The following is a 114,382-nucleotide window of genomic DNA, read 5'->3' on the forward strand; positions in this document are numbered from 1 at the left end:
CTTCATTTCGCTGTCGTCTTCGATGGATTTGGGGCCGCGTCCGTCGTTTAAGGTTTGGGCGTAGATGTAGTTGCCGAAGCGGTTGCGGTAGAGTGCCAGATTGTATTGCCAGCGGTCGCCTTCGTAGCCCAGCGCGAGTTCGATGTTGTTGGAACGCTCTTTGTTGAGGTGTTTGTTGCCGACTTCAAAGGTGTTGGTGGCGACGTGTTTGCCGTGCGCGTACAGTTCTTGCGTTGACGGCAGGCGTTCCTGATGCGAGGCGGTCAGGCTGAGTTTGTGGTGTGGCGTGAAATACCAGTTGCCCGAAAGTGCGAACGAGCGGGCGGTTTGGCGGTGCGCACCGAGGTCGGGCAGGGGCTGGTTGTAGTAGTTTTCCCGATCAATCAATGCTTTGTCGTACTGAATGGAGGCTTTTTGTTTTTCCACGCGTACGCCGCCTTCAAGCGTGAAGTTGTCCCAGTTTGCCTGTTCTACACCGAAAAAGCTGTAATGGCGCACATTGTTGTCAATCAACATTGGTTGTTGGACGGTTTCGGGAATGGCGGAAAGCGCGCTGGATTTTTGTCCCAAATATTGCACGCCCCAGCTGCCTTTCAGACGGCCTATGGGTTGGTGGCGCAACTCGATACGGGCGTTGTGTGTTTTGTTGTTGAAGAAGTTTTCTACTGCATCGCCTGCTTTTTCGTCGTGGTGGTAGTCGTTGCGGTTCAGGTGTACGCGCAGGGCTTCAAAACCGGGGAATGGTTGCTTCCATTCGGCGCGGAGTTCGTAGCGTTTGTTGCGCAGGTCTATCCACGGTTTGCCGTTGTGGGCATGGGCGTGTGCATTATCGTCGTCGTGGAAGCCGCAGCTCAAACCTGGATTATCGTAATCGATGTCTTCTTCGGTCAGCAGGTGCGGATAAAGCTGCAAATAGTGTTTGTTAATCAAACTCTTCTGCCAGATGATGTCGGCGTGGCAATCATCATATTCGTGGCTGTGGGCAGGCAGGCCGTATTGGTCGCGGCGGTCGCTATACGCCACGCCGATAAAGCCTTTTTCGCCTACCCAAGACAGGCCGATGCTGCCTGTTTTGGAATCGGCATAGCTGTCGGGCAGTCGTTTCAGACGGCCTTCTTCTTTTTGATAGCTCGGTACGGCGTAATCGCCCGATTTACGGTACAAGCCTTCGGTATGCAGCACGAAGTTTTTGCCTAAACCGATATTGATGCCTGCAGATGTCAGTTTTTCCAAATTGCCGCTGCTCAAACGCAATCCGGCTTCGCCCGATACGCCGTTTTCAGGCATTTTTTCGGGGATTTTGCCATCGGCAACATCCACCAAACCCGCCACATTGCCTGAGCTGTACAAGAGCGTAACCGGGCCGCGCAGGATTTCGACCTGTTGCGACAAGGCGCTGTCCACCATCAGGGCATGGTCTGGCGAGAAGTCCGCCATGTCGCCCGTTTCGCCGTGATGGTTCAACACTTTAATCCGTCTGCCTGTTTGACCGCGTATCACAGGCGCGGACGCGCCGCCGCCGTATTGCGAGGCATGAATGCCCGGTACGCCGTCCAAAGCATCGCCCAAGTTGACGGCTTTTTGCCGCAAAGTATCGCCGGAGATGATTTTGTCGGAGGCGGTCGAAGCGTGCAGCAGCCCCGAAGTGGCGCGCGGACGGCTTTTACCGACGACGGTAACTGCTTCTAAGTCAACCGACTGCTCGGTTTCATGCGCTTGGGAGAGGATGGGGTGCTGATTAAAAGAATAGATAAAACAATGGGTTTGAGTGTGGTTTGTGTCATTTTAGTTTCTCATCATATTTCGAAAGGCTGTTATTATATAACATTTCATTATTAATATGATAAGATTTTTGAGAAAAAAGGCCGTCTGAAAACGAAGCGTGGTTTTCAGACGGCCTTTGGCTTGTATGCAGGTTTAAATGAAAACGGAACAATCTTTCTGCTGCCTGGTTTGGGTAAGGCAGAAAGTCACGGCAGATAGTTTGCTTTCATTGAAAGCATTACTTGGTTTCGGCGGCTTTAGCACCTGCGGTTTCGGCGATCAAATCCAAGAATACCAACGGCTTTTTGCCGATATTTTTGAGTGCGTGGGACTGGCCGGGGCGGGCGATGGTAATGTCTCCTGCGCCGACTTCGGTCTGTTTACCTTCGCTGTCGGTAAACAGGCCTTTGCCGGATACGATGATGTAAACGTCTTCATTGCCGGTATGTTTGTGCTGACCGATGGAAGCGCCCGGCGGCAATGTGAGCCAGCCGATTTCTTTGAATGCGTCTTGGTCGGCGGTTTGATGGCGCGTGAAGGCAAAGCTGCCGAGCAAGGGGCCTTGGCCTCCGGCTGCGTTTTCGCGGTTCCATTCTGCCAAGTCGGCTTTTTTGTACACTTGGATGCTGCGGTCGGTGGAGGTGGTTTGTTCGGCGGCTTGGGCGTTTAGAGATGTGCCGAGCAGAAGGGCGACAGATAATGCGGCAAATAGTGGTTTCATAGCGGTTCTCCGTTTGTCAGGTTGAGTCAGATATGCGGATTCCGTTTTCAGACGGCCTGCGGGGTTGAAACGATTAACCCCCCAGGCTTCCCTCAAGATTTATTTCACATTGCGCAGATAGTTCAGCAATAATGGAACAGGGCGGCCGGTCGCGCCTTTTTCACCGCCGGATTTCCATGCGGTACCTGCGATGTCGAGGTGCGCCCACGGGTAATCTTCGGTGAAGTAAGACAGGAAGGTGGCGGCGGTAATCGTGCCTGCACCGGGCGTGCCGATGTTGGGAATGTCGGCAAAGTTGGATTTGAGTTGGTCTTTGTAGGTTTCAAAGAGTGGCAGTTGCCATGCTTTGTCGTCCACGTTGCGGGAAGCGGCCAGCAGGCTGTCGACCAAATCCTGGTTGTTGCCCATCACGCCGCTGACGTCATGACCCAAGGCGATAATGCACGCGCCGGTCAGAGTGGCAACGTCGATAACGGCTTTAGGTTTGAATTGTTCAGCGTAAGTGAGCGCGTCGCACAAAATCAGACGGCCTTCGGCATCGGTGTTCAATACCTCGATAGTCAAGCCTTTCATGCTTTTCACGACGTCGCCCGGTTTGTTGGCTGCGCCGGAAGGCATGTTTTCGCAGGTGGCGACAACGGCAATCAGGTTGATCGGCAGTTGCAGTTTGACGGCGGCGCAGAAAGTACTGATGACGGTTGCCGCGCCGCACATGTCAAACTTCATTTCGTCCATGTTCAGACCGGGTTTGAGGGAGATGCCGCCGGTGTCGAAGGTAATGCCTTTGCCGACCAATACCACAGGTGCGGCTTCTTTGTCGGCCGCACCGAAATAGCTCAGTTCGACCAAATATGGGTCTTCGACGCTGCCTTTGGCGACCGACCAGAACGAACCCATGTTTTCTTTGATGTAGTCTTTTTCAATGATTTTGGCGTGTGCGCCCAGTTTTTCGGCTTCGGCTTTGGCGGTACGCGCTAAAAATTCGGGCGTGCACTCGTTCGGTGCGGCATTACCCAAGTCACGGCAGAGGCTTTGTCCGTAAACTTGCGCTTCGGCAACGCGCAGGGCTTCTTTGACGGCGGCTTCGTGTGCGCTGTGGAACACGGCTTCTGTAAATTTGGCGGGCTTGGCTTCTTTTTTGTAGCGGTCGAAACGGTAGGCGGCGTTGCCGAAAGCGATGGCGAAGGCTTCGGCAACGGCTGCCGCTTGCGCTTCTTCAAAGGCATGAACGTCCACATTGACCGTTTCTTGGTTTTGCGCCCATTTGGCGGCTTCGGCGGCGGCTTTGTTCAATGCGGCGCGGTCGGTTTTTTCGAGGCGGACGACGGCGACTGCCTGCAAACCGTTGTCCGTCGGGATTTTGGTGTCGGCGAAATTTTGACTTTCTTCAAGGGAAGCGAAGAGGGCGAGGGCAGTCGGGTTGCTCAGTTGCGATGCTTCGGCGCAGACAAATAATTGCGCACCTGCCTGTTGAGCCTGCAAAGTTTCGGCTTTTGTGCTAAATTTCACGTTTATTCTCCTGATTGGAACGGTTGTCGGTTGTTCAGACGGCCTGTTGACCAACCGTCCGAACAGATGAAAATCATTGTACTCCATTTGTGTCATGCCGTCTGAAGCCTTATTAATAAATATAGGTTTCCCATAAACCGTATACCACGCTCAATCTTATGATTTACCAAAGAAACTTTATTAAAGAACTTTCCTTTACCGCCGTCGGCATCTTTGTCGTCCTCTTGGCGGTATTGGTGTCCACGCAGGCCATCAACCTGCTTGGCCGCGCAGCCGACGGGCGTGTCGCCATCGATGCCGTGTTGGCCTTGGTCGGCTTCTGGGTAATCGGCATGACTCCGCTTTTGCTGGTGTTGACCGCATTTATCAGTACGTTGACTGTATTGACCCGCTACTGGCGCGACAGCGAGATGTCGGTTTGGCTTTCTTGCGGCTTGGCATTGAAACAATGGATACGCCCGGTCATGCAGTTTGCCGTGCCGTTTGCCATTTTGATTGCCGTCATGCAGCTTTGGGTGATGCCGTGGGCAGAGTTGCGCAGCCGCGAATATGCCGAAATTTTGAAGCAGAAGCAGGAATTGTCTTTGGTGGAAGCCGGTGAGTTCAATAACTTGGGCAAGCGCAACGGCAGGGTTTATTTTGTCGAAACCTTCGATACTGAATCCGGCATCATGAAAAACCTGTTTCTGCGCGAGCAGGACAAAAACGGTAACGACAACATCGTTTTTGCCAAAGAGGGCAATTTTTCGCTGACCGACAATAAACGCACGCTTGAATTGCGCGACGGCTACCGTTACAGCGGTACGCCCGGCAAAGCCGATTACAACCGCGTTTCTTTCCAACACCTCAGCCTGATTATCAGCACCACGCCCAAACTCATCGACCCTGTTTCACACCGCCGTACCATTCCGACCGCCCAACTGATTGGCAGCAGCAATCCCCAACACCAGGCGGAATTGATGTGGCGTATTTCCTTGACCGTCAGCGTTTTGCTGTTGTGCCTGCTTGCCGTGCCGCTTTCCTATTTCAATCCGCGCAGCGGCCATACCTACAATATCCTGATTGCCATCGGTTTGTTTTTGGTTTACCAAAACGGGCTGACCTTCCTGCGCAATGCCGTGGAAGACGGCAAAATCCATTTCTGGCTCGGACTGCTGCCTATGCACATCATCATGTTTGTGATTGCCGTCGTCCTGCTGCGCGTGCGCAGTATGCCCAGCCAACCCTTCTGGCAGGCGGTTGCCAAAAGTCTGACATTGAAAGGCGGAAAATGAACCTGATTTCACGTTACATCATCCGTCAAATGGCGGTTATGGCAGTTTACGCCCTCCTTGCCTTCCTCGCTTTGTACAGCTTTTTTGAAATCATCAACGAAGTCGGCGATCTTGGAAAAGGCAGCTATAACGGCGCAAAATTGGGGCAGTATGTTTTAATGCAGATGCCTGCGCGCGCCTATGAACTGATGCCGCTCGCCGTTTTGATCGGCGGCCTGATTTCCCTCAGCCAACTGGCTTCCGGCAGCGAGCTGACCGTCATCAAAGCCAGCGGCATGAGCACCAAAAAGCTGCTGTTGATTCTGTCGCAGTTCGGTTTGATTTTCGCCATTGCCACCGTCGCGCTTGGCGAATGGGTTGCACCCACGCTGAGTCAAAAAGCCGAAAACATCAAAGCCGCCGCCATCAACGGCAAAATCAGCACCGGCAATACCGGCCTTTGGCTGAAAGAAAAAAACAGCATTATCAACGTGCGCGAAATGTTGCCCGACCATACGCTTTTGGGCATCAAAATTTGGGAGCGCAATGATAAAAATGAACTGACCCAAGCGGCAGAAGCCGAATCCGCCGTTTTGAATCCCGACGGCAGCTGGCAGCTGAAAAACATCCGCCGCAGCATATTGGGCGAAGATAAAGTCGAGGTTTCCACCGCCGCCGAAGAAAACTGGCCGATTTCCGTCAAACGCAACCTGATGGACGTATTGCTCGTCAAGCCCGACCAAATGTCTGTCGGTGAATTGACCACCTACATCGACCATCTGGAAAAAAACAACCAAAATACCCAAGTCTATGCCATCGCATGGTGGCGCAAGCTGGTGTATCCCGTTGCCGCATGGGTGATGGCGCTTGTTGCCTTCGCCTTTACGCCGCAAACCACGCGCCACGGCAATATGGGCTTGAAACTCTTCGGCGGTATCTGCCTCGGTTTGCTGTTCCACTTTGCCGGACGGCTCTTCGGCTTTACCAGCCAGTTGTACGGCGTACCGCCATTTTTGGCGGGTGCATTGCCGACGGTTTTGTTTGCACTGTTGGCGGTGTATCTGATACGCCGTCAGGAAAAAAGATAAGGCAAAATAAACTTCAGGCCGTCTGAAAGGCAATCTTCAGACGGCCTGAGTATTTTGTGTGCAAAAAACAAAATGCTAAAGTAAAATAATACCTTTCCAAACCAATGCGGCTATTGAAAATGTCCCAAACCATCTGCTTGAATATGATTGTCAAAAACGAAGCGGCAATCATCGAAGAAACACTGGCCAACATCACCGACCACATTAAACTTGACTACTATGTCATCAGCGACACCGGCTCGACCGATGATACCGCCGGCGTGATCCGCCGCTTTTTCGATGCAAAGGGCATCGCGGGCGAGATTCATCATGATGGTTGGCAAAATTTTGCGTACAACCGCAATCAGGCGTTGAAACACGCAAAAGGCAAAACCGATTACGTGTTGATTTTTGATGCGGACGACCGCTTTGAAGGTAAATTGGAATTGCCCGAGCTGACAGCCGACCGTTACCGCCTCCGCATGAGAAATGCCATGGGCAGCGTGGTTTATTACCGTCCGCTGTTGTTGCGCAATGACGGAACATTCTACTGGCGCGGCGTGTTGCACGAATTTATCGAAACCGACAAACAAGATACCAGTGAAGCCACGCTTCATGGCGACTATACGGTCCTCAGCGGCCGTTTCGGCGCACGCAGCAATATGGCGAACAAATACCTGCTTGACGCCGTTTCTTTGGAAAAAGCGTTTTACAGCCCTGAAGATGAAGACCTGAAACCGCGTTACGCCTTTTATGCGGCACGTTCTTATTGGGACTCTGATATGCCCGAGCGTGCGAGCGAATGGTTTAAAAAACGCATCGAGTTGGGCGGTTGGATCGAGGAAGTGACGGTTTCTTACCAACAGCTGGGCGAGTGCTACAAATTAATGGGCAAACGCGATGAAGCCTTGGCGACTTGGTTGGCAGGCTACGATTACAACCCGCGCCGTGCCGAGTGTCTCTACCTTGCGCAAACCATGCTGCGCCAGGAAGGGAAATACCGCATTTCCCATGCGATCGGCCTGATGGCGAAACGCATTCCTTTCCCTAAAGATGATATTCTTTTTGTCCAAAGCAATGTTTATCAGTTGGACATCGACTATGAATTGTCGGTTACCGCCTATGCGGCCGGCGATTTTCGCCAAGGCTACGAGTCTTGCCGACACTTGCTCCTGCTTAATGTACGCGAGGCATTGACCACGGTGACCATGCAAAATATGTGGCTCTACCGCGAACACGCGCAAACTGAAACGCGCGAAGTGTTGGAGCAGCTGGTGGCCGTCATGCAGCCTTATGCAGCGCAGGGCGGACGTTTGGCGGAAGTAACCGAATATTTTGCCGATATTTTGAAAAACCGTTAATCAGGATTTTGACCCAGCCGTCAGGCCGTCTGAAAGGAATTTTTTTGAGCAAGCGCAATCTGTTTTCCGTCGATAAATCTTTGGAAAAGCCCGAACGCGTCCTCTTGGTCGGCGTGATGTTGACGGCGGACTATTCCGGCGCAAACGAAACGCGTGAGCGCGGCTTTCAGACGGCCTTGACCGAAGCGGCAGAATTGGTGGGCGCGGCCGGCGGCGATTTGGTTTCTATCGAAACTTCGCGTCGCGACAAACCGCATCCGGCTTTATTTGTCGGTACGGGCAAGGCGGAAGAATTGGCGGCAGCGGTCAAGCAGCATGATGTCGGGTTGGTCGTGTTCAACCACGAACTCACGCCGACACAAGAGCGTAATCTGGAAAAAGAGCTTCAATGCCGTGTCCTTGACAGAGTGGGTTTGATTTTGGCGATTTTTGCCAAACGCGCCCAATCGCAGGAAGGTAAGTTGCAGGTGGAGCTGGCTCAGCTGAACCATTTGAGCGGACGGCTGGTACGCGGTTATGGACATTTGCAAAGTCAGAAGGGCGGCATCGGCTTGAAAGGGCCGGGCGAAACCCAGTTGGAAACCGACCGCCGTTTAATCGGGCAAAAAATCACGGCATTGAAAAAACAGCTTGCCGATGTCCGCAAACAACGTGCCACGCGCCGCAAATCGCGCATGAGCGGCCGTCTGAAAACCTTTGCCATCGTCGGCTATACCAATGCCGGAAAATCCAGCCTGTTCAACCGTTTGACTAAAGCGGACGTATTGGCGAAAGACCAGTTGTTCGCCACTTTGGATACCACTGCGCGCCGGCTTTTCCTGTCGCACGAGGCGAGCGTGATTTTGACCGATACCGTCGGCTTCGTCCGCGATTTGCCGCACAAGCTGGTGTCGGCGTTTTCCGCTACTTTGGAAGAGACAGCGATGGCGGATGTGCTGCTGCACGTCGTTGATGCGTCCAATCCCGATTTTGAACGGCAAATGGACGATGTCAACGAGGTCTTGGAAGAAATCGGCGCGCATGAAATTCCGCAATTGGTGGTGTACAACAAAATCGATTTGCTGCCGTCGGGTATGCGTGAAGCAGGCATTTTGCGCGACAATTCCGGACAGGCGGTCGGCGTGAATGTTTCCGTTGCCGAAAGTTTGGGCTTGGACGGTTTGCGTGAAGCGATGATTGAATTGGCCGTACAGCCGAATACTTGATGTTTAAATGAAACAAGGCCGTCTGAATCTTCAGACGGCCTTACCGTAAAATTCTAAATCTGAGGATTATGCCGACAGAGGGCTTTTCTTTTTGAACACGCTTTCGTAAAGCATCCAAGCGGCGAGGCTCAGGTATACGGTGCTGGACAAAATGCCGATAACGGCAAAAATAGGCATAAGGCGATCAATCATGGTGAGGTTTCCCAATAAGTTAGTTTTATAAGTAAATGTGTGTTTTTTGATTTCCGTCTTCGCGGAATACCTAAAGTATGCTGCTTAAATGGATTGAGGTCAACAAAGAATGTATCGGGATTTTTAAAAAAGTTCCATTTTTACATTAAAATAATCGGAAGTTTTTAAAGATAAACGGTATTTATATGTTACCGTTCATCGTTTGATAAACGGTCAATGCTTTGTTTTCCATATTTTTTACAAAATCCGACAGCCTGTTAATTCAAAATTGAATGAAAAGAGGCGGAAAAACGCTTTTTGCTAAAATGTAACACCCTGGGACGGTTGTTTCAGGCCGTCTGAAAAATAAATCGAACACATGATGACATCTCCCACACATCCCCAAAAAAACTGTTTCCATTGCGGGCTTGAAGTCCCCGAGCATCTGCATCTGACGGTTCGTTTTGAAGACGAAGAACATGAAACCTGCTGTGCAGGCTGCCAAGCGGTGGCGCAGAGTATTATTGATGCCGGTTTGGGCAATTATTACAAACAGCGTACCGCCGACGCGGAAAAATCCGAATTGCCGCCGCCGGAAGTGTTGTCGCAATTAAAGCTGTACGATTTGCCCGAAGTGCAGGCGGACTTTGTCGAGGTAGGCGTTGGGGATGAACGCGAGGCGGTATTGATGCTGGGCGGCATTACCTGCGCCGCGTGTGTGTGGCTGATTGAGCAGCAGTTGCTGCGCATGAAGGGCGTGGTGCGTGTGGATTTGAATTACAGCACACACCGCTGCCGCGTGGTGTGGGACAGCGCCCACATCGAATTGTCGGATATTTTGCTGAAAATCCGCCAAACCGGTTATACCGCCGCGCCTTATGATGCGCAAAAAATCGAAGCGCAGGCGCAGAAAGAGCGCAAGCAGTTTATTGTCAGATTGGCCGTGGCCGGTCTGGGTATGATGCAGACGATGATGTTTGCCCTGCCGACTTATTTTTACGGTGGCGACATTGAGCCGCTTTATTTGGAAATTCTGCATTGGGGCGGCTTTTTGATGGTGTTGCCCGTTGTGTTTTACAGCGCGTTGCCGTTTTACCGCGGCGCATGGCGCGACTGGAAAAACCGCCGTGTCGGCATGGATACGCCGATTGCCATTGCCATTGTAATGACCTTTATCGCCGGTATTTACAGTCTGGCCACCAATGCAGGGCAGGGCATGTATTTTGAATCCATCGCCATGCTGCTGTTTTTCCTGTTGGGCGGGCGTTTTATGGAACAGATTGCCCGACGCAAAGCAGGCGATGCGGCGGAGCGGTTGGTCAAACTGGTTCCGGCATTCTGCCACCGTTTGCCTGCTTATCCTGAAAGCGAAGCCATCGAGGAAGCCGCAGTCGTCCGCCTCAATATCGGCGATACGATTGTTGTGAAGCCCGGCGAAGTCATTCCGGTGGACGGTACGGTTTTGTCCGGCGAGAGCGAAGTTAACGAAGCCATGTTGACCGGGGAAAGCCTACCCATCGTGAAAAGGCCGTCTGAAAAAGTAACCGCCGGCACGCTTAACACCAGCAGCCCTTTAATCATCCGCACCGACCATACCGGCGGCAACACGCGCCTGTCCCATATCGTCAAACTGCTCGACCGCGCGCTGGCGCAAAAACCGCGTGCCGCCGAGTTGGCAGAAAAATACGCGTCCAGTTTTGTGTTTGGCGAACTTTTGCTTGCTATTCCCGTTTTTATCGGCTGGGCTTGGTATGCCGACGCGCACACTGCCTTATGGATTACCGTTGCCCTGCTGGTCATTACCTGCCCGTGCGCCTTGTCGCTTGCCACTCCGACCGCGCTGGCCGCTTCGACCGGTGCACTGGCCAAAGACGGCATTCTCATCAGCGGCAAACAAAGCCTGGAAACCCTTGCCCAAATTGACGATGTCGTGTTCGACAAAACCGGTACGCTGACCAAAGGGCAGCTTTCCGTCAGCCGGATGTTGTCCGCAGGCCGTCTGAACGAAGCCCAAGCCCTTGCTATTGCCCAAGCATTGGAGCAGCAATCCGAACACCCCATCGCCCGTGCCATTTTAAACCATACGCTTTCAGACGGCCCTGTATCCGCGCTTGATGTGAAAGTGCAGCAACGGGTCAACCGTATCGGACACGGCGTCAGCGCGCAAATCGAATTGTATGGCGAAACCCAAGTGTGGGCTTTGGGCAAAGCGGCGTTTGTTGCGGAAATTGCCGGGAATCTGCCCGAAGCCTTTACCTATATCGACCACACAGGCGGCATTATTTTCTTGGGCAATCAAAGCGGTTTTCAGACGGCCTTTTTACTGGAAGACCAAATCAAAGACAGCGCCGCTGAAATGCTGCAAAACCTGAAGCAACACGGCATCCGTCTGCACCTTTTAAGCGGCGACCGTCAGGCTGCCGTCGCCCAAGTCGCGCAAGAGCTGGGTTTGGATGCCTATTGTGCCGAAGCCACGCCGGAAGACAAGCTGGCTTATGTGGAAAATCTGCAAAAACAAGGGCGTAAAGTCATGATGATCGGCGACGGTATCAACGACGCCCCCGTCCTCGCCCAAGCCGACGTGTCGGCCGCCGTGGCCACGAGTGCCGATGTGGCGCGAGACGGTGCCGATGTGGTTTTGCTCAATGACGATTTGAACGTTTTGCCCGTGATGATGGAACAGGCACGCCGCACCCATCAAATCATCCGCCAAAACCTGACTTGGGCGAGCGCATACAATCTGGTTGCCGTTCCTCTGGCCGTGTTTGGTTACGTGACCCCATGGATCGCCGCGCTCGGCATGAGTTTCAGCTCGCTGCTGGTGTTGGGCAATGCCTTGAGATTGTTGAAAACCAAAAAGGCCGTCTGAAAACGGCCAATCCATTGCCTAAACGAAAGAATACGCCATGCCTAAAGCCACTTTTTATACACACGTAGCCCGACCGGCTGCCTTTGCCTGCCGCCTGATTGCGCGCGCCATACGCGATGGCGGGCAGATTTTGGTGTGGTCGGATTCTGCCGCGGCAGTGCAGCAACTCGACATTGATTTGTGGCAGCAGATTCCCGAAAGCTTTATTCCGCATGAAGTCTGGCTGCCTACCGACCCCATGCCGTCTGAAACGCCGGTATTGCTTGCGTTTGGAAACGCATTACCGAATATTCCGCAGGATTGCACGGTTTTAAACCTGTCTGCCGATTTCTGGAGCCAAGCCCCGGCGATTCCAAACCGTATCCTTGAAATTGTGGGCAACAGCTTAGAAGATTTGGCCGAAGCCAGAGACCGTTTCCGAGCTTATCGTCAGAGCGGATTTGAGATTGAGCATTTTTTGAGAGAAGGAAAGGATTGAGGATTGAAGATATTCAAGGCCGTCTGAATATAAACAAAGGGACATTTTGATGATGTCCCTTTATTTTTTAGATTGATTATCGGAAGGCTTCGCGCCATATGCCATAAAATATGAGGCAACAGCAGAAAGCGTAGAAATAGTGGAAAAAGCGTTCGAAAAGGGAAGTATTGGCAAGATACCATTGAACAGACTGATGGTGGTGTTGGGGATTTTTGAGGATTAAGTTGGGGAAACGGACAATCGAAGGTACGGCAAGCAAGTCAAACAGATTGAGGAAGATAGTAACCAATAATGAAAAACCGATTGTCTCATGAAATACGTCGAATGGCTGCAATGACAGGGTGTGTGCAAATAGGGAGGTCAGGGCAGATTTGTTGGATATCCATAAATAAAACAGCCCACCGATAGACAGGTAAAGCGCAAACCGGACCCATATGGATAGTTTGCGTGGTAAATAAAGGATAAAGAATAAGTTGAGCAGGATAAAGAAAATAGGAAAAACGGATTTCATGGGTTTGTTTGCTTACAGTTTGGTATTTAAAGCTGCTAAGGGAAACGCATTACTGCTTGTATGAAGGGCTACCAGCCATTCTATTTTAGGCCGTCTGAAAAAGATTTGCGTAAGGGCAAGGGTTTCAGACGGCCTTAAGTTTTTTGAAGTCAAAATCCGATGGTTCAGAATTAGGTTTTTGCGACCGCATTGGCGAAATAGCGGTTGGATACCGGATTGAAGATGAGGAGCAGCAAAACAGGGTGGAGTATGGATTGAATAATGATTTGTTGAGAACTATAGCTCGCCATATCGCTATACACCATGATCAGCGAAGCGGCCGCCAGCACAACAGCCAGCCAACGGGCAGAACGGTTGCCTGAAAGCAGGCCGACGGCAATAAATACCGGCAAGGAAAGGAGTATGAAGTATAGGGGCATAGACAGCCACCAAGGCAGGAAAGGGAATGCCAAGGCTGCAACCTCTATCAGTACATCGCCCGAATAAATTGCAAGAGCAACAGTGATAAAGCAAGTAAGGGCAGTTAGGATGAAATAGAGAACTGCGGCGATGGTAACAGGGATTGGACGTTTCATGTAATAAAAGCCTTGGAGAGGATAAGGATTAAAATCGGTATCGGCCAAACCTTGTCATTAAAGGCGATGGCCGTCTGAAAGCAGACTATTCGTCTTTCTCAAATGAAGAAAGCTTGATGATGGCAGGCTGGAAGACTGCAACCAAATAGATCATGATAGGGAGGATAAGATACGTAAAAGGAATATCTGCGCGCAATAGTGCAATCAGAAAGGCAAGGTATAAGGTCAGCAGGGCAAGGAAAATAACGCTCTTTTTCCATGTCGCTTGGCGGATTTCTTTTGCAGTCGGTTGCTTATAGCGGACTTTTTTGTGGCAGGTCGGACATTCTTTAATACTTTTCAATCCTTTGAATGCACTACCTCGAATCGGATTGGAACAATGCGGGCAAGAGAATGGGGACGGTTTCATCGTTTTTTTATCGGGCTGGATAAGGCATTGCCCATCCGGAAAAGCGGGTTGGATGGGCAACGTATATGTTTATTCGTCTTTTTCAAAAGATGAAAGTTTGTTTTGAATCGGGATAATGTAGTAGACGAGAAAGCCGATAACTAATACCGTACTGATATATGGGGGGAATGTACCAAACAGGCTGATCATTATTGCCGCTACGATGCAGACAACGACTACAAAAATAGCGAAAGGCTTCAGCAAAGCTTTGAAATATTCGCCGACAGGCGGCTTTTTGAATTTGACTTTTTTATGGCAGGAAGGACATTCTTTGACTGCGGCCAAACCTTTAACCAATCCGCCTTGGATCGGAGCATGGCAGTGTGGGCAGGGGAGTGAAGGATTAAGATTGTTCATTGTATTCAATCTGACTTAGGGTTTGGAAAGGTGGTATCGATATTGCCGATACCACCGCTATTTATCGGAAACAATAGGCTTATTGGGAATATTTTTTACCTAAAGCTTCGGCTGCTTTTTGTAATTCTTGATTGGCTGCACGCAGGGTTTCTTGCAATTTTTGAGATTTTTCTTGGAAATCATTGGCAAATTTGAGCGAATCTTTATCTTTGCCGTTGATAGTCAGCTCAGAAGCATGTTTGCCGGCATAAATCATCATGTTGTTGGCAGCACTACTGACTTGTAATGCACGATCCAGAACTGCTTTGATTTCAGGATCTTTGATATCGAGGGCAGCTGCGCTCTGATGGAATTGTTCCAGTGCGGCAGTCAGTTTGTTCATCTGCTCCAAAGCTTCTTTTTCTTTATTTTGGTTAGCCAAGTTTTGCAATTATAGGCCTAGCTGAGTAATTTTTTGAGCTTCTTCACCGGTGGTGAAGTGAATGAATTTTTGCAATTCGGCAAGACCGTCTGGAGATTTTTTATCGGAAATAACGATAGGCTCGGCCAGCTTAGGATCTGCTTCAGGGAATTCACTCAAAGCTTTTTCGTATTTGTTGGCCGGGCTAGATTCGCTTTGGGCAACTTGTTCTGCCGGTTTGTCGCTGCTGCCTTTATTGCCGGAGTCGCCGCAGGCTGCCAGTAGGGAAGCGGACAAGATCAGCATACCGAATTTGTTTAATACGTTCATATTAGGATTCCTTCTTAAGTTAGGGGAAACGGGAAAATTTGTTTTTATTGATGAGTGTAGATAATTATTTGTACTTTTGTTCTATTTTATTACAAATTTGTTTATTTTTCATAAATTAGGTTAAGTGGTATGTTTTTGGAATTAAACGGCAAAGATGGATGGTTATAAATTTTTGAATGTATATAATGAAATTAACAAGGGTAATAAGGTTGGCTATGCTGTTTTGAACTAAAGTAGATTTTTTATTAAGATATTGTTGGTTGATGCGATAGGAATAAAAAGGCCGTCTGAAACAATAAAGTTTCAGACGGCCTTTTTGATTGGCTGGAATTAGTTGCCCAAGTCGAATGCTTTATGCAGAACGCGGGTGGCCAGTTCCATGTATTTTTCGTCAATCAGGACGGATACTTTGATTTCTGAAGTTGAAATCATTTGGATGTTGATGCCTTCTTCTGCGAGGGTGCGGAAGATTTTGGCGGCTACGCCGACGTGTGAACGCATGCCCAAGCCGACTGCGGAGACTTTGCATACGGTGTCGTCGCCGTCGATGTAGGCTGCGCCGATGCTGTCTTGACGTTGTTGCAGGATTTCGATGGTTTGCTTGTAGTCGCTGCGCGGTACGGTGAAGGAGAAGTCGGTTGTGCCTTCGCTGCCGACATTTTGGATGATCATGTCGACTTCGATGTTGGCATCGGCAACTGCGCCGAGGATTTGGTAGGCAACGCCGGGTTTGTCGGGTACGCCGCGTACGTTGATGCGGGCTTGGTTTTTGTCGAATGCGATACCGGTTACGGCTGCTCTTTCCATGTTGTCGTCCTCTTCAAAGGTAATCAGGGTGCCGTTGCCGCCTTCTTGCAGGCTGCTGAGTACGCGCAGGCGCACTTTGTATTTTCCGGCGAATTCTACAGAGCGGATTTGTAAAACTTTTGAGCCGAGGCTGGCCAATTCGATCATTTCTTCGAATGTGATCGTGTCCATGCGGCGTGCTTCGGGTACGACGCGCGGGTCGGTGGTGTAAACGCCGTCTACGTCGGTATAAATTTGGCATTCGTCGGCTTTGAGGGCTGCGGCAAGTGCAACGGCGGAGGTGTCGGAGCCACCGCGGCCGAGGGTTGAGATATTGCCTTCGCTGCTGATGCCTTGGAAACCGGCTACGATAACGACTTTGCCCTCGGCGAGGTCGGCACGCATTTTTTCGTCATCGATGCTTTCGATGCGGGCTTTGGTGTGGGAAGTGTCGGTTTTGAGGGCAACCTGCCAGCCGGTGTAGCTCTTGGCGTCAATGCCGATGTCTTTCAGGGCCATGGCCAGCAGGCCGATGGTTACTTGTTCGCCGGTGGCAAGGACGACGTCCAGCTCGCGCGGATCGGGATGTTCTTGCATTTCGTGCGCCAGGGCGACCAGTCGGTTGGTTTCGCCGCTCATGGCGGATACGACGACTACGATGTCGTGTCCTTCGGCGCGGGCTTTGGCGACACGTTTGGCTACGTTTTTGATGCGTTCGGGCGAGCCTACTGATGTGCCGCCGTATTTATGTACGATTAACGCCATGTTTCGTGCTTTCTTGTGGGGTTTGTCGGGCAGCTTGGTTTGCTGGAAAAAGGGTTATTATTACTATTTTTTACATGAAATTCAAGGATGGGACGCGCTTTTTTGAGTAAATGCGCATAAATGGACGGGGTTAAAAAAGGCCGTCTGAAAGTTTTCAGACGGCCTTGCTGATTATCGGGATAAAAGGGCGGCCTTTTGGTGTTGGACCAATTCGGCAATGCCTTTATGGGCGAGGGCAATGAGTTTGCCCAATTCTTCGATGCTGAACGGTGCGCCTTCGGCCGTACCTTGGATTTCGATGATTTTGCCAGATGCGGTCATGATGATGTTGACGTCGCTGTCGCAGCCTGAGTCTTCGGGATAGTCCAAGTCCAGAAGCGGTACGCCTCCCACCACGCCGGCGGAAACGGCGGCAACGGCTTCGCGGATGGGATTTTCGCTGATGAGGCCGTCTGAAAGGAGTTTGTCCACGGCGATTTGCAGGGCAACGTAGGCGCCGGTAATGGAGGCGGTACGCGTGCCGCCGTCGGCTTGGATGACGTCGCAGTCAATCAGGATTTGGCGTTCGCCGAGTTTTTCCATATCGACGACGGCGCGCAGCGAGCGGCCGATCAGGCGTTGGATTTCTTGTGTGCGGCCGGATTGTTTGCCTGCGGCGGCCTCGCGGCGCATACGGGAGGCGGTGGAAGCCGGCAGCATGCCGTATTCGGCCGTTACCCAGCCTTGTTCTTTGCCGCGCAGGAACGGTGGAACATTTTCGTCGATGGAGGCGGTGCAAATTACTTTGGTGTTGCCGCACTCGATAAGGCAGGAACCGTCGGCGTGGGGGAGGAAGTTTGGGGTAATTTTGATGTTGCGAAGGCTGTCTGCGGCGCGGCCGATGCGTGTGTAGTCGCTCATGATGGTCCTTTGGGGGAATAAAAAACAGGTTGCCTTGAATTATAGAGGAATTTGGCGGCAAAGGCCGTCTGAAAATCGGCGGTCGGGTGTGTTATAGTATCCGTACTTTCACTCGTATTTGGAAACGGAGTAAAACCATGGCTACAAGACGAAATATTCAAATCCACAGCATGACCGGCTTTGCCAATGCCGCAGGCGAATGCGGCGGCAAGCGGATTAATTTGGAAATCCGCGCGGTCAATCATCGTTATTTGGATGTCCAATTCCGTATGCCGGAAGAGTTGCGCTATTTGGAAGGCGCGTTGCGCGAGCAGATTGCCGCAGCCGTGGCGCGCGGTAAATTGGAATGCCGCATCCAGCTTCAGGATGCCTCCTCGGGCGGACAGACTTTGGAGGTCAATCAGGATTTGGTTGCCCAACTGGCGCATTTGAACAAAACTTGGCGCAAGGAGCATGATTTTGCCAAATTGAGCGTGGCCGATGTTTTGCGTTTTCCCGGCGTTTTGGCGGGTCAGGGCGAAGATGCCGAAGCTTTGGCCAAAGGCGTTAAAGATTTATTGACCAGCGCTTTGAAAGAGTTTGCAGCCGCCCGCAAACGCGAAGGCAAAAAACTGGGCGAGCACCTGCTGCAACGTCTGGACGGCATGGAAGAGATTGTGGACGCTTTGAACGAATTGTTCCCCAGCCTTCTGCAGGCGCATATGGACAAAGTCAAAGCCCGTTTGGCAGAAGCCGTCGGCAATATCGACAACGACCGTTTGCAACAAGAATTTGCTTTGTTCATCCAAAAATCCGATGTGGATGAGGAATTCAGCCGTTTGCGCACCCATATCGCCGAAGTGCGCCGCATCGTTACCGAAGGCAAGGGCGACGTAGGCAAACGTTTGGATTTTCTGATGCAGGAGCTCAACCGCGAGGCCAATACCTTGGGCAGCAAAGCCATCGCCGCCGAATGCACGCAAGCTTCGGTTGAACTGAAAGTCTTAATCGAACAAATGCGCGAACAGGTTCAAAATATCGAATAAGTCGATAATGAATAGACAAAACAAGGCCGTCTGAAAAGGTTTCAGACGGCCTTTTATAAACTGATTCCAAGTAAACAAAGAGATTCAGGCATGATCATTAAAGGCAAGCTGATTCTTACGATGGATTATAAAGCGGAGGCACGAAATCCGCTTACTGGTAAAAAAGCGAAATTATTAACCAATATGGTTAATACCGGTACTGTTGTTGATGACCCAAACCAGATAATTAGTTTGAATGCGATTGAACTGTTATGGAAAAAGCTGTAAAGCATTTTGCCTGATTCGAACAGGATCACACGGGGGCTTGTGCCACCGCTCCCTTTCCATTTGGTAACCCACGCTTTACGGCTTTGTTAAAGACAATATACTGATGAACAAGATAAAAATCAACACAGATGCTCTGCAAAACAGCTTAAATGCTATTGAACAGCGTACAAGCAATTATCAGTCATTGATGACGCAACTTGCCTACATCATACGCAATGCGGTAGTGGACAACTTCGAGGCGAGTGGCCACTATGCTATCTAAGTAAAGAAGTTTTTTCTGCTACTGTTGTGCGCGGAGGAGGGCATTTCATTGATTTCACTATTATTGCCTGTTCGGAAAACATGACCGATGAGGAAAAAATGAGTCCTGAAGAATGGTATCGTTGGCGGAATGAAAGATTGAAGAAGGAGTACGAAAAATAGTCTATTTTTCCTTAAGTCCTATGGTCATAAAGGGTAGGGCGGGTCATTCATGTTTGAAATATCAAACATGGTTATTGCCAGAGCTGCATAGAAAAGTTAATATCCGTTAACTTATGGCAATTATTGTCATGATAAAAACATACAAAGGAGTAAAAATATGAACTTTCTGACCGCAGTCAGTCGGCAAATGACCCGCTTCACCGCCCTGATTATCGTCCTTGCCTCCATTATCGCCTTTATCGAACCTGCCACTTTTTCGTGGGTAAAAGGCGATACGCAAGTCGTCGTACTCGGCATCATCATGCTCGGCATGGGCATGACTTTGGGTAAGGAAGATTATCAAATTCTGGCACAACGTCCGCTCGATATTTTTATCGGCGCCATCGCCCAATACACGATTATGCCCTTGCTCGCCATCGGTATTGCCAAAGCCTTTGACCTTTCGCCCGGATTGACGCTGGGTTTGGTTTTGGTCGGTACCTGCCCGGGCGGCGTTTCGTCCAATATCATGAGTTTTTTGGCTAAAGGCGATGTTGCTTTTTCAGTCGGCATGACCACGGTTTCCACCGTCCTCGCGCCTGTGATGACGCCGCTGTGGATGACTTATTTGGTCGGACAAACCGTCGAAATGGACGGCTGGGGCATGTTCAAATTTATGCTGCTTGTAACGCTTTTGCCTGTTGTCATTGGTTCGGTGGCCAATATATTGCTGCACAAAAAACACTGGTTTGAAGACGTGCGCGCGATTATGCCTGCTGTTGCCGTTGCCGCATTCGCGTGTATTGTCGGCGGCGTTGCGGCCGTCCACGGTCACCGCTTCGCCGAATCCGCCTTGGTTATGATACTTGCCATCGCCGCCCACAACATCGGCGGCTACATCCTTGGCTATTACAGCGGCGCGTTAACCGGCATGAATACTGCTAAAAAACGCACCCTTGCCATTGAAGTCGGCGTACAAAATGCCGGACTTGCCACCGGTTTGAGCGCTAAATTTTTCCCCGGCAATGCCGAGTCTGCCGTTGCCGCCGCCGTTGCCTGCGTTTGGCACTCCGTATCGGGAACGATTTTGGGCAATTTGTTTGCATGGTGGGACAAGCGTAAGCAATAAGCCGGTAAACATTGCCAAATAATAAAAGGCCGTCTGAAACATTTCAGACGGCCTTTTGATTGTTTTTGAAATCAATGCGCTTTATGTGTCGTGCCGTACACGATTTTGTCCGTTAACGCCATGGCGAGGGCGGAAATCAGGAAACAGATGTGGGTAATGCACTGCCACATGATTTGTTTTTCGGTCAGGTTGGCGGCGTTGAGGAAGGTTTGCAGCAGATGGATGGAGGAAATGCTGATGATGGACATCGACAGCTTAACCTTCAAAACCGATGCGTTAACATGGCTGAGCCATTCGGGCTGGTCGGGGTGTTCGTTAACGTGGAGGCGGGAAACGAAGGTTTCGTAGCCGCCGATAATGACCATGGTCAGCAGATTGGCAATCATCACAACGTCAATCAGGTTTAACACGGCCATCATGATGGTGTTTTCATCCATGATGCCGAGATTGGTGACCAAATGCCATAAGGATTTGAGGAATTTGTAGGCGTAAATGCCTTGGGCGACAATCAAGCCCAGATAAATCGGCAGTTGCAACCAGCGGCTGGCGAAGATGAAATGCGCGAAGATGCCCATTTGGTCGCGGGGCGTGTGTTTGGTCGGGGTAGAATGTTCCATAATATGTTGTGTGTGGGAAAGACAGGGGGCGGCATTTTAATGGAAAAATTTTCAAGCTGCAATCTTATTAGTGGCTGAATTTAAAAAGAAAGGCCGTCTGAAAACAGGATGTCGGCTTTTTGTTTTCAGACGGCCTTGTAGGTTGTCAGGTCGGGCAAACACGCGCAAAATCGCTTTGCTTTTTAGAGATGGACATTATGCTTGCAGATTCGTTTTTTTATTATCTGGTGTTGGTCGGCTTTGCCGCCGGGCTGATGGATGCGGCGGTTGGCGGCGGCGGGCTGTTGCAGATTCCCGGCTTGTTCAATCTATTACCGAACGCTACGCCTGTGGCCTCGGTGATGGGTGTCAATAAATTCGCTTCTTGCTGCGGCACGCTGACTGCGACGGGGCAATATCTGCGCCGAATCCCCGTGCCGTGGAAAATGCTGCTGCCTGCCGCGGCGTTGGCGTTTGCCGCTTCCTATTTGGGCGCAAAAACGGTGGTGTATTTCCCCGTGCAATACATGAAACCGGCGATGCTGGTCATCATGATTGCCATGTGTCTGTATACTTTTTTGAAAAAAGACTTGGGGCAGACAGTGCGCACTGAAAAGCTGACGCGCCGCGAAACTTTATGGGGCTTGTTTTTTGGCGCGTTAATCGGGTTTTACGACGGCGTGTTCGGGCCGGGAACGGGCAGCCTGCTGGCTTTCGTGTTCGTCCGCTTTTACGGCTATGATTTTTTAGCGGCCAACGCTTCGGCAAAGGTCATCAATTCGACCACCAATCTTGCCGCGCTGACATTTTTTATCCCGCAAGGCCATGTTGTGTGGGCATGGGCGATACCGTTGGCGGTAGCGAATTTGTGTGGCGGCGTGGTCGGCGCGCGCTTGGCAATACGCGGCGGAACCAAGCTGCTGCGTTACGGGTTTATGTTGCTGCTGTGTCTGACCATTGGAAAGTTTGCCTGGGATTTATTGGGTTGATATCGAATGAAAAAAAGGCCGTCTGAAAGTTTCAGACGGCCTTTGCATTTTACAGTTTAACCGAATGCTCGCGCGTTTCGTGGAACACGATGTCCGGCCAGCGTTCCTGCGTCAGATTTAAGTTGACGCGGTTAGGCGCGAGGTAGGCGAGGTTGCCGCCTGCGTCTATCGCCAGATTGCCTGCGTTGGCTTTTTCAAATTCTGCCAGCTTTTTCTTGTCTTCGCACGATACCCAGCGCGCCGACCAGATGGATGCGCTGTCGAACACGGCTTCTACGCCGTATTCGTTGGCCAGCCGCGAGGTAACGACTTCAAACTGCAACACGCCGACCGCGCCCAAAATCAAATCTGCGCCGCTCATGGGTTTGAAGACCTGTACCGCGCCTTCTTCGCCAAGCTGTTGCAGGCCTTTTTGCAGTTGCTTGATTTTCAGCGGGTTTTTGATGCGGACGCTGCGGAACAGTTCGGGTGCGAAGAATGGGATACCGGTGAACGCCAGTTGTTCGCCTTCGGAGAAGCTGTCGCCGATTTGGATGTTGCCGTGGTTCGGGATGCCGATGATGTCGCCGGCGTAGGCTTCTTCCACCAGCTCGCGGTCGTGCGACATGAAGGTTACCACGCTGGAGGCGGCGATTTCGCGGTTGATGCGCAGGTGTTTCATCTTCATGCCGCGCTCGAATTTACCGGAGCAGACGCGCAAGAAGGCGATGCGGTCGCGGTGTTTCGGGTCCATATTGGCTTGGATTTTAAAGATAAATCCGGAAAACTTCGGCTCGTCCGGCTCGACCATGCGTACGGTCGCATCGCGCGGTTTCGGCGCAGGCGCCCATTCAATCAATGAATTGAGGATTTCCTGAATACCGAAGTTGTTAATCGCAGAGCCGAAGAACACGGGCGTGAGTTCGCCGGCGAGGAATTCGTCGAGATTGAACTCGTTGGAAGCCGCCTGCACCAATTCGATTTCGTCGCGCAACTGTTGAATTTCCAACGGAAAGCGTTGTTCCAATTCAGGATTGTCGATGCCTTTGATGATGTCGAACTCGTGCGGCAGGCGTTCGCCGCCGGCTTCAAAGAGATAGATTTCGTCGTTCAGGATGTGGTACACGCCTTTGAAGTTCTTGCCCATGCCGATCGGCCAAGTGACGGGCGCGCAGCGGATTTGCAGGATGTTTTCCACTTCGTCCAGTAATTCCAAAGAGTCGCGCACTTCGCGGTCGTATTTGTTCATGAACGTGACAATCGGCGTGTTGCGCAGGCGGCAGACGTTCAAGAGTTTGATGGTTTGCGCTTCCACGCCTTTGGCCGCGTCGATGACCATCAAGGCGCTGTCCACGGCGGTCAAAACGCGGTAGGTGTCTTCGGAGAAGTCTTGGTGTCCCGGCGTGTCCAAGAGGTTGACGGTGTGGTCTTTGTAGTCGAACTGCATCACTGATGAAGCGACGGAAATGCCGCGCTGCTTCTCGATTTCCATCCAGTCGGAAGTAGCAAATTTGCCGGTTTTCTTGCCTTTTACCGTACCTGCGCTCTGAATCGCACCTGAAAACAGCAGCAGTTTTTCGGTCAGCGTGGTTTTACCTGCGTCAGGGTGGGAGATGATGGCAAACGTGCGGCGGCGGCGCACTTGGTCGAGGATTTCTTGGGACATGGTTTTCTTTGCAAAAAGTTTCAGGCCGCTTTTTCAGACGGCCTGAAGGATATGGGTGTTGGAAAACAGGCTAAAATAAGGGCGTGTGCGACACGCCCTGCAATAGATTGAAAGATGCGGAATTGTACAAAAAAATGCTTGATAATTCAATGTTTGCACCAAAACAAAGGCCGTCTGAAAAGTTTCAGACGGCCTTTGTTTATGAATCGATGATTAAATATCCATCGGTTTCCATTCCGCGCCTTTTACCGGCGGCAGCCATGATTGCGTACCGCTGGAGGCAAATCCCCACAAGGTGTCGGGGAGGCCGTAATGGTCGGCGCGTGTCGGGTCGAGTTGCGTTTCGATTTCAGCTTCGCGGCCTTCGCGGATTTGTGTGGCGATGTGCGGATTAATCATCACGGTTTTGCCCAAGGCGATAAATTCTGCCCAGCCGGTTTCATAGGCGGCCAAAATTTGGTCGGCGGTAAACAGGTTGCCCACGCCGATAAGCGGCAGTTTGCCGTTGATGCGTTCGTGGATAAACTGCATACGGGTTTGGGCGGTATCGCCGCGACGGATTTTTTTATCAAATTCCCACAGGGAAACGTGCAGATATTGCAGCGGTTTTTGCACCAATGCGTCAATCAGTGCGCCGGTTTCGGTCATGGTTAAGCCGTCATCGCCCGGTTCTTCAGGGGAGAAGCGGTAGCCGATAATGAAGTCGTCGCGCTGGTGTTTTTCGCGGACGGCAACCACGGCATCGACAACGGCCAGCGGGAAGCGCATTCTGTTTTCCAAGCTGCCGCCCCATTGGTCGTTGCGGCGGTTGCTTTGGGCTGAGTAAAACTGTTGGATTAAATAGCCGTTTGCGCCGTGGATTTCCACGCCGTCAAAACCGGCACGAAGCGCCAAATCGGCGGCTTGCGCATAAGAGGCGATGAGTGCTTCGATTTCTTCTGCGGTCGCTTCGCGTGCGTGTTCGGCTTCGTTGGCGGAAGCGCTGATTTTGTCGAGACCGTCTAAAAGGTCATCAATGGCTTTGGAACCGCCGTGATGAATTTGCAAAATCGCTTTTGCGCCTTGTTGTCGCAGGATTTGTGCGGTTTCTTTCAGGCTGTCGAGGCAGTGTTCGCCTGTGGCTTCAGGTTGGCCGTGAAAGGCTTTGCCGTCTTTTTGAACCAAAGTGGCGGCAGTGATAAACATGCCCATGTCGCCTGCGCGGTTGCTGAGGAAGGTACGTTCTTGGTCGCTGATCAAACCGTCGGCTTGTGAGCCGAAATGGGTCATGGGGGCGACGGCAAGGCGGTTTTTGATGGTTACGCCGTTATTGAGGGTGTATGTTTGAAAGAGTGGGGCGTATTTTGGATTCATGAAATTTTGCTCTTGATAAGTGGATGGTCGGCATAGAATTGGTCCATTCGGGAATTTATCAAGTACACAGGCCGTCTGAAAAGTTTCAGACGGCCTGTTTATTCTTTAAGCCTTGGGATTAAAGATTAGGATTAACAATGATTTTTACTGCGGATTCGTTGTTGTGGATCAAGCGCTCGAAGCCTTCGGAAATCAATTCGTCCAATTTGATGCGTTGGGTAATGAAAGGCTCAAGGTTGATTTTGCCTTCTTCAACCAATTTGATGGTTTCGGCGTGGTCGTTGCAGTAAGCGATGGTGCCGCGCACGTCCAGCTCTTTCATCACGACGCTGTGGACGTTGATGGTGGCAGGGTGGCTCCAAATGGATACGATGACGACTTTCGCAGTCGGACGGCAGGCTTCGACCATGGTGTCCAGCACTTTGTTGACACTGGTGCATTCGAATGCGACGTCCACACCTTCGCCGTTGGTCAGTTTTTTCACTTCTTCAACGACGTCGACTTCGGACGGGTCGAGGATGTAGTCGGCCACGCCGGCTTCGCGTGCTTTGTCTTTACGCGCTTTGCTCAATTCGGTGATGATGACTTTGATGCCTTTGGCTTTCAATACGGCAGCCAACAGCAAACCGATTGGGCCTGCGCCGCCGACCAATGCGACGTCGCCTTCTTTCGCGCCACTGCGTACATAAGCATGGTGGCCGACAGACAGAGGCTCAATCAAAGCAGCTTGGTCTAATGGGATTTTGTCGGAAATAGGGTGCACCCAACGGCGTTTGACGGCGATTTTTTCAGACAAGCCGCCACCGCAGCCGCCCAAGCCGATGAAGTTCATGTCTTTGGAGAGGTGGTAGTTGCTGCCTTCGCCGGTCGGTACGTCGTCGCGGATGATGTAGGGCTCAACGACAACGTGTTGGCCGACTTTGATGTCGTCCACGCCTTCGCCTACGGCATAAACCACGCCGGAGAACTCGTGACCCATAGTTACAGGCGCAGACTCGCCGGAGATTGGGTGCGGATGGCCGCAAGGCGGAATGAAAATCGGGCCTTCCATGAATTCGTGCAAGTCGGTACCGCAGATACCGCACCAAGCAACATTGATGCCGACAGTACCCGGAGCTACGGTTGGCTCTGGAATGTCTTCGATGCGGATGTCGCCTTTGTTATAAAAACGTGCTGCTTTCATTGTAACGCTCCTTTTTTAAAGTGGAGGCCGTCTGAAAAAGACGGTCAATTAGGGAAAGGGAAGCAGTGTGGCGTGTGAAGTATTTTTATTGATATGTTTTATGTTTGTTATTTTACTACTGATAATATGGAAATGGTTTGTCTTTGCTCAAATTAAAGTTTGTAAATGAAAAAAAAAAGGCCGTCTGAAATGGATAATCTGTTTTCAGACGGCCTGGGGTCAATAGTTTGAATGCGTTATGGTGTAGGATTGTTACTTTTGCCGCGCTTCAAATGTTTTTGGTAGGCGACGACGTAGTCGGCCTTGCTTAAGCCCGCCAATACGCGGATGTGGGCGGCGGCGGATTTGGACATGGATTCCAAGGTATAGCCGCCTTCCAGTACGGAAACGACGCGTCCCTGACAGCTTGCCGTTGCTTGGACGATTTTGTGCGTCAGCCAGGCAAAGTCGGCTTCATGCAGGTTCAGACGGCCTGTTTCGTCTTGTTTGTGCCCGTCAAAACCTGCCGAAAGCAACACCAACTCGGGGCGGAAGGCCGTGAGCTTGGGCAGCCATTGTTCGCGGATGGTCGTTCGGAAGATACGGCTGCCTGTGCCCGGTTTGAGGGGCGTATGCAGCATATTTTTATTGCCGGCGTATTGTTCCGCCTGAGGGAAGGGGAAGATGTCGGTTTCAAACAGGTTGAAAAACATCACGCGCGGATCGTCTTGGAGAATCTCCGCCGTACCGTCGCCGAAGTGGACGTCGAAATCGATGACGGCGATGTGTTGCAGGCGGTATTGGGCAATGGCGTGCATCACGCCGACGGCAACGTTGTTGATCAGGCAAAAGCCGCCGGCGCTGTTGCTGTGGGCATGGTGGCCTGGCGGGCGGATGGCGCAAAAAGCATGCCAGGCCTTTTTGTTCATCACCATATCGACTGCCTTGACGACGGCGCCGGCCGCAAAACGGGCGGCTTGGAGGGAGTCGTGGCAGATGACGGTATCGTCGTCGATACGGTGGATTTTACCGGGGAGCGGCTGGGCGGCTTCCAACTCGTGCAGATAGTTGCGCGAGTGGACCAATGCCAGCTGCGCATCTTTGATTTCCGGTGCTTCGGCGGTTTGCAGGCGACGCCAAATGCCTTCTTGTTTTAAGGCGGTTTGAATGGTGCTGATGCGTTCGGGCCTGTCGGGATGGTTGGATCCCGGCTGGTGCTGTAGGAATATCGGATGCGAAATCCATACGGTGCGGGCGTTTTTGCCAAACAAACGGCGCAGGCGGGTGCTGATGCGCCAAAGGATTTTTTTGAACATGGAACAGTATGTGTCGGACAAGTCGTAAAGACTGCTAAATATGGTTAATAAATACGGAAATACTTGGAAATTTTTCAGACGGCCTTTAGAATAGCTCAATTTTGCAGTCCAACCAATGTGTTTGATTGCAGTGTGCAGTTTTTTACTTAATCTAAAACTTGAAAGAACGGATATATTATGAATCAAGCAGTGGCTCAATTTGCCCCTTTAGTGCTGATCATGGTGGTGTTCTACTTCCTGATTATGCGTCCTCAACAAAAGAAATTCAAAGCGCACCAAGCGATGTTGGCCGCTTTGAAAGTCGGCGATAAAGTCGTTTTGGCGGCAGGTTTCAAAGGCCGCGTGACCAAAGTCGGCGAGCAATTCTACACTGTCGACATCGGTCAAGGTGCGAAAATCGAAGTGGAAGTTGAGCGCAACGCGATTGCTGCGAAAGCCGAATAATCCGTTTTTTTGCAAAAAGCCGCCTCATTTTCCGAGCGCGGCTGTTTGCCTTTATAAATAAAGCAAAGGTTTACCATGAACCGTTATCCTTTATGGAAATACCTGCTGATTGCGTTCACGATTGTGGTTGCGGCTGTTTACTCGCTGCCCAACCTTTTCGGTGAAACGCCTGCCGTACAGGTATCGACCAACCGACAAGCCATCGTGATCAACGATCAAACCCAGTCTAAAGTGGATGCCGCGCTGAAACAGGCAGGTATTCAGACTGATGGTATGTTCATCGTCGACAACTCGCTGAAAGTGCGTTTCAAAGATACCGAAACGCAATTGAAAGCACGCGACGTTATCGAAAATACTTTGGGCGAGGGCTATATTACCGCGCTCAACCTTTTGGCGGACAGCCCTGAGTGGATGGCGAAAATCAAAGCCAATCCGATGTTCCTGGGTCTGGACTTGCGCGGCGGCGTGCATTTCACCATGCAGGTGGACATGAAAGCCGCGATGCAGAAAACGTTTGAACGTTATTCCGGCGACATCCGCCGCGAATTGCGCCGCGAAAAAATCCGTACCGGCACGGTGCATCAGACTGAAAACGGTCTGACCGTGCCTTTGCAAGATGCTGCCGATGTACAAAAAGCCTTGCCTCAGTTGCAAAAATTGTTCCCTGAAGCCACGCTGCTGCCGGACGGCAACAATATCGTGCTGACTTTGTCTGAAGAGGCAATCAATAAAGTACGTTCTGATGCGGTTAAACAAAACATCAATACGTTGCACAACCGTGTGAACGAATTGGGCGTAGCCGAACCGGTTATCCAACAATCCGGCCTTGACCGCATTGTCGTACAGCTGCCGGGCGTGCAAGATACTGCCAAAGCCAAAGACATTATCGGCCGTACCGCGACTTTGGAAGTGCGCATGGTGGAAGATGATCCGATCAAACTGCAAGAAGCTTTGAACGGCAATGTGCCGACCGGTTACGAATTGCTGTCAAGCGGTGGAGATCATCCGGAAACCATCTTGGTCAATAAGCAAGTTGAACTGACCGGCGACAACATCAACGATGCGCAACCTAGCTTTGACCAAATGGGCGCGCCTGCCGTCAGCCTGAGCCTGGATAGTGCGGGCGGCAGTATTTTTGGCGAATTGACTTCGGCCAATGTGGGTAAACGTATGGCTATGGTGTTGATCGACCAAGGTAAATCCGAAGTCGTTACCGCGCCTGTCATCCGTGCCGCCATTACCGGCGGCCGCGTGGAGATTTCCGGCAGCATGACGACAGCCGAAGCCAACGATACTTCATTGTTGCTGCGTGCCGGCTCGCTGGCCGCGCCGATGCAGATTGTTGAAGAACGTACCATCGGCCCGTCTTTGGGTAAAGAAAACATTGAAAAAGGTTTCCACTCTACCTTGTGGGGCTTCGCCGCTGTTGCTGCATTCATGGTGATTTACTACCGCTTGATGGGTTTCTTCTCTACCATTGCCTTGAGTACCAATATCTTGTTTTTGGTGGGTATTTTGTCTGCCATGCAGGCAACGCTGACCTTGCCGGGTATTGCCGCCTTGGCCTTGACCTTGGGTATGGCGATTGACTCCAACGTGTTGATTAATGAACGTATCCGTGAGGAACTGCGTGCCGGTGTCGCACCACAACAGGCCATCAACCTCGGTTTCCAACATGCTTGGGCAACCATTGTCGACTCCAACTTGACCTCTCTGATTGCCGGTATCGCTTTGTTGGTATTCGGTTCCGGCCCAGTACGCGGTTTTGCGGTTGTACACTGTATCGGTATTCTGACCTCGATGTATTCATCCGTGGTCGTGTTCCGTGCTTTGGTCAACCTGTGGTACGGCCGCCGTCGCAAATTGCAAAATATTTCCATCGGTTCGGTATGGAAGCCGAAAGCTGAAATGGCAGAAGGCAAGGAGTAAAACATGGAATTATTTAAAATCAAACGCGATATTCCGTTTATGAGCTACGGCAAACTGACGACTTTTATTTCGTTGGTTACGTTTATCGCCGCCGTGTTCTTTTTGGTAACCAAAGGCCTGAATTTCTCCGTCGAATTTACCGGCGGTACGGTGATGGAAGTCCAATATCAGCAGGGCGTTGATGTGAATAAAACACGCGAACGCCTCGATACGCTGAAAATGGGTGATGTACAGGTTCAGGCATTGGGTACGAACAAACACATCATGATCCGCCTGCCGAACAAAGAAGGCGTAACGTCTGCCCAGCTGTCCAACCAAGTGATGGATTTGCTGAAAAAAGACAATCCTGACGTTACCTTGCGCCAAGTCGAATTCATCGGCCCTCAAGTCGGCGAAGAATTGGTCACCAACGGTTTGATGGCATTGGGCTTCGTGGTAGCAGGTATCATTATTTACTTGTCCATGCGTTTTGAGTGGCGTTTTGCAGTGTCCGCGATTATTGCGAATATGCACGATATCGTGATTATTCTCGGCTGTTTCGCCTTCTTCCAATGGGAATTCTCATTGACTGTCTTGGCAGGTATCTTGGCGGTTTTGGGTTATTCCGTAAACGAATCTGTGGTGGTGTTTGACCGTATTCGCGAAAACTTCCGCAAACCGCATATGCGCGGCCATACTGTTCCGGAGGTTATCGACAACGCGATTACCGCCACCATGAGCCGTACCATCATTACCCACGGTTCGACCGAGGCAATGGTTGTTTCGATGCTGGTGTTCGGCGGTGCGGCCTTGCACGGTTTCTCTATGGCGCTGACCATCGGTATTGTGTTCGGTATTTACTCTTCCGTATTGGTTGCCAGCCCGCTCTTGCTGATGTTTGGCTTGAGCCGTGAGAACATTGCCAAAGAAGTGAAGAAAAAAGAAGAAGTTGTAGTTTAAATGCTGCAATAATTCAATAAAGGCCGTCTGAAAATTGATTGAATCAGTTTTCAGACGGCCTTTTGTATTTAAATTTCAGAATGTTTTATTTTGATGAAATCAGAGGGGATAAATGTGAAAGAAAAAGAAAAAATAGGAACAATATAATTTTGTGATGAATCAAGTTTATTGTCTGATGTCCCCTTAATTGCTTGTCAGTCCCAATATTTTAAAACATAATACTTTTGCCCCCGATGCTGGAGTTTTACTACAAGTACATGATTTGCAAAAAATCTGTCGGGAGTGCAGACCCTGCCAATCAACCTCAAAAAAGGAAGGCCAAGAATGAAAGTAACCAGTTTCGGCGAAGTGCTGTGGGACGATTTTCCAAACGGAAAGGTATTGGGTGGCGCCCCCTTGAATGTTGCTGTCCGTTTGCAGTCTTTGGGTATCGATGCTGCCATCATCAGCCGTCGCGGCGATGATGCCGATGGCGAGGAATTGCTGCGCCAGGTCCAAAGCAAAAACGTCAATACTGATTATTTGCAGGTTTGCCAAGAATGCGCGACCAGTTTGGTAAAAGTACACTTGGACAAGTCTGGCAGTGCGTCTTATGAGATTGTTTATCCTTGCGCGTGGGACAGGATTTCGAATGATAATGCGGCAATCAAACGAGTGGCGGAATCCGATGCGTTCGTTTTCGGCAGCTTGGCAACCCGTGACGAGGTTTCGCGTAAAAGCCTGGATGTTTTATTGAAAGAAGCCAAGTTTAAAATTTTTGACGTTAATCTGCGCAAGCCGCATTACGATATTGACCGCTTGTTGGAGACCATGAAACAGTCCGATATGGTCAAACTCAATGATGATGAGTTGTATGAATTGGCTGCGGCTTACGGCTCTCCTTATCACAGTATCGAACAAAATATCGGCTACCTTGTTAAGCTGACCGGTGTCAAAATCTTGTGTGTGACTTTGGGCAGCCATGGCGCGGTTTTGTATAAGGACGGCGAGGTGTACCGCCATTGCGGTTTCCGTGTCAAAGTGGTGGATACTGTCGGCTCGGGCGACAGCTTTCTTGGCGGTTTGACTTACAAATTGTTGAACAATGCGCCTCCTCAAGAAGCCATTACTTTTGCTTGTGCGTTGGGCGCGTTGGTTGCTTCGCGTCATGGTGCAACGGCGGATATTTCTTTGGAAGAAATTGAAGCATTTATGAATCCGGCTTGATGCTTCGATAATAGATATAAAAAGGCCGTCTGAAAAACCATTAAATCAGGTTTTCAGACGGCCTGAGTGTTTTTAGGCTTTACCAATAAGTGGTAAAGCATTCCAGGTTGGTATTTTTCGGGCCGCCGCCTTCTTCTGTCGGCGAGCCAATCATCATCAGGCCGATGATTTTGTCTTTGTCGGTACACTCAAACGCTTCGCGCAACAATGGGCTGTTGACCCACATGCCTGTAATCCAAACATTGTCGAAGCCCTGGGCTGATGCGGCCAGTTGCAATGCGTAGGCGGCGCAGCCGGCAGTCAGCATTTGCTCCCATTCGGGTTTGGGTTTTGCCACTTCACGGTTTGGCACGAATGTAACGCCGATAATCATGGGTGCCATGTTGCCGACGCGTTCGGCTTTTTTCATGACGTCATCGCCGAAGTTGAGTTCGGTAACGGTCTTGCTCAAAAGCTCGCGGAAACGTTGCAAACCGGCTTCGCTTTGAATCACAGTAAAGCGGAAAGGGCGCATATTGCCGTGATCAGGTACTTGTGTGGCCGCTTGCAGCATTTGTTCCAGTTGCTCGGCATTGGGCGCGGGAGCCGTCAGTTTTTTGGAAGAGCGACGTGTGGTCAGAAGATTTAAGGCATCCATGTTTTATTCTTTCTTGTGAACTTGAATGAGAATAATTATATAGCGGAAAGATAAATAAATCAGCAAAAGACTGAGGCCGTCTGAATTCAGGTTTCAGACGGCCTTTGGGTTTTACAGGATACCGTTGTTTTGCGTATTTTCAGTAATCAGTGCTTTGCTGATTTCGTCGGCGGTGTAGCTCTTACCGCTTTCAAATACAAAGCTGTCGATATTATTGTTGGCAATATCATGGATGGTCAGGGTTTCGCCTGTATCTTTGATGGTTAAGACCCAATCATCGCCGGTTTTCAACTGTAAATCTTTCAGCGTCAGCCCTTCTTTGAAAAGGACTTGGGTATCGCTGCCACCATACGGATTAAAGGTGTCGTTGCCGCTGTTTCTGCCAAACATGATGACGGTGTTGTCGGCACCAGGATCGGTAATGGTGTCGTTGCCGCCGGCCGTATCAACGATGTTGATGCCTCGGCCCAAAGTAATGGTTTCATCGCTGCGGTTGCCCCTGTATTCGACAACAGAAGTGTAACGCGACAAATCTAAATCGCTGTTGTCGCTATCGGCATGGATGGTGTGGTTGAAGTTGTTGTACACATCCCGGTTGAGTTCTTCAACGGGTTGGCCGGTGTATTGGACGATGTTTTTGTTGCCGATCATGTGCGGGATAGACAGTTTGAAGTGGTTGATCAGCTCGCCCGTGCTGTATGAGGTATTGCCGTCAAACTGAAACTCGGAAATCGCCCCATAGATACCGCTTTGGTTTTTGATGGTCAAAACATCGTCTGTGCCTTTGATGCGGATATGCCAAGTGTCGCCATCCAGCAGGGGTGGAGATACAAATTGGTTGCTGTCGGGCAGGTCGGTAATCCCGGTTTTGTCGTAACCTTTTTCAACGGTAATTTCAAGGTCGTCAATGGTAATGTCGCCGCTAAATTTCACGGTGTTGGCGTTGAGCGTATGCAGGCCGGCCTCGTTGTCGAAACCGAAGTTGTAGTCGAAAATGGTGTCGTGTCCGTAACCTTTTCCGAAAACATAGGTGTCGTTGTGTTCGCCGCCTTCCAGATAATCATTGCCTGCGCCGCCGTCGAGTAAGTCTGCGCCTACATGGGCATAGAGTTTGTCGTTACCGTTGCCGCCGTAGAGTTTATCGTCGGAAGCGGGTTCGTTGCCGTAATAGGTTTCGCTGTGTTCGCGCAAGATGTCATCGCCGTCGTGGCCATAGAGGATGTCGCGGCCGTCGTTGCCGCCGTCAATTTCATTGTTGCCTGCATCGCCATGCAAGGTATCGTCGCCGTTTGTACCGACAAATTTGATGGTTTCGGCTTTCAGGGTTTGGAAGGCCTGTTGGAACTGCGCGGCAGTGTAGGTTTGGTCGCTGAACTGGAAACGGTCGATGGAAATGCTGCCATCTGCGCCGATTTGGTTTTGAATCAGGGCTGAACCTTGCTCCGAAGTAATTTCCCAGCTTTGGCTGCCGTCGTCATTATGAATGGTCTTCAAGTTGAGCTTGGTATTGTTCAGGCCGTCTGAAAACTTGAGGGTATTGATGCCTTGGTTGTCGATAATGGTATCGTTGTCGCCGTAGATATAGGTATCGTTTCCGGCGCCGCCTTTCAGGATGTCTTTGCCGTTGCCGCCCACCAAAACATCATCGCCAGCATCGCCATTGATGGCATCGTTACCATCGCCGCCATCCAGATAATCGTTGCCGTCGCCGCCATTGAGGTTGTCGTTGCCGCCCATGCCGTAAACGGTATCATCACCGCGTCCGCTGTTGAGGCGGTTGCGGCCTTCGTTGCCGGTCAGGATGTTATTGCTGTTGTTGCCGGCGGCAAAAATATTGGCTGTGCCGGTCAAGGTAACATTTTCAACGTGGGTGGCGGCAGTATATGAAATGCTGCTGAATACGGTGTCTTCGCCGCCGCTAGCTTGTTCGATAACTACGTCTTTTGCGTTATCAACATAGTAAGTGTCATTGCCGTCCCTGCCTTCCATGATGTCGGCACCGGCTTTGCCGTCGATAATATCGTCGCCTGATGTGCCGATCAGGTGGTCATTGCCGTCGCTACCATCGATGGTCCGGCCGCTTTCGGTATGTTCAGTCAGGGAAATATCGAAATATTTAGCAAAGCTGTTTACATCCAGTTTTTGTGTGCCGATGATGAATTGGGAGACTGTCGGTGTTGTACCGTTTTGCGTGTATTGGTTTTGGATGGTTAAAACGGCATTGCTGTTTTTCACGGCGATCAGCCAGTCTTGACCGCCGTTTTCGTTGTTTCGGACTTCGACGGTTAAATCGTTAAGGCTCAGGTCGGTATGGAAGCGGATGCTGTTGTGGCCTTGGTCGTCGATGATGGTGTCTTGCTCGCTTTTGGCAGAGAAAAGGTAGGTATCGTCGCCTTCGCCACCTTCAAGCACATCGTTGCCTGCTTCGCCGTTGAGGGTGTCATTGCCTGTTTCGCCGAAAAGACGGTCGTTGCCTTCGCCGCCGTTGATGAAATCGTTGCCGCCGCCGCCGTAAACGATGTCGTCACCGCGGCCGCTGTTGAGTCGGTTGCGGCCTTCATTGCCGATAAGGATGTTGTTGCTGTTGTTGCCTGCGCCGAAGATGTTGGCCGTACCGGTCAAAACAAGGTTTTCAACGTAGTTGGGGAGGGTATAGCTGACGTTGCTGTAAACCGTATCATCGCCGCCGTTTGGGTCTTCAATGATTGTATCGTCGCTGCGGGTGACATAATAAACGTCATCCCCGGGTGTGCCTGTGGTTGTTTGAGCAAAGGGGGAAAGTTGTAATTGCTCTGCATGTCGTAATTCAAATTGCGCATTGCGGATGCGGGTTGCTTTTTCGGTTGTCATGATATTTTCTTTAGATATTGATGAGAGTAACAAGGAAGTAAACGTATCCGGCATATGGCCGGTATTGCTTAATTTGTATTGTGTTTAGGCTATATATACTAGTGCCGAAATTTGATAAAAACAACAGAAACATTAAGATATGACAATAATTAGAGAGCCTTGTCGGGCCGTGTTTGCCGTCCCTTCTTTTACTAAATGGTTTTGCCCTGTTTGATTGTTTTGTGCCTTCTATACCACACATTGATTTCTATAGTTTCAAACTATGAAGAGTGTAAAAAGGCCGTCTGAAAAAAGAAGCAGGTTTCGCATTGCAAAACCTGCTTCTGATTTTTCAGACGGCCTGTCTGATTACAGCGTACGGGCAACTTCGACGATGTCGAAACATTCGAGTTGGTCGCCTTCCATAATCTCGTTGTAGCCTTTGATCATCAGACCACATTCGAAGCCCATGCGGACTTCTTTGACGTCGTCTTTGTAGCGTTTCAAAGAAGACAGTTCGCCGGTATGGATGACCACGTTGTTGCGGATGAGGCGGACATGGGAATCGCGTTTGACCACGCCATCGGTAACCATACAGCCTGCAATATTGCCGACTTTGGAAACGGAGATGACCTGACGGATTTCGACCGTACCGGTGACTTGCTCTTTCTCTTCCGGAGAGAGCATACCGCTCATGGCGGCTTTCACGTCGTCGATGGCATCGTAAATGATGTTGTAGTAACGGATTTCCACGTTTTCATTTTCAGCCAGTTTGCGTGCGGAAGCATCTGCACGGACGTTAAAGCCGATGATGAATGCGCCGGAAGCGATGGCCAAGTTGACATCCGATTCGGTAATGCCACCCACGCCGCTGTGCAACACGTTCACTTTCACTTCGTCGGTGGACAGTTTTTTCAGGCTGCCCGCCAAAGCTTCGTAAGAACCTTGTACGTCTGCTTTGATGATGACAGACAAGGATTGGGCTTGGTTTTCGCCCATATTGTTGAACATGTTTTCCAGTTTTGCGGCCTGTTGTTTGGCCAAACGCACGTCGCGGTATTTGCCTTGACGGAAGAGGGCGATTTCGCGCGCTTTTTTCTCGTCGGCCAATACCATTGCATCTTCACCTGCATTCGGTACGTCAGACAAGCCGAGGATTTCGACAGGGATAGACGGACCGGCTTCATTGATGGCTTTGCCGTTTTCGTCAACCATTGCACGGATTTTACCGAATGCAGTACCGGCCAGCAGCATATCGCCTTTTTTCAGCGTACCGCTTTGCACCAAGAGGGTGGCAACCGCACCGCGGCCTTTGTCCAAACGTGCTTCAACGATGATGCCCTTGGCTGGTGCATCGACAGGGGCGGTCAGTTCCAAAACTTCGGCTTCGAGCAAGACAGCTTCGAGTAAGGCGTCGATATTGATGCCTTTTTTGGCGGAAACGTCGATAAATTGTACATCGCCGCCCCATTCGTCCGGCACGACTTCGTGCGCGGTCAACTCTTGGCGGATGCGCTCTGGATTGGCGGCTTCTTTATCGATTTTGTTGACGGCAACCACCATCGGTACGCCTGCTGCTTTGGCGTGGGCAATCGCCTCGATGGTTTGCGGCATTACGCCGTCGTCGGCGGCAACCACAAGAATCACGATGTCGGTTGCTTTTGCACCGCGCGCACGCATGGCGGTAAACGCTTCGTGACCCGGAGTATCCAAGAAGGTAATCACGCCGCGCGGGGTTTCAACATGGTATGCGCCGATGTGTTGGGTAATGCCGCCCGCTTCGCCTTGTACCACTTTGGCGCGGCGGATGTAGTCCAGCAGGGAGGTTTTACCGTGGTCGACGTGACCCATCACGGTAACGACCGGCGGACGCGGCAATGCTTCGGCTTCCACAGCTTCCACGCCTTCATCCAAGAATGCTTCGGGATCATCGGCGGCGGCAGGTTTGCCGATGTGGCCGAGCTCTTCCACCACAATCAGGGCGGTGTCTTGGTCGATGGATTGGTTGATGGTGACCATCATGCCCATTTTCATCAGGGCTTTGACCACTTCAACGCCTTTAACGGCCATTTTGTGCGCCAAATCGGCAACGGTAATGGTTTCGGGAACCAAGACTTCGTGTACGACAGGTTCGGTCGGTGCTTGGAAGGCGTGTTGGTTCGGCTCGAGTTTGAGTTTCTTGCCTTTTTTACCGCTGCGTACACGCTCGTCGTCGCCGTTGCGCGCATTGTTACGGTCACGGCCGCCTTTACCGCCTTTGCCTTTGGCGTTGCGGCCTTGGTTCTCTTCGTCACGATCGCGGCGGTCGTCTTTTTTATTGCGCGCGTTGTGTTCGGATTTGCCTTCGCCGGACGGGGCTTTGGTTTTCTCGGCAGGTTTGTTGCGTTCGCCTGATTTGGATTTGGCTTCTTTGGCAGATTTTGCTTCTTGCTCGGCCTGTTGTTTCATGGCTTCGCGGCGCGCTTGACGCTCTTGTTTTTCTTTCAATAAAGCCTCTTGATGCGCACGCAGGGCGGCGGCACGACGGGCTTCTTCATCGCGTTGAGCCTGTTCTTCCTCGCTGACGACAGGTTGCGGTACGGCAGGCGCGGCAGGTTTGGCTGCCTTTTTCGCTTCTTTGCCTTTACCGCCTTTGTCTTGTTTGGCTTTGGCAGGTTTTTTGGCTTCGGCCGGTTTTTCAGCTTCAACGGATTTTTCAGACGGCTTGTTGTCTGCTTTGGCTTCAACTTTTGCTTCTGCCTTAGCTTCTACGGCTTCAACCGGTTTGGCTTCTTCTTTTTTGGCTTCGGCAGGCTTGCTTTCTGCTTTTGGTGCGGCTTTGGCTGCTTTCAGTCTGGCTGCTTCGGCCTCTGCTTTGGCGCGGGCTTCGGCTTTTGCGGCTGCTTCTGCTTCAGCTTTGGCTTTTTCTTCGGCAGCTTTTGCGGCTGCTTTTTCTGCTTCGGCTTTTTGGTTTTCAGCCGCTACTTTGGCTTTGGCTTCTGCTGCCAATTCTTCGGAAGAAGGAATGGTAACGGCACGGCTGCGGCGGCGTGTTTCCACTTTTACGCCGTCAACGGTGCTGACTTCGGTTTTTTTGCGGCGGATGCTGATGGTGCCGCTGTTGCTGCCGTTTTTCTTTTGCAGGTAAGCAGTCAACAGTTGTTTGTCGTCAGTGGTCAGGCTGTCATTACCGCTGTTCTTATTGACCCCGGCTTCTTTCAATTGTTTAAGCAAATCATCGACGGGGCGGTTTAGTTCGGCGGCAAATTGCGCTACGGTTGTATTACTCATTCAGTACCCCCTTAGTTATTTTCTTCAGTAAACCAGTGTTCGCGTGCAGCCAAAATCACTTTTTTGGCTTCTTCTTCGTCAACACCGGTAATTTCGACCAATTCGTCAACAGACAATTCGGCCAGATCGTCGCGTTGGGTCACGCCTGCTTCGGCAAGCTTGCGCAACATATCGGAATCTACGCCGTCCAGATTGCGCATGTCTTCAGACACTTCGCCCAGTTTTTCTTCTGCCGCGATGGTCATGGTCAGGATGGCGTCGCGTGCGCGGTTGCGCAGGGTTTCAACGATTTCTTCGTCAAAGCCTTCGATGGCGAGCAATTCTGCCGCCGGAACGTAAGCCACTTCTTCCAATGTGGCAAAACCTTCTTCAACCAAAATATCGGCGGTTTCGTCGTCGATGTTCAAGTGGGTAGTGAAGAGGTTGCGGATAACGGCATCTTCGGCGGCATTGCGCTCGTCGGCTTCTTCAACGGTCATGATGTTCAGCTGCCAGCCGGTCAGGATGGAAGCCAGGCGGACGTTTTGACCACCGCGGCCGATGGCCAGCGCCAGTTGGTTTTCATCAACAATCACGTCAACGGCGTGTTTGTCTTCGTCAATCACGATGCGGCTTACTTCGGCAGGAGACAGCGCGTTCATCACGAATTGGGCAGGCTCGGGAGACCACAATACGATGTCGATGCGTTCGCCGGACAATTCGTTGCTCACGGCGTTGACACGCGAACCGCGCACGCCGATACAAGTACCTTGCGGGTCGATGCGTTGGTCGTTGGCTTTAACGGCAACTTTGGCGCGTTGGCCTGGGTCGCGTGCTACTTCGCGGATTTCCAACAGGCCGTCTGCAATTTCAGGCACTTCGTTGGCGTAGAGTTTGGCCAAGAAGTCGCCGCTGGTACGGCTCAAAATGACTTGTTTGCGGCCGGTATTGCCAATTTCGTCCACACGCAGGAAGAGGGCGCGGATGCGGTCGCCGCTGCGGAAGTTTTCGCGCGGAATCATTTCTTCGCGCGGAATCAGGGCGTCAAGTTTGCCCGCGACGACTTCAACGATGATGCCGTGGCGCTCGACGCGTTTTACGGTGCCGGAAACAATGTCTTCTTTAGAAGCGAGGAATTCGTTCAGGTTTTGCTCGCGCTCCGCATCACGGATGCGTTGCAGGATGATTTGTTTGGCGGTTTGCGCTGCTTGGCGGCCGAAGCCTTCGTTTGGCAGCTGCTCTTCGTAGTATTCGCCGATTTGGATGGTGGTGCCGGGGATTTCTTCTTGGATTTCCTCGATGGTTTTTTCTACGTCGGGGTAGGTGTAGTCTTCATCGGCAACAATCAGCCAGCGGCGGAAGGTTTGGTATTCGCCGGTATCGCGGTCGATTTCGACGCGCACGTCCATGTGCTCGCGGTCGGCTTTTTTCTTGGCGGCAGTAGAGAGGGCGAATTCAAGGGCTTTGAATACGACTTCCGTTTCAACGTTTTTTTCACTTGCCAGCGCTTCGGCCAGCTGTAACATTTCGCGACTCATTTTCTAGAATCTCCAAGTAATCGGTTTTTAAAATTTAAATTCGGGGCGCAAACGGGCTTTGTCGATGTTGCTCAATTCGATTTGGGCAGTTTTGCCGTCGAAAGAGACGGTAACAATGTCGTTTTCGCAAGATTCGATGCGGCCGATGAAGTTTTTCTGACCATCAATCGGCAGGCGTGTTTTGATTTTGGCGTTCTGGCCGGTAAAGCGCACGAAGTCGGCGGCTTTTTTCAACGGCCGGTCAAGGCCCGGGCTGGAGATTTCCAAGCGTCTGTAGTCGATGTCTTCAACCATGAACACGCGGCTCAGATGGTTGCTGACAGTGGCGCAGTCTTCGACGGTGATGCCGCCTTCTTTATCAATAAAAATGCGCAAATCGCCTTGCGCGGTCAGTTCGAAATCGACCAGCTCGTAGCCCAAGCCGGGCAGGGTTTTATCAAGAATGCTTTGAATATCCATGCTTCTCCAGAAGTACATAAACAAAAAAATGGCCGCGCGGCCATTTTTCGTGTGATTTGAAAAATTGGCCTATTATAACTGTTTTCCAGATAAAAGAAAAGCGTTGATTTGGCGTGGATTTTTTGAAGTGATTGCTTAAATGTAAAGGGGAGGGGTGAGGCCGTCTGAAAAGGGAATTGTTGACAAGTTTTGATATGGTGTTTCTGAAATTATTTTGGAAAACAAAGAATTGGTATTGCTTTGTTTTCAGACGGCCTTGGATTTCCTGATTTTTCATGCTTGCACAATGTGCAAGGCGGTTCTACAATTTCTTCATACCCTCCGAATAAGAAAGATGGCCGCTATGTCCGTACACCCGATTTATAATTTTTCCGCAGGTCCTGCCGTATTGCCGGAAGCCGTATTGCGTACCGCGCAACAGGAAATGCTCGACTACAACGGTACGGGTTTCCCCGTGATGGCGATGAGCCACCGTTCGGATATGTTTTTGAGTATTCTGCATCATGCCGAACAAGACTTGCGCCAGCTTTTGAATATTCCGTCCAACTATAAAATCCTGTTTTTACAGGGCGGTGCGACCACGCAATTCAATATGGTGGCCATGAATTTGGCGCACGGTTTTGCGACTGCCGACGCGGTGGTAACGGGCAACTGGAGCCGTATTGCCTATGAACAGATGAGCCGTTTGAGCAATGCCGAAATCCGTTTGGCTGCGCATGGCGGCGAGCAATATGCCTATAAAAACCTGCCTGCGGTTGAGGATTGGGATGTCAACCCGAATTCTGCGTTTGTTCATTTTGCGATTAATGAAACCGTAAACGGCTTGCAGTATCAAAACGTCCCCAAACTTTCAGACGGCCTGCCGCCGCTGGTGTGCGATATGTCCAGCGAGATTTTGTCGCGTGAGTTTGATGTGTCCGATTACGGCCTGATTTATGCCGGCGCACAAAAAAATATCGGTCCTGCCGGTGCGACCGTGGTCATTATCCGCGAGGATTTGCTGGAGCGTTGTCCGAACGATATTCCCGATGTGTTCAACTACCGTTCGCACATCAACCGCGACGGTATGTACAACACGCCGTCCACCTATGCGATTTATATGTCGGGCTTGGTGTTCCGCTGGCTACAAACGCAGGGAGGTGTGAAAAAAATTGAAGCGGTCAATCGAATGAAGGCGCAAACCTTGTATGAGGCGATAGACGGCAGCAGCGGTTTTTACATCAACGATATTCATCCTGATGCGCGTTCCAAAATGAACGTGGTCTTCAAAACTGCAAGCGAAGACTTGGACCGCCGCTTTGTGTTGGAAGCCGAGTTGCAGGGCTTGTGCCTGCTCAAGGGTTATAAAACCGTCGGTGGTATGCGCGCCAGCATTTACAATGCGATGCCGCTTGAAGGTGTGAACGCGTTGGCCGAATTTATGAAAGATTTCCAACGACGTTACGGTTAAGATGAAGATATAAAAAGGCCGTCTGAAACCCAGTTTCAGACGGCCTTTTGATTTGAACAAGCCTTATTCGGTCACTTCTTCAGTGATGCTGTCGCGGTAGATGGTGTTGTCGTAAGTCGGCACGGGAGGCGGCAGCAGGTTGTCGAGTGTCAGCGCGGACGGATTCAGCGTCGGGTAGCCGCTGAAGGTGACGGAATAACCGCCGTTGCCGGTACTGCGGACTTTGGCATGCGCGCCCAACGGGAAAGTGGTTTTGTTGGTGATGTGGCCGAATGGGAAACCGGTCAACACAGGAATCTTGGCGGTGCGCGAAATGTGGTTGACGACGGCGGAGAAGTCGTAGCTGGAATCGTACGCGTCGCGGATGGTGCCCATGCGGAAATCGCCGAAGATGATGGCGCGTTGTTTTTGCAAAACACCTGACAGATAAAGTGTATTGAGCATACGCTCGATGCGGTAAGGCTGCTCGCTGACGTCTTCGATAAAGAGGATGCCGCCTTGAATGTCGGGCATGTAGGGCGTACCGGCGAGGGAAGCGAGAACGCTGAGGTTGCCGCCCCACAATGTGCCTTCGACGTTGACATCGGCGCGTTGAATGGTTGGGACATCAACGATGTTGACGTTGTTGGTCGTGCCGCGGATGAAGGAATCCATGGTAAAGACGCTGGGGTCTGCTTTGCCGAATTCGCTGTACACCATCGGGCCTGCAAAGCTCATCATATTGCCTTTGGCCAACAGGGCGAGTTGGACGGCGCAAACGTCGCTGAAACCGAAGAACAATGTGCCGCGTTCGCGCATTCTGGCACCGAGTGAGGCGAAGTCGATTTGTGGCAGGATGCGTGCCGCGCCATAGCCGCCGCGTAGGCCCATGAGGACTTTGGGTGTTTCAACACGGCCGCTGGCAACGTCTTGGAAGTCGGCGGCGCGTTGGGCGTCGCTGCCGGCAAAGCGTTGGTAACGGCGGCTGCCTGCTTGTTGGTTGGTTACGGTAAAGCCTGCGTTGTAGAGGCGGGTCAGGCCGGTGGTTACGCGGTTGGGGTCTTCGGCGAAGCCTGACGGCGCAACAACGCGCAGGAGGTTGTCGCCGGAACGTGGCGGATGGGGTTGCTTAGGTTGCACGGTTTGGGCTTTCGCGGTGGTGGAAGTGGTTTTGGTTTGCGGCGTGGTGGTCGTGCCTGTACCGCAGGCTTGCAACAACCCTGCGCCTGCCGCGGCAGAGCAGGTGCGCAGGAAATGGCGGCGCGTGGTGGAAGTCATTGAGGTTTTCCTTTCGTTATATGTTCAGACGGCCTAAAGCTTGGCGTGTCGGACCTTACAGGCCGTCTGAAAGTTTAAGCGATTAAGTTTTTGATTTGTTGCGGCCAATTTTCGGGCAGGGTCATGCCGTGTTCGCGGACGGGCGCGGCCCAAATCGGCGCGGGGAAGTTGGCGTCGTTTTCAAAGCGGGCGATGACATGCCAATGCAAGTGAGGCACAACATTGCCGAGGCTGGCCAAATTGATTTTGGCCGGGCGGAAAACTTGGCGCATTGCGGCTTCGACCTGATACACCATTTCCATGATTTCGTTGCGCTCGGCAGGAGAAAGGTCGGTCATCTCGGAAACATGGTTATTCCAAATCACGCGGCAGAATGCCGGTGCGCCGGCTTCGTTGTGGACGGCGATAACGCGCAGATTGGGCGTTTGCAGCAAAATGTCTTCGTTGTCGGCAGTGCAGATGGGACAGGTCATGGTTTTTTCTTTCTCAGTCTGAATAGGAATCGGATGATTTCAATCAGGATTTTTAGAACAAGGTAAATGGCAGTCAGAGATATGAATGCGAAAAGCCACGGTTTGGGTATAAACCACCAAAATAAATAGGAGGGCGTGATTAAGTCGTCACATTCTTCTGCACTCTCAATGTGATCGCACAATCCAAAGTTAAAATAATCATTGACATCATGAAAGGGCGAATAGGCGAACATAAGTGCTTTTGGCGTCACATAAATCAATGCAATGATAGCAATCCAAAAGAATGGTTTGAGATATTTGAGTACAGTCATGGGTGAAGTGTTATAAAAATTTTGCTGCGCCTCGGTTGGCAAGCTCGTCGGCTTTTTCGTTTTCTGGATGTCCGGCATGGCCTTTTACCCAAGTCCAGCGGACATCGTGCTGTTGAACCAAACTATCCAGCTCTTTCCATAAATCGTCGTTTTTGACCGGTTTTTTAGCGGCGGTTTTCCAACCGTTTTTTTTCCAACCGTGTATCCAGCTTTCCATGCCGTTTTTGACGTATTGCGAGTCGGTGCAGATGACGACTTGGCAGCGACGTTTTAAGGATTTCAGGCCTTCGATGACGGCAGTCAGCTCCATGCGGTTGTTGGTGGTTTCGGCTTCGCCGCCGAACAATTCTTTTTCGTGTGTGCCGTAGCGCATAAATACCCCCCAGCCGCCTGCGCCGGGGTTGCCTTTGCATGCGCCGTCTGTGTAGAGGTAAACGGGTTTATCCATGGGCATGTCTTTGTCGAATAAGGCGGTATCATAACATAAGGCCGTCTGAAATATCGGCAAATACAGTTTGCGCGTGTAAAATACCCTGCACTTTATCACTCGTATAGAAAGCAGGCAGATATGGGATTGTTCAGCGGCCTTTTGGGCAATGCTTCACAAAAAGACGCCGATGCGGTGGAACGCGATTTGGCGAATATCCTGATTGATGGCGAACAGGTAAAAATGGCATTCAGCCTGGTGCGCGATTTGATTGTGTTTACCGAATATCGGCTGGTGTTGGTGGACAAACAGGGTTTGACCGGTAAGAAAGTGTCTTACCGTTCGATTCCATACCGTTCCGTGTCACGCTTTTCGGTGGAAACCTCGGGTCATTTCGATTTGGATGCCGAGCTGAAGATTTGGGTTTCTTCCAGCGAAGCGCCAACCGAAACCTTGCAGTTTAAAAGCGACAAGAGTGTGATTGCCATTCAGAAAGCCTTGGCAGAAGCTGTGTTGAAACCGTCAAAATAGAAAGGAAATATGATGAGCGAACAGCAAGAATTGTTTTGTTACAAACAGATGCCGGTGTGGACGGCGGACGAGATTCCCGAAGCCTTGTTGTCCAAACACAATACCGCCGCCGGTACTTGGGGCTGCCTCAATGTTCTCCAAGGCCGTTTGAACTTCAATGAATTGGACGAATCGGGCAATATTACGGCTACGCACGAGCTGACGCCTGAGAGCGGCGATTGGATTATCCATCCGCAAGCATGGCACTTTATTGCGCCGCAAACGCAAGACACGGAAATCCAACTGTCGTTTTACTGCGAGGCGGCGGACTATTTCAATAAGAAATACGGCATGAGCGCGACGCATTCGGCCGTCCGCGCCGCCGAAGGCATCGTGCCCGTCGGCAAGGTTTTGGATATGGGCTGCGGCCAGGGCCGCAATGCGCTGTATCTGGGTTTGAAAGGTTTTGACGTTACCGCTGTCGATAATAATCCCCATGCGGTTCAAAACGTGGAAGAGCTGGCGCGTATTGAAGAGTTGAATGTCCGCGCGTTTGAATACGACCTCAACGCCGCCAATATTCAGGAAAACTTTGATTATATGGTGGCGACCGTGGTGTTTATGTTCCTGATGCCGCGTTACGTTCCTGACGTGATTGCCAATATGAAGGAACACACCAACCCAGGCGGCTATAATCTGATCGTTTCTGCGATGGATACGGAAGATTTCCCTTGCCCGATGCCGTTCCCGTTCAAGTTTGGCGAGGGCGAGCTGCGTGAATACTATAAGGATTGGGAATTGGTGGAATACAAGGAAGAGCTGGGCTCGATGCACGCGAAAGACGAATTCGGCAATCCGATTCAGTTTAAATTCGTTACCATGCTGGCGAAGAAACCGCAATAAAGGTTTTGCCGTCAAAAGGCCGTCTGAATTCAGTTTTCAGACGGCCTTTGCCGTAATCAATCCACAATCCTTTTACCCAAAATCACCACGTCTGCCAACATGGTTTCCAAATCGCAGACTTGTGGCAGCCGCCCCCATTCTTCAAATCCGAAACGGTGAAATAGGTTCAGGCTCGGATAGTTGTGGCCGAACACAAGCGCGATGACGTTGCGGATGCCTAAGGACGGCGCGCGTTCGAGCATGTGCCGCAACAGGATTTTGCCCACGCCTGCGCCGCGCATATCGTGGCGGACATAAACGCTGACTTCTGCGCTGATATGGTAGGCGTAGCGCGGATGGTAGTCGCTGAAACTGCCCCAGGCCAATACGGTGCCGTCGGTATCGTAAAGGGCGTAGATCGGGCGTTTGTCCGTGTGTGCGGCAAACCACATTTCGCGTTCGGCAACCGTGGTCGGCGACAAATCGGCCGTGGATTGGCGCGTGGCCACGGTGCTGTTGTAAATATCGACGATGGCGGGCAAGTCTTGGCGCAGGGCAGGGCGGATGGTGTATTGCATTTCAGACGGCCTTTTATTGAATCAGTTTGGAGATGGTCTTAAAGGCCGGATGTTTGGCATCGCCGAGCAGTTGGAACAAAATACTTTCGACATTGGAAACGGTAATGCCCTGACGGCTCAGTTGCGCCAAACCATTGTCGCGGTTGGCAGTCGTGCGCGAGGCGGTGCATTCAAAAGGCAGGGATACGGCGTAACCTTGCGCTTTCAAATCCAAGGCCGTCTGAAGCATACAGATATGCGCTTCCGCACCCACTAAAATAACGTGCTTAATGTCGTTTTTGCGTAAGATTTCCTGAATTTCGGGCAAAAATGCCGAAAATCGGGTTTTCTCGACAACCGGCGTGCCTTCGGGCAACAGCAGCGATACGGCGGATACAGTGTTGCCCAAACCTTTCGGATATTGTTCGGTTACGGCAAAGGGGATGTCCAAAGCCGTCAAGCCTTGAATCAGTAGGCGGCAGCGTTCCAACATTTCGTCCGCGCCGGAAAGGGCGGGCAGCAGGCGTTCTTGAATATCGACAATCAGACAAAGCGTATTTTTTGGGTTCATGGCTTTTCCTTTCAGACGGCCTTTACAGCAAAATCGTTGAATCAGAATGCAATCATATAACAAGTATAACAAGCCGCTGGAAAAGTATTGCAGCCTGCCCTGTTTTAAAGCCCGAAATTCTTTTAAAATACCGCCTGATTTGAATTGATAGAGACCGACAACATGAATTTATACCAAACCGTCGAACGCGAAGCCGCCGCCGCCTTTGCCGCCGCAGGCATCGCCGACAGCCCCGTTGTTTTGCAGCCGACCAAAAACGCCGAACACGGCGATTTCCAAATCAACGGCGTGATGGGGGCGGCGAAAAAAGCCAAACAAAATCCGCGCGAATTGGCGCAAAAGGTCGCCGAAGCATTGGCCGACAACGCCGTGATTGAAAGCGCGGAAGTGGCCGGCCCCGGCTTCATCAACCTGCGCCTGCGTCCTGAATTCCTCGCACAAAACATTCAGACGGCCTTGAACGACGCGCGTTTCGGCGTAGCAAAAATTGCCCAACCGAAAACCGTCGTTATCGACTATTCTTCGCCTAATCTTGCCAAAGAAATGCACGTCGGCCACCTGCGTTCCAGCATCATCGGCGACAGCATTTCACGCGTGTTGGAATTTATGGGCAACACCGTTATCCGTCAAAACCACGTCGGCGACTGGGGTACGCAGTTCGGCATGTTGGTCGCTTATTTGGTCGAGCAGCAAAAAGACAATGCCGCGTTCGAGCTGGCAGACTTGGAGCAGTTTTACCGCGCCGCCAAAGTGCGCTTTGACGAAGACCCTGCCTTTGCCGACACTGCGCGCGAATACGTTGTGAAGCTGCAAGGCGGCGATGAAACCGTGTTGGCATTGTGGAAACAGTTTGTCGATATTTCACTCTCGCACGCCCAAGCCGTTTATGACACGCTGGGCTTGAAACTGCGCCCCGAAGACGTGGCGGGCGAATCGAAATACAACGACGATTTGCAACCCGTGGTCGATGATTTGGTCGAAAAAGGCCTGGCAGTCGAAGACGACGGCGCAAAAGTCGTGTTCTTGGACGAGTTCAAAAACAAAGAAGGCGAACCTGCCGCATTTATCGTGCAAAAACAAGGCGGCGGCTTCCTTTATGCTTCCACCGACTTGGCGTGTCTGCGCTACCGCGTCGGCACGCTTCATGCCGACCGCCTGCTGTACGTCGTCGACCACCGCCAAGCCCTGCACTTTGAGCAACTCTTTACCACTTCCCGCAAAGCAGGCTATCTGCCGGAAGATGTAAAAGCCGAGTTTATCGGCTTCGGCACCATGATGGGCAAAGACGGCAAACCGTTCAAAACGCGCAGCGGCGACACTGTAAAACTGGTTGACCTGCTGACCGAAGCCGTCGAGCGCGCCACTGCTTTGGTGAAAGAGAAAAATCCTGAACTGGGCGCAGACGAAGCAGGTAAAATCGGCAAAACCGTCGGCATCGGCGCAGTCAAATACGCCGATTTGAGCAAAAACCGCACCAGCGATTATGTGTTCGACTGGGACGCCATGCTCTCGTTTGAAGGCAATACCGCCCCTTACCTGCAATATGCCTACACACGCGTACAAAGCGTGTTCCGCAAAGCAGGCGAATGGGACGCAACCGCGCCAACCGTTTTGACCGAACCTTTGGAAAAACAACTGGCCGCTGAGCTGCTGAAATTTGAAGACGTACTGCAAAGCGTAGCGGACACGGCATATCCGCACTACCTCGCCGCCTACCTCTATCAAATCGCCACCCTGTTCAGCCGCTTCTACGAAGCCTGCCCGATTTTGAAATCAGAAGGCGCAACCCGCAACAGCCGCCTGCAACTGGCGAAGCTGACCGGCGACACGCTGAAACAAGGCTTGGAGTTGTTGGGCATTGATGTATTGAATGTCATGTAAGTTTTTGAATAAAAACGATGAAAGGCCGTCTGAAACTTTGCAGGTTGCAAGGTTTCGGACGGCCTTTTTTATGCTTTGAAAAATATTGTGATACCGTTGTTTGAGCCTGAGCGGTTTTGAATTTGCTCCGGTAATGCGCTTAGACGGCCTTATCTTTATTTCAAATTGCTTGCCAACAACCAAGCCTGTGCTTCGGCAGCGTCGCTGAAATATTTGGGATGTTGGTTGGTCAAGAGGCTGGAAAGGCGCGCGCCGAGTTTGATCCAAATGTCGTCGGTAATGACGGCAACGCGGCCGAAGTCGGTTTCGTGTTGGTTGAGGAATTTGATTTGCTCGACCGCCATATCGATGGTGAAGTCTTTCAACATGGACAAGTCCAACAGGATGTCGGGCAGATGGATTTTTTGTTTTGCGGCCAACAAGGCTTCTTCCAATTGGCGGAAATCGTCCAAAGTGAATTCGTTGTACAGCGCTACGTTTAAGCCGTAAGATTGTTCGCGGATGGAAATCATGGTGTTCTCCTTGTTAAATTATTGCTTCATCAGAAATTTTTTGATTGAGGCCGGAGTAAAGCTGCTGAACACGCCGCCTGCAACAATGATAACCATGCCGGCAGCTTCCTGCCAAGTGATTTTATCGCCGAAAAGCAGTACGCCGGACAGAGCGGAGAAAACGACGGTCAGGTAGGAAAGCGAGGCAACGGTAAATTTCTTGCCGACCTTGTAGGCGCGGGTCATGGCCAGTTGGGCAATCATGGCGGAGATGCCGATGCCGGCCAGATAGGGCAGGGAAGAGACGGTCAGCGGATGCCAGCCTGTGATGGTGCTCCAGACTGCGCCCATAATCAGGCCGGTAAGCGAGAGGTAAAACACCACGCGCCAGCCCGGTTCGCCCAAAAGCGAGAGTTCGCGCACCTGCAAATACGCCCAGCCCGACATGGCGCCGCCTGCCAAACTGACCAGCGCGGCAAACTCCTGTCCGCCTTGAAAAGATGGGTTGAGCAAGAGGATAACGCCGATAAAGCCCATAACCAAAATGGCTTGGGTATAAAGTGTAATTCGTTCTTTTAAAATGAAAAATGAAAAGATGGCCAGCCAGATGGAAGACGTGTAGTTGAGTGTGACGCCTGTTGCCAGCGGCAGGTGCATGACGGAATAAAACGTGCACATCATGGCAAGCGTGCCGATGACGCTGCGGTTGAGATGGGTTTTCCAATACGGCGTGGAAAACGTGTTGCCTTGCGCTTTGGCCATGATGCCTAAGAACAGGGTGGAGACCAGCATGCGCCAAAAGACCAGCTCGCCGCTGGAAAAGCCGAATTGCGTTGAGGCGGCTTTGATGGAGAGGTTCATGACGGTAAAGCCGAGCGCGGCAATAACCATCCAGGCCGAGCCGAGCGGATCTTTTCTGACGGTTTCCATTTGATGGTATGTAAAGCGGTTTTATTAATAAGAGAATATTATACAGGCCAATCAGGCCGTCTGAAAAATATCGTTGGATTTCAGACGGCCTGTAGATTAAGAAATGAGAATTATTATTGAACAATATAGTGGTTTTTTGTAGAATGAAAGCCCTGTTTTCAAGAAAGGCTTGTTATGAAAGTTGCCAATATTGCTGCCGTATTGCTGTCCGCTTTGTTTTCCGTTGCCGTTTCTGCCGCGCCTTTGGGAGAGGTTTCTTCTGAAAACGGTAAGATTTTCAGCGGTGCAAATTACATGGTCGTTAAGAAAGACATGAAAAAAGGGGAGCAGATTAAGCCGCACGATCATCCGGGTTTTAAAACGTTGATTTTTGCCGTTGGAAAAGGAAGCTTTGACGTAACCTTGAATCAGAAGGAAAAACATACGGTCGGCGCAGGCTCGGTGTTGCGGTTTGGCGGCGATGTCGTGATTGAGGCCGTTGCAACGGAAGATGCGGATGTGGCGATTACGTTGATTAAGTAAGCCGATAGATGATAAAAGGCCGTCTGAAAAATGATGTTTCAGACGGCCTTGTTTATTCAGCCAACTGTTGCCATTAAGCGCAAATCAAATAGATGAAACCGGAGCCGAAGATATCTGCCAAGGCATGAATCAGGAAAAACGGCAGCAGGTTTTTGACTTTGTATTTGTAGAAGAAGTAGTACATCAAGCCGAAAACGACGCCGATAACGGTTGCCCAAAGCATGCCTTGGTAAGTATGGAAGGAGATGCGCACCAAGGTCGAATAGGCCAATGCCTGCCATTTGTATTTGTCTTCCACGCAGGTCAAAAGGCCGAGAAAACAGAATTCCTCATAAAAGCCGTTTAAAAGGCCGTAGAGGATGGCCATCGGCGCAAGGGCGGCAAATTTGTCGAAGATGGATAATGGTTTGATGTATTGGAAGATTTCAGTGGTAAAGTAATTGTAGCCGCCGCTTAACGAAGTTACCGCATCGGCGGTTAGGCCCATCAGGATAAAAATCACAGGCGTCCAAAACAACACGCCTAAATTAAAACGAATCGGCAATTGTTTGAAGTCGAAACGGCGGATAATGAGGTAAATCAAAGCAATAGCAAGCAGTGTCAACTGCAGGCTCATGTTTTCCGAATAAGCCACGCCGGTTACCGCAGTATCGCGCGCCTCTTCGGCAACGGCGGCTGTTTCCACTTGCGGCATCAGGCTGGCGATATAAAGTTGGGTGGAGCGGTAGGCAAATTGACCGAACAGGATGGCGGTAACAATCAGCATGTCAAACCAGCGCAGATGGCGCAAAGGTTCTTTAGGGCGGATAGCGGCGAGTATGCTCATATTCTCCTCTTTGCTCTAATAAATGGCGGTGCGCAATAGTTACATAAATATACAAAAATCGTCAACAATTATCACAATAAAACATGAATTAAAAAACAGACTGTTTCAGACGGCCTGAAGTGCTTCCAAAATTCCGTATTTTCTAAAGGGTTTATCTTCAAAAGTATGGCATAATCACTTTATTGCAAACCAAGGAATCTTATCGTGAGTATTTCTCTGTCCCAATATATGCTCTACCTGCAATATATGTTGGTAGGTATCGCCATGACCGTTGTTTTTGCCGCCGTATATCTGCGGATTACACCCGTTGAAGAATTGCGCCTGATTAAAAACGGCAACCTTGCCTGCGCCTTATCATTTGGCGGCGCGTTGGTCGGTTTCTGTCTGACACTGGCTTCAAGTATTGCCCACAGCGTCAGCTTCATCGATTTTATCCTGTGGGCCCTTGCCGCAGCCGTGATTCAGATTTTTGTCTATTTCGCCGCCACCATGATGATTAAAGGCGCTACCGCAGAACTTATTGGCAACAATGTCGCCGTCGGTGCGTTATTTGGCGCAGTGTCCATTTCGATTGGCATTTTGAACGCTGCTTGTTTGACTTGATTTTGGGCTTGATCGCAAAAGATGTACTCATCTCAAATCTTGTCTGGAAAAAAACAGCGGTAGATTTTTTTTGACGGATGATGTCTTATGCCTGATGGTATTAGCGTAATGATGAGATTTGGGAGGTATCAAAAAATTCAGACGGCCTGTTATATACAAGGCCGTCTGAAACGTTTTAACTACTTAAACTCATCAAATTAGAAAGAGTATTGCAATCTTACGCCCGCTTCGTGGGTGTGGTTTTTAGGTTCTATAGATCCCAATCCATATGAGTCATACTCTTCCGTAACGGTAAGGTTCGATTCTTTAACTTTCCAGCCGCGATAGAATGGAGCGAGGCTGATTTTGGAGCCGTTAGCGAATTTTTTAGACATAGGCACTTCAACCTCGATACCTTGTCCGCCGCCTTGTTTCATTCGGGTTTCTACCTGGTCGGGTTCGTAAGAATATTGGCGGCCTTTCACGGCACGATTGTAGGCAATGCGGGGAGATATCTCAAAGTTTGCAGGAAGGGTGATATTTACTCCAGTATTGATTTGCGCATATGTAGTTCGGTTTTTGCGGTCATAATCATTAGGATCAATGCGGCTGCTTAAGTCTCTCAGAACGCGGTGTCCCAAGCCGGCTCCGGCAGTAATGCTAAGGCGATCGTTAATCGGGAGTGTGTATTCGTATAAAGCACGGATATCGTATGCGCGGCGTGGTGCATTTTTGAGTGTGGCTGAGCCATAACTTGCTGAATCATCGATATAATCCTCAGTTATATATTGTATGCTTCCCGTGTAATCTGTTTTACCGCGCGAATAACGGCCTTCTAATTTTGCCGCATGGCGATCGTTGAAACGGTATTTTACGCCGGCATTAATAGACCATAAGTTACCTTTTTGCTGCATTAAGCGAGTGCCATCTTGTTCATATTCGCGATAGGTCTCGTTGTAATATTCGCTGCCAACGGTAAATTCAACAGGGCGGGCAGCCTGTGTACCTACGGCAACAGAGAGTGCTAACACAGCAAAACAGAAATGAGCAGAATTTTTCATATAAATTCCTTTTACTTTATGAAAGCCAATGTGATAATTTGACAATACAGCATGATGAATTTCTAGGATTTAATAAATATTAACAGGTGTAGTGAACGCTTGGTATGGTGTTTAATGATTTTCTACCTGTATTTGTCTTTTTTATGATATAGCGCAGGTAAAAGCAGAAAAATCGTGTAAAACAGAGTCTGCATGAGATTTAATGATATGTTAATGTTTCTAGGTCGGCTAGTGGGCTTAACAGTAAAAATAGATACAGCTACCCACTCTATTCCCATGCATAAAGACATTTTGAATGTTAATATCGTATGACATTCTATTTATATAAAATAAGTGATATAACCGACCAGGCAAATTGACCTGGCTGCCCATAAGTTATCCCTTCTTCTTAAAATAAGGAACTGCGATGTTCAACTTTATCAAGAAACAGTTTATCGACGTCATCCAATGGCCGAATCCTGACGACAGCCTGCTGATGTGGCGTTTTCCGATTGCCGATGAGGAGATCCAAAACGGTGCGAGCCTGACTGTGCGTGAGGCGCAGATGGCGATGTTTGTCGATGAAGGCGTGACCGCCGACGTGTTCGGTCCGGGGCGTTACACGCTTAATACGCAAACGCTGCCGGTGCTGACCAATTTGAAAAACTGGGACAAGCTCTTTGAATCTCCGTTTAAATCGGATGTTTACTTTTTCAATACCAAACAACAGCTTGCACGAAAATGGGGTACGTCCCAACCTGTTACCGTGCGCGATGCCGAGTTTGGCGCGGTACAACTGCGTTCGTTCGGTATGTATTCTTACCGCATCAGCGATCCGGCAAAATTTTTCAAAGAAGTCAGCGGTGTGGCGGCGCAATACAGCGGTGTAGACTTGGAAAACCAACTGCGCAATATTGCAGTCACCCAGTTAGCGGCCGCATTTGGCAGCTCCGGTATTCCGTTTTTGGATATGGCTGCGAACCAAGTTTTGCTGTCGCAAAAAATCGGCGAATTGCTCGGTGCGGAATTTGCCAAGCTGGGTTTGGCGCTGGAAAACTTTACGGTTGAAAGCATTTCCTTGCCTGCTTCTATCCAGGCTGCGTTGGATAAGAAAATTTCGATGGGCGTTATCGGCGATTTGGGTCGCTACACCCAATATCAAACCGCCGAATCCATCCCGCTTGCGGCACAAAATGAAGGCGGACTTGCCGGAATCGGTGCAGGTTTGGGCGTGGGTGCCGGTATTGGTCAGGCGATGGCGGGTGCCATGTCTGGCATGATGCAGCCGAATGCGCAACAGGCTCAGCAAAATGTTCAGCCGGCTGCCGAAGATCCGCAGGCGAAATTGTTAAAACTCAAGTCTTTGCTCGATGGCGGTTTGATTTCGCAAGAAGATTTTGACAAAGCCAAGGCTGAAGTGTTGAAACAGCTGATTGGTTGATCAATTGAAGGCCGTCTGAAAAATATCATTCAAAAGAAGCATTGAGCTGCTTCTGTGGAAAAGGTTTCAGACGGCCTTTCAAATGATTTGATTAAGTCTGTCCGACTTCAAAAACGTTAAGGCCGTCTGAAACATCCCAACCCATTCTGAAAAAGCAAACCCATGTCTCAAACTCCTTTCTTCAAAACCGACTGCCCAAGCTGCGGCGCACCTGTCGAAGCGCATTCTGCTTCCGCCGTGACGCTGGTGTGCGGCTATTGCAACAGCATGCTGGTGCGGCAAGATAACGGCGTTGTCGACTCCGGCCGCGATTCCGCATTGCTGGAAGATTTTAGTCCGCTGCAAATCGGAACCAGCGGTACATTTGTCGCACAACGCTTTACCTTGGTCGGACGGCTTCAGGTGCAGTACGACGATGGCACGTGGAACGAATGGTATGCGCTGTTTGACGACGGCAGGGCCGGGTGGCTTTCTGAGGCGGGCGATTTGTATGTGATGACCATGCCGGTCGAAATCGATAATCCGCCGAGATTTGAAGACACGCGAGCCGGGTTTAGCGAGCTGATTTTTCAAGATAAACGCTATATTGCCTCCGATGTCCGCAACATTAGCTTGAAACATGCGGCCGCGCAGGGTGAGTTGCCGTTTGTTTTGAAAGAGGATACAGAAAATCGGGTTTCCGACTGGCGTTGCGAAAACCTTTTCATCACGCTCGATTACAGCAGCGAAACACCTGAAGCCTTCTTCGGACGGATGGTAAACCTGGATGATTTGAAGCTGGAAAACACCCGCAGCGAAGACGAAATCAAAGAAAGCGCAGGCCGTCTGAAAGGCAGTATTTCCTCAGAAAACTGTCCCAACTGCGGCTCGTCCGTCCACTGGGTCAACGGCCTCACCGCCCATCTCAACTGCCCAAGCTGCGGCAGCGAATTGGCAATCGGCAAAGACAAAGCCGAACTCATTACCGCCAACGCCATGCGAACGGCGCAGCAAAGCCTGTTTACCCTGCCCGTCGGCAGACAAGGCCGTCTGAAAAATCGCGAATTTTACGTTATGGGCGCAGTCAGATACGCCGAAACCGACGCACAGGAAACATTCGAAAACCTGTTCAGCGGCCTCAACCGTACGCTCACGCCCGAAGGGCAATGGACGGAGTATCTGCTTTACAACCCTACACAGGGTTTCTTATGGCTGGTTGAAGCTGATGAAGGTTGGAATATTTCCGAAACCTTGAACGATTGGCCGCGCCTCGACCGCAACCGCCAACCGCAAGGCTATGGCAAACTTTATGACTATGGCGGACAGGTCAAGGTTGCCAGCGGAGCGTTTTATTGGCGTGTCCGAAACGGTGATTTGAACTATTACAGCGATTACCGAGACGGACAAAGCCGTAAGATTGGCTCCGAACTAAACAGTCACGAAATGGCATGGACTAGAAGTGCCCCAATTGCTTATCGGGAAATTGCAGATGCGTTTAATCTGACCAGCCAAGCTCCGCATTACACTGCAAACATGGCGGCGGACGGCATTGATAAATCATTAAGAATGATAATGACCGCCATCTTGGTTGTCGTCAATCTCCCTGCGCTTTTGACCGGCGATAGCTCTGCCGCACTTACTGTCATCTTTGTAGGATGCTGGTTGTTGTGGAGTATGGGCAAAAAAGACGAGGACGAGGATTAATATGTCAAGAATCACTTACATCATTTTCAGTACCATCATCATCGTCATCTCCATGATCATCAGCTACGGCTCTTCCGACTCCGACGGCTCGCGTATGCACTCCGGCGGCTATTACGGCGGCAGCGGTTATTCCGGAGGCCATAAATGACCCATGCGCCCGGTAATCATGGCCTATTGGACTTATACGGTTGCGATGAAGCCATCTTAAAAGATGAAGGCCGTCTGAAAACCGCTTTGACAGCTGCTGCACAAGCCGCAGAAGCCACCATATTGACCGAACACTTCCACACCTTCGGCGGCGCAGGCGGCGTAACCGGCGTTTTACTGCTCGCCGAGTCTCATATCAGTATCCACACTTGGCCGGAACACCGCTTCGCCGCTATTGACGCATTTATCTGTGGTGGCATGAAATTGGAAAAAGTGAAGGAAATCTTGTGCAGGGAATTGGCGGCTGAAAGAGCTGTTTGGACGGTTGCACAACGTGGCGAAGGAATACTGGACGATATACAACCATTGGTTGAACAATAAAATCTGTCAGGCCGTCTGAAAAAATCGGCTAATAGTAAATTAGATAACAAATTTTGTATAAAAAGGCTTTTAAACAAAATGCTTAAAATAAAAAATTGGAAGAGAAACAGAAGTTTGCCATTGGTTATTTACTTGCTTGCAGGTTTGTTTTTGCTTGGAGTAGAAAGTGCCGAAGCAAAAAAATTAACATATGAACGTACAGAGTATTGCCGTAATCAAGTTTATGTCAGTAATAACCAAGGCACATCCCTACAAGTTCAGCCAGGCGATAAGGCATCTTCAATCGCTCAATTGCACTATATGCAATACCTTTGCGTTGTCGGTAATGACAGCAAAAATACCGAAGAAGGATACTCTTGGATAAAAGTAAAAAAAGTACCTTTGGCAATCAAAGAAAACCAAATCAGTTGCCATGATATGGGCCTACCTGACAACTGCACCAAACCTACCGATTTCCCGACTGAATGGAAAATCAAACCGCCCAAAGGCAAAAAATGTCGTCTTTCCACTCATGTTGATAATGAAGGTCAGTTTCTTATTGTCGCAAAAGGCGTTTGCCTGACTGGATGGGTAAAAGAGAGAGATGTACAATTTTTTGCCGATTAGTAAACTTGGCTTTAGTTAAAGAAAAAAACAAAGTTCATCATATGGCAGAACAATCAAGAAAAAAGATTTAACTTATTCTTTATTAAAAGACAGGCCGTCTGAAAGCATATTCAATCCGTTTTCAGACGGCCTTAAACCTTGTGCTGATTAAACTGAAATATTGACGTTATATGGAAAAAACGCCTTTTTTTAAAACCGATTGCCCAAGCTGTGGTGCGCCTGTGGAGGCATATTCCGCTACTGCCGTGACGCTGGTGTGTGGCCATTGCCACAGTATGCTGGTTGCTAGAAGCGGTAAGGGGAGGAGCGGATATTTTGTTGCCAATTCTGGGCGTGATTCTGCGTTGCTGGAGGATTTTAGTCCGTTGCAGATTGGAACGAGAGGCGTTTTTGATGATCGGAAATTTACGCTGATTGGGCGATTGCAGGTGCATTACGATGTCGGCGCATGGAATGAATGGTATGTCTTGTTTGATGACGGGCAGACCGGCTGGCTTTCCGAGGTTGGCGATTTATATGCGATGACATGTTTGCTTGCCCAGAAGAGGAGACGGGGGCCGAAAAATTTTAAGTCGGTGAAAGCCGGTTCCAGTTCGTTGATCTTTAATGGCCAAACCTTTATTGCGTCAGACGTCCGCACCATACATTACCGTAATACCGATGCGCAAGGCGAGTTGCCGTTCAACTTATCTGGGAATCAAGCGACAGGCGAGGTTTGCGACTGGCGGCGGGGCAATTTGTTTTTGACCTTGGATTATTCGACTTTTCCAATGGACTCCTACTTCGGACGCATAGTCAGTTTGGACAGTTTGAAGCTGGAAAATAAGCGTAGTGATGATGAAATCCGTGAAAGTGCAGGCCGTCTGAAAGGAGAGATTCTTTCTGAAAACTGTCCTCATTGCGGCGCTCCTGTCCATTGGCCAAGTGGTGTTACTTCTTTCCTTTTGTGTCAGTCTTGCGGCAGCAGTTTGAACACGACAAAAGATACTGTTGCGTTGATGAAGGCAAATGCCCAAAGGAAAGAACAAGAAAACCTGTTTACGCTTTCCATTGGTACGAAAGGCCGTCTGAACGATACAGAATATCTGATTATCGGGGCTGTAAGATTTGCCGAAATATCGTCCTATAACCAAAATCAGTCCGAATACTGGACGGAATATCTGCTTTATAACACGCAGCAAGGGTTTGCCTGGCTGATTGAGTCTGGAAAACGCTGGCGGCTGTCAGAAACCTTACACACATGGCCGGACTTTGATTCAAGCGGCAATCCTGCCGGTGAAATGTTGATTGATCATTACCGCGGGCGGGTCGAGGCAGCGGCTGGCGCTTTTTATTGGAAAGTCAAACAAGGCGATTTGCTTCATTACAAGGAATATAGCGGCAAGAAAAGTTATGGCCGGAATGTCATTCTGTGTTCCGAGCAGAGCAAGGATGAAATTGTCTGGAGTAAAAGCAGTCCTGTGTCTTACCGTCAAATGAGAAAGGCATTCGGCCTGTCTTTTGATACTAAGGAGATGCTCTCTTACTGGCTGAAGGGCGACAATAGAAATGTTGGGAGTAGAGATAATGTAGCCCGTATCATTGCTATGCTGATTCTTATCATCGTCAACCTTCCGGCCTGGCTGTCGCCGCACCTACGTAGCCCTGTCGGCATAGTGGTCAGTCTGTGTGCGTTGGTATGGATATGGATTTCTGACAGATATAAAAACGATCGTGATTACGAAGAGGAACGGGTAGGGACGATTATTTTCTTTGCTTTCATCATTTTCCTTACCGTCTTGTTCAACTATGTCAAAGCTGAAGACAGCGACTCATCGCATTCCGGAAGCTCCTATCATGGTTATTCGGCAGGACATAAATAACGTGAGATCTGTTTAACCTCATTGTACCGTTTCATTTTTATTTTTTCAGACGACCTTTTTATAAAACATGCTAACCCGCCGTCAATTTCTCAGTTACACCGCCGCGCTTGGCGCTGCCTCTGCTTTTTCTTGGCAAACTTACCAATACCTCAACCGTAAACCGCCGGTTTCTATTAACCGTGTCGGTTTGCCGTTGGGGCATTTGTTGCGCGACGGGAAATTGCTCAGCTCGCCGACTCGACGTTACGAATGCAATACGCTGATACTCGGCGGCGGCGCGGCGGGTTTGGGGGCGTTGTGGTATTTGGCGAAACACGGTCATCGTGATGTATTGCTGGCGGAAGGGTTCGAGCGCAACGGCAACAATGCCGCCTATACGTCTTCAGACGGCCTGAAAGCGCCGAGCGGTGCGCATTATTTGGCTTTGCCGTCGAAAGAAAGCGTGTATGTACGCGAGATGCTGGCGGATTTCGGTATTTTGCAGTCGGACGGCAGCTTTAGGGAAACCGATTTGGTCTATGCGCCCGAATCGCGCCTCTTGTATCAGGATAAATGGGTGGAACATTTATTGCCGAAAGAAGATGCGGATTCCAAACGGTTTTTTGATTTAATATGCCGTCTGAAACAGGCTTACGGCAATGATGGTAAGAAAATTTTTGCCATTCCGATTGCGCTGTCATCGACAGATGAAACATGGCGAAAACTCGATCATCTGACGTTTAAACAATGGCTTGAGCAAGAGGGCTACTCCTCACCCGAGCTTTTGTGGTATCTCGATTATTGTTGCCGCGACGATTACGGACAGGGCATAGCGCAAGTATCCGCCTTTGCCGGACTGCATTATTTTGCCGCCCGCAACAGCGTGGAAACCATCCTCACTTGGCCCGAAGGTTTGGCACATCTTTCTGAAAATCTGCGCCGTCATGCCGGTTTGCAGGAAGGCTGGCAATGGCCGTCTGAAAACCGCATCTATTTGGAGAAACCTGCTTCCGTCAACGCATCCGCCGTTAAAATCAAACCGCTTTCAGACGGCCGGATTGAAGTGTGGCTGCGTGATAATGCAAAAGGGGAAACCGTTGCCGTCACCGCGCAATACCTTATCTCCGCCATGCCGCTGATGGTTGCCGCCCGCATTATTGAATCTCCCGAACAATTTGGTCTGGACATTCCTGAATACGCGCCATGGCTGATTTCCAATTTTGAACTGCACAGTTTCCCTAAAGAAAAAAACAACAGCGAACTTGCGTGGGACAATGTGGTTTACGGCAGCCAAGGGCTGGGTTATGTTGTTGCGACCAACCAGTTTATTCGGGTTGCCCGTCCTGAACGCACGATTTTTACCGCCTACGCCGCGCTCAATCACGATACGCCACAATCCGTCCGCCGCCAGCTGCTTGAAGCAAGCGACGAAGAGCTGCTCCGGCTTGCCGCCCAAGATTTGCTTACCGCTTACGGCGAAGGCTTTTGGCGGCATGTTTCCCATGTTGACATTACCGTCCGCGGACATGGCATGAGCGTGCCGAAACCCGGCTATTTAAGCGAAGAGGCTTTATTAAAAATCAGAAATCGAAATGCCGGATTATTGTTTGCACACAGTGATTTAAGCAGCTATTCGGTATTTGAAGAGGCTTTGTATTGGGGTGTGGAAGCAGCACGGAAAGTGTTGGAACAGGGATAATTTGAATTAGGCGGATACTGGACTAAATATTTGTTTGTATTTAAATTTCAATTCTAAAAGGAAGTATATGAAATATTTGAGTTTTTCTTTGATTTTTGCATTAGGGTTAGGGAGCGCGGCATTTGCCTCTGCTGAAAAAATACTGCCTCTGAACGAAACAGGCTGCATTGACCAACCCTTACAGGTTAAACGTGGCCAAGTGTATGGTTTTAATAGCTCGGCAGATGCCGGTTTAGTGCTTTCATTCGCGCCTGTCAGTCCCGGTGTCGTTGTAAAAGACCCGAAAGGCAAACGGATTGCTTTGGAAGTAGGGGCTGATGGTGATACGCCTGAAAACCGCTTCAGCTTTGCCGAAATCGATCAGAAAGGACATTACACCATCCGCTTCCCGAGGGCAGGTAAGATTGAATCTTTGTGTGTCAATGCCGCCAGTTAGGATAAATATCAAGCTGAATAATGCTTGATTCAGTATGCTTGCAGTAAAGAAAAGGCCGTCTGAAATCATATTCAGACGGCCTTTTCTTTTTTAACCTATAACCTTATTAGGCTTTTGGTTTCAAAGCGGCAGCTTCGCGAGCCAGACGGGTGATGGTATCCCAGTCTTTGTTTTTGATGGCTTCTTTCGGAGTCAGCCATGAGCCGCCGACGCACAAGACATTAGGCAGCGCTAAGTACTCGGGGGCGGTTGCCAGGCTGATGCCGCCGGTCGGGCAGAAGCGCACGTCGGCGTAAGGGCCGTACAGGGCTTTGAGCATGGCTTTGCCGCCAACGACTTCGGCAGGGAAGAGTTTGAGGGTGTCGATGCCGTGTTCCAAAGCCAGTTGGACTTCGCCCGGAGTGGCAACGCCGGGAATCAGGGGAATGCCGCTGTTGTGGCTGGCTTTGGCGAGGGATTCATGCAAACCCGGGCTGATGGCAAAAACCGCACCTGCGTCTTCGACGGCTTTGAGCTGTTCGGGATTGGTTACCGTACCTGCGCCGACGATGGCATTGGGCACTTCTTTGGCAATCAGGCGGATGGCGTCGAGGCCGACGGGGGTACGCAGGGTGATTTCGAGGGTGGGGATGCCGCCTTCGACAAGGGCGTGGGACAAATCGACGGCGGTGCTTAAGTCGTCAATCGCCATCACAGGCACAACTGCGCCGGCGGTCAGGATTTCGCGTGGGGTCAGTTTGGACATTTCAGTTCTCCAAGTGGGATAGGGGCATTTTTGTTGAGGTCAAACAGGAAGAGGCTAAGTTTTCAGACGGCCTTTTTGAAAAATGGGAGACGTTGCTTATTCGTGGGCAAAGCCCACGCTGCGTCTGATCCGTTTAAACAGCTTCAATAATTTTTCAGACGACCTTCTGTTTTAAAAGGCCGTCTGAAACGGACATCAGGCAAATTCGCCGCCGAAGCTCATGGCACCGGTTTCTGCGCTGCTGGTCATGCTGCGGAAGTTGGCGAAGAGTTCGCGGCCGCAGCCTTGTTGGTTGGCGCTCAAGTCGATGTGTTCGACTTCGCGGGCGTTCCATTCGGCTTCGTCAATCAGGACGTTGAGTTCGCCGGTAACGGAGTCGAAGCGGATCAGGTCGCCGGTACGGATTTTGGCGATATTGCCGCCCATCAGGGCTTCGGGCGTCATGTGGATGGACGCAGGCACTTTGCCGGATGCGCCGGACATGCGGCCGTCGGTCAGCAGCGCCACTTTGAAGCCGCGGTCTTGCAGAATGCCCAAAGGCGGGGTCAGTTTGTGCAATTCGGGCATACCGTTGGCGCGCGGGCCTTGATAGCGAACGACGCAGACGAAATCGCGTTCCAATTCGCCGCGTTCAAACGCAGCCAATACTTCGCGTTGGTCGTTGAACACGATGGCGGGCGCTTCGATGATGCGGCAGCCTTCGCGCACGGCGGACACTTTAATCACGCCGCGACCGATGTTGCCTTTCATCAGGCGCAGGCCGCCGTCCGGGGAGAACGGGTTGTCGGCTTTGCGCAGGATGTCGTCGTTGCCGCTGGTTTCGGGGGCTTCGCGCCATTCGAGTTTGCCGTCGATGAGGAAAGGCTCTTTGGTGTAGTGGCGCATACCGTGTCCGACGACGGTATCGACATCGTCGTGCAACAGGCCTGCGTCCAGCAATTCGCGGATAACGAAAGGCAGGCCGCCTGCTGCGGTAAAGTGGTTCACGTCGGCTTTGCCGTTGGGGTACACGCGGATGAGCAGCGGGATGATGGAGGAAATTTCGTCGAAGTCGTCCCAGTTCAAAATCACGCCTGCGGCGCGCGCCATGGCGACGAGGTGCATGGTGTGGTTGGTCGAGCCGCCGGTTGCCATTAGGCCGATCAGGGCGTTGATGAACGATTTTTCGGTCAACATTTCGCCCAAGGGTTTGATGGTGCCGTTTTTAATGCCGCGCGCGAGGTGTCCGGCAGCGTAGCGGGTCAGGGCTTCTCGCAGGTCGGTGTAAGGATGGACGAAGGCGGCGGCGGGCAGGTGTACGCCCATCATTTCCATCATCATTTGGTTGGAGTTGGCGGTGCCGTAGAAGGTACAAGTACCCGGGCTGTGGTAAGAACCCATTTCGCTTTCAAGCAGGGCATCACGGCCGACTTTGCCTTCGGCAAAAAGCTGGCGGGTACGGGCTTTTTCTTTATTGCCGATACCGCTGGACATCGGGCCTGCCGGAACGAAGATGCCTGGGATATGGCCAAACGACAACGCACCAATCATCAAACCCGGTACGATTTTGTCGCATACACCCATAAACAGGCCGCCGTCAAACATTTGGTGCGACAGACCGATGGCGGTACTCATGGCAATCACGTCACGGGAAAACAGCGACAATTCCATGCCGGCGTAGCCTTGCGTGATGCCGTCGCACATGGCGGGCGTGCCGCCGGCGACTTGGGCGGTTGCACCGTTTTTCTGCGCTTCGTCTTTAATTTGGTCGGGGAAGTCTTTAAACGGCTGGTGTGCGGAAACCATGTCGTTGTAGGCGGTGATGATGCCTAAGTTGGGAACGGTTTCCTGAAGCATTTCGATTTTGATGCTTTTAGGCATGGAAGCGTAGCCGTGTGCCAAGTTGCTGCAGCCGAGCTGGTTGCGCTCTAAGCGTCCCATCTGTTTGGCGCTGCGGATTTTCGCCAGATATTTTTCACGCGTCGGGCGGCTGCGCTCGATGATGCGCTCGGTAATTTCGGCGAGTTTCGGGTGAATAGGAGTGGGGTTCATGTGCGGTCTCCTGGCTAAACGATATGATAGGGATTTTGTTTGCGCGTTTCTGATTTTTGTATTGGGTATGTTTCAGACGGCCTTGAGCTGTGGGAATAAATAATAAGGGCCGTCTGAATATTTGAAGATTTCTCTTCGAAGCGTCCGCATATTATAGTACAAAATCTGTAATTTTGTTACAAAATAATTTGCTAAATGTAAGAAATTTGATTTAAATCGAGGTATGGTCAATTCGTAAAACGATGGGCTGTAAAAGTCATCAAACTTTTATGTTAAATCAAACAATTTGTAAAAATGAGAATAGACAAAATGTGTAGCCATGTGTAGTATTACTACTCATTAGCCCGCTTGTTTGAAATTTTGGTGCAGGCGATTGGTTTTTTACTGCTTATTGCTTAAAGGCTTTTGATTCTAATCGATTTTTATAGATGACGACAGTCCAAAAGTTTTGAAGCAAGCTTCCTCAACGAGAGATGAAACAATGAGTACACAGACAAATTTTGATTTGGTGTTGTTTGGCGCGACCGGCGATTTGGCAATGCGTAAACTTTTGCCTTGCCTGTATCAGGCGCATGTAGCCGGTTTGCTTCATCCCGAAGGTCGTATTTTAGGCGTAAGCCGCAGCGAATTGGATACCGCCGGCTTTTTGGCCAAAGTGGAAACGAATTCTAAAATCCATGTCAAACAAAACTTCTCAGAAGAAGCGTGGGCATCGTTTATCCAACGTCTCGAGTATTTAAAAGTCGATGTGACAAAGAAAGATGACTTCATTGCTTTGGGCGACTTGGTAAAAGCGCGCAAGAATACTGAGAATGTCGTGATCTACCTCTCAACTGCGCCGAAGTTCTTTGCACAAGCCTGTGAAAACCTTGCCGAAATCGGTTTGAATGCCGATAACGTGCGCGTGGTTTTGGAAAAACCGTTGGGTACAGACTTGGCTTCTTCCCAACAAATCAATACAGATGTGGCCCGTTATTTCAAAGAAGAACAAATCTACCGTATCGACCATTATTTGGGTAAAGAAAGCCTGCAAAACCTGCTGGCCCTGCGTTTTGCCAATGTGATGTTCGAGCCTTTGTGGAACAACAAATACATTGAAAGCGTACAGCTGACCATTGCCGAGCAGTTGGGCGTGGAAGAGCGCGGCGAGTTCTACGACATTACCGGCGCATTGCGCGATATGGTGCAAAATCACTTGATGCAAATGCTTTGTATGACCGCCATGGAAGCGCCCGCCAGCTTGGATGCCGATGCCGTGCGCGATGAAAAAGTGAAAGTCATCAAGGCTTTGAAACCGCTGACCATCGAATCCGTCAATGAAAATGTTATTCGCGGCCAATATGTTGCGTCAAACGGCATGAACGGCTATCTGGAAGAAGTCGATGTACCGAAAGACAGTTTCACTGAAACCTATGTCGCCATTAAAGCCGAAATCGAAAACGAACGTTGGAAAGGCGTACCTTTCTACCTGCGTACCGGCAAACGTATGGCAGGCAAAGTGGCGGAAATCGTGTTGAACTTCCGTCCGTTGCAAAACCATATTTTTGAAAACAGCCAAGCCGCGCCGAATCGTTTGGTTATTGAGCTACAACCGACCGAATCTGTCCGCCTTTACACGCAAGTGAAAACCCCGGGTGCAGGCAATAAAGTGGAAGTAACGTCTTTGGGTGTGGATTTGGGCAAAGCCGTAGAAGGCCGTCGCGCCGAGGCTTATGAGCGTCTGCTGCTGGATGTGATTAACGGCAAACTCGCTTTGTTCAACCGCCGCGACGAACTCGAAGCCGCTTGGGAATATGTAATGCCGATTTTGGAAAACTGGGCGAACAATACAACGCCTCCGCATGCTTATGAAGCCCATTCTTGGGGCCCAGAAGCTGCGCGCGCGCTGTTGGCGCGCGACGGCAACAAGTGGCACGAAGAGCAATAATATTTCTTTCAGACGGCCTTGTTTTCCAACAAAAGGCCGTCTGAAACCATGAAAGGACGAAACATGTTTGTTTGGCACGAACAAGAAAACGCTGCAACTGCCGCGCAAGCTTTGGCCGATGCCGTTGCCGCCGCATTGCAAACCGCGTTGAATGAGAAAGACCATGCGGTTTTGGCCGTTTCCGGCGGTCGTTCGCCGATTGCGTTTTTCGAGGCTTTGTCGCAAAAAGATTTAAATTGGCAAAACATCGGCATTACTTTGGTGGACGAGCGTATTGTCCCGACCACGCATGCCGACAGCAATACGGGCCTGGTGCGCGAATATCTGCTCAAAAATAACGCGGCCGTTGCTACATGGATTCCGGTTGTTGAAGACGGAAAATCTGAAACTGAATTACAACCTGAAGTTGTCGTTGCTTACGCATTGAAACATTACAAACAACCTGACGTGCTGGTGTTGGGCATGGGTTCAGACGGACATACGGCGTCGTTGTTCCCTCAAGCGCCTCAATTACAGGCCGCAATCAATGAAGCCGATGACCCGACATTGATTCATACCACGCCGGTTACCGCGCCGCATGAGCGCGTGAGCATGACTTTGGGTGTGATTGCCAAAACGCCGAATGTGTTTTTGGCCATTCAAGGCGCAGAGAAAAAAGCAGTATTTGATAAAGCTGCCGCAAGGGCCGATACCGAATATCCGACCAGCCTGATTCTCAATCATCAAGGAATTAACTGCCATGTCTACTATGCACACTGAAGCTTATCCTCGTTTGGTCGCCGATATTGGCGGTACGAATGCCCGTTTTGCACTTGAAACTGCACCACAGGTCATTGAAAAGGCTGAAGTCTTGCCTTGCAAGGATTACGACACCATCGTCGATGCCGCCAAAACTTATTTGGAACGTGCCGGCAGTCCGAAAGTTTTGCACGCTGCCTTTGCGATTGCCAATCCAATTTTGGGCGACTGGGTGCAAATGACCAACCACCATTGGGCGTTTTCCATCGAGACCACCCGTCAGGCTTTGGGTTTGGAAACCTTGATTCTGTTGAACGACTTTACCGCCCAAGCTTTGGCTGTGACCAAAACCGAAAAGAAAGACCTGGTACAAATCGGCGGGCAAAAACCCATCGAATTTGCGCCTAAAGCCGTCATCGGCCCGGGTACAGGTTTGGGTGTCAGCGGTTTGGTGCACAGCGCCGCAGGCTGGGTGGCTTTGTCAGGCGAGGGCGGCCATACCAGCTTTCCGCCGTTTGACGATATGGAAGTGTTGATTTGGCAATACGCTAAAAACAAATACGGCCATGTTTCTGCCGAGCGTTTCTTGAGCGGCGCGGGTTTGAGCCTGATTTACGAGGCATTGGCCAAGCGCGACAACATCAAACAATACCGTCTGAAGCCGTCTGAAATTACCGATAAGGCATTGAGCGGAACATCGCCGATTTGCCGTCAGACTTTGGATATTTTCTGCGCCATGTTGGGCACGGTCGCTTCCAATTTGGCTTTGTCATTGGGTGCGCGCGGCGGCGTGTATTTGTGCGGCGGCATTATCCCGCGCGTGTTGGATTACTTTAAAACGTCCCCGTTCCGCAGCCGCTTTGAAAATAAAGGCCGCTTTGAGGCTTACCTTGCCGCTATTCCCGTGTATGTCGTATTGAGCGAGTTTCCGGGCATCGTCGGCGCAGCGGCGGCATTAGACAATCATTTAAATAACGTTTAAACACACAAACGGCGGTGCAGGGCAGGGGTGGAGAAACCCTTGTCCTGAACGTCAAAAAATCAAAGGGTAGAGTATATGTTAAGCAAAATCAGCGAATCATTGTCCAACCTCTCCGGCGCAGAACGCAAAGTTGCCGAATCTGCGCTGGCCGAGCCGAAATGGTTCGTTCATGCCGCTGTGGCGGAAATCGCCGAGCGTGCGTCCGTCAGTCAGCCGACAGTAATCCGTTTCTGCCGCAGTCTGGGTTACAAAGGCTTGCCTGAGTTCAAACTTGCTTTGTCTGCCAGCATCGGCCACGAAGGCATGCCTTACGTTCATGAAGAATTAAACGCCGATGACAACATGGGCAGCGTGGTCGAAAAAGTATTGGGCAATGCCGCGGCCTCCCTCTTGGGCGAGCGCCGCTTCCTGAAAGAATCCGAGCTGGAAAACGCGATTGCCATTCTGATGCACGCGCGACGCGTTGAGTTTTATGGTGTCGGCAACTCCGGCATCGTAGCCCAAGACGCGCAACACAAATTTTTCCGCTTCGGTATGTCCACCGTTGCCTATGTCGATACGCATACCCAGCTGATGGCGGCTTCCGTATTGACCGAGCAGGATGTATTGGTGGCGATTTCCAATACCGGCTCATCTATCGAATTGTTGGATGCGGCCAGTATCGCCAAAGAAAACGGCGCATCCGTTATTGCGCTGACCCGCAATGATTCGCCGTTGGCCCAAATGGCCGACTGTGTATTGAGCATCGCCACTCAGGAAAATGCCGAGCTTTATACGCCTATGGTGTCCCGCCTTCTGCAATTGGCCGTTATCGACATTCTTGCCATCGGCTTGGCCTTACGCTTGGGCGATACCGCCAGCACGCAACTGCAAAAAAGTAAAAAAAGCATACACAACAAACACATCGAATACGATAAAGATTGATTCTTCACTGACATTTTCAGACGGCCTCGTCCCATATCCAGGCCGTCTGAAACCTCAAAAAACGGAAACCATCCCGTTCCCGTTTCAGACGACCTCACGGCCGTTTTCTCAACAAAACTGTCCACTATCCAGGAGAGCATCCGATGAAACACCTTCACGATTTACCGGCTTGGTCAAAATTATGGATACATTTTGACGAAACCAAAGAACAACACATGCGCGAAATGTTCGAGCAAGATCCCGAACGTGCCGAGCGTTACTGGCTGCAAGTCGGAGGCCTGACGCTGGATTATTCCAAAAATCGCATCAACGACGAAACCATGGCACTGTTGTTCGAGCTGGCGCGTGAAGCAGGCGTGCCGGAGCGGATGCAACAAATGTTCCACGGCGAAAAAATTAATACAACAGAAAACCGCGCCGTTCTCCACATTGCCCTGCGTAACCGCACCAATGCCCCCATCGTCGTAGACGGCGAAGATGTGATGCCTAAAGTCAACCATGTCCTGCAACGCATGGGCGAATTTGCACACGAAGTCCGCAGCGGCAGCTGGTTGGGCTATACCAACCAAGTCATCACCGACGTCGTCAACATCGGTATCGGCGGCTCCGACCTCGGTCCGCTGATGATGTGTACCGCGCTCAAACAATTCGGCCATCCGCGTTTGAACATGCACTTCGTCTCCAATGTGGACGGCTCCCAACTGCGCGACGTATTGTCCAAGGTCCACCCCGAGACCACCCTCTTCATCATCGCCTCCAAAACCTTCACCACCCAAGAAACCCTGACCAACGCCCTGACCGCGCGTAAATGGTTCTTGGATCATGCAGGCGATGAAAGCGCGGTGGCCAAACACTTCGTTGCCGTATCGACCAACCAAAAAGCCGTTGCCGAATTCGGTATCGATACCGCCAATATGTTTGAATTTTGGGACTGGGTCGGCGGCCGTTACAGCCTCTGGTCAGCCATCGGCCTGCCGATTATGTTGTACCTCGGCGAAGAGAACTTCATCGAAATGCTCAACGGCGCGCACCTGATGGACCAACACTTCATCAATACGCCGCTCGAGCGCAACATGCCCGTCATCCTCGCCCTCATCGGCATCTGGTACATCAACTACTACGGCGGCGGCAGCCACGTCATCGCCCCTTACGACCAACATCTCCACCGCCTGCCCAAATTCATCCAGCAGCTCGACATGGAGAGCAACGGCAAACAAGTGACCCTTGACGGCAAACCGGTCGGCTACGAAACTTCCCCGATTATTTGGGGCGAAACCGGTATCAACGGCCAGCACGCATTTTTCCAACTGCTGCACCAAGGTACGCACATCACGCCGATTGACCTGATTGCCTCCCTTGAAAAACGCAGCAATTTGCAAGGCCATCACGAAATCCTGTTGGCCAACGTTTTTGCCCAAGCCGAAGCCTTTATGCGCGGCAAAACCACAGACGAAGTCCGCGCCGAACTCAAAGCCCAAGGCATGGAAGCAGAGCGCATCGAAGAGCTGGTTCCGCACAAAACCTTCTCAGGCAACCGCCCGACCAACCTCATCCTCATGGACAAAATCAACCCGCGCAATATGGGCAGCCTGATTGCCATGTACGAACACAAAACCTTCGTTCAAGGCATTATTTGGGGCATCAACAGCTTTGACCAATGGGGCGTAGAACTCGGCAAACAATTGGCAAAAACCATTCTTGCCGAATTGAACGGCGAGACTGAAGTGCAAAAACACGACAGCTCGACTACACGTCTGATTAATCTTTATTTGAACGCCAACAAATAAAGCATTTAGTTAAATGCCAAGGCCGTCTGAAACTTTCAGACGGCCTTTTGTTTTATTCCGGATCATCCGTAAATGCATTATCCCGAAATATCGGTACAAACGTGAAAAGATACAGTACGAATACGGCGGCGGTCAGAATCGCAGGGACGGTGATGAAGAATATCGGGTTTAAGTTCATCAAGAAAGCACGCGAGACGGCGGCCATAAAGAGCAGGGGAACGGCAATGCGGCAGAGCTTGGGGTAGTCGAGTTTGGTAAAGCCGCTATGCCACAGTCCGGCGGTCAGCCACACCATCATCACGCCGCCCATCATGCCGCCGAGGGTAATCAGGTGCAGGGGAGCGGAGGAAGGCAGATTTTGCAGTTTCGCCGCGCCTGTCCACAGATAGCCTGCGGCGGCAAAGAGTTGGAGCAGGTAATAGGTGCGGACGTAGTGTTTGCGCAGGAGTTCGTGATGGTGCAGTTCGCGCAGTTTGGCAAGCAGGATGAAGCCGACGGCAAGCGCGGTAAAGCCGGCGGTTTGCGCAGGCAGCCAAAGTTCGGCGGCGGCGTGCAGCAACAGGAAAGTAATGGCGATGTTTTTATAAACGATATTTGGAATAAAAACAGGGTCTTTCAGACGGCATTCTTTAAGAGCTTCCGCACCCAAGAGGACGCTGACGCGCACGGATACGAACATCACCGCCGCCATGTTCAGATGCACTTGCGCACGCAACAGGTTTAAATCGCCAGTTGCGGCATAGGCCGTCTGAAAAACGGTAAACGCGGCAAGCAGCATTAAGAGGGCGAAGTTGTCAGTGTTGCGGTCGAGCCAAATCAGCCAGGCGCAAAACAGCAGCAACACCAGCCAATAGGCGGCAACGAAAAACGAGGCAGTTTGCGGCGAAAAGGGAAGTATGGTGGATGCGGCAAGCAACAATGCCGCCATCAAAGTAGCGACAGGTTTCAGACGGCCTTGATAGCCCGTCCATTCGAGCATGGCGGCAGTCAAAAAACCACCATATGCCGCAGGCAGCATGAGTTCTAAGAAGATTTGGCGGTGCAAAATGACGGCACTAGGGCTGATGAAAAACACCAACGCGCCGAGTATGGCAAGTACCGCCGCGCCGACGAAAAACGGCCGCATAGGGTGGGTGAAAAATTTATTCATGGCTTGGCTTGATTCTGCATGAAGATGCTTTCGGATATGGATTTATTGGGCGGACAGGGCTGTATCTTTTGCCAAAGAGGCAAGCCGCAAGGTTTGTCAGATACTCAAATGCCCGTATCATTCATATTATTGATATTATTGTTCGAATCGTATTATTTTCAATAATAATAAATAACCCTAAACCAATATAAATAACAGCCATTATCCAACGACTAAACTTCTCTATAATTTCACCAACACCTGAAATATTAGCCAATCTTTGTGCTGTATATACTAAAACAAAAATCAATATTAAAAATACAAGAAGAGTAACTAATAAGTCGACAAGATCTAAAGTCACAAAGTAAGGAACAAAAAGTCCAATATTATCTGCACCACAACTAGCAACTGTAACCAAAGCAACAATACCGACTAATTTTGACAACCCTTTTTCATCCAATTCTTTTTTAGCTCTTTTTTCGCCCTCACAATCGTCGTAAATAGCAACTTTAATACCTAAGTAAATCGGTATTAAACCTAATAAACCCAACACCCATTTTTCCGGAACATAATTCAAAACAAAAGCTAGAAATAAACTAACTAATATTAAAATTACAGAACCTAAATATTGTCCGATATAAATATCTCGATATTCTTTTCTAGTATTTGCTCTAGCAAAAAATATTAATAGTATTACCAACAAATCTACTGCTGTAGCAATATATAAAACAGCAGCAGTAATCACAGTCGAAAACATAAAGCACCTCATAATGAATCCCCTGCCTCCTTGGCACCACGGCTTTTTCAAAAACCGAATCGCGTTCGGATAACAGATTCGTATCTTTCGCTAAAGAGGCAAGCCTGCGGCTTGCTTACCCTCTCCCTGGCCCTCGCCCCGTGGGAGAGGGTTAGGGAAACGAACCGCAAGGTTCGTCAGATACTCAAATGCCCGTATCATTCATAATAACGAATCCCCTGAAACTCCCTTGCCACCACGGCTTCTTCAAAAGCCGAATCGCGTTCGGACAGCGGCGAGGGCAGGGTAATCACGTTTTGCACGTTCATGCCCTTAGCGGAAAGCAGCATGATTTCATGGCTCAGGCGCGCGGCTTCGAAGCGGTCGTGCGTGACCAGCATACACGCCATGCCCTGTCGCTCGATTTTTTCCACCAGCATGGCAACCAAAATATCGCGCAAATCGCGGTCCAAACCGACAAACGGCTCGTCCAGCAAGGCAAGGTCGCAGCCGCACAGCAGCAGGCGCAAAAACGCCACCCGTTTCGCCATACCGCCGGACAACTCGGTCGGATATTTGTTCAAATCGCCCGCAGTCAGCCCGACTTTCGCCGCCAGAGCGATGATTTCGCCTTCATCGGGTTTGTCCATAAAAATCGCGATATTCTGCATCGCGGTCAGGTTTTCAGGCAGGCGGTTTTCCTGAAACAGAAAACCCGTTTTGCGAAAAGTATTGCGTATCGTGCCCGATTTCGGCGTTTCCAAGCCCGCAATCAGCCGCAAAACCGTCGTCTTGCCGCAGCCGCTCGGCCCGAACAAGGCCTTCACTTCGCCATGTTGCAGGTTCAAACTGAAATCGCGCACGATGGGGTCGCGGAGAATTTCAAAACGCACGTTTTCAAGGCAGAGCATCATCTTCTCCACGGCATAAACAAAATTTCCAAAGGCTTGGTAATCAGGTATTCAAACAGCGACACAAACACAATAACCAACACCACATAAGCCATCACCGTCGAAGTCTCCAGCATCGCCCTCGCGTCCGCAATCCGCGCGCCCACGCCTTCGCTCGCGCCCAAGAGTTCCGCCATAATCACCACCTTCACCCCCATCGCCACCGCCACGCCGATGCTGGAAATCACATAGCCCGTCAGATGCGGGATATACAGATAACGGATTTTTTTCAGACGGCCTAATTTATAAGCGTCAAACAACTCCTCATGCTGCTTGTTCACGCTCGCCATCCCGACCGCCGCACTCGCAAACGTCAGCGGCGCAACCAACACAATGATGGTAAACAGCACGCTCGGATTGCCGAAACCGAACCAAAATAACGCCATCACCACCCAAATAATCGGCGGCATCGCCAACAAAATCGTAATCACAGGCTTGAGCAACGCCATCGCCGTCTTAAAACTGCCCGCCACCAGCCCCGCCGCCAATCCCGCCGCCAGCGCAACCGAAATGCCCACCACCGACCGCCACAGCGAAATCCCGATTTCGTTTTCCTGAAAATGTTTCAATAAATCAAACGACTTTTGAAACACCTCCACCGGCGCAGGCAGCATAAACTCACCGAACACGGCACTGCCCCACGCCCACAACGCCACCACCACCATCGCCACACTCAGACCGGCAAAGCCGCTCCAAAGGTAGTCGATGATGTAAAACACCGCAGGCTGCGGTTTGCGGATTTTGTCGGTTTTAATCATGGTTTGAATATTGGTTTGTTGTTATGTTTTGGAAAGGGAAGGCCGTCTGAAACAGGAGAGGCTGGGTATTTAGTATTTCATTTCTGAGAAAAAAGATAGTAAAACAGGAAAAACATTGTTCTGTTTTTAAGTTTTTAAAATCTGTCTAGCAATCAGCCTTTGTTGACTCGTTTCTTTTTCGCTGCATAAGATTAAATTTTGCTTTTCAAAAAAAGCTTCTAGCCGCTCATTCAAAATGATTTCGCTAACTATTTTTTCTTCGCTCAGCACAAATTTCAAAATGCTGTTTGTATTTAGTAAAAATAGTGATTTTTCATCTGTACTAAGGCGGATTTCTTTAAATTGAACTCCTGTATCCCACTCTTTCTGAGTCCCATCAGTACCCAACATTAAAATTTTATTTGAGAGGAGCATTTGCTCGCCTGTTCCATGGTTGTCATAATTCTTAGCAGGAACGTAAACAGCCGGGTGGAAATACCAATTTCCTTTTTTATCTAGTAGCGAGGCATTGAAAGTACCTACCTCAAAGAGTGTCTCAATTTTACCTTTTGCTACGTCATATCGTTGTACGCTACCACGTACGGGAGTTGTAATAAGATAGCGGTCATCGTGTTCATGTCGCAGCAGCCGACACCCTCTGTCCTTTAGCTTTTTTCTATTTATGCTGCCTTGTACGTAGTTAAAGGCGACAACACTACCACCTAAGCGGTTTGATAAAATAAGAGTGTTACGCTCATTTGATGCTATGAAGTCAGAGTATTTGGGCACACCTTTTTCATATTTTTCTAAAATTTGCAGAGAATGCCTACATAGACGGTAAATTTTGTTATCGGTTACGGCAAAAATGTACTGCCCATCGGCACTAAAATGCATACAACGCACAGCATTTCTTAGCAGTATATTTGCAGTTTGATTACCCGTGGTAAGGTCTAGTCGGTGCAGGCGCATTGAGGTGTAGGAGCTGCCAAATCCATCTGCAATATAAAGTGTGCTCGCATCAAATGGGTCTAAAGTGGGAGAAACTCCGCCGAAGATAGTGTTTTGGAGTTGTACCTGCCACAAAATTTCAGTTTGAAGTTTTAATCGTGTCATTACATCTCCTTTTAGCACATATATAAGCATATAAATTTACTTACAGCTTGTAGGCTGGGATTTGGGGATTTGATTTAACCTACACAGCGGATAATGCTCTGAGGCCGTCTGAAAAATAGAAGATTGAATACTCACAACTATTCTACACTTTCAGACGGCCTTTCTTTCATTTTAAGCCAAGAAGAACCCGTTATCCGGCAACTTGCCGCCCAGAAGTTTCGGATTGAACTGCATCAGGATTTCGTAAAACTTCAAAATCTCGTTCTTCACTTCGCTGCCTTTGGTTACCGTCAGACGTGCGCCGTCCAAGCCCATGACTAGAGCGGGTTCGGGGGCGGGTAGGTAGTTTTTGCCGATTTTCGCGGCGCTTTGGCGGTTGGCTAGTATCCAGTTGAGCGCGTTTTTCAAATCCTGATGGAAGATGTCGAACTGCGCTTTGTGTGCGTGGAAATATTCTTCGTTGGCGATGATGCCCGCCATCGGAATCAGCGGTTTGGTGTCAAACGCTTGTCCCCATGCTTTCACCAAGTCAAATCCGCGCACGACGTTTACGCCCATGGTTTTGCCTTTAAGCAGGCTGGCGGTTGCCATCGGTTCAGGCAGGATGGCGGCGTGGTAGTCCTTGCTCAAAAACAGTCCGACTGCTTCGGGCGGCGTAGCGGTGTAGGTGATGCCGACTTTGTGCGCGTCGATTTTCAGTTTTTTCAACAAGGCTTGCAGCACGATGTCGGGCATGTCGTTTTTAAACGGCACAAGGATTTTTTTGCCGACCAAATCATGAGGCGAGGCAATCGCACTGCCTTTGCACATCAGCTGCGTGATGCCGTTGGTCAAAATATTCACCATGCCGACTTTCTGCCCTTGGTTGCGCAGGTTTACGCCGACATTGCTCGGGCTCATCATAACTTTAAATTGTCCGCTTGCTACGCCCGCGCGCAGTTGGTCGGGCGAACGCCAAATTTTTAGCGATACATCTGCCTGCTTCGCCAGCTTGCCTTGCAACGCCGCTACGGCGATGGTAACGCTGGGCATCGCCGGTGCGCCGTACACGGTAAATTGTTCTTTACCGGCTGCCAACAATGAAGGCGAAACGCCTGCGGCTGCCAGTGCGGCGGTCATTTTTAAGAAATCGCGTCTTTTCATATCCATTTTTTATCTCCTAATTCTTAATAAGCCAGTGTAGGCATTCTTTCAGACGGCCTGATTTTAAAAAGCCGCGTGCAAACTCAACCAATATGTCCTGCCCGGTGCATACACGACACTGGGGGACAGGGCGAGGACGTGGTCGCCGCTGATGTGTTCGGCGTATTTTTTGTTGAACACGTTGTTCACGCCCAGGCGTAAGCCGTATTTGTCTTTGATGTTTACGCCTGCGTACACGTCGGCAACGGTAAAGCCTTTGGCGGCTTCGCGTTTGTCTATGCCCAGACCGCTTGCCGCGTCAAAATCGCCGCGCGTTTGTTTGGCGACAAAGCGTGTTGCGGCGCCGATGTTGTAGCTGCCGTGGGCAAAGTAGTTTTTGTAGTCGGCTTGGACGGCGGCTTCAAACGGACGGATTTGATAGAGCGGCCTGCCGTCGGTTTCATTGTGTCCGTAGTTGTAGGTGGCTTTGATGCCTGCTGCCCAATGCGGATTGAAGTTGTAACGCGCGTAGGCCTGCGCGGTAAACAAGCGTGCGTCCACGTTGCGTGTGATGATGCCGCCGCCTTTGGAAGCTGTGCCGCTTTGTCCGTGTGCGCGGTCAAAAATAATCAAGTCTTTGACTTTATCTGCCACAAGCGTGCCGCCCACGTTCCAGCCTGCGCCTGCGAGCGAGTTCATGTAGCCGTTGTAGTAGTCGTTGCGACTGTCGGCGGTGAGCTTGATGCGGTTGTGTTTTTCGGTTTCCAGTAGGGGATTGCCTGCGATGGCGGCGGCTGGGTTTTGGTTTATCAGCGCGCCGTTCATGCGGTTTTGCACGATGGCGGCAAGCGAGTTGAAGCGTTCGGTGTTGTCGCCGATTCGTTCTAAGTGAGCAAGGGAAACGCTGTATTTTTGCGTTTCAGACGGCGTGAAATCGTATTTGAGTTCACCGGAGAAGGCATGGCGGCGAACTTTGCCGTTGAAGTCGTAGCCGTAATGGGTTTTCCAGATTTGTTGCGATGAAGCGAAGGCAAGGTTGCGGTTCATCGGATGGGCAGGCTGCGCCGTATTTTTGCGAACGTCCGCTTCGTTGATTTCGTAGCTTAAGCCCAAGCCCAGTTTGTGTTGGTCGTTGAACTTGTAAGACAGGGTATCGGCGATGCGCCAGCGGTCGAGGTGTACATCGGCGAAACGGTAGCCGTTGAGGAAATCGCGCATGGCGGTGTGGGCGTTGCGCTCGCCGTTTTGACTGTCGTTACGGTAGCTGACGACGGCGTTGTTGTGGAATTTGCCGAAGTCCGCGTCGTGTTTGAGCGAGAAGTCGTACACTTTGCGGTCAAGTTCTACAAACATTTGCTGCGGCGTGTTGTTTGGGCGTAGGGAGTAGTTGTCGGCATGGCGTTTGAGTTTGATGATGCCTGCTTCCGCGCTGACCGTATTGCTCAAATCGGCATTGCCCCAACGCGCGTTGAGTTTGGCGATGTGGCGTTCGGTATCCAATGCGTCATTGACGAACTGCGGTTGGCGGTCGTTGTTGATGTCATCGTGTAGATAGGTGAGGCGGTATTCCTGGTTTTCAGACGGCACGAAACCGAGTACCAAAGCTTGATTAAAACGGCTGTATTTCCAATCTGTTTGATTGCCGTCGCCGTCTTTATAGCCGTTGGCCTTGGTGTGATTGAGGTTGACCACGCCGTACACTTTCGCCCCGCGCGCTTGCGCGGTAATGGAATTGTAAAAGCTTTTGCCGTAAAAACCGCTGTTTGCTTTCAGCGGACGGAAGGCTTGGTCTATGTTTTCGGTAACAAAGTAATGATCGCTGCGGTCGGTGCGGTCGAATTGGTTTTCGGGGAAATAGCCTTGTGCGGCGGTCGGAGCAATCGGTTTGGGAGGGGAAAAGGTTTTGACAGGCTGGATTTCATCGGGGTCTGCCAAGGTTTCGGCAAAGCCGTTTGCAGCGGCAAAACTGCTCATTAACAGGTAAACCAAATGTTTTCGTTTCATCTCTATCTCCTGATAATCATTTTTATTCATTATGCTCTTGGAGAGAAACAAAGTAAAGAAACGATAAGGTATTTATTGTCGATAAATACCTAGCGTAGAACACAAATCGGCAAGGAGGAAAATTTTTATAAGAGGGGAGCGGCGGCGCAGGTTGTATTTGCTCCGAAATCGGGTTTTATCTTCTATTAGTATTTCAGGTTAATAAAGCAAAAGGCCGTCTGAAAACCTCTCTCTTTTCAGACGGCCTTTTGCTGGGTATAATAAATTTACGAATCATTATTATTTCTGTTTAAATATAGGAGAAACGCATGAGTACCCGTACCGAACACGACACCATGGGCAATGTCGAAGTCCCGTCCGAAGCCTATTGGGGCGCGCAGACCCAGCGCAGCCGCAACAATTTCAAAATCGGCGGCGAAACCCTGCCGCAGCCGTTGATTTATGCTTTGGCGCTGGTGAAAAAAGCCGCAGCTGCCACCAATGTTTCCCTCGGCAGGATTAAGCCCGAACAGGCGGATTTGATTACGCAGGCGGCGGATGATGTGTTGAACGGCAAGCTCGACGGGCAGTTCCCATTGGTAGTGTGGCAGACCGGCTCCGGCACGCAGTCCAATATGAACATGAACGAAGTGCTGGCGAACCGCGCCAACGAAATCGCCGGTACGGGTTTGGCGGCGTATCAGCCCGTCCATCCCAACGACCATGTGAACCACGCGCAATCGACTAATGATGCGTTCCCAACCGCCATCCACGTTGCTGCCGCGATTGAAATCAACCGCCACCTCATTCCCGCTATCCAAGCCCTGCGCGACACATTGGATAAAAAAGCCAAAGAATTTGCCCCCATCGTCAAAATCGGCCGCACCCATTTGCAGGACGCAACGCCGCTGACTTTGGGACAAGAATTTTCCGGCTACGTTTCCCAGCTTGACCACGGCTTAGGCCGTCTGAACGATGCGCTCAAAGGTTTGTACGAACTCGCTTTGGGCGGCACGGCGGTCGGCACGGGTTTGAACAGCCATCCCGAATACGCCGAAAAAGCCGCCGCCAAACTTGCCGAACTGTCCGGCCTGCCGTTTGTCAGCGCGCCGAACAAATTTGAAGCCCTGGGCGGACGCGATGCCGCCGTTGCCGCTTCGGGCGCATTAAAAACGCTGGCGGCAAGCCTGAACAAAATCGCCAACGACATCCGCTGGCTGGCAAGCGGTCCGCGTTGCGGTTTGGGTGAAATCAAAATCCCCGAAAACGAGCCGGGTTCGTCCATCATGCCGGGCAAAGTCAACCCGACCCAATGCGAAGCGATGACCATGGTGTGCTGCCAAGTGTTCGGCAACGACGTTACCATCGGCATGGCGGGCGCATCGGGCAATTTCGAGCTGAACGTCTATATGCCCGTTATCGCTTACAACCTCTTGCAATCCATCCGCCTGCTGGGCGATGCGTGCAACAGCTTCAACGAAAACTGCGCCGTCGGCATCGAACCTGTACCGGAAAAAATCGACTATTTCCTGCACCATTCCCTGATGCTGGTTACTGCGTTAAACCGTAAAATCGGCTACGAAAACGCCGCGAAAGTCGCCAAAACCGCCTACAAAAACGACAAATCGTTGCGCGAAACCGCCATCGAATTGGGCTTGTTGACAGGCGAAGAGTTTGACGAATTGGTTGTTCCTGCCGATATGGTTCATCCGCGTTAAGCTTTAGTAATGAAACATGCCGTCTGAAAATGTGTTCAGACGGCATGTTTTTATGCTGCGCTTGTCTTTTCTTCGAATAGGGCAAAAATCATTGGCGTCAGATTGACGACCATTAGAAACATTATTGAGCTCAAAAATGTACGCCAGGCGTAATGCCACGCTTCCGTTCTGTCTGCTTGGGGTAGGAGCGATGCAGAATAGCGGTTGTGTAGGGTTTTTGCGGTGTCATTGTTTTCCAAATAGTCCAACGAAAGTACCAATAATTTGCCCGTGTCCTTGTGTTGTAAGAATTTGGCATGCTCAACCCAGATGCCCGGCTTGGCGTGTTCGCATAAAGATTCAATGCCGACGCAAGAGGCCAAGCTGTTTTGGTTGTTTTGCAAAATCGACAGCTCGTTTTTTTCAGCTTGCATGGTGGCGGCGGAGGTTTGATGAAGGTATGCGCTCATGCCATTGCGCTCTATTGCTTGGAAATCATGGAGCTGGCTGAATCCTCCATTTTCCCAGGCAACGAATACGGCATAGCATCCGCTGAATAGGCAGATCATAGCCAATTTTAAGACAATGTTTTTCATCCTCGCTCCTTTTTTGAAGACGGCGGCAAAGTCAGGAGGCGTGTTTTCTCGTTTGAAGGTAAGTTTAGGTTTTATCTGTTTTTATTGTGAGATTGAGTGTAACACAGGTAATCAAAAGGCCGTCTGAAAATTTTCAGACGGCCTTTTATTATGTGTTTAGATGGGTTTAAGCCAACAATTCACGCCAGCGTTTCACCTGGAAACGGACTTGTTCAGGCGCGGTGCCGCCCAAGTGGTTGCGCGCGTTTAAGCTGCCTTCGGGTGTCAGCACAGTGTACACATCGTCGGCAATCAAGCCGCTGAAACCTTGCAGGACTTCGAGCGGCAATTCGCTCAAATCAACGCCAGCTTCATCAGCATGGCGCACGGCTTGGGCAACGACTTCGTGGCTGTCGCGGAAAGGCATGCCTTTTTTCACCAAGTAATCCGCCAAGTCGGTAGCCGTTGCAAAACCCTGCATGACGGCGGCGCGCATATTGTCGGGTTTGACGGTCACGCCGCGCATCATGTCGGCGTAAATGCGCAGGGTGTCGATAAGCGTGTCGGCAGTGTCAAACAAAGGCTCTTTGTCTTCCTGATTGTCTTTGTTGTATGCCAAAGGTTGCGATTTCATCAGGGTAACCAGGCCGATCAGGTGGCCAATCACGCGACCGGATTTGCCGCGCACGAGTTCGGGCACGTCGGGGTTTTTCTTTTGCGGCATGATGGACGAGCCGGTGCAGAAACGGTCGGCAATATCGATAAAGCCGAAACGCGGGCTCATCCACAAAATCAATTCTTCAGACAGACGGCTCAGGTGAACCATAATCAGCGAGGCGGCGGCGGTGAACTCAATGGCAAAATCGCGGTCAGATACGGCATCGAGCGAGTTTTGGCAGATTTGTTCGAAACCCAACAGCTCGGCGGTAATTTCGCGCTGAATCGGGTAGGTGGTACCGGCCAGTGCGGCGGCGCCGAGTGGCATACGGTTGACGCGTTTGCGACAGTCGGCCATGCGCTCAAAATCGCGGCCGAGCATTTCAACGTAGGCGAGCATGTGATGCCCGAAGCTGACCGGCTGGGCAACTTGCAGATGGGTAAAGCCGGGCATGACAGTTTCGGCGTTTTGTTCCGCCAAATCAACCAAGGCCGTCTGAAGGTTTTGAATCAGGCTTTGAATAACGGTAATTTGATCGCGCAGCCACAGGCGGATGTCGGTAGCGACTTGGTCGTTGCGGCTGCGGCCGGTGTGCAGGCGTTTGCCGGCATCGCCGATTTTGTCGGTGAGGCGGCGTTCGATGTTCATGTGGACATCTTCCAAATCCAGCGACCAGGAAATCGTTCCTTTCTTGATTTCTGCTATAATCTCGGCCATACCCTGACGGATGGCGGAGAGGTCGTCTTCGCTCAAAACGCCCGACTGTGTCAGCATTTGCGCGTGTGCCAGCGAGCCTTGGATGTCCCATTCTGCCAGCCGTTTGTCAAAATCAATCGAGCCGGTATATTTTTTGACCAGCTCGGAAACAGGTTCGTTAAAACGGCCTGACCAGGTTTTGTCCTTGCTCATATCAGCATCCTTAAAATATAAATAAAAAACAGGGTCTACGTCTTCAATATAGCAGACCCGTCTATACATTATGAAAGAAAACGGTTGAAATCATGTCTATTATACGTCAAATAAACCAGAATTTCGCAGTGCCGGATTTGCGCAATTCCGCAACTCTGGTGCGCCTGCTCATTGTTTTGTTAATCAGTTTGTTTATCTTTCCGTTGATGACGGTATCAGGCGTGCCTTATCCGGAGCAGATTTTCCAACATTTTTCATGGGCTTGCCCCGTCATCCTTTTAATTTTACTCAAGGTCTATTTCTTACAGGCATTTGCGCCGTCCCTGCTTCGCTCGCAGTACAGCGTCGTGGTTTCCTACGTCTCCAACCTGCTGATTTTCTTGTTTGTCGATCTAGTGATTTTGAAGACGGAGATTTGGCCGCTGATTCAACACTTCTTCTTGCTGACTTTTTTTTGTTTCAGTTTCATGTACATCGAAGCCGCCCGTCGCAACAGCCTTGCGCCTTCCATTTCCGAAGCCAGGCTGAGCGCGTTGACGGCGCGTATCCGTCCGCATTTCTTGTTTAACAGCCTGAATGCCGCCATCAGCTTAATCCGTCTGCGTCCGTATGATGCGGAAACTTTGCTGGAGAATCTGGCCAACCTGTTCCGCGCACAACTGCGCGATGGTAGTCAAAACAGCACCTTGGGGCAGGAAATCGAATGGGCGCAGGAATATATTGCCATCGAGCAAATCCGCATGGGGCATATGCGCGTACAGGTTATGTGGCAACACCATGCGCCCGACGATGCGGAAACGCCGCATCTGCTGCTGCAGCCGCTTTTGGAAAATGCCGTCTTTCATGGTGTCGAATCCACCCACCGCCCAGGGATAATTACGGTATTAACAAAATTGGAAAAATCCTCTATTTTCATCAGTATCGAGAATCCGTGCGGAACGGAACCTAATGAAAATACCAAGCCGCATAAAGGCAATTCTATGGCCTTACGCAACCTGAAAGAGCGCCTGACTTTGATGTATGACACCGACGCGAAAATCAGAAGCATCCAATCAGACGGCCTGTTCCGCGTTGAAATCATCTTGCCGTACCGTAAAAAATCAGTCGAAGTTTCCCGTCTGTTTGGCTAAAACGCGTAGAAGAGGGCGGCTTGAGATAAGCTTGACTATTAATACATTAAATAAAATAGTTTAAATTTATTACATTCAGTAACATAACTGTTCCCATTTTTTGAAAACTGGTCTATGATGCTTAAAAGGATTGTTTACAATCTTTAACTGCAAATCATTTGCAACTGCCCAGAAGAAAAAACAGAAAAAGGAACAAAGAGATGTTAGAAGCCTATCGTAAAGCCGCCGCCGAGCGCGCTGCCCTTGGTATTCCCGCCCTTCCTCTGACTGCTCAGCAAACTGCTGATTTGGTTGAGCTGCTGAAAAATCCACCTGCCGGCGAAGGTGAATTCTTGGTTGAGCTGTTGGCTCACCGCGTACCGCCCGGTGTGGACGATGCCGCCAAAGTCAAAGCTTCATTTTTGGCTGCCATTGCCGAAGGCAGCGCATCCAGCCCGTTGATTTCCCCCGAATATGCGACCGAACTGCTGGGTACCATGCTCGGCGGTTACAACATTCACGCCTTAATCGAGCTCTTAGACAACGACAAACTTGCGCCTATCGCTGCAAATGGTCTGAAACACACTCTGCTGATGTTCGACTCTTTCCACGATGTTCAAGAAAAAGCCGAAAAAGGCAATAAATACGCGCAAGAAGTATTGCAATCTTGGGCAGATGCCGAATGGTTTACTTCTCGTGCCAAAGTTCCTGAAAAAATCACTGTTACCGTCTTTAAAGTCGACGGCGAAACCAATACAGACGACCTCTCTCCTGCACCTGATGCATGGAGCCGCCCCGATATTCCGCTGCATGCGCTGGCCATGCTGAAAAACCCGCGCGACGGCATCACGCCTGACAAACCGGGCGAAGTCGGTCCGATTAAATTGTTGGAAGAACTCAAAGCCAAAGGTCATCCGGTTGCCTATGTCGGCGACGTGGTCGGCACCGGCTCTTCACGCAAATCCGCGACCAACTCTGTTATTTGGCATACCGGCGAAGACATCCCGTTCGTACCGAACAAACGCTTCGGCGGCGTATGCTTGGGTGGCAAAATCGCACCGATTTTCTTCAATACTCAAGAAGACTCAGGTGCGCTGCCGATTGAAGTCGATGTTTCCGCACTGAAAATGGGCGATGTCGTCGATATTCTGCCTTATGAAGGCAAAATCGTGAAAAACGGCGAAACCGTTGCCGAGTTCAGCCTGAAATCCCAAGTATTGCTGGACGAAGTGCAAGCAGGTGGCCGTATCAACCTGATTATCGGTCGCGGCCTGACTGCCAAAGCACGCGAAGCACTGAAACTGCCTGCTTCTACCGAATTCCGTCTGCCTCAAGCGCCTGCTGAAAGCAAAGCCGGTTTCACCTTGGCCCAAAAAATGGTTGGCCGCGCCTGCGGTTTGCCAGAAGGCAAAGGCGTGCGTCCGGGTACTTACTGCGAACCACGCATGACTACTGTCGGCTCACAAGATACCACCGGTCCGATGACTCGTGACGAATTGAAAGACCTGGCTTGCTTGGGCTTCTCAGCAGATATGGTGATGCAGTCTTTCTGTCACACCGCCGCTTATCCAAAACCTGTTGATGTGAGAACACATAAAGAATTGCCTGCTTTCATCTCTACCCGTGGCGGTGTATCCCTGCGTCCGGGCGATGGCGTGATTCACTCATGGCTCAACCGTCTGCTGCTGCCCGATACCGTCGGCACCGGCGGCGACAGCCACACCCGTTTCCCTATCGGTATTTCCTTCCCTGCTGGTTCCGGCTTGGTTGCTTTCGCAGCTGCCACCGGCGTGATGCCGCTCGATATGCCTGAGTCCGTATTGGTACGCTTCAGTGGCAAGCTGCAACCAGGTGTAACCCTGCGCGATTTGGTGAACGCCATTCCGCTTTACGCGATTAAACAAGGTTTGCTGACCGTGGCCAAAGCCGGTAAGAAAAACATCTTCTCCGGCCGTATCCTCGAAATTGAAGGCCTGCCTGATTTGAAAGTGGAACAAGCTTTTGAATTGACCGACGCATCTGCCGAACGCTCCGCCGCCGGCTGTACCGTGAAGCTCAACAAAGAGCCGATTATCGAGTACATGAAATCCAACATCGTGTTGATGAAAAACATGATTGCCGATGGCTATCAAGACCCGCGCACTTTGGAACGCCGCATCAAAGCCATGGAAAAATGGTTGGCAAATCCTGAGCTGCTCGAAGCGGATAAAGATGCCGAATACGCTGCCGTGATTGAAATCAACATGGACGATATCAAAGAGCCGATTATCGCCTGCCCGAACGATCCGGACGACGTATGCTTCATGTCCGAACGTTCCGGCACTAAAATCGACGAAGTGTTCATCGGTTCGTGCATGACCAACATCGGCCACTTCCGCGCTGCTTCCAAACTCTTGGAAGGCAAGTCCGACATCCCCGTCCGCCTGTGGATGGCACCGCCGACCAAAATGGACGCGAAAGAGTTGTCCGACGAAGGCCACTACGGCGTACTCGGCCGTGCAGGCGCGCGTATGGAAATGCCGGGTTGCTCATTGTGTATGGGTAACCAAGCACAAGTACACGAAGGTGCGACTGTAATGTCTACTTCCACCCGTAACTTCCCGAACCGTTTGGGTAAAAACACCTTCGTTTACCTCGGCTCGGCTGAGTTGGCGGCGATTTGCTCCAAACTGGGTAAAATCCCGACCGTTGAAGAATACCAAGCTAATATCGGCATCATCAACGAACAGGGCGATCAAATCTACCGCTACATGAACTTCAACGAAATCGACAGCTACAACGAAGTAGCAGAGACCGTGAATGTTTAATGTAACAAGGTAAACCGATTTTCAGCCGGCCTTAAATAACCAAGGCCGTCTGAAAAGGATAAATAAAGGACGTGTTCATCACGTCCTTTTTATTTTAGGTTTAATAAAAGGCCGTCTGAAAGATATATTTCAGACGGCCTTTTAGTACAAAACAGCGTGGTTTATTTTACGCCAAAACCAGGTTGGAGTAGGGCGCAAGGCTGACGCTCGTGACGGCTGCGGCGTGTTCTGCCGGCAATTTTGCCGCAGGCAATACCCGGGTCATTTTTGTCTTCTGTTTTTTTCGAGTTTTTGTCCGACTTGCTCGCATATTCGCTGCGTTTGTTTCTGTCATCACGGCGGGAGCGGCTGTCGTTGTGTTGATTCTGGTGTGTTTCAGTTTCATCTTGGTTGCCGTTGCCCCACCAATGCGGCTCGAAGCCTTCGATGCGTTCTACTTTCAAATCGCTGCCGGTCAGCTCTTTAATGGCTTCAAACATTTTTTGTTCGGTTTTATCCATCAAGGAAATGGCAACGCCGTCAGCACCAGCCCGGCCGGTACGGCCGATGCGGTGGACGTAGTCTTCGGGTTGGGTCGGCAACTCGTAGTTGATGACGAAAGGCAACTCGGCAATATCCAGGCCGCGCGCGGCAACGTCAGTGGCAACTAAAACGCGTAATGTGCCTTCTTTAAAGGCATTGAGGGTTTCCAGTCGGCTTTGTTGGGATTTGTCGCCGTGGATGGATTGCGCGGCGATATGGCGGCGGACGAGGTCGCGGGTAACTTGATCGACGCTTTGTTTGGTTTTGCAGAAAACAATAACTTGATTCATATGCAAATCAACAATCAGGCGTTCGAGCAGGTTGCGTTTTTTAAGTGCATCAACGGCAATGATGTGTTGCTCGACATTGGCGTTGGTGGTGTTTTGCGCAGCCACCTCGACCATTTCAGGCGTGTGCATAAAATCTTGTGCAAGCTTGCGGATAGGCGGTGAGAAAGTGGCGGAGAAAAGCAGGGTTTGTCGCTGTTTGGGCAACATCTGCATGATTTTGCGGATATCGTCGATGAAACCCATATCCAGCATACGGTCGGCTTCGTCGAGTACGACGATTTCAACTTTGTTTAAATTGATGTTTTTTTGTTTGACGTGGTCGAGCAGTCGGCCAACCGTAGCAACAACGATTTCGCAACCGGCGCGCAAGTCGGCAGTTTGTTTGTCCATATTGACGCCGCCGAAGAGGACGGTGTGGCGCAAAGGAAGGTTTTTAATGTATGCCTGTACGTTTTGGTCGATTTGATCGGCCAGTTCGCGGGTCGGGGTCAATACCAGCATGCGGACGGGGTGCATGGCCGGGGAAGTGCTGGATGTGGCATAGCGTTTCAGGCGTTCGAGGCTGGGCAGCATAAAGGCGGCGGTTTTTCCTGTGCCGGTTTGGGCGGCGGCTAAAAGGTCGTGTCCGGCCAACGCCTTAGGAATGGCTGCGGCTTGGATGGGCGTCGGGTTTTCATAACCCTGATCAGTCAGGGCAGAGACCAATTCGCTGCCTAAACCGAGTGAAGAGAAAGGATTCATAATAGCGGCTTTCTGTTCAGACGGCCTCTTGCATAATAAGGCCGTCTGAAAAAATCTGATTCTGAAATGGACAAACCGCAGTATGGTGTCGATTCTGCGGTTTGAAAAAAATGGGGTACGGAAAATCCGTCAAGTAGTCCATTATGCCATAAAACGAAGGACTCCCCAAATGATGGCGACAGCTTTGATTGGCCTGATTTTGATATTTTAGAGTCTAAGAGAAGAAAAATAAATTGATCGGCAAGGTTTTGAGTTTATTGAGTATTAAGCATTTGTCTTAACGTCAATAGGATTAATTTATCAAAAACTTACAGGCTAAAATGAAACTAAATTGGAATTGGGTACTCAATATTGAGGTGCAGGGCTGGTTGACAGCCTGTATCTCCCGTTTAACGGTAAACCATAAAATTAAAATTTAGGAATATACAATTATGAAAACTTTATTGATCGCTCTTGCAACCGGTAGCCTGATGTTGGCAGCTTGTTCTTCTTCCAAACCTGCTGAAGAAGCGGCAGCGCCACGCGTCACTGTTGAAGAAGCAATGACCCAATGCCAACAGGCATCTGGTGAAAATGCTGACCGCGCTGTGTTTGATGCCTGCATGAAAGACAAAGGCTATCAACGTACCGCTGAATCAGCTGCTTCCGAGACTGCTGCCTCTGAACCGGTAGCAGCGCCTGAGGCTGTTGCTCCTGAAGCTGCCGCATCCGAGCCTGCTGCTAAAGCCGCTCCTGCAAAAAAAGCTGCTAAAAAAGTGAAAAAATAAGCTTCATAAAATTCAAGGCAGTCTCGCTCATCAATACTCCGGATGAAAGCAGGCTGTAGAGCAACTTGAAGACAAAGGCCGTCTGAATATGTTTCAGACGGCCTTTGTTTCGTATATGGAATTGTTCGGTAACATGGTTTAATTCAAAAAAAGACGTGTACGGTTACACGTCTTTTTCCTCAAAGAATCAGTTTTACTGTTTGTATTCGCTGCCGTCTTTTCGGAAAAGTTTTGGCTGATCGCCTTTTTCCACCACTTCTTTATTGATGACGACTTTGGCGACGTCTTTCAAATCTGGCAGGGCATACATGGTGTCCAAGAGGCAGCGTTCGACGATAGAGCGCAGGCCGCGCGCACCGGTTTTGCGTTCCATTGCCAGTTTGGCGATGCTGCGCAAAGCGTCTTCTTCAAACTCAAGGCTGACATCTTCCATTTCAAACAAGGTTTGATATTGTTTGACCAAGGCGTTTTTCGGTTCGGTCAAGATATTGACCAAAGCATCTTCGTCCAATTCCGCTAATGTGGCAATCACGGGCAGACGGCCGATCAACTCGGGAATCAAACCGAATTTAATCAAGTCTTCAGGCTCGACGGTTTCAAACAGGGCTGAAATATCGGCGTTTTCATCTTTGCTGTGTACCGCCGCACCAAAGCCGATACCGCCTTTTTCAGTACGTTGGCGGATGACTTTTTCCAAGCCGGCAAATGCGCCGCCGCAGATAAAGAGGATGTTGGTGGTATCAACATTGATGAATTCTTGGTTCGGATGTTTGCGGCCGCCTTGAGGAGGAACGCTGGCTACAGTGCCTTCAATCAGTTTCAGCAAGGCTTGTTGCACGCCTTCGCCGGATACGTCGCGCGTGATGGACGGATTGTCGCTTTTGCGTGAGATTTTATCGATTTCATCGATATAGACGATGCCGCGCTGGGCTTTCTCAACGTCAAAATCACATTTGCCCAAAAGTTTGGTGATGATTTGCTCGACGTCTTCACCGACATAACCGGCTTCGGTCAAAGTTGTGGCATCTGCCATGACAAAAGGGACGTCTAGTTTGCGCGCCAAAGATTGCGCCAACAGGGTTTTACCTGAGCCGGTAGGGCCGATAAGCAGGATGTTGGATTTGGACAATTCAACCTTGCCGTCTGCTTTTGGATGGCGCAGGCGTTTGTAGTGGTTGTAAACCGATACTGCCAACGCTTTTTTTGCGTGTTCCTGGCCGATAACGTGGTCGTTGAGGTTGGCAACGATTTCGGCAGGGGTAGGCAGTTTTTTCTCGGCATTTTCTTCTTTTACTTTGGCAAATTCGTTTTCAATCTCGCCGGACTCGTTGTCTTGCAGCATCAGGCCGCAAGTTTCCACGCATTCGTTGCAGATGAAGGCGTGTTCGCCTTCAATCAGATTTTTAACGTCGTTTTCAGACTTTCCGCAGAATGAACAGGTGCGTTTTTCTTCAGACATAATAATTTCTTCGTATGGTTGTATGGAGGCTGTGTTGTAAAGGTGAAACAGATATTTCGGGCGTATTGCCGGATTGAGGGAATGCCTCTGACAAAGGTGCCTAAGTATAATGACTATCTTGTGTTTTTTCAAATCAGAGCAGGTATCGCGCCGTATCGTCTGAGAAACAGATGAGGGCACTGGATTTGAATATCTCGCAAACAAACGCAAAGTTTTCTCAACTCGCTTTACAATTGCCGAAAAATTTAACAGAATGTTGAATTAAATGTATTTTTTTGAATTGGCAGATATGAAATTCTATAAAACTTTAGGAATGGTATGGACAGGTGTGGCATTGGCCTTTGCTTCTGCGCCTGCCGTTGCCGATGATATGGATGTATTGGGACAATTTTTGGAGCAAAATTTCCCAGTGCAAAATGACCCGATGGAAGCTTTTGCGTTGAGTCATGCCGACCAAGTCGAAGCTCAAGCCGCTTTGGCAGGTCCTCTGCTGTCTTCGCAATCGGCTTTGATTTTCAATAATAAAACCGGTGAAGTGCTGTATCAGAAAAACCCTGATCGTGTCATGCCGATTGCCTCTATTTCCAAATTGATGAGTGCGATGGTGGTTTTGGATGCGCATCTGGATATGAACGAGCCTATCACGATTACCGAGGCTGAAATCGACCGTCTGAAAGGTACGGGCAGCCGTTTGAGCATCGGCACGACACTGACACGCGGCGAACTGTTGCACCTGAGCCTGATGAGCAGTGAAAACCGTGCCACTCATGCATTGGGCCGTACCTATCCGGGCGGTATGAGTGCGTTTGTTGCGGCCATGAATGCCAAAGCGCAAAGCCTGGGTATGACCAGCAGCCGTTTCTATGAGCCTACCGGTTTGAATTTCCAAAATGTTTCCACTGCACGCGATTTGAACCGTATGGTTGCGGCAGCCAGCAAATATCCGCTGATCCGTAAAAATTCGACTTCAAATTACGGCTCGGTGTTGACGGCAAATGGCCGCCAAAACTATAAAAACTCCAACGCCTTGGTGCGTGAGGGCAGCTGGAATATCGAATTGCAGAAAACCGGCTATATCCGTGAAGCCGGACGTTCTATGGTAGTTAAGGCCAATGTACAGAATCAGCCGATTACCATCGTATTGCTCAACTCTCCGTCTTCTACAACCCGCGTAAATGATGCGCGTAAGATTGAGTCTTGGATGTTGCAGCGCCGTTCTTAAATATTACGCTTAAAGGCCGTCTGAAACCGTTCAGACGGCCTTTTGTGTCAAATGTATTAAATTTGGTTACAATGTCGTTACATTAATTTTAAAACACAGAGAGAAAACATGTTGAAAAAATGGAATAAAAAATATTGGGCCGGCATGGGCGTGATTTTGGCGTTGACCGGCTGTACTTCCGTAGCGGATATGGTTGGCTACGATACCGCGACTTTAAATGAAGACGCAGCTAAAAGTTACTCACAAGTCATTCAAAAAGCGCGTGGTCAAAAAGCCTTGGATGTTTCATCGCCAACTGCTCAACGCGTTCAACGCGTGTTTGCGCGCCTGCGTCCTCATGCTGAACGTGCCAACAAAACCGGTGTGCCTTTCAATTGGCAGATGAACGTTATCCGCAGCAATGAAATGAACGCTTGGGCGATGCCGGGCGGTAAAATGGCTGTGTACACCGGTATCGTAGAAAAATTGAAGCTGACGGATGATGAAATTGCTGCCGTTGTCGGCCATGAAATGACCCATGCTTTATTAGAACACAGCAAAAAAGCTTTGGGCGGACAAGTATTGACCGGCTTGGGCGGTTCGATTTTGGCCAGCTCAACCGGTGTGGATGGCGATTTGGTCGGCTTGGGTGCAGATTTGTTGGCAACCAAACCGTTCTCGCGTCATCAGGAAAGCGAAGCGGATGCCGGCGGTGTGCGTTTGATGGCTGAAGCAGGCTACAACCCTGAGGCTGCGGTAAGCGTGTGGGAAAAAATGAACAAAGTACAGGGCGGCAGCTCATTGTCTATTTTGTCGACCCACCCGACTAATCAGGCGCGTATCAATGCAATCCGCAAAATGTTGCCTGAAGTAATGCCGATTTATCAGAAAAACAAACGTTAATGTGATGCACTTATAATTTTGCCGGTTTGAACGGATGATTCAAACCGGCAAAGTTTTAGGTTTCAGTCTGACAGTTTTGCAAATTTATCCCAATTTGCCTGAACGTAGGCTGCTGCGGTTTCCAAGTCTTCGTCGGCAACGTCATAATAATCGCCATCAAGTTCTTCAAAATCGGGAAAAGCTTTGCGGATTTCGTCGAAATCCCTTTGTTCGTCTGCCATTTTTTCAATAGCTTCGCCGTGTTTTTCGTACAGTGCTTTGGCTTTGTCTAGGATTTTCGGTATCGGTTTGATGCGCCAGCGGCGCAGGCTGTCGGCAACCGGGTTGCAGAAGATGTATTCTCCGTATCCTGAAGCGATAAGCTGTACGAAGCCGCCTTCTTGAACTTGGCTGTCGAGATAGCAGAGCGCGGTTAATGTATGCTGTTCGTCATTGAGGCCGGACATTTCCTCGTCGCCTGCCTGTTCGGTGTGGTCCAAATAGGCTGCGCTGAGTGTATAAAGAAATGAAGCGGAATCGGAAGTGTCGAAATCTTGAATGCTAAGCAGGGTGGTCATCATCAAAGGCCGTCTGAAAAAAGTGATTATATAATGTTTTCAGTCTGAACCTAGCGGCCGTTTTGCTTTACAATATTAGAAGATAAGAAAACATAGTGAGGAACCAAACCATGAGTACACAATCTGAAAAAAACGTTGTAGTCATCAAGCCGCAGGATTTGCCGCTGCATTGCTCCGGCCCTAATCATGAAACATGGAACGGCCATCCGCGCGTGTTCTTGCCGATTCAGTCCAACAGCGAGATTGAATGCCCGTATTGCAGCACTTACTACCGGCTTGATGGCGAGATTCCGCATCACCATTACTGATCTATGCCTATGTTGAACAAAATCATCTGCGCCTTGTGCCTGAGTTTGTGCGCTGCGTGCGGCTCGTATAAGGCCGTGCGCCCTGATGCGCCGTTACCGGTCATTGCACAGGCGCAGACGTATTCTGTCCGTTATCAATCCGCACAAGGTCGGACGATTACCGCAATTTATATCAACAGCCACAGCCCGATGATGGTTGAGCTGCATGAAGGCAATACGGTTGAGAAACTGGTTCAAGTCCGCTTGCGCAGTCAGGGAGTAGAGTACGCCAATCCAAGCTCGCGTTGGCAGATTGGCGATGGTTTTGCCGTATTGATTCGCGGCGGGAAAGAAGTTGTATTTAAAGAGATTGTGGAATAGGGTGGTTTAGCCTTTAGCCAAATATTTGATTAAAGGTTTGGGCAAACCATAATCCTCCAAATGTTCCGCTGATACCCAAAGGCCGTCTGAAAGATGTTCAGACGGCCTTTGTTGCGTCTGAAAAGGGGTAATCATCAATAAGCGGTGGGTCAGGCGGTGGGTAAACGTGGTTTGTTCTTCAAGGCCGTCTGAAACAATGCCGAAGCGTTCGGCGTAAGCATACAAATCGTCTAATTTTTCAAAACAGGGTACGCAATACAGACCGCCCCAAATACCTTTGGCAGGGCGTTTTTCAAGCAATAATGCGCCGTCAGTGTTATAAATAATCAGCCAATAAAGCGGTAGGGTTTGCACTTCGGGAGCAGTTTTTTTGCGGGGCAGTTCGTCAATGCGGTTTTGTTTTCTTGCTTCGCAGATGTCTGCCATAGGGCATTGATGGCAAAAAGGTTTTGTCCGTTTGCAGACGGTTGCGCCCAAATCCATCAGCCCTTGTGTATAGGCAGGCATATCGGTGTTTTTAGACGGCAGCAGGCTTTCGGCAAGTGTCCAGAGCGAGTTTTCAAATTTTTTGTCTTGCGGATTGCCGTCTTGGGCAAAGACACGGCAGAGAACGCGTTTGACGTTGCCGTCCAAGATGGTTTCTCGTCGGTTGAAAGCAAAGGCAGAAATGGCGGCGGCGGTACTTCTGCCTACGCCGCAGAGCGTTTCCAAGTCTTTGCGTTCGGAAGGAAAGATGCCGCCGAATTGTCCGACGACTTGTTGCGCGGCTTTGTGCAGGTTGCGTGCGCGGCTGTAATAGCCCAAGCCTGCCCACAAGGATAAAACCTCGTCTTGCGGTGCGGCGGCAAGCGATTGTACGGTTGGGAATTTGGCTAAGAAACGCGGATAGTAGTCCAATACGGTAGCAACCTGCGTTTGTTGGAGCATGATTTCTGAAAGCCAGACGGAATAAGGGTCTTTGACCTGCCAAGGCAAGTCGTGACGGCCATGCTGCCGCTGCCAATCGATGAGTTGTCGTGCAAAGGATGTAGGTGTGTCCATTAATATTTACTTTTTAATTATTTATTTTCAAAACAGTATGTTACGGTATAATATGCAAAATAATAATCAGGATTGACTTATCTGGTAGAGGGGTATATAAATATAGTTAACGTGGATTTACGCTGTATTGTTAAAATTTATTAACCGCTCAAGGAGATTCACATGAAAGCAATGGTTTATCACGGCGCAAACGACATCCGTTTTGAAGAAAAACCCCGCCCTCAAATTATCGATCCGACCGATGCAGTCGTCAAAATCGTTAAAACCACGATTTGCGGTACTGACTTGGGTATTTGGAAGGGTAAAAACCCTGAAGTTGCCGACGGTCGCATTCTCGGTCATGAGGGCATCGGTATTGTAGAAGAAGTCGGCGATGCTGTAAAAAACATCAAAGTCGGTGATAAAGTCATTATTTCATGTGTCAGCAAATGCTGTACTTGCGACAACTGTAAAATCCAACTTTATTCACACTGCCGCAACGGCGGTTGGATCTTGGGCTATATGATTGACGGTACTCAGGCCGAATACGTCCGTACGCCTTATGCCGACAACAGCTTGGTTCCGCTGCCTGACAACGTCAATGAAGAAGTTGCCTTGCTGTTGAGCGATGCCTTGCCGACCGCCCACGAAATCGGCGTGCAATACGGTGATGTGAAACCCGGCGATACCGTATTCATCGCAGGTGCAGGCCCTGTTGGTATGTCTGCGTTGTTGACTGCGCAACTGTATAGCCCTGCCGCCATCATTGTTTGCGATATGGACGAAAACCGTTTGAAACTGGCGAAAGAATTGGGCGCAACCCATACCATCAGCCCGACTTCCGGCGACGTAAGCAAACAAGTTGCCGCTATCGTCGGCGAAGACGGCGTAGATTGCGCCATCGAAGCAGTCGGTATCCCTGCGACTTGGAATATGTGCCAAGACATCGTGAAACCCGGCGGTCATATTGCTGTGGTTGGTGTACATGGTCAATCCGTTGATTTCAAACTGGAAAAACTGTGGATTAAAAACCTTGCCATTACTACCGGCCTGGTTAACGCCAATACCACCGAAATGCTGATGAAAGCCATTTCCAGCAGCTCAGTGGATTACACCAAAATGATGACCCACCATTTCAAATTCAGCGAATTGGAAAAAGCTTACGATGTATTCAAACACGCTGCTGAAAACCAAGTCATGAAAGTGGTTTTGGAAGCGGATTGATTTGAAAATCGCTTAATATGCTGTTAATTAAAGGCCGTCTGAACATTCAGACGGCCTTTTTGTATGGTTTTATTTTTTCTTCAACCAAACGCCGCTTTCGATATGGTGGGTAAATGGGAATTGGTCGAACAGGGCGGCGCGTTCGATGGTATGGGTTTGACAGAGCGTGTCGAGGTTGGCGCGCAGGGTCTCAGGATTGCAGGAAATATAGAGAACGTTGTCGAATCGGGCAACCAATTTGAGCGTCTCATCATCGACACCAGCGCGCGGAGGATCAACGAAAATAGTTGAAAAATCATAGTCTTTCAAGTCGATGCCTTGTTCTTGCAGACGGCGGAATTCACGGTTTTGCGTGTAGGCCTCGGTAAACTCTTCCGCAGACAGGCGGGTGATTTTGAGATTGGTAATTTGGTTGGCTTCAATATTCCACTGGGCGGCATTGACGGAAGTTTTGGAAACTTCGGTCGCCAACACTTGATTGAAATGTTGCGAAAGCGGCAGGGTGAAATTGCCGTTGCCGCAGTACAGCTCAAGCATGTCTTTGCCTAAGTTTTGCGCGGCATCACACGCCCACGTCAGCATTTTTTGGCACACTTGGGCATTGGGTTGGGTAAAGCTGCCTTCGATTTGACGATAGCGGAAGGTCTTGCCGTTGACTGTCAATGCTTCGGTCACAAAATCTTGGCTCAATACGATTTTTTGTCCGCGGCTGCGGCCGATGATATGAATGCCCAAATTGTGCGCCAGCTCTTGCGCGGCTTGTTGCCATACTTCGTTCAGCTTCTTGTGGTAAATCATGGTCACTAGCATTTCACCGCCTAAAGTGGATAAAAATTCGACGGCGTACCAGCGGTTTTTCAGCTCGGGATGATTGGATGCGGCTTCAATCAGTTTCGGCATCAAGGCATTGATGGATTCGGACGCGGCAGGAAATTGGTCGCAACGGATCAGGCTTGCCCCGCTTGCCTTTTGCCCGCGTTCAAACATGGCGTAAAACATTTCGCCGCCTTCATGCCAGATGCGGAACTCGGCACGCATTCTGTAATGCTGTTCCGGAGATTCAAAGACTTCGATTTCTGGAAAATCCAGTCCTTGGAAAAGTTGCTGAAGATATTGCTTTTTGTCGGCTAGTTGTTGCTGGTAGGCAGTCATCGGGGCAGTCTTTCAGAAAATAATGGCGAATTATAATATAGTTGGCGCAAAGATACGAAAGGCCGTCTGAAACATCGGTTTCAGACGGCCTTTGATTTCAAAGCATCAGCTTGTCAATCAGCCTTGCATTTGTTTGGCTTGAACGGCAGTCAGGGCGATGGTGAAGACGATGTCTTCAATCAATGCGCCGCGGGACAAGTCGTTAACCGGTTTACGCAAGCCTTGCAGCAACGGGCCTACGCTCAGGACGTTGGCGCTGCGTTGTACGGCTTTGTAAGTACAGTTGCCGGTATTGAGGTCTGGGAAAACCAAAACGGTTGCTTGACCGGCAACAGCGCTGCCCGGAGCTTTGGATTTGCCGATAGATGGAACGGTAGCTGCATCGTATTGCAACGGACCTTCGATAGCTAAATCAGGGCGTTTCTCTTTCGCCAGTTTGGTTGCTTCGATCACGGCATCGACATCAGGGCCGCTGCCTGAGTTGATGGTGGAGTAGGAAATCATGGCCACTTTCGGATCGATACCGAAAGCTTTGGCGCTGTCGGCAGATTGGATGGCGATGTCGGCCAGTTGTTCCGGTGTTGGGTTCGGATTAACCGCGCAGTCGGCAAATGCCAATACTTGGTTAGGCAGTAACATGAAGAATACGCTGGATACGAGGCTTGCACCAGGAGCGGTTTTAATCAGTTGCAGGGCAGGGCGGATGGTGTTGGCAGTGGTGTGGACTGCACCGGAAACCAAACCGTCCACGTCGTTTTGAGCCATCATCATGGTGCCCAGTACGACGGTATCTTGCAGCTGTTTGCGGGCATCTTCCGGAGTCAGGCCTTTGGATTTGCGCAATTCACACATAGGCTCGACGTATTGCTCAACCAAAGAAGCAGGATCAATGATTTCCAAAGAATCAGGCAGGGAAATGCCGCGCTCTTTCGCTACGGCTTCAACTTCTTCGCGGGTCGCCAACAGTACGCAACGGGCGATGCCTTTTTCGTGACAGATGGCGGCGGCGGCGACGGTGCGCGGTTCGGCGCCTTCAGGCAGAACGATGCGCATATTGGCTTTTTGTGCGAAATCGATCAGGTTGTAACGGAATTGGGCAGGAGACAGGCGTTTGGCTTCGCGTTTGGCCAAAGCGGATACGTCTTGCAACTTGTCGCTGGAGCCGAAGAAAGTCAGGCCGGTTTGCTCGGCAACTTGTGCGCCTAAAGCGGCGGCTACGCCGTCAATGATGAAACCTTCCAATACGCCGGGGGAATTGGTGTAGAGCTGTTTGGCGAGGTTTAATTGTTGGGCGATGGCGGCTGCATCGGTGTTGTCGGATTTCAGCGCCAATACAACGCCTGCGTCCAAAGACAGCGCCAATTCGACGTTTTTGCCTGCCAAGAACAATTTGTCCGCATCAGGAGTAATGCCTTCGATAACGAGGTTATCTGCGTTCAATGCTGCAACTTTACCGACAAGTGCGTCAAACCAGTCGTCGCTCTTGCCTTGAGCCAACAGGGCTTCTGTAGTAGAGTCAACGGCTTGGAAAACTTGTGCATTCAATGCCGCTGCAAATGCTTTTGCCGCTGCATCGGCGCTCAGGCCGGTAGATACCGGTGCGATCAGGATTTTTGCCATTTTGTGTCCTCTCTTTCGGTGATTGTAGAAGGGTGTTGCTGTGGCGCAGCTGGTGCTGCATTTTATCACTTTGGGATAACATATACACAGCCATATTGACATATGTCATCAGGCCGTCTGAAAAGTATAAACGCAATGGACCAAATCCATCAATCCCCCATTGCTGCCAAAAGCTCGGCTTGATGCTCGGCAATCAGGGCATCATGATTTTCTCTAAAAGTGTCAGTTTATATATTTACTCAAAATAAATATTTTTTAATTTTAAAAAAGATCGCACTATTTTAAATATACTGTTCATAGGGGAAATTCTGGTATTCAGGTAATTTAGAAATGGAGATCAGTGATTGAAGGTTAAGTCATAATTTTTGGAAGTATTAGAGTATCAGTAAAATAGAAATGAGTAAGACAAAGTTTGATTAATTCATTGGGAAAGGCCATCTGAAATTTTTGTTTCAGATGGCCTTACTCTAGAAGGTTAGTTTTCAGGCATACTACCCCATTGATTATCCCCATTGAAGGATGGTTGGCACATCAAAACAATTAGCCAGATTGGGCCAATAATAGGAATAAGTATAATGAGAAACCACCAACCTGATTTTCCTATATCATGGAGACGTCGAATAACGACAGATAAAGATGGAATAATTACAGCTAGAGCAAATAGGTAATATAGGAGGAAGAAAATATCTCCAAGACTTCTGCTAATTTCAGACATTATTATTGCGACAATAAAAATGGAAAAATCTGCAATTATTCTAAAGAGTGTATATCCCCAAAATTCTCGTTTGGATGCTCTCCCTGAAAATTGTGCATAACGTTTAGATAGCGTTTCCAAAAATAAGGCAAACAGTGATAATTGTCCATTTTCATTTCTGGATTGCGCCACAGTATTGAATGCATTTACGACATTATTAGATGAACTGCTATTTAGTGCCTTGTAAATACCAATAGCCTGACCATCTCCATTAATATCAAAATCAACATTCATGCCTCGAGTAGGAATGTTTTGTTCTTTCCATTCTTCGCTTTTAAATGGATAACGCTTACCATCCTCCCCGTTGATCAGACCACCACCGTTTTGAATTGAAAAGTCTAAAATTTGTCCCTTCATTTGTATCACTCCTAATATTTAATTGATTTCTAAGTAGAAACTACTTTTATCTTTATTCTGCCATTTGATTGAGTAAGTGATGTTTTCACTTCCTTTTGTTGTGGTCAATTTGGCAGAACATACTCTTATTTCGGCATCATGATTAACGGCAGTTTCTTCCACATCATCCAATGAAACAAATTGACCTAAAAGAAATGAGCGTTGGTTAATGATTTTTTTAACCAAATCTTCTGCATCACTTGAACCGCATGAAGGTAAGCCCCCCATACAACCAGTTAATAACATCACTGGTAAAATCCCAGCAAAGAGATAGTGTTTAATTTTCATTTGGTCACCTCAAGATTTAAAGTTTCATAAAAATGGAAAAGTACAGTAAAACTGTATGAAGTATTGCATTTAAGTATTTTTATGTCAAGAAGTACAGTAATACAATTTCAATTGAATCTATTTCTCTCTAATATCTTTTGCATGAATATAAGTCGTGCAATTAGATTTTTGAGAAAACAAAAAGGTTGGACACAGCAGCAACTTGCTGATTTTGCAAATACTTCGAAAAGTAATATCTCCAATCTTGAGAATGGTAATCAAGGATACAGTGAGGCTATCTTAAAATATCTTGCTGATGCATTGGGATGCCGTGTTTCGTCTATTTTTCTGCTAGCAGAATACTTGGAAAGACAGCAAAACAATACATTAAAGGATTTAGAAGAAATGCCGGTCGAACTGATTTTTTTACAACTTCCTGAACCTTTACAACAGTCTTTTAAATTATTGATGATCCAGACCTTGGAGCAAATCTCAAAATAAATACTGTTTTATAGGTTTGTTTGTTTTTAAATAAAAGCCGTCTGAAATTTACATTTCAGACGGCTTTTATATTGGTAATGATGATCAGAGTGAGGCAAATATCAATCCCCCATTGCCGCCAAAAGCTCGGCTTGATGCTCGGCAATCAGGGCATTGGTGATTTCTTCCAAGTCGCCGTCCATCACAAAATCCAGTTTGTGCAAGGTGAGGTTGATACGGTGGTCGGTCACGCGGCCTTGGGGGTAGTTGTAGGTACGGATGCGCTCGCTGCGGTCGCCGCTGCCGATGAGGGATTTGCGTTCGGCGGCTTCTTTGGCTTGGGCTTCGCGTTTTTGCGCGTCGTTTAAGCGGGCGGCGAGGACTTTCATCGCCTGCGCCTTGTTGGAGTGTTGGCTGCGGCCGTCTTGGCATTCGACCACCATGCCGGTGGGCAGGTGGGTGATGCGGACGGCGGAGTCGGTTTTGTTGATGTGCTGACCGCCCGCGCCGGATGCGCGGAAGGTGTCGATGCGCAGGTCGGCCGGGTTCAACTCGATGTCTTCGAGTTCGTCCGCTTCGGGCATGACGGCGACGGTGCAGGCTGAGGTGTGGATACGGCCTTGGCTTTCGGTGGCGGGGACGCGCTGCACGCGGTGGCCGCCGGATTCGAATTTCAGACGGCTGTACGCACCCAAACCGACGATGCGGGTGATGACTTCTTTATAGCCGCCCAACTCGCTTTCGTTGGCGGAAACGATTTCGACCTGCCAGCGGTTGCGCTCGGCGTAGCGGCTGTACATGCGCAGCAAATCGCCTGCAAACAGCGCGGCTTCGTCGCCGCCCGTTCCGGCGCGCACTTCGATGAAGATGTTTTTGTCGTCGTCGGCATCTTTGGGCAGCAAGAGTTTTTGCAGTTCGGTATCGAGTGTGTCGATTTTGGCTTTCGCCGCTTCGATTTCTTCGGCGGCAAAGTCTTTCATTTCGGGATCGGACAGCATTTCTTCGGCATCCGCCAAGTCGCTTTGCGCCAGTTGATAGTTTTGAAACACTTCGACCACGGGCGTCAATTCGGCGTGTTCGCGCGTGAGCTTGCGGTAGTTGTCCATATCGGACGTGGCTTCGGGCTGTCCGAGCAAATGCGTGACTTCTTCCAGTCGGTCGCTGAGTTGTTGTAGTTTTTCTAAGATAGACGGCTTCATAAATTTTCCAAAATACGGATGCCGTCGAGTGGTCTGCAACGGCGAAATAAGGCGTTATTATAATGGGTTTGAATGAAAATTCAAAAAGATATGATGGATTGGAAAGGCCGTCTGAAACCTGTTTTGAAGTTTCAGACGGCCTTTTTTCATATGTGCTTATTTAGGCGCAGCCAAAATGCCTGTTTGGTTCAGTAGGAACAAAACGGTAAAGCCGGTCAAATAAATCAAACCGATAATGGCGAGGAAGTTCATGCCCATGGTCAATTTGTGGCGTTTGTCGCTTTTGACGAGGCGGTAGTTCAACCAAGCGAACACAGGGGCGGCAACGAAAGCGGTAATCATGGCGAATTTGAGCAGCTCCGCCATTGCGCTGTTGAACCAGAAAATCACGGCCAAGCCTGAGCCTGCGACCCAAATGTTCCAAGCAAACAGCTCGACGTTACCGGTTTTGTCTTTACTGCGCAGCAGGCGTACCGGTTCGGCAATCGCGCGTGCGTAGCCGTCCACTACGGTAATGGTGGTGCCGTACATACAGGCAAAGGCGATAAATGCCACCAGTGGACGCGACCAGTCGCCGATGGTCACGGCGTACATATTAATCAGTTGGCCGACATATTTGCCGCCCGCCATTTGCACTTCTTCGCCGTTGCCGTATTGGACATATGCACCCAAGGCGAGGAAGACGACTGCCAAAATCGCGCTGGTAATGTAGCCGACGTTGAAGTCAAAAATGCCGTCGCGGTAGCTGGAAGGGTTGATGCGTTGTTTTTCAGTAACCCACAAAGAGTTGATGGCGGAAATTTCAATTGGCGCAGGCATCCAGCCCATCAGCGCGATGAGGAAGCCCAAGCCTGCCAGTGTCCATGGGGTAGGCTCGATAAAGTCGGGTTTCATCTGCATGCCGCGAGACATGGCCACGGCGGCTGCGGCGACGGTGGCGATGGTCAGGCTGACGATGATGATTTTGGAAACGTTGTCCAATGCTTTATAGCGGCCGCTTGCCAAAATCAGCAGGCAGGAAACCATAATCATGACGGACACCATGCCAGCATCGAAAGTCAGCGACGGGATCGCCATTTTGACGATGGCGGCGGTAACGATGGCGACTGCACCGGCATTAATCGTTGCCGATGCAATACATAAAATCAAAAATACCCACAAATAAACGCGGCTTTTTTCGGCATAGCCCTCAATCAGGCTTTTGCCTGTGTCCAGCGTGTAATGTGCGCTGAAGCGGAAAAACGGGTATTTGAACAGGTTGGTCAGAATAATAATCAGCGCAAGCTGCCAGCCGTAAAGTGCGCCTGCCTGCGTGGAGGCAATCAGGTGCGAACCGCCGACTGCCGCCGAAGCCATCATGATACCCGGGCCGAGAGCATTGATTTTGCTCTTCCAGGTGGAAGCGTGTGTATGTTGTTCAGTCATAATTAGTTTCCGCCTTTTTCAGACGGCCTTATTATCAAAAAAAAGCATATTTTAACGTAAATAAAAAGTTTGCCCAATAATATGCGTAATACTTTTTATCAATCAAAAGGAAAATACGGTGTTAAAAAGCCGAGATGACGGAATGAACGATATTTTGTGCCAAAAACATTTTTTCAGACGGCCTTGTATCGCTTTTTATTCATGAACATGGGGTAGGGAGGGCTGAGTGTGTCGGTTTGGAAACGGAACGGCCGGGCGAGGCTTTTTGATGCCTTGAGGCCGGCATATTAAGGGGAAGTATGGAGCAGGGAATCCACGTTTTGCTCGGTTATCTCGGCCAGTTGTGCCAGCGGTACGCCGCGTAGTTCGGCGGCAATTTCGGCGATACGGCGGATGTTGGCCGGGGTATTGGTTTCGTGGCCGAACATAAAGGGGCTGTCGGTTTCGAGAACGAAATCCGTGTCGTCTAAGGCTTGTAAGGCGGCACGGACTTTTTTGGCATTGGGATTGAGCAGCAGCGAGCCTATGCCGATTTTGAAGCCGAGTTTCACCAAAATCCGCGCTTCTTCTACGCTGCCGGAGAAGGCGTGGACGATACCGCCTTGCGTGAAACCGGCGGTTTTGACGGCGGCGGCAATGGCGGCGGTGGCTTTCAGATTATGAATGATGACACGGCGGTTGAGGTGTTGGGCGAGGGTAAGTTGGCGGATAAAGACGTCAGTCTGCGTGTTGCGTTGTGCTTGGGTTTGCTCTTTTCCATAAAAATCCAAACCGATTTCGCCAACCCATGCTTGCGGATGCCGGATTAATTCTTTCTCTAACTCTTGGAATGCCGTTTCGTTGAGGCCGTCTGAAAACCACGGATGAATGCCCAAAGCAATATGGATGTTTTCAGACGGCCTTTCCAACTGCGCAACAGAGTGCCAATCTTTTGGGGACGTAGCCGGTACAATAAAACGCGCCACACCGGCGGCTTGCGCTTCGGCAAGCACAGTAGGCAGCGTGCTGGCAAGTTTGGGGTCGGCAAGATGGCAGTGGGTGTCGGTGAAAGTCATATTAAATGGCGGTTTACAGCAGATTTAATTGTCTCAATTCTTGTTGCACCTTATCCGCATCCCAGTCATGCGATACGGCAAGGGTCATCAGCGCGGTGGCCGTTTCAAGATTGCATTTGCCGCCGTTGATGATGCCTGCCTGACGCAAAGCATCGCCTTGGGCATAGACGGCGGCGGCGCAACCTTGCGGCACTTGGCTGATGTTGAGCAACAACTTGCCTTGTTGTGTAAAGGCTTGGACGGCTCGGACAAATGTATCGTTGCTTGGCGCATTGCCGTGGCCGTAGCTTTGCAGAATCAGGGCTTGGGCGTAAAGGTGGGGCAGGCCGTCTGAAAGTTCTTGCGCGGCATAACCGGGAATCAGCGTGCGGACGGAAACTTTGGCTTCAGGATTTGGAAGACGCGGTTTGAGGCCGTCTGAATGTTGGGTCGGGGCGGTACGGATATTGTGCCAACCTTTGTTTTCCTCCCATTCGGCGAGCGCGCCAAAATGCAAGTTGTCGAAACCTGCGGCGGTCTCGGTGCTGACCTTGCTGCTGCCGACGGCAGGGAAGAGCTTGCCGTCAAAGGCAATCGCCACTTGTTTGAGCTTGAGCGAGAAAGCGGAAACGGCGGTGGCCAGGTTGCGCGGCGCATCGCTGTTGGCGGCATCGTAAGGCCATTGCGAGCCGGTCAGGATAACGGGTTTGTCCAAACCTTGCAGCGAGAGGGCGAAGAGGTTGGCGGTGTATGCCATGGTATCCGTGCCGTGCAACACCAAAATGCCGTCATAGTCAGGCAGCTTGGCGATAATAAGCTCCAACCAGTCGCGTTGGTTTTGCAGCGTTACCGCGGAAGAATCGATGAGCGGCTGACAAACGTGCCATACGAAATCAAGGCCGTCTGAAAAGGGGGTAAGGGCTTTATCGACGAGAGCGGTATCGGGACGCAGGCCAGCGCTGCTTTGGGTCATGCCAATGGTGCCGCCGGTGTAGAGGACGAAGATTTTTTGTTTCATGGTGTTTCTGATGAATGATTAAGGCCGTCTGAAAGAGGGGAAGTGTTTCAGACGGCCTGGAATGATTTATTGATTGGTTTGTTTTTTGGCTTTTGCCGCGCGTTTTTCGTGCAGCTTCTCGCGGAAGAAGGTGTGGCGGCGGTGTTTTTTCCACCAAATCCAACCGACAATGACTGCGCCGATGCCCAGTACGATAAAGATACCTGATTGCAGGCTGTGCATTTTTTTCATCAGCCAGTCGGTATTGCGTGCGCCGTATTCACCCAAATAAATCCAAACCGGAACGGAAATCAGCGCGGCCAAACCGTCCATCAGGATGAAGCGCAGGTAGGAAACCTTGCGGCTGATGCCTGCGGTCACGAAAACTGCAGTACGCAGGCCGGGCAGGAAACGGGCGACGAATAAAACCCAGTTTCCGTATTTGTCGAATTTTTCCTGTACTTGGGCATAGCGTTTGGGCGTCATCACGCGCGCAATTGGTTTGAATTTAAGGATTTTTTGCCCCCAAATCCGGCCGGCCGCAAACATAAAGCCGTCACCTACCAATACGCCGAGCATACCGACGGCAAACATAATATGCGAGTTGGTATAACCCAGGCCGGAAATCACACCGCCGGTTACCAGCGTCAAATCTTCAGGAATCGGCACGCCGAAGCCGCAAATAACCAAAACGAAAAACACGGCTGCATAGCCGTATTCAACGAAAAAAGATTCTAAAAATGCAAACATGGCCGCCGTCCCACGATAGATATTGATTGATGACTGGATTAAGTTGGAATTCTACCAAAGATAAGGCCGTCTGAAAGCAATCACAAGCAGATATTGTTCAAATTTGACGGTAGTTTGCAAAAAATATGGAAATTCGGACGCGGAAAGTTGGGATATAGACGGATTTGGCAGGTACAATAGCCACTGGTTTATCTTTCAAACCCGAAATGGCGGTCTGTTTTAAGACGGCCTGTTCAGGAAAATGAAATCATGAAATACAGAGATTTGCGAGAATTTATCGCCGGATTGGAAGCTGATGGCAAACTCAAGCGCATTCAGCATCCGGTGTCGCCGCATTTGGAAATGACCGAAATCGCCGACCGCGTATTGCGCGCCGAGGGGCCGGCGTTGCTGTTTGAAAACCCGATTAAGCCCGACGGTACGCGCTACGATTATCCCGTGTTGGCGAATCTGTTCGGCACGCCCGAACGCGTGGCGCTGGGCATGGGTGCGGACAGTGTGTCCAAGCTGCGCGAAATCGGGCAGACGCTGGCGTATTTGAAAGAACCCGAACCGCCCAAAGGCATTAAAGACGCGTTTTCCAAACTGCCGCTGTTGAAAGATATTTGGAGCATGGCGCCGAACGTGGTGAAAAATGCGCCGTGTCAGGAAATCGTGTGGGAAGGCGAAGACGTTGATTTGTATAAACTTCCGATTCAGCATTGCTGGCCGGAAGACGTTGCGCCGCTGGTAACGTGGGGCTTGACCGTCACGCGCGGTCCACACAAAAAACGCCAAAATCTCGGTATTTACCGCCAACAATTAATCGGCAAAAACAAACTGATTATGCGCTGGCTGTCGCATCGCGGTGGCGCGTTGGATTATCAGGAGTTCCGTAAACTCAATCCCGATACGCCGTATCCTGTCGCCGTCGTACTCGGTTGCGACCCTGCCACTATTCTCGGAGCGGTAACGCCTGTACCCGATACCTTGAGCGAATACCAATTTGCCGGACTGTTGCGTGGTTCGCGGACGGAGCTGGTAAAATGTATCGGCAATGATTTGCAAGTGCCTGCCCGTGCTGAAATCGTGTTGGAAGGCGTGATTCATCCAAACGAAACCGCGCTGGAAGGCCCATACGGCGACCACACGGGCTATTACAACGAGCAGGACCATTTTCCTGTGTTTACGGTCGAACGCATCACCATGCGTGAAAACCCGATTTACCACTCTACCTACACAGGCAAACCACCCGATGAGCCTGCTGTTTTGGGCGTGGCGTTGAACGAGGTGTTCGTCCCGCTTTTGCAAAAGCAGTTCCCCGAAATCACCGATTTCTATCTGCCACCCGAAGGCTGCTCCTACCGCATGGCGGTGGTCAGCATGAAAAAACAGTACGCCGGACACGCCAAGCGCGTGATGATGGGCTGCTGGTCGTTCCTGCGCCAGTTTATGTACACCAAATTCATCATCGTGGTGGATGACGATGTGAACGTGCGCGACTGGAAAGAAGTCATCTGGGCAGTCACCACGCGCATGGATCCCGTACGCGATACCGTTTTGATGGAAAACACGCCCATCGACTACCTCGACTTCGCCAGCCCCGTCAGCGGACTCGGCGGCAAAATGGGTTTGGATGCGACCAACAAGTGGCCGGGCGAAACCGACCGCGAATGGGGTCGTGTGATCAAAAAAGACCCTGCCGTTACGGCCAAAATCGATGAGATTTGGGAGAGTTTAGGCTTGTAGATGTCATTTCTATTGGAATTTATACTTCAAATCGTGATGGAAATGATTGGGGCAGTGTTTGAAGGTACGGTAGAAATATTGAGGCTCGATTGGAGAAAAAGAAAACTCTCCAAAGAAGGCTTGATAATGTTGACCGTATGGTCTGCCGTCATTGTTGCACTGATTGTGTATATGGTCATTCCTAAGTAAACATCTTATTCTGACAATACATCTGTTAAAAGGCCGTCTGAAACTTTTGGGTTTCAGACGGCCTTTAATTTGAAAATTTAGCGCGGTTTGAGCCACTTCCATTGTTCTTGTATGGTTTCTTGCAGGGCTTTTTGTTTTTCTGCCGGTGTGTTCATGCCATTGGTCAAGCGGCTGTAATCAAGGGTAATGGAAGGGTTTTGTACGGTTCCGCCGATTTTGAGGGGAAACGGTTTGTTTTTGGGTTGCAGTACGTTGCTGATAAGCAGGTTTTCGGACAGCTTTTGGGTATTCAAATCGGTATAGCCGCTGCTGACAACGTGCAGGCTGTCGGAAAACAGTTCGGTGTTGATATGATGGCTGATGCCTTTCTCGATTTCACTATTAAGGATGAAATGATGGAAAGGGGTTTTGAGGTTGCTGTTGTCGATTTTTTCCGAAGAGATGCCGTTTTTCAGAATGCTGTCCATATCGATGCCGTGCCATGCGCCGTTGGTAATATCGAGGAGCAGGCTGCCGTTTAGGGCTTGTATCATTTGCGCGCGGTCGTTACCGGAAGTTTGAATGTCGATAACGGCGTCGCCGCTGCCGCTGAAGCTGTGGAAGCCGAACAAGTCCTGCAGCAGCGGCTGAATTTGTATGCCTTTTGCGTTTTGCTGAAGGTGGTAGGAAGCGGGTTCGGTGGCCGCAATACTCAGTCCGCCTTCTGTTTTGCCGCCATAAAGCCCGGCTTTGAAACGGTGCAGGGCGATATGTTCTTTATCTGCGGTAAGCAGGGATTCGACGTTTTCAAGTTGCAGGCCGGCAGTTTGAATGGTGCCGATTTGGAGGTTGGCCTCAATGTCGGGCAGCCAGGATTTGGCCAGCAGGGAAGGAAGACTGAGTGACGGCTGGGTTTTCAGGTCTTCTAAGTAAGGGGTCAGATTAAGTTTTTGTAAGGCGATACCGGCGTCAAGGTGCGGACGCGGTTGGGCGTCGCGTTGGTATTTAAAAGCCAAGGCGAGGGCTTGTCTGTCAAATGCGCCTTTCAGACGGCCTTCCCATGTATTCAGGCTGAAGTTGGCCTGCCCTTCGAGTGTGCTGATGAAGCGTGGACGGGGAAGGCGGTTGATGGTGTCTTGCAGGGTGCTGAGGTGCAGTTTGGGCGCATCGATGCCTTTGCCTTTTTGCCAAACCAACGGGCTGGAAAAGGTAAAGTTGGTTTGGAGGCGGTCGTTTTTATGGCTGCCTTTGAGTTCAAAATTAGCGGCGGTTAAAACGGTTGCGTAGAGGTTGGCTTTGTCCAGTTTGAATGAGCCGTCCCATTGGTTGTTTTCGCTGCCGGCGGTCAATGCGCCGTTGAGTGTATTAAGGTGTAAATAGCCGTTTTTGAATTGCAATAAGGGCGAACGTGCGTTGATATGCAAGTTTTGAAAGCCGCTTTCGGCTTGCAGATTGAAGTCGCGGAGTAGGGCGGTTTGGTTTTGCCAATTAAGGCTGCCTGCGATTTGGGCATCCAGCTTGTTTTTGAGTAATACGGTTTGCAGGTTCAGCTTAAGGGCGGGAACACTCCAACCGGCATTGTTGGGTACCAGATAGCCTGCACCCTGCCAACTGATAGGATTGCCGATGTTTTGCAGTGTGCCGCTGATGTCGAAGGGATGGCCGTCTGAATCGGCTTGCTGCAGGGAAAATTGCAGATTGTTTAAGGCAATATTTTGCTCTTTAGTGTGATAACGGATGCTGCCGTTATTGATGATGATGCGGTTGAGCTGAAAACTTTCTTTTGACGATGGGTCTTGTTGCAGGCAGGCGGGCAGATGGTGTTTTGAGTCCAGTGTCAGTGTCGGGTTTGAAAGAATCCATTTCTCAATTATGGGCGTATCCGACCATAGGCTGCTCCAACCAAAGCCCATTTTGGATTCGGCGATGTTCAGCGTCGGTGTGTCAGGTTCGGAAGAGGAAAGGCTGAGGTCTTTTAAAATCAGCGTGGGGCGCGGCAGCCATTTTCTGTCGATAGTGGCGTTGTATTTGATTTGGCAGCCATGGGCGGAAAAGTTTTTTTGTATGAATGCGTCGATGTTTTCTGTGTTGAATATGCGGAACATTAAGGCACTCAATACCGCCGCGAGGCATAAAAGCGCGGTAATGCTGAAAACCAGGGTTTTCAGCCAAAATTTTCCTGAGTGCAACATGGAATGAACAGACAATTCAGATTCTCGCTTTGATGGGAGCTTTAAGGAGTGATTGGGAGTTTAAGCCTTGCTGCTTAAGCGTGTGGAAGTATAACACAGAGTAGGCCTGTGTTTCAGACGGCATGGGCATGTGAATAAAAACACCGCCCAAAGGCGGTGTTGATTTAAGCATAAATTATTTACGCAGACCCAGGCGGGTAATCAGTGTACGGTAAGTATCAGGCTGAGTACGGCGCAGGTAAGACAGCAGGCGACGACGTTGGCTAACCATTTTCAACAGGCCGCGACGGCTGTGGTGGTCTTTAGGGTTGGCTTTGAAGTGAGGAGTCAGGTCGTTGATGCGGAAAGTCAACAGAGCGACTTGTACTTCAGAAGAACCAGTATCGCCTTCTTTACGTTGGAAATCTTTAACAATTTGTGCTTTTTGTTCTACGGTCAATGCCATGATGGATAACTCCGAAAATAAAAGAACCTTTTCAGGTTCGGACAAGTTTGCCAAGCCAAACGACCTAAGCAAACTCCTAAGTGCCTTTTTAGAAAGACGGGCGGATTATGCCACAATTTGTCTTTGTGCGCCATATCTTTTCAGATGGCCAAAAAAAGCGGCGATACCTTCCAGTACCGCCAAAGCTGCTTTGGTGATAAAAAACTAAACTTTATTTGCTCGCACAGCGGAAGCCCAAGTTATTTAAAACATATTTGGACTGCAGGCTGGTGCGGATGCCGTAGCGCAAGAAAGCAGCATAGTTGGATGGGTCGCTTGAGCCTACGGATGCGCCGCTACAGAACATTTGTGTGTTGGATGAGCCGGCTGAGAGTTGGCTGCTGTTGAAGTCTTCAGTCCATTCCCAAATCAGGCCGTGCATATCGTATACGCCCCAATAGTTGGGTTTGTTTTTACCGATGTCGTGCAGACCGTTGCGGCCACCGTCTGCATACCAATCCAAGATGGTGCGGTTGTAGCCGGGTTCGGCAGAGCCGTCTTTTTGAGTGGTAGAAGCCAAGCCTGCAAATTCCCACTCGTCAATAGTCGGCAGGCGTTTGCCTTTGGAAACGCAGTAGGCATTGGCGGCAAACCATGAAACATTGGTTACCGGGTGTTTGAGTTCGCTGGCTTTAGGCGCATAACTGTTGCTGCCGTTTTTTACCCAATGTTTCAGGTAAGCTTTTTCAGCTTGTTTAGAGCTAATTTTGTCTTTTTGCCATTGTGGATGTGTTTTCACAAATTCGGCAAATTCAGCATTGGTTACAGGATATTTGTCAAGTTGGAAGGGTTTGACTTTAATAAGGGAAGTCTCTTTTTTAAGATAGAGAGGGCGATAGCTGCCTCCTTCGATTTTTACCATTTCGGCTGCAAATGTATTGCCGCAGATTAAGGCACTGCCTAAGAGGAGGAGTCGTATGAGTTTCATGGTACGCCCTTATTATCGATTGAAACAGAAAATTTATTTTTAAGATAGCCTAATCATAACAAGGCCGTCTGAAAAATCAATCTGTCTGATTGAATAGGAAGATTAATTGTGATGGAAGCCACTGCGACTCTAAGAGAAGAGTAGCAGTGGCTTGGCGTATTAAACCGAGGGATTATTTAGCGGCTTCAGAAGCAGCAGGTGCGGCAGACGCAGCGGCTGGAGCAGAAGCGGCAGCACCGGCAGGTTGGTAAACGGTGTCGCTCAGTTTTTTGGTCATGATTTCAGGGTTTTCGTTACCCTCAACTTTCAATTGACCCAAAGCACCTTTGTTGAACGCACGGAAGATAGAGTGGTCAACTATAGTGTAGCTGCCTGGAATATCGACTTTGAATTCGATCATGGCGGCGCCACCGGCAGGAATCACAGTGCTTTGTACGTTTTCGTTAATCAGTTTACCACCTTCAACATATACTTTGTCGAAGATTTCGCCGATAACGTGGAAAGAAGATACCAAGTTAGGACCACCGTTACCAACGTACATACGAACAGTTTCACCAGCTTTGGCTTTCAGGGCATTGTCGCCGGCGATAGAGCCTACGTGGCCGTTGAATACAACGTATTCAGGTTGTTCGGCAATGGCTTTATCCATATCGAAAGGTTGCAGGCCTTGGGCGCCTTTTTTACCTTTAGTATAGAAGTCGCCTTGTACGATGTAGAACTCTTTGTCCACTTTAGGCAGGCCTTCTTTAGGTTCAACCAAGATCAAACCGTACATACCGTTGGCGATGTGCATACCGACAGGAGCAACGGCACAGTGGTAAATGTACAAACCGGCTTGCAGAGCTTTAAAGCTGAAAGTAGAAGTGTGGCCTGGGGCAGTGAAGGAAGCTTCTGCACCACCGCCTTGACCGGTAGCAGCGTGGAAGTCAACGTTGTGAGGAACGGTAGAAGAAGGATTGTTAGAGAATTCTACTTCTACGGTATCGCCTTCGCGTACACGGATCATTTGGCCCGGAACGTCGCCGTTGAATGTCCAGTAGTGGTATTCAACACCGTCTTCCATAGTCATGGTTTTTTCGACGGTTTCCATTTTAACGCGTACTTTAGCCGGATGATCGCGATCGATTGCAGGTGGAACTTCCGGAGCGTGAGTCATGATGGCATCGACTACAGGCAATTCTGAAGAAGGAGTCTCTGCAGCAGCTTGTGAGTCAGAAGCAGCAGCAGGAGCTTCGGCAGAAGCGGTGGCAGCCGGAGTTTCAGCTGGTTTAGCAGCTTGTTCGCCGCATGCGGCCAGTGCAAATACAGAAGCGATAAGTGCAGCTAAGGTTTGGCGTTTCATGTTTAAAGTTTCCTTATTGTAAGAAAAGTTAAGTATCCTGATAGGATGGTTTGAAATTTTGTATGATTATGTAGGCGCTTGTTTGGGTGCATTTTGACATAAATCAAATTGTTCAATGAATATGAATCTTTTAATCCTTAAATACTCCTTTAGTAGTATAAAAAACTAAACCGAAAAGTTTATTTTTGTGTGAAAATGTTAGTGTGGGCTTAACACAAAATATAACAAAGGAGGAGTTATACAGGATAATAGGAATCAATATCATGTAAGTTAATGGTTTTAAAGGAATATTATTGACAAAATATTTCTTTACTTTTAAAACCGTGATACAATCTTTAACATTCATATTTGATGAATTAATACCCAACCACTTTTTACCAAAATCAAGGAGTACTCAAAATGGGACAGTACAAGAAGCTTTGGTACTTGCTGTTTGCCGTACTGGCAGTATGCTTTACCATTCTTGGTTATATGGGTAGCGAGGTCTATAAAAAGGCTCCGCCATACCCTGAACAAGTCGTTTCTGCATCCGGCAAAGTCCTGATGACCAAAGACGATATTTTGGCAGGTCAATCTGCATGGCAAACTACCGGTGGTATGGAAGTTGGCTCTGTATTGGGTCACGGTGCATACCAAGCTCCGGACTGGACTGCCGACTGGCTGCACCGCGAGCTGGTTGCATGGTTGGATCTGACTGCGCAAGAAACTTACGGCAAAAAATTTGACGAAGTTTCTCCTGAGGAACAAGCTGTTCTGAAAACCCGTTTGGCTGACGAATACCGCAATCAAAGCCGTATTAAGGAAGACGGTTCTGTCGTTATCAGCGATACCCGCGTGAAAGCGATTGAAAGCATTCTGCCTTACTACCACGGTGTGTACAGCGACGATCCTAAGTTCCAAACTACTCGCGAACACTTTGCAATGAAAAACAACACATTGCCAAGCCAAGAAGCGCGTGAAAAACTGTTCAACTTCTTCTTCTGGACTTCTTGGTCTGCTTCGGCCAACCGTCCTGACGAGAACTTCACTTACACCAACAACTGGCCGCACGAGCCTTTGATCAACAACGTACCGACTACTGAAAATTACATGTGGTCTTTCACCAGCGTGGTATTGTTGCTGATGGGTATCGGCTTGCTGATGTGGGGTTACTCTTTCTTGACCAAACACGAAGAGGTTGAAGTACCTACTGAGGATCCTATTTCCAAAGTACAACTGACTCCTTCTCAAAAAGCGTTGGGCAAATATGTATTCCTGACTGTTGCGCTGTTTGTCGTACAAGTACTGTTGGGTGGTTTGACCGCTCACTATACTGTCGAAGGTCAAGGTTTCTACGGTATCGATACTGCCTTGGGCTTTGAAATGGCCGACTGGTTCCCATATGCGTTGACCCGTACTTGGCACATCCAATCCGCTATTTTCTGGATTGCAACCGGCTTCCTGACAGCAGGTCTGTTCTTGGCTCCGATTGTGAATGGCGGTAAAGATCCTAAATTCCAACGTGCCGGTGTGAACTTCCTGTACATCGCCCTGTTCATCGTAGTCGGCGGTTCTTACGCAGGTAACTTCTTTGCTTTGACTCACATTATTCCACCTGAGCTGAACTTCTGGTTCGGCCACCAAGGTTACGAATACTTGGATTTGGGTCGCTTCTGGCAACTTCTGCTGATGGTCGGCTTGCTGTTGTGGCTGTTCCTGATGTTGCGTTGCACCATCTCTGCTTTTAAAGAAAAAGGTACAGACAAAAACCTGTTGGCTATCTTTGTAGCTTCTATGGTCGGTGTGGGTGTGTTCTACGCTCCTGGCCTGTTCTACGGTGAGAAATCTCCAATCGCTGTGATGGAATACTGGCGTTGGTGGGTGGTTCACCTGTGGGTAGAAGGCTTCTTCGAAGTGTTCGCTACTGCTGCCTTCGCATTCATCTTCT

General features: G+C 50.0%; 104 protein-coding genes and 1 pseudogene (2 of these 105 running past the window's edge). 46 read left to right on the top strand and 59 right to left on the bottom strand.

From position 1 onward, the window contains the following. The 3 genes and pseudogenes from znuD to ACTHUG_RS08020 form a co-directional block, all read right to left on the bottom strand. A pseudogene (gene znuD, locus ACTHUG_RS08010) lies at positions 1–1,784 on the bottom strand (TonB-dependent zinc receptor ZnuD) (it extends 504 nt beyond the left edge of the window). A gap of 218 nt (positions 1,785–2,002) precedes the next feature. Continuing rightward, positions 2,003–2,485, bottom strand: a complete 483-nt coding sequence (locus tag ACTHUG_RS08015) for a cupin domain-containing protein (protein ID WP_070713367.1) — start codon at positions 2,483–2,485, stop codon at positions 2,003–2,005. Between the two features lie 99 nt (positions 2,486–2,584). Further along, on the bottom strand, positions 2,585–3,994 hold the full coding sequence (locus ACTHUG_RS08020; RefSeq protein WP_440385564.1) for a leucyl aminopeptidase: 1,410 nt from the start codon (positions 3,992–3,994) through the stop codon (positions 2,585–2,587). Between the two features lie 158 nt (positions 3,995–4,152). On the opposite strand from ACTHUG_RS08020, the gene lptF reads away from it, so the two are divergent. The 4 genes from lptF to hflX all read left to right on the top strand — a co-directional run bounded on the left by lptF (position 4,153) and on the right by hflX (position 8,880). Further along, positions 4,153–5,268, top strand: coding sequence for an LPS export ABC transporter permease LptF (lptF, locus tag ACTHUG_RS08025; RefSeq protein ID WP_003686055.1), 1,116 nt, complete (start codon positions 4,153–4,155; stop codon positions 5,266–5,268). Continuing rightward, entirely contained in the window at positions 5,265–6,335 is a 1,071-nt protein-coding gene (gene lptG, locus ACTHUG_RS08030; RefSeq protein WP_070591333.1) for an LPS export ABC transporter permease LptG, read from the top strand. Before lptF ends, lptG begins: the two co-directional genes overlap by 4 nt. 119 nt (positions 6,336–6,454) lie before the next feature. Beyond that, positions 6,455–7,675, top strand: coding sequence for a glycosyltransferase (locus ACTHUG_RS08035; protein ID WP_440385565.1), 1,221 nt, complete (start codon positions 6,455–6,457; stop codon positions 7,673–7,675). A gap of 44 nt (positions 7,676–7,719) precedes the next feature. Then, positions 7,720–8,880, top strand: a complete 1,161-nt coding sequence (hflX, locus tag ACTHUG_RS08040) for a GTPase HflX (protein ID WP_440385566.1) — start codon at positions 7,720–7,722, stop codon at positions 8,878–8,880. A gap of 66 nt (positions 8,881–8,946) precedes the next feature. On the opposite strand, the gene ACTHUG_RS08045 is transcribed toward hflX, so the two are convergent. After that, the gene (locus tag ACTHUG_RS08045; RefSeq protein ID WP_003678791.1) at positions 8,947–9,072 is read right to left on the bottom strand and encodes a hypothetical protein; all 126 of its coding nucleotides are present in this window, start codon (positions 9,070–9,072) and stop codon (positions 8,947–8,949) included. A gap of 361 nt (positions 9,073–9,433) precedes the next feature. Here ACTHUG_RS08045 and ACTHUG_RS08050 point away from each other — a divergent pair, with 361 nt between their 5' ends. Then, positions 9,434–11,920, top strand: a complete 2,487-nt coding sequence (locus tag ACTHUG_RS08050; protein ID WP_440385849.1) for a heavy metal translocating P-type ATPase — start codon at positions 9,434–9,436, stop codon at positions 11,918–11,920. A 37-nt stretch (positions 11,921–11,957) separates the two neighbouring features. Further along, positions 11,958–12,398, top strand: coding sequence for a DNA polymerase III subunit chi (locus tag ACTHUG_RS08055; protein WP_440385567.1), 441 nt, complete (start codon positions 11,958–11,960; stop codon positions 12,396–12,398). 76 nt (positions 12,399–12,474) lie between these two features. Here the strand turns inward: ACTHUG_RS08055 and ACTHUG_RS08060 are convergent, their stop codons facing one another. From ACTHUG_RS08060 to rph, 8 genes are all read right to left on the bottom strand, one after another. After that, positions 12,475–12,909 carry a hypothetical protein gene (locus tag ACTHUG_RS08060; protein ID WP_440385568.1) on the bottom strand — a complete coding sequence of 145 codons (435 nt, stop codon included), beginning with the start codon at positions 12,907–12,909 and terminating at the stop codon, positions 12,475–12,477. A gap of 170 nt (positions 12,910–13,079) precedes the next feature. Continuing rightward, positions 13,080–13,484 carry a hypothetical protein gene (locus tag ACTHUG_RS08065; RefSeq protein ID WP_440385569.1) on the bottom strand — a complete coding sequence of 135 codons (405 nt, stop codon included), beginning with the start codon at positions 13,482–13,484 and terminating at the stop codon, positions 13,080–13,082. An 85-nt stretch (positions 13,485–13,569) separates the two neighbouring features. Next, the gene (locus ACTHUG_RS08070) at positions 13,570–13,893 is read right to left on the bottom strand and encodes a dimethyl sulfoxide reductase (RefSeq protein WP_107696962.1); all 324 of its coding nucleotides are present in this window, start codon (positions 13,891–13,893) and stop codon (positions 13,570–13,572) included. Between the two features lie 69 nt (positions 13,894–13,962). Next, positions 13,963–14,289, bottom strand: a complete 327-nt coding sequence (locus ACTHUG_RS08075; protein WP_231288058.1) for a purine permease — start codon at positions 14,287–14,289, stop codon at positions 13,963–13,965. 79 nt (positions 14,290–14,368) lie between these two features. After that, a complete protein-coding gene (locus ACTHUG_RS08080; protein ID WP_440385570.1) occupies positions 14,369–14,671 on the bottom strand; it encodes a hypothetical protein in 303 nt (100 codons plus the stop codon). Between the two features lie 48 nt (positions 14,672–14,719). Beyond that, positions 14,720–15,019: a hypothetical protein gene (locus ACTHUG_RS08085; protein WP_440385571.1), complete on the bottom strand. Its 300-nt coding sequence runs from the start codon at positions 15,017–15,019 to the stop codon at positions 14,720–14,722. A gap of 330 nt (positions 15,020–15,349) precedes the next feature. After that, on the bottom strand, positions 15,350–16,570 hold the full coding sequence (locus ACTHUG_RS08090; RefSeq protein WP_440385572.1) for an aspartate kinase: 1,221 nt from the start codon (positions 16,568–16,570) through the stop codon (positions 15,350–15,352). Between the two features lie 171 nt (positions 16,571–16,741). After that, a complete protein-coding gene (gene rph, locus ACTHUG_RS08095; RefSeq protein WP_440385573.1) occupies positions 16,742–17,470 on the bottom strand; it encodes a ribonuclease PH in 729 nt (242 codons plus the stop codon). A gap of 137 nt (positions 17,471–17,607) precedes the next feature. Between rph and ACTHUG_RS08100 the strand changes: the two genes are divergently transcribed. The 3 genes from ACTHUG_RS08100 (at position 17,608) to ACTHUG_RS08110 (ending at position 20,293) form a co-directional block, all read left to right on the top strand. After that, entirely contained in the window at positions 17,608–18,495 is an 888-nt protein-coding gene (locus ACTHUG_RS08100; RefSeq protein ID WP_440385574.1) for a YicC/YloC family endoribonuclease, read from the top strand. Positions 18,496–18,585: 90 nt separating this feature from the next. After that, on the top strand, positions 18,586–18,762 hold the full coding sequence (locus ACTHUG_RS08105; RefSeq protein ID WP_440385575.1) for a hypothetical protein: 177 nt from the start codon (positions 18,586–18,588) through the stop codon (positions 18,760–18,762). Between the two features lie 580 nt (positions 18,763–19,342). Next, positions 19,343–20,293, top strand: coding sequence for a bile acid:sodium symporter family protein (locus ACTHUG_RS08110; RefSeq protein WP_440385576.1), 951 nt, complete (start codon positions 19,343–19,345; stop codon positions 20,291–20,293). Positions 20,294–20,364: 71 nt separating this feature from the next. Here ACTHUG_RS08110 and ACTHUG_RS08115 read toward each other — a convergent pair whose 3' ends face one another. Next, the gene (locus tag ACTHUG_RS08115; RefSeq protein WP_440385577.1) at positions 20,365–20,910 is read right to left on the bottom strand and encodes a TIGR00645 family protein; all 546 of its coding nucleotides are present in this window, start codon (positions 20,908–20,910) and stop codon (positions 20,365–20,367) included. Positions 20,911–21,107: 197 nt separating this feature from the next. On the opposite strand from ACTHUG_RS08115, the gene ACTHUG_RS08120 reads away from it, so the two are divergent. Then, positions 21,108–21,878 carry a sulfite exporter TauE/SafE family protein gene (locus ACTHUG_RS08120; protein ID WP_254322192.1) on the top strand — a complete coding sequence of 257 codons (771 nt, stop codon included), beginning with the start codon at positions 21,108–21,110 and terminating at the stop codon, positions 21,876–21,878. A gap of 49 nt (positions 21,879–21,927) precedes the next feature. Here ACTHUG_RS08120 and ACTHUG_RS08125 read toward each other — a convergent pair whose 3' ends face one another. The 4 genes from ACTHUG_RS08125 to ACTHUG_RS08140 form a co-directional block, all read right to left on the bottom strand. Further along, a complete protein-coding gene (locus ACTHUG_RS08125) occupies positions 21,928–23,523 on the bottom strand; it encodes a peptide chain release factor 3 (protein WP_070588308.1) in 1,596 nt (531 codons plus the stop codon). Between the two features lie 213 nt (positions 23,524–23,736). Further along, entirely contained in the window at positions 23,737–24,876 is a 1,140-nt protein-coding gene (locus ACTHUG_RS08130; RefSeq protein WP_440385578.1) for an NADH-dependent flavin oxidoreductase, read from the bottom strand. Between the two features lie 118 nt (positions 24,877–24,994). Further along, positions 24,995–26,059, bottom strand: coding sequence for a 2,3-butanediol dehydrogenase (locus ACTHUG_RS08135; protein ID WP_003745670.1), 1,065 nt, complete (start codon positions 26,057–26,059; stop codon positions 24,995–24,997). A gap of 236 nt (positions 26,060–26,295) precedes the next feature. Beyond that, positions 26,296–27,354, bottom strand: a complete 1,059-nt coding sequence (locus tag ACTHUG_RS08140) for a histone deacetylase family protein (RefSeq protein ID WP_440385579.1) — start codon at positions 27,352–27,354, stop codon at positions 26,296–26,298. Between the two features lie 177 nt (positions 27,355–27,531). Between ACTHUG_RS08140 and yajC the strand changes: the two genes are divergently transcribed. From yajC to ACTHUG_RS08160, 4 genes are all read left to right on the top strand, one after another. Continuing rightward, a complete protein-coding gene (gene yajC, locus ACTHUG_RS08145) occupies positions 27,532–27,798 on the top strand; it encodes a preprotein translocase subunit YajC (RefSeq protein ID WP_003675720.1) in 267 nt (88 codons plus the stop codon). Positions 27,799–27,873: 75 nt separating this feature from the next. Beyond that, positions 27,874–29,727, top strand: a complete 1,854-nt coding sequence (gene secD, locus ACTHUG_RS08150) for a protein translocase subunit SecD (RefSeq protein ID WP_003745673.1) — start codon at positions 27,874–27,876, stop codon at positions 29,725–29,727. Between the two features lie 3 nt (positions 29,728–29,730). Next, the gene (gene secF / locus ACTHUG_RS08155) at positions 29,731–30,666 is read left to right on the top strand and encodes a protein translocase subunit SecF (RefSeq protein ID WP_003686183.1); all 936 of its coding nucleotides are present in this window, start codon (positions 29,731–29,733) and stop codon (positions 30,664–30,666) included. Between the two features lie 324 nt (positions 30,667–30,990). After that, positions 30,991–31,872: a carbohydrate kinase family protein gene (locus tag ACTHUG_RS08160; protein WP_440385580.1), complete on the top strand. Its 882-nt coding sequence runs from the start codon at positions 30,991–30,993 to the stop codon at positions 31,870–31,872. Positions 31,873–31,951: 79 nt separating this feature from the next. On the opposite strand, the gene ACTHUG_RS08165 is transcribed toward ACTHUG_RS08160, so the two are convergent. From ACTHUG_RS08165 to rimP, 5 genes are all read right to left on the bottom strand, one after another. Further along, the gene (locus tag ACTHUG_RS08165) at positions 31,952–32,509 is read right to left on the bottom strand and encodes a nitroreductase family protein (protein ID WP_440385581.1); all 558 of its coding nucleotides are present in this window, start codon (positions 32,507–32,509) and stop codon (positions 31,952–31,954) included. 111 nt (positions 32,510–32,620) lie between these two features. Continuing rightward, positions 32,621–35,359 carry a calcium-binding protein gene (locus tag ACTHUG_RS08170; RefSeq protein WP_440385582.1) on the bottom strand — a complete coding sequence of 913 codons (2,739 nt, stop codon included), beginning with the start codon at positions 35,357–35,359 and terminating at the stop codon, positions 32,621–32,623. Between the two features lie 348 nt (positions 35,360–35,707). Beyond that, a complete protein-coding gene (gene infB, locus ACTHUG_RS08175; RefSeq protein WP_440385583.1) occupies positions 35,708–38,608 on the bottom strand; it encodes a translation initiation factor IF-2 in 2,901 nt (966 codons plus the stop codon). 11 nt (positions 38,609–38,619) lie between these two features. After that, positions 38,620–40,125 (bottom strand): transcription termination factor NusA, encoded by a 1,506-nt coding sequence (gene nusA / locus ACTHUG_RS08180; RefSeq protein ID WP_036493524.1) that lies wholly within the window; start codon positions 40,123–40,125, stop codon positions 38,620–38,622. A gap of 27 nt (positions 40,126–40,152) precedes the next feature. After that, complete coding sequence (gene rimP, locus ACTHUG_RS08185) at positions 40,153–40,584, bottom strand: ribosome maturation factor RimP (RefSeq protein WP_440385584.1); 432 nt, start codon at positions 40,582–40,584, stop codon at positions 40,153–40,155. 343 nt (positions 40,585–40,927) lie between these two features. On the opposite strand from rimP, the gene serC reads away from it, so the two are divergent. Next, entirely contained in the window at positions 40,928–42,034 is a 1,107-nt protein-coding gene (gene serC / locus ACTHUG_RS08190; RefSeq protein ID WP_440385585.1) for a phosphoserine transaminase, read from the top strand. A gap of 63 nt (positions 42,035–42,097) precedes the next feature. Here serC and ACTHUG_RS08195 read toward each other — a convergent pair whose 3' ends face one another. The 3 genes from ACTHUG_RS08195 to rnhA all read right to left on the bottom strand — a co-directional run bounded on the left by ACTHUG_RS08195 (position 42,098) and on the right by rnhA (position 44,523). Further along, a complete protein-coding gene (locus ACTHUG_RS08195) occupies positions 42,098–43,291 on the bottom strand; it encodes an LD-carboxypeptidase (protein WP_440385586.1) in 1,194 nt (397 codons plus the stop codon). 74 nt (positions 43,292–43,365) lie between these two features. Then, positions 43,366–43,764, bottom strand: a complete 399-nt coding sequence (locus tag ACTHUG_RS08200; RefSeq protein WP_036491586.1) for an HIT family protein — start codon at positions 43,762–43,764, stop codon at positions 43,366–43,368. Positions 43,765–44,085: 321 nt separating this feature from the next. Next, complete coding sequence (gene rnhA, locus ACTHUG_RS08205) at positions 44,086–44,523, bottom strand: ribonuclease HI (protein WP_049323866.1); 438 nt, start codon at positions 44,521–44,523, stop codon at positions 44,086–44,088. 120 nt (positions 44,524–44,643) lie between these two features. Between rnhA and ACTHUG_RS08210 the strand changes: the two genes are divergently transcribed. Together ACTHUG_RS08210 and tehB are read left to right on the top strand one after the other, a co-directional pair. After that, on the top strand, positions 44,644–45,033 hold the full coding sequence (locus ACTHUG_RS08210; RefSeq protein WP_049329817.1) for a PH domain-containing protein: 390 nt from the start codon (positions 44,644–44,646) through the stop codon (positions 45,031–45,033). A gap of 12 nt (positions 45,034–45,045) precedes the next feature. Further along, positions 45,046–45,915: an SAM-dependent methyltransferase TehB gene (gene tehB, locus ACTHUG_RS08215; protein WP_440385587.1), complete on the top strand. Its 870-nt coding sequence runs from the start codon at positions 45,046–45,048 to the stop codon at positions 45,913–45,915. Positions 45,916–45,971: 56 nt separating this feature from the next. Here tehB and ACTHUG_RS08220 read toward each other — a convergent pair whose 3' ends face one another. Together ACTHUG_RS08220 and ACTHUG_RS08225 are read right to left on the bottom strand one after the other, a co-directional pair. Beyond that, positions 45,972–46,472, bottom strand: coding sequence for a GNAT family N-acetyltransferase (locus ACTHUG_RS08220; protein WP_070461353.1), 501 nt, complete (start codon positions 46,470–46,472; stop codon positions 45,972–45,974). 13 nt (positions 46,473–46,485) lie between these two features. Beyond that, positions 46,486–47,022, bottom strand: a complete 537-nt coding sequence (locus ACTHUG_RS08225) for an isochorismatase family protein (RefSeq protein WP_440385588.1) — start codon at positions 47,020–47,022, stop codon at positions 46,486–46,488. Positions 47,023–47,184: 162 nt separating this feature from the next. Between ACTHUG_RS08225 and argS the strand changes: the two genes are divergently transcribed. Next, positions 47,185–48,903 (top strand): arginine--tRNA ligase, encoded by a 1,719-nt coding sequence (gene argS, locus ACTHUG_RS08230; protein WP_440385589.1) that lies wholly within the window; start codon positions 47,185–47,187, stop codon positions 48,901–48,903. 155 nt (positions 48,904–49,058) lie between these two features. Here argS and ACTHUG_RS08235 read toward each other — a convergent pair whose 3' ends face one another. Both ACTHUG_RS08235 and ACTHUG_RS08240 read right to left on the bottom strand, forming a co-directional pair. Then, entirely contained in the window at positions 49,059–49,415 is a 357-nt protein-coding gene (locus ACTHUG_RS08235) for an STAS/SEC14 domain-containing protein (RefSeq protein WP_063067994.1), read from the bottom strand. 18 nt (positions 49,416–49,433) lie between these two features. Further along, complete coding sequence (locus ACTHUG_RS08240) at positions 49,434–50,324, bottom strand: DMT family transporter (RefSeq protein ID WP_188211391.1); 891 nt, start codon at positions 50,322–50,324, stop codon at positions 49,434–49,436. Positions 50,325–50,498: 174 nt separating this feature from the next. On the opposite strand from ACTHUG_RS08240, the gene ACTHUG_RS08245 reads away from it, so the two are divergent. After that, a complete protein-coding gene (locus ACTHUG_RS08245; RefSeq protein ID WP_440385590.1) occupies positions 50,499–50,846 on the top strand; it encodes a hypothetical protein in 348 nt (115 codons plus the stop codon). A 73-nt stretch (positions 50,847–50,919) separates the two neighbouring features. Here ACTHUG_RS08245 and ACTHUG_RS08250 read toward each other — a convergent pair whose 3' ends face one another. After that, entirely contained in the window at positions 50,920–51,672 is a 753-nt protein-coding gene (locus ACTHUG_RS08250; RefSeq protein ID WP_063075969.1) for a CPBP family glutamic-type intramembrane protease, read from the bottom strand. A 204-nt stretch (positions 51,673–51,876) separates the two neighbouring features. Here ACTHUG_RS08250 and ACTHUG_RS08255 point away from each other — a divergent pair, with 204 nt between their 5' ends. Next, positions 51,877–52,275 carry a DUF350 domain-containing protein gene (locus ACTHUG_RS08255; protein WP_440385591.1) on the top strand — a complete coding sequence of 133 codons (399 nt, stop codon included), beginning with the start codon at positions 51,877–51,879 and terminating at the stop codon, positions 52,273–52,275. A 197-nt stretch (positions 52,276–52,472) separates the two neighbouring features. Here the strand turns inward: ACTHUG_RS08255 and ACTHUG_RS08260 are convergent, their stop codons facing one another. After that, on the bottom strand, positions 52,473–53,315 hold the full coding sequence (locus ACTHUG_RS08260) for an outer membrane beta-barrel protein (RefSeq protein ID WP_440385592.1): 843 nt from the start codon (positions 53,313–53,315) through the stop codon (positions 52,473–52,475). Positions 53,316–53,721: 406 nt separating this feature from the next. Between ACTHUG_RS08260 and ACTHUG_RS08265 the strand changes: the two genes are divergently transcribed. The 8 genes from ACTHUG_RS08265 to ACTHUG_RS08300 all read left to right on the top strand — a co-directional run bounded on the left by ACTHUG_RS08265 (position 53,722) and on the right by ACTHUG_RS08300 (position 61,528). Beyond that, complete coding sequence (locus tag ACTHUG_RS08265; RefSeq protein WP_311476270.1) at positions 53,722–54,735, top strand: SPFH domain-containing protein; 1,014 nt, start codon at positions 53,722–53,724, stop codon at positions 54,733–54,735. Positions 54,736–54,897: 162 nt separating this feature from the next. Then, positions 54,898–56,418 carry a DUF4178 domain-containing protein gene (locus tag ACTHUG_RS08270; RefSeq protein ID WP_440385593.1) on the top strand — a complete coding sequence of 507 codons (1,521 nt, stop codon included), beginning with the start codon at positions 54,898–54,900 and terminating at the stop codon, positions 56,416–56,418. Between the two features lies 1 nt (position 56,419). Further along, the gene (locus ACTHUG_RS08275; RefSeq protein WP_162837292.1) at positions 56,420–56,566 is read left to right on the top strand and encodes a hypothetical protein; all 147 of its coding nucleotides are present in this window, start codon (positions 56,420–56,422) and stop codon (positions 56,564–56,566) included. Further along, entirely contained in the window at positions 56,563–56,946 is a 384-nt protein-coding gene (gene speD / locus ACTHUG_RS08280; protein ID WP_440385594.1) for an adenosylmethionine decarboxylase, read from the top strand. The genes ACTHUG_RS08275 and speD overlap by 4 nt, the downstream gene beginning before the upstream one ends. A gap of 78 nt (positions 56,947–57,024) precedes the next feature. Next, a complete protein-coding gene (locus ACTHUG_RS08285; RefSeq protein WP_440385595.1) occupies positions 57,025–57,552 on the top strand; it encodes a hypothetical protein in 528 nt (175 codons plus the stop codon). 170 nt (positions 57,553–57,722) lie between these two features. Next, positions 57,723–59,414 (top strand): DUF4178 domain-containing protein, encoded by a 1,692-nt coding sequence (locus ACTHUG_RS08290; RefSeq protein ID WP_440385596.1) that lies wholly within the window; start codon positions 57,723–57,725, stop codon positions 59,412–59,414. Between the two features lie 67 nt (positions 59,415–59,481). Then, on the top strand, positions 59,482–61,092 hold the full coding sequence (locus ACTHUG_RS08295; RefSeq protein ID WP_440385597.1) for an NAD(P)-binding protein: 1,611 nt from the start codon (positions 59,482–59,484) through the stop codon (positions 61,090–61,092). A gap of 67 nt (positions 61,093–61,159) precedes the next feature. Then, positions 61,160–61,528 carry a hypothetical protein gene (locus ACTHUG_RS08300; protein ID WP_440385598.1) on the top strand — a complete coding sequence of 123 codons (369 nt, stop codon included), beginning with the start codon at positions 61,160–61,162 and terminating at the stop codon, positions 61,526–61,528. Between the two features lie 106 nt (positions 61,529–61,634). Here the strand turns inward: ACTHUG_RS08300 and ACTHUG_RS08305 are convergent, their stop codons facing one another. Both ACTHUG_RS08305 and edd read right to left on the bottom strand, forming a co-directional pair. Then, the gene (locus ACTHUG_RS08305; RefSeq protein WP_003745733.1) at positions 61,635–62,273 is read right to left on the bottom strand and encodes a bifunctional 4-hydroxy-2-oxoglutarate aldolase/2-dehydro-3-deoxy-phosphogluconate aldolase; all 639 of its coding nucleotides are present in this window, start codon (positions 62,271–62,273) and stop codon (positions 61,635–61,637) included. Between the two features lie 195 nt (positions 62,274–62,468). Then, the gene (gene edd, locus ACTHUG_RS08310; protein WP_003745735.1) at positions 62,469–64,304 is read right to left on the bottom strand and encodes a phosphogluconate dehydratase; all 1,836 of its coding nucleotides are present in this window, start codon (positions 64,302–64,304) and stop codon (positions 62,469–62,471) included. A gap of 481 nt (positions 64,305–64,785) precedes the next feature. On the opposite strand from edd, the gene zwf reads away from it, so the two are divergent. The 5 genes from zwf (at position 64,786) to pgi (ending at position 70,662) form a co-directional block, all read left to right on the top strand. Further along, positions 64,786–66,231 carry a glucose-6-phosphate dehydrogenase gene (zwf, locus tag ACTHUG_RS08315; protein WP_440385599.1) on the top strand — a complete coding sequence of 482 codons (1,446 nt, stop codon included), beginning with the start codon at positions 64,786–64,788 and terminating at the stop codon, positions 66,229–66,231. A gap of 63 nt (positions 66,232–66,294) precedes the next feature. Beyond that, the gene (pgl, locus tag ACTHUG_RS08320; protein ID WP_440385600.1) at positions 66,295–66,990 is read left to right on the top strand and encodes a 6-phosphogluconolactonase; all 696 of its coding nucleotides are present in this window, start codon (positions 66,295–66,297) and stop codon (positions 66,988–66,990) included. After that, on the top strand, positions 66,971–67,951 hold the full coding sequence (locus ACTHUG_RS08325) for a glucokinase (protein ID WP_440385601.1): 981 nt from the start codon (positions 66,971–66,973) through the stop codon (positions 67,949–67,951). Before pgl ends, ACTHUG_RS08325 begins: the two co-directional genes overlap by 20 nt. A gap of 75 nt (positions 67,952–68,026) precedes the next feature. Beyond that, a complete protein-coding gene (hexR, locus tag ACTHUG_RS08330) occupies positions 68,027–68,875 on the top strand; it encodes a DNA-binding transcriptional regulator HexR (protein ID WP_003745745.1) in 849 nt (282 codons plus the stop codon). A 143-nt stretch (positions 68,876–69,018) separates the two neighbouring features. Then, positions 69,019–70,662 (top strand): glucose-6-phosphate isomerase, encoded by a 1,644-nt coding sequence (gene pgi, locus ACTHUG_RS08335; protein ID WP_440385602.1) that lies wholly within the window; start codon positions 69,019–69,021, stop codon positions 70,660–70,662. Between the two features lie 52 nt (positions 70,663–70,714). Here the strand turns inward: pgi and ACTHUG_RS08340 are convergent, their stop codons facing one another. From ACTHUG_RS08340 to ACTHUG_RS08370, 7 genes are all read right to left on the bottom strand, one after another. Next, entirely contained in the window at positions 70,715–71,812 is a 1,098-nt protein-coding gene (locus tag ACTHUG_RS08340; protein ID WP_440385603.1) for an NnrS family protein, read from the bottom strand. Between the two features lie 121 nt (positions 71,813–71,933). Further along, positions 71,934–72,548: a CadD family cadmium resistance transporter gene (locus ACTHUG_RS08345; protein ID WP_167435446.1), complete on the bottom strand. Its 615-nt coding sequence runs from the start codon at positions 72,546–72,548 to the stop codon at positions 71,934–71,936. Between the two features lie 197 nt (positions 72,549–72,745). After that, on the bottom strand, positions 72,746–73,438 hold the full coding sequence (locus tag ACTHUG_RS08350) for an ATP-binding cassette domain-containing protein (RefSeq protein ID WP_440385850.1): 693 nt from the start codon (positions 73,436–73,438) through the stop codon (positions 72,746–72,748). After that, entirely contained in the window at positions 73,438–74,235 is a 798-nt protein-coding gene (locus ACTHUG_RS08355) for an ABC transporter permease (protein ID WP_308887689.1), read from the bottom strand. The genes ACTHUG_RS08350 and ACTHUG_RS08355 overlap by 1 nt, the downstream gene beginning before the upstream one ends. 126 nt (positions 74,236–74,361) lie before the next feature. Continuing rightward, positions 74,362–75,327 (bottom strand): YncE family protein, encoded by a 966-nt coding sequence (locus ACTHUG_RS08360; RefSeq protein WP_440385604.1) that lies wholly within the window; start codon positions 75,325–75,327, stop codon positions 74,362–74,364. A gap of 171 nt (positions 75,328–75,498) precedes the next feature. After that, a complete protein-coding gene (locus ACTHUG_RS08365; RefSeq protein WP_440385605.1) occupies positions 75,499–76,476 on the bottom strand; it encodes an ABC transporter substrate-binding protein in 978 nt (325 codons plus the stop codon). A gap of 57 nt (positions 76,477–76,533) precedes the next feature. Further along, the gene (locus ACTHUG_RS08370; RefSeq protein ID WP_440385606.1) at positions 76,534–78,453 is read right to left on the bottom strand and encodes a TonB-dependent receptor; all 1,920 of its coding nucleotides are present in this window, start codon (positions 78,451–78,453) and stop codon (positions 76,534–76,536) included. Positions 78,454–78,761: 308 nt separating this feature from the next. Between ACTHUG_RS08370 and fumC the strand changes: the two genes are divergently transcribed. After that, the gene (gene fumC, locus ACTHUG_RS08375) at positions 78,762–80,150 is read left to right on the top strand and encodes a class II fumarate hydratase (protein WP_440385607.1); all 1,389 of its coding nucleotides are present in this window, start codon (positions 78,762–78,764) and stop codon (positions 80,148–80,150) included. 50 nt (positions 80,151–80,200) lie between these two features. Here fumC and ACTHUG_RS08380 read toward each other — a convergent pair whose 3' ends face one another. Both ACTHUG_RS08380 and argH read right to left on the bottom strand, forming a co-directional pair. Next, positions 80,201–80,725, bottom strand: a complete 525-nt coding sequence (locus ACTHUG_RS08380; RefSeq protein WP_440385608.1) for a hypothetical protein — start codon at positions 80,723–80,725, stop codon at positions 80,201–80,203. A 166-nt stretch (positions 80,726–80,891) separates the two neighbouring features. Further along, entirely contained in the window at positions 80,892–82,271 is a 1,380-nt protein-coding gene (argH, locus tag ACTHUG_RS08385; protein ID WP_440385609.1) for an argininosuccinate lyase, read from the bottom strand. Positions 82,272–82,363: 92 nt separating this feature from the next. Between argH and ACTHUG_RS08390 the strand changes: the two genes are divergently transcribed. Both ACTHUG_RS08390 and acnB read left to right on the top strand, forming a co-directional pair. Next, positions 82,364–83,401: a sensor histidine kinase gene (locus tag ACTHUG_RS08390; protein ID WP_440385610.1), complete on the top strand. Its 1,038-nt coding sequence runs from the start codon at positions 82,364–82,366 to the stop codon at positions 83,399–83,401. A gap of 200 nt (positions 83,402–83,601) precedes the next feature. Then, entirely contained in the window at positions 83,602–86,187 is a 2,586-nt protein-coding gene (gene acnB, locus ACTHUG_RS08395) for a bifunctional aconitate hydratase 2/2-methylisocitrate dehydratase (protein ID WP_036491670.1), read from the top strand. Between the two features lie 161 nt (positions 86,188–86,348). On the opposite strand, the gene ACTHUG_RS08400 is transcribed toward acnB, so the two are convergent. Further along, a complete protein-coding gene (locus ACTHUG_RS08400) occupies positions 86,349–87,740 on the bottom strand; it encodes a DEAD/DEAH box helicase (protein ID WP_070849388.1) in 1,392 nt (463 codons plus the stop codon). Positions 87,741–88,171: 431 nt separating this feature from the next. Here ACTHUG_RS08400 and ACTHUG_RS08405 point away from each other — a divergent pair, with 431 nt between their 5' ends. Beyond that, entirely contained in the window at positions 88,172–88,507 is a 336-nt protein-coding gene (locus ACTHUG_RS08405) for a hypothetical protein (protein ID WP_440385611.1), read from the top strand. A gap of 193 nt (positions 88,508–88,700) precedes the next feature. On the opposite strand, the gene clpX is transcribed toward ACTHUG_RS08405, so the two are convergent. Beyond that, positions 88,701–89,966 carry an ATP-dependent Clp protease ATP-binding subunit ClpX gene (gene clpX / locus ACTHUG_RS08410; RefSeq protein ID WP_440385612.1) on the bottom strand — a complete coding sequence of 422 codons (1,266 nt, stop codon included), beginning with the start codon at positions 89,964–89,966 and terminating at the stop codon, positions 88,701–88,703. Between the two features lie 313 nt (positions 89,967–90,279). Here clpX and ACTHUG_RS08415 point away from each other — a divergent pair, with 313 nt between their 5' ends. Next, on the top strand, positions 90,280–91,188 hold the full coding sequence (locus ACTHUG_RS08415) for a serine hydrolase (protein WP_410505886.1): 909 nt from the start codon (positions 90,280–90,282) through the stop codon (positions 91,186–91,188). A 108-nt stretch (positions 91,189–91,296) separates the two neighbouring features. Beyond that, positions 91,297–92,070, top strand: a complete 774-nt coding sequence (locus tag ACTHUG_RS08420; RefSeq protein ID WP_070823319.1) for a M48 family metallopeptidase — start codon at positions 91,297–91,299, stop codon at positions 92,068–92,070. Positions 92,071–92,132: 62 nt separating this feature from the next. Here the strand turns inward: ACTHUG_RS08420 and ACTHUG_RS08425 are convergent, their stop codons facing one another. After that, positions 92,133–92,627, bottom strand: coding sequence for a DMP19 family protein (locus tag ACTHUG_RS08425; protein ID WP_070823395.1), 495 nt, complete (start codon positions 92,625–92,627; stop codon positions 92,133–92,135). Between the two features lie 110 nt (positions 92,628–92,737). On the opposite strand from ACTHUG_RS08425, the gene ACTHUG_RS08430 reads away from it, so the two are divergent. Continuing rightward, complete coding sequence (locus ACTHUG_RS08430; protein ID WP_036491686.1) at positions 92,738–92,935, top strand: zinc-finger domain-containing protein; 198 nt, start codon at positions 92,738–92,740, stop codon at positions 92,933–92,935. Between the two features lie 3 nt (positions 92,936–92,938). Next, positions 92,939–93,295 carry a hypothetical protein gene (locus ACTHUG_RS08435; RefSeq protein ID WP_070823323.1) on the top strand — a complete coding sequence of 119 codons (357 nt, stop codon included), beginning with the start codon at positions 92,939–92,941 and terminating at the stop codon, positions 93,293–93,295. A gap of 6 nt (positions 93,296–93,301) precedes the next feature. Here the strand turns inward: ACTHUG_RS08435 and mutY are convergent, their stop codons facing one another. Next, on the bottom strand, positions 93,302–94,336 hold the full coding sequence (gene mutY, locus ACTHUG_RS08440; protein WP_440385613.1) for an A/G-specific adenine glycosylase: 1,035 nt from the start codon (positions 94,334–94,336) through the stop codon (positions 93,302–93,304). Between the two features lie 162 nt (positions 94,337–94,498). Between mutY and ACTHUG_RS08445 the strand changes: the two genes are divergently transcribed. Then, on the top strand, positions 94,499–95,539 hold the full coding sequence (locus ACTHUG_RS08445) for a zinc-dependent alcohol dehydrogenase family protein (protein WP_440385614.1): 1,041 nt from the start codon (positions 94,499–94,501) through the stop codon (positions 95,537–95,539). 69 nt (positions 95,540–95,608) lie between these two features. Here ACTHUG_RS08445 and trmA read toward each other — a convergent pair whose 3' ends face one another. The 4 genes from trmA to ACTHUG_RS08465 all read right to left on the bottom strand — a co-directional run bounded on the left by trmA (position 95,609) and on the right by ACTHUG_RS08465 (position 99,749). Further along, positions 95,609–96,691 carry a tRNA (uridine(54)-C5)-methyltransferase TrmA gene (trmA, locus tag ACTHUG_RS08450; RefSeq protein ID WP_440385615.1) on the bottom strand — a complete coding sequence of 361 codons (1,083 nt, stop codon included), beginning with the start codon at positions 96,689–96,691 and terminating at the stop codon, positions 95,609–95,611. A gap of 117 nt (positions 96,692–96,808) precedes the next feature. After that, a complete protein-coding gene (pta, locus tag ACTHUG_RS08455; protein ID WP_440385616.1) occupies positions 96,809–98,311 on the bottom strand; it encodes a phosphate acetyltransferase in 1,503 nt (500 codons plus the stop codon). Positions 98,312–98,786: 475 nt separating this feature from the next. Beyond that, positions 98,787–99,422: a DUF805 domain-containing protein gene (locus tag ACTHUG_RS08460; RefSeq protein WP_004519377.1), complete on the bottom strand. Its 636-nt coding sequence runs from the start codon at positions 99,420–99,422 to the stop codon at positions 98,787–98,789. An 18-nt stretch (positions 99,423–99,440) separates the two neighbouring features. After that, positions 99,441–99,749 (bottom strand): hypothetical protein, encoded by a 309-nt coding sequence (locus ACTHUG_RS08465; RefSeq protein WP_003745794.1) that lies wholly within the window; start codon positions 99,747–99,749, stop codon positions 99,441–99,443. A 168-nt stretch (positions 99,750–99,917) separates the two neighbouring features. On the opposite strand from ACTHUG_RS08465, the gene ACTHUG_RS08470 reads away from it, so the two are divergent. Next, positions 99,918–100,229 carry a helix-turn-helix domain-containing protein gene (locus tag ACTHUG_RS08470; RefSeq protein ID WP_003745796.1) on the top strand — a complete coding sequence of 104 codons (312 nt, stop codon included), beginning with the start codon at positions 99,918–99,920 and terminating at the stop codon, positions 100,227–100,229. A gap of 101 nt (positions 100,230–100,330) precedes the next feature. Here the strand turns inward: ACTHUG_RS08470 and prfA are convergent, their stop codons facing one another. The 5 genes from prfA to ACTHUG_RS08495 form a co-directional block, all read right to left on the bottom strand. Beyond that, the gene (prfA, locus tag ACTHUG_RS08475; RefSeq protein WP_440385617.1) at positions 100,331–101,407 is read right to left on the bottom strand and encodes a peptide chain release factor 1; all 1,077 of its coding nucleotides are present in this window, start codon (positions 101,405–101,407) and stop codon (positions 100,331–100,333) included. A gap of 156 nt (positions 101,408–101,563) precedes the next feature. Further along, positions 101,564–102,832 carry an Nramp family divalent metal transporter gene (locus ACTHUG_RS08480; RefSeq protein ID WP_440385618.1) on the bottom strand — a complete coding sequence of 423 codons (1,269 nt, stop codon included), beginning with the start codon at positions 102,830–102,832 and terminating at the stop codon, positions 101,564–101,566. Between the two features lie 287 nt (positions 102,833–103,119). Continuing rightward, positions 103,120–103,887, bottom strand: a complete 768-nt coding sequence (locus ACTHUG_RS08485) for a TatD family hydrolase (RefSeq protein ID WP_440385619.1) — start codon at positions 103,885–103,887, stop codon at positions 103,120–103,122. A gap of 13 nt (positions 103,888–103,900) precedes the next feature. Continuing rightward, complete coding sequence (locus ACTHUG_RS08490) at positions 103,901–104,884, bottom strand: asparaginase (RefSeq protein WP_440385620.1); 984 nt, start codon at positions 104,882–104,884, stop codon at positions 103,901–103,903. Between the two features lie 66 nt (positions 104,885–104,950). Continuing rightward, positions 104,951–105,613, bottom strand: a complete 663-nt coding sequence (locus ACTHUG_RS08495) for a DedA family protein (protein ID WP_036491712.1) — start codon at positions 105,611–105,613, stop codon at positions 104,951–104,953. 249 nt (positions 105,614–105,862) lie between these two features. Between ACTHUG_RS08495 and ubiD the strand changes: the two genes are divergently transcribed. Further along, the gene (gene ubiD / locus ACTHUG_RS08500) at positions 105,863–107,341 is read left to right on the top strand and encodes a 4-hydroxy-3-polyprenylbenzoate decarboxylase (protein WP_295862701.1); all 1,479 of its coding nucleotides are present in this window, start codon (positions 105,863–105,865) and stop codon (positions 107,339–107,341) included. Between the two features lie 266 nt (positions 107,342–107,607). Here ubiD and ACTHUG_RS08505 read toward each other — a convergent pair whose 3' ends face one another. Next, positions 107,608–109,701 carry an AsmA family protein gene (locus ACTHUG_RS08505; protein WP_440385621.1) on the bottom strand — a complete coding sequence of 698 codons (2,094 nt, stop codon included), beginning with the start codon at positions 109,699–109,701 and terminating at the stop codon, positions 107,608–107,610. A gap of 175 nt (positions 109,702–109,876) precedes the next feature. Further along, positions 109,877–110,146 carry a 30S ribosomal protein S15 gene (rpsO, locus tag ACTHUG_RS08510; protein ID WP_003679932.1) on the bottom strand — a complete coding sequence of 90 codons (270 nt, stop codon included), beginning with the start codon at positions 110,144–110,146 and terminating at the stop codon, positions 109,877–109,879. Here rpsO and ACTHUG_RS08515 point away from each other — a divergent pair. Next, positions 110,145–110,354, top strand: a complete 210-nt coding sequence (locus ACTHUG_RS08515) for a hypothetical protein (protein ID WP_440385622.1) — start codon at positions 110,145–110,147, stop codon at positions 110,352–110,354. The two genes, rpsO and ACTHUG_RS08515, sit on opposite strands and share 2 nt — an antisense overlap. 3 nt (positions 110,355–110,357) lie before the next feature. Here ACTHUG_RS08515 and ACTHUG_RS08520 read toward each other — a convergent pair whose 3' ends face one another. After that, positions 110,358–111,113: a formylglycine-generating enzyme family protein gene (locus ACTHUG_RS08520; protein WP_440385623.1), complete on the bottom strand. Its 756-nt coding sequence runs from the start codon at positions 111,111–111,113 to the stop codon at positions 110,358–110,360. A 172-nt stretch (positions 111,114–111,285) separates the two neighbouring features. Beyond that, entirely contained in the window at positions 111,286–112,455 is a 1,170-nt protein-coding gene (gene nirK / locus ACTHUG_RS08525) for a copper-containing nitrite reductase (RefSeq protein WP_004519389.1), read from the bottom strand. A 399-nt stretch (positions 112,456–112,854) separates the two neighbouring features. Here nirK and ACTHUG_RS08530 point away from each other — a divergent pair, with 399 nt between their 5' ends. Further along, positions 112,855–114,382 carry the 5' portion of a nitric-oxide reductase large subunit gene (locus ACTHUG_RS08530; protein ID WP_440385624.1) on the top strand. 728 nt of this gene lie beyond the right edge of the window, so 1,528 of the gene's 2,256 nt are visible here — the first part of the coding sequence; the start codon lies at positions 112,855–112,857; the stop codon falls past the right edge of the window.

It is taken from the genome of Neisseria sp. P0022.S009 (assembly GCF_051956675.1).
Lineage (GTDB): Bacteria > Pseudomonadota > Gammaproteobacteria > Burkholderiales > Neisseriaceae > Neisseria.

Excerpts from the sequence above, each read along its gene's own strand:
- ACTHUG_RS08015 (WP_070713367.1), bottom strand. The coding sequence starts at position 2,485 with ATGAAACCACTATTTGCCGCATTATCTGTCGCCCTTCTGCTCGGCACA.
- lptF (WP_003686055.1), top strand. The coding sequence starts at position 4,153 with ATGATTTACCAAAGAAACTTTATTAAAGAACTTTCCTTTACCGCCGTC.
- lptG (WP_070591333.1), top strand. The coding sequence starts at position 5,265 with ATGAACCTGATTTCACGTTACATCATCCGTCAAATGGCGGTTATGGCA.
- ACTHUG_RS08035 (WP_440385565.1), top strand. The coding sequence starts at position 6,455 with ATGTCCCAAACCATCTGCTTGAATATGATTGTCAAAAACGAAGCGGCA.
- ACTHUG_RS08045 (WP_003678791.1), bottom strand. The coding sequence starts at position 9,072 with ATGATTGATCGCCTTATGCCTATTTTTGCCGTTATCGGCATTTTGTCC.
- ACTHUG_RS08050 (WP_440385849.1), top strand. The coding sequence starts at position 9,434 with ATGACATCTCCCACACATCCCCAAAAAAACTGTTTCCATTGCGGGCTT.
- ACTHUG_RS08055 (WP_440385567.1), top strand. The coding sequence starts at position 11,958 with ATGCCTAAAGCCACTTTTTATACACACGTAGCCCGACCGGCTGCCTTT.
- ACTHUG_RS08060 (WP_440385568.1), bottom strand. The coding sequence starts at position 12,909 with ATGAAATCCGTTTTTCCTATTTTCTTTATCCTGCTCAACTTATTCTTT.
- ACTHUG_RS08065 (WP_440385569.1), bottom strand. The coding sequence starts at position 13,484 with ATGAAACGTCCAATCCCTGTTACCATCGCCGCAGTTCTCTATTTCATC.
- ACTHUG_RS08070 (WP_107696962.1), bottom strand. The coding sequence starts at position 13,893 with ATGAAACCGTCCCCATTCTCTTGCCCGCATTGTTCCAATCCGATTCGA.
- ACTHUG_RS08075 (WP_231288058.1), bottom strand. The coding sequence starts at position 14,289 with ATGAACAATCTTAATCCTTCACTCCCCTGCCCACACTGCCATGCTCCG.
- ACTHUG_RS08080 (WP_440385570.1), bottom strand. The coding sequence starts at position 14,671 with ATGAACAAACTGACTGCCGCACTGGAACAATTCCATCAGAGCGCAGCT.
- ACTHUG_RS08085 (WP_440385571.1), bottom strand. The coding sequence starts at position 15,019 with ATGAACGTATTAAACAAATTCGGTATGCTGATCTTGTCCGCTTCCCTA.
- ACTHUG_RS08090 (WP_440385572.1), bottom strand. The coding sequence starts at position 16,570 with ATGGCGTTAATCGTACATAAATACGGCGGCACATCAGTAGGCTCGCCC.
- rph (WP_440385573.1), bottom strand. The coding sequence starts at position 17,470 with ATGAGCGACTACACACGCATCGGCCGCGCCGCAGACAGCCTTCGCAAC.
- ACTHUG_RS08100 (WP_440385574.1), top strand. The coding sequence starts at position 17,608 with ATGGCTACAAGACGAAATATTCAAATCCACAGCATGACCGGCTTTGCC.
- ACTHUG_RS08105 (WP_440385575.1), top strand. The coding sequence starts at position 18,586 with ATGATCATTAAAGGCAAGCTGATTCTTACGATGGATTATAAAGCGGAG.
- ACTHUG_RS08110 (WP_440385576.1), top strand. The coding sequence starts at position 19,343 with ATGAACTTTCTGACCGCAGTCAGTCGGCAAATGACCCGCTTCACCGCC.
- ACTHUG_RS08115 (WP_440385577.1), bottom strand. The coding sequence starts at position 20,910 with ATGGAACATTCTACCCCGACCAAACACACGCCCCGCGACCAAATGGGC.
- ACTHUG_RS08120 (WP_254322192.1), top strand. The coding sequence starts at position 21,108 with ATGCTTGCAGATTCGTTTTTTTATTATCTGGTGTTGGTCGGCTTTGCC.
- ACTHUG_RS08125 (WP_070588308.1), bottom strand. The coding sequence starts at position 23,523 with ATGTCCCAAGAAATCCTCGACCAAGTGCGCCGCCGCCGCACGTTTGCC.
- ACTHUG_RS08130 (WP_440385578.1), bottom strand. The coding sequence starts at position 24,876 with ATGAATCCAAAATACGCCCCACTCTTTCAAACATACACCCTCAATAAC.
- ACTHUG_RS08135 (WP_003745670.1), bottom strand. The coding sequence starts at position 26,059 with ATGAAAGCAGCACGTTTTTATAACAAAGGCGACATCCGCATCGAAGAC.
- ACTHUG_RS08140 (WP_440385579.1), bottom strand. The coding sequence starts at position 27,354 with ATGTTCAAAAAAATCCTTTGGCGCATCAGCACCCGCCTGCGCCGTTTG.
- yajC (WP_003675720.1), top strand. The coding sequence starts at position 27,532 with ATGAATCAAGCAGTGGCTCAATTTGCCCCTTTAGTGCTGATCATGGTG.
- secD (WP_003745673.1), top strand. The coding sequence starts at position 27,874 with ATGAACCGTTATCCTTTATGGAAATACCTGCTGATTGCGTTCACGATT.
- secF (WP_003686183.1), top strand. The coding sequence starts at position 29,731 with ATGGAATTATTTAAAATCAAACGCGATATTCCGTTTATGAGCTACGGC.
- ACTHUG_RS08160 (WP_440385580.1), top strand. The coding sequence starts at position 30,991 with ATGAAAGTAACCAGTTTCGGCGAAGTGCTGTGGGACGATTTTCCAAAC.
- ACTHUG_RS08165 (WP_440385581.1), bottom strand. The coding sequence starts at position 32,509 with ATGGATGCCTTAAATCTTCTGACCACACGTCGCTCTTCCAAAAAACTG.
- ACTHUG_RS08170 (WP_440385582.1), bottom strand. The coding sequence starts at position 35,359 with ATGACAACCGAAAAAGCAACCCGCATCCGCAATGCGCAATTTGAATTA.
- infB (WP_440385583.1), bottom strand. The coding sequence starts at position 38,608 with ATGAGTAATACAACCGTAGCGCAATTTGCCGCCGAACTAAACCGCCCC.
- nusA (WP_036493524.1), bottom strand. The coding sequence starts at position 40,125 with ATGAGTCGCGAAATGTTACAGCTGGCCGAAGCGCTGGCAAGTGAAAAA.
- rimP (WP_440385584.1), bottom strand. The coding sequence starts at position 40,584 with ATGGATATTCAAAGCATTCTTGATAAAACCCTGCCCGGCTTGGGCTAC.
- serC (WP_440385585.1), top strand. The coding sequence starts at position 40,928 with ATGTCCGTACACCCGATTTATAATTTTTCCGCAGGTCCTGCCGTATTG.
- ACTHUG_RS08195 (WP_440385586.1), bottom strand. The coding sequence starts at position 43,291 with ATGACTTCCACCACGCGCCGCCATTTCCTGCGCACCTGCTCTGCCGCG.
- ACTHUG_RS08200 (WP_036491586.1), bottom strand. The coding sequence starts at position 43,764 with ATGACCTGTCCCATCTGCACTGCCGACAACGAAGACATTTTGCTGCAA.
- rnhA (WP_049323866.1), bottom strand. The coding sequence starts at position 44,523 with ATGGATAAACCCGTTTACCTCTACACAGACGGCGCATGCAAAGGCAAC.
- ACTHUG_RS08210 (WP_049329817.1), top strand. The coding sequence starts at position 44,644 with ATGGGATTGTTCAGCGGCCTTTTGGGCAATGCTTCACAAAAAGACGCC.
- tehB (WP_440385587.1), top strand. The coding sequence starts at position 45,046 with ATGAGCGAACAGCAAGAATTGTTTTGTTACAAACAGATGCCGGTGTGG.
- ACTHUG_RS08220 (WP_070461353.1), bottom strand. The coding sequence starts at position 46,472 with ATGCAATACACCATCCGCCCTGCCCTGCGCCAAGACTTGCCCGCCATC.
- ACTHUG_RS08225 (WP_440385588.1), bottom strand. The coding sequence starts at position 47,022 with ATGAACCCAAAAAATACGCTTTGTCTGATTGTCGATATTCAAGAACGC.
- argS (WP_440385589.1), top strand. The coding sequence starts at position 47,185 with ATGAATTTATACCAAACCGTCGAACGCGAAGCCGCCGCCGCCTTTGCC.
- ACTHUG_RS08235 (WP_063067994.1), bottom strand. The coding sequence starts at position 49,415 with ATGATTTCCATCCGCGAACAATCTTACGGCTTAAACGTAGCGCTGTAC.
- ACTHUG_RS08240 (WP_188211391.1), bottom strand. The coding sequence starts at position 50,324 with ATGGAAACCGTCAGAAAAGATCCGCTCGGCTCGGCCTGGATGGTTATT.
- ACTHUG_RS08245 (WP_440385590.1), top strand. The coding sequence starts at position 50,499 with ATGAAAGTTGCCAATATTGCTGCCGTATTGCTGTCCGCTTTGTTTTCC.
- ACTHUG_RS08250 (WP_063075969.1), bottom strand. The coding sequence starts at position 51,672 with ATGAGCATACTCGCCGCTATCCGCCCTAAAGAACCTTTGCGCCATCTG.
- ACTHUG_RS08260 (WP_440385592.1), bottom strand. The coding sequence starts at position 53,315 with ATGAAAAATTCTGCTCATTTCTGTTTTGCTGTGTTAGCACTCTCTGTT.
- ACTHUG_RS08265 (WP_311476270.1), top strand. The coding sequence starts at position 53,722 with ATGTTCAACTTTATCAAGAAACAGTTTATCGACGTCATCCAATGGCCG.
- ACTHUG_RS08270 (WP_440385593.1), top strand. The coding sequence starts at position 54,898 with ATGTCTCAAACTCCTTTCTTCAAAACCGACTGCCCAAGCTGCGGCGCA.
- ACTHUG_RS08275 (WP_162837292.1), top strand. The coding sequence starts at position 56,420 with ATGTCAAGAATCACTTACATCATTTTCAGTACCATCATCATCGTCATC.
- speD (WP_440385594.1), top strand. The coding sequence starts at position 56,563 with ATGACCCATGCGCCCGGTAATCATGGCCTATTGGACTTATACGGTTGC.
- ACTHUG_RS08285 (WP_440385595.1), top strand. The coding sequence starts at position 57,025 with ATGCTTAAAATAAAAAATTGGAAGAGAAACAGAAGTTTGCCATTGGTT.
- ACTHUG_RS08290 (WP_440385596.1), top strand. The coding sequence starts at position 57,723 with ATGGAAAAAACGCCTTTTTTTAAAACCGATTGCCCAAGCTGTGGTGCG.
- ACTHUG_RS08295 (WP_440385597.1), top strand. The coding sequence starts at position 59,482 with ATGCTAACCCGCCGTCAATTTCTCAGTTACACCGCCGCGCTTGGCGCT.
- ACTHUG_RS08300 (WP_440385598.1), top strand. The coding sequence starts at position 61,160 with ATGAAATATTTGAGTTTTTCTTTGATTTTTGCATTAGGGTTAGGGAGC.
- ACTHUG_RS08305 (WP_003745733.1), bottom strand. The coding sequence starts at position 62,273 with ATGTCCAAACTGACCCCACGCGAAATCCTGACCGCCGGCGCAGTTGTG.
- edd (WP_003745735.1), bottom strand. The coding sequence starts at position 64,304 with ATGAACCCCACTCCTATTCACCCGAAACTCGCCGAAATTACCGAGCGC.
- zwf (WP_440385599.1), top strand. The coding sequence starts at position 64,786 with ATGAGTACACAGACAAATTTTGATTTGGTGTTGTTTGGCGCGACCGGC.
- pgl (WP_440385600.1), top strand. The coding sequence starts at position 66,295 with ATGTTTGTTTGGCACGAACAAGAAAACGCTGCAACTGCCGCGCAAGCT.
- ACTHUG_RS08325 (WP_440385601.1), top strand. The coding sequence starts at position 66,971 with ATGTCTACTATGCACACTGAAGCTTATCCTCGTTTGGTCGCCGATATT.
- hexR (WP_003745745.1), top strand. The coding sequence starts at position 68,027 with ATGTTAAGCAAAATCAGCGAATCATTGTCCAACCTCTCCGGCGCAGAA.
- pgi (WP_440385602.1), top strand. The coding sequence starts at position 69,019 with ATGAAACACCTTCACGATTTACCGGCTTGGTCAAAATTATGGATACAT.
- ACTHUG_RS08340 (WP_440385603.1), bottom strand. The coding sequence starts at position 71,812 with ATGAATAAATTTTTCACCCACCCTATGCGGCCGTTTTTCGTCGGCGCG.
- ACTHUG_RS08345 (WP_167435446.1), bottom strand. The coding sequence starts at position 72,548 with ATGTTTTCGACTGTGATTACTGCTGCTGTTTTATATATTGCTACAGCA.
- ACTHUG_RS08350 (WP_440385850.1), bottom strand. The coding sequence starts at position 73,438 with ATGCTCTGCCTTGAAAACGTGCGTTTTGAAATTCTCCGCGACCCCATC.
- ACTHUG_RS08355 (WP_308887689.1), bottom strand. The coding sequence starts at position 74,235 with ATGATTAAAACCGACAAAATCCGCAAACCGCAGCCTGCGGTGTTTTAC.
- ACTHUG_RS08360 (WP_440385604.1), bottom strand. The coding sequence starts at position 75,327 with ATGACACGATTAAAACTTCAAACTGAAATTTTGTGGCAGGTACAACTC.
- ACTHUG_RS08365 (WP_440385605.1), bottom strand. The coding sequence starts at position 76,476 with ATGGATATGAAAAGACGCGATTTCTTAAAAATGACCGCCGCACTGGCA.
- ACTHUG_RS08370 (WP_440385606.1), bottom strand. The coding sequence starts at position 78,453 with ATGAAACGAAAACATTTGGTTTACCTGTTAATGAGCAGTTTTGCCGCT.
- fumC (WP_440385607.1), top strand. The coding sequence starts at position 78,762 with ATGAGTACCCGTACCGAACACGACACCATGGGCAATGTCGAAGTCCCG.
- ACTHUG_RS08380 (WP_440385608.1), bottom strand. The coding sequence starts at position 80,725 with ATGAAAAACATTGTCTTAAAATTGGCTATGATCTGCCTATTCAGCGGA.
- argH (WP_440385609.1), bottom strand. The coding sequence starts at position 82,271 with ATGAGCAAGGACAAAACCTGGTCAGGCCGTTTTAACGAACCTGTTTCC.
- ACTHUG_RS08390 (WP_440385610.1), top strand. The coding sequence starts at position 82,364 with ATGTCTATTATACGTCAAATAAACCAGAATTTCGCAGTGCCGGATTTG.
- acnB (WP_036491670.1), top strand. The coding sequence starts at position 83,602 with ATGTTAGAAGCCTATCGTAAAGCCGCCGCCGAGCGCGCTGCCCTTGGT.
- ACTHUG_RS08400 (WP_070849388.1), bottom strand. The coding sequence starts at position 87,740 with ATGAATCCTTTCTCTTCACTCGGTTTAGGCAGCGAATTGGTCTCTGCC.
- ACTHUG_RS08405 (WP_440385611.1), top strand. The coding sequence starts at position 88,172 with ATGAAAACTTTATTGATCGCTCTTGCAACCGGTAGCCTGATGTTGGCA.
- clpX (WP_440385612.1), bottom strand. The coding sequence starts at position 89,966 with ATGTCTGAAGAAAAACGCACCTGTTCATTCTGCGGAAAGTCTGAAAAC.
- ACTHUG_RS08415 (WP_410505886.1), top strand. The coding sequence starts at position 90,280 with ATGGTATGGACAGGTGTGGCATTGGCCTTTGCTTCTGCGCCTGCCGTT.
- ACTHUG_RS08420 (WP_070823319.1), top strand. The coding sequence starts at position 91,297 with ATGTTGAAAAAATGGAATAAAAAATATTGGGCCGGCATGGGCGTGATT.
- ACTHUG_RS08425 (WP_070823395.1), bottom strand. The coding sequence starts at position 92,627 with ATGACCACCCTGCTTAGCATTCAAGATTTCGACACTTCCGATTCCGCT.
- ACTHUG_RS08430 (WP_036491686.1), top strand. The coding sequence starts at position 92,738 with ATGAGTACACAATCTGAAAAAAACGTTGTAGTCATCAAGCCGCAGGAT.
- ACTHUG_RS08435 (WP_070823323.1), top strand. The coding sequence starts at position 92,939 with ATGCCTATGTTGAACAAAATCATCTGCGCCTTGTGCCTGAGTTTGTGC.
- mutY (WP_440385613.1), bottom strand. The coding sequence starts at position 94,336 with ATGGACACACCTACATCCTTTGCACGACAACTCATCGATTGGCAGCGG.
- ACTHUG_RS08445 (WP_440385614.1), top strand. The coding sequence starts at position 94,499 with ATGAAAGCAATGGTTTATCACGGCGCAAACGACATCCGTTTTGAAGAA.
- trmA (WP_440385615.1), bottom strand. The coding sequence starts at position 96,691 with ATGACTGCCTACCAGCAACAACTAGCCGACAAAAAGCAATATCTTCAG.
- pta (WP_440385616.1), bottom strand. The coding sequence starts at position 98,311 with ATGGCAAAAATCCTGATCGCACCGGTATCTACCGGCCTGAGCGCCGAT.
- ACTHUG_RS08460 (WP_004519377.1), bottom strand. The coding sequence starts at position 99,422 with ATGAAGGGACAAATTTTAGACTTTTCAATTCAAAACGGTGGTGGTCTG.
- ACTHUG_RS08465 (WP_003745794.1), bottom strand. The coding sequence starts at position 99,749 with ATGAAAATTAAACACTATCTCTTTGCTGGGATTTTACCAGTGATGTTA.
- prfA (WP_440385617.1), bottom strand. The coding sequence starts at position 101,407 with ATGAAGCCGTCTATCTTAGAAAAACTACAACAACTCAGCGACCGACTG.
- ACTHUG_RS08480 (WP_440385618.1), bottom strand. The coding sequence starts at position 102,832 with ATGACTGAACAACATACACACGCTTCCACCTGGAAGAGCAAAATCAAT.
- ACTHUG_RS08485 (WP_440385619.1), bottom strand. The coding sequence starts at position 103,887 with ATGACTTTCACCGACACCCACTGCCATCTTGCCGACCCCAAACTTGCC.
- ACTHUG_RS08490 (WP_440385620.1), bottom strand. The coding sequence starts at position 104,884 with ATGAAACAAAAAATCTTCGTCCTCTACACCGGCGGCACCATTGGCATG.
- ACTHUG_RS08495 (WP_036491712.1), bottom strand. The coding sequence starts at position 105,613 with ATGTTTGCATTTTTAGAATCTTTTTTCGTTGAATACGGCTATGCAGCC.
- ubiD (WP_295862701.1), top strand. The coding sequence starts at position 105,863 with ATGAAATACAGAGATTTGCGAGAATTTATCGCCGGATTGGAAGCTGAT.
- ACTHUG_RS08505 (WP_440385621.1), bottom strand. The coding sequence starts at position 109,701 with ATGTTGCACTCAGGAAAATTTTGGCTGAAAACCCTGGTTTTCAGCATT.
- ACTHUG_RS08515 (WP_440385622.1), top strand. The coding sequence starts at position 110,145 with ATGATGGATAACTCCGAAAATAAAAGAACCTTTTCAGGTTCGGACAAG.
- rpsO (WP_003679932.1), bottom strand. The coding sequence starts at position 110,146 with ATGGCATTGACCGTAGAACAAAAAGCACAAATTGTTAAAGATTTCCAA.
- ACTHUG_RS08520 (WP_440385623.1), bottom strand. The coding sequence starts at position 111,113 with ATGAAACTCATACGACTCCTCCTCTTAGGCAGTGCCTTAATCTGCGGC.
- nirK (WP_004519389.1), bottom strand. The coding sequence starts at position 112,455 with ATGAAACGCCAAACCTTAGCTGCACTTATCGCTTCTGTATTTGCACTG.